The sequence below is a fragment of the Pseudomonas sp. SD17-1 genome (assembly GCF_029201585.1).
GTDB lineage: Bacteria > Pseudomonadota > Gammaproteobacteria > Pseudomonadales > Pseudomonadaceae > Aquipseudomonas > Aquipseudomonas palmensis.
In genome coordinates, this window is sequence record NZ_CP104044.1 from 1,797,666 (window position 1) to 1,913,008 (window position 115,343).

At 65.7% G+C, this 115,343-nt stretch carries 86 protein-coding genes and 1 other RNA gene (2 of these 87 cut by a window edge); 27 read left to right on the plus strand and 60 right to left on the minus strand.

From position 1 onward, the window contains the following. The 5 genes from pyk to gcl all read right to left on the minus strand — a co-directional run. On the minus strand, positions 1-549 hold the beginning of the coding sequence (pyk, locus tag N0B28_RS08240; protein WP_043859892.1) for a pyruvate kinase. It extends 867 nt beyond the left edge of the window; the window shows 549 of its 1,416 coding nt (coding positions 1-549); it begins with the start codon at positions 547-549; its stop codon lies beyond the left edge, outside the window. After that, the gene (locus N0B28_RS08245; RefSeq protein ID WP_054915605.1) at positions 539-1,819 is read right to left on the minus strand and encodes a glycerate kinase; all 1,281 of its coding nucleotides are present in this window, start codon (positions 1,817-1,819) and stop codon (positions 539-541) included. Before N0B28_RS08245 ends, pyk begins: the two co-directional genes overlap by 11 nt. Before the next feature lie 183 nt (positions 1,820-2,002). Then, positions 2,003-2,896 (minus strand): 2-hydroxy-3-oxopropionate reductase, encoded by an 894-nt coding sequence (locus N0B28_RS08250; protein WP_275731417.1) that lies wholly within the window; start codon positions 2,894-2,896, stop codon positions 2,003-2,005. Positions 2,897-3,015: 119 nt separating this feature from the next. Next, positions 3,016-3,798, minus strand: coding sequence for a hydroxypyruvate isomerase (gene hyi / locus N0B28_RS08255; RefSeq protein WP_054915603.1), 783 nt, complete (start codon positions 3,796-3,798; stop codon positions 3,016-3,018). 57 nt (positions 3,799-3,855) lie between these two features. Next, positions 3,856-5,631 (minus strand): glyoxylate carboligase, encoded by a 1,776-nt coding sequence (gcl, locus tag N0B28_RS08260; RefSeq protein ID WP_043859896.1) that lies wholly within the window; start codon positions 5,629-5,631, stop codon positions 3,856-3,858. A gap of 257 nt (positions 5,632-5,888) precedes the next feature. Here gcl and N0B28_RS08265 point away from each other — a divergent pair, with 257 nt between their 5' ends. Next, a complete protein-coding gene (locus N0B28_RS08265; RefSeq protein ID WP_054915601.1) occupies positions 5,889-6,329 on the plus strand; it encodes a heme-binding protein in 441 nt (146 codons plus the stop codon). Positions 6,330-6,419: 90 nt separating this feature from the next. Here N0B28_RS08265 and N0B28_RS08270 read toward each other — a convergent pair whose 3' ends face one another. Beyond that, entirely contained in the window at positions 6,420-7,028 is a 609-nt protein-coding gene (locus tag N0B28_RS08270; RefSeq protein ID WP_043862341.1) for a TetR/AcrR family transcriptional regulator, read from the minus strand. Between the two features lie 155 nt (positions 7,029-7,183). On the opposite strand from N0B28_RS08270, the gene N0B28_RS08275 reads away from it, so the two are divergent. Beyond that, entirely contained in the window at positions 7,184-8,092 is a 909-nt protein-coding gene (locus N0B28_RS08275) for a DUF808 domain-containing protein (protein ID WP_054915600.1), read from the plus strand. Positions 8,093-8,175: 83 nt separating this feature from the next. On the opposite strand, the gene N0B28_RS08280 is transcribed toward N0B28_RS08275, so the two are convergent. From N0B28_RS08280 to puuE, 7 genes are all read right to left on the minus strand, one after another. Next, entirely contained in the window at positions 8,176-8,961 is a 786-nt protein-coding gene (locus N0B28_RS08280; protein ID WP_043862344.1) for an outer membrane protein OmpK, read from the minus strand. Positions 8,962-9,314: 353 nt separating this feature from the next. Then, complete coding sequence (locus N0B28_RS08285; protein ID WP_043862345.1) at positions 9,315-10,100, minus strand: outer membrane protein OmpK; 786 nt, start codon at positions 10,098-10,100, stop codon at positions 9,315-9,317. A 136-nt stretch (positions 10,101-10,236) separates the two neighbouring features. After that, entirely contained in the window at positions 10,237-11,592 is a 1,356-nt protein-coding gene (locus N0B28_RS08290; RefSeq protein ID WP_275731426.1) for a nucleobase:cation symporter-2 family protein, read from the minus strand. A gap of 117 nt (positions 11,593-11,709) precedes the next feature. After that, a complete protein-coding gene (locus N0B28_RS08295) occupies positions 11,710-13,035 on the minus strand; it encodes a urate hydroxylase PuuD (RefSeq protein WP_043862347.1) in 1,326 nt (441 codons plus the stop codon). A 47-nt stretch (positions 13,036-13,082) separates the two neighbouring features. Beyond that, positions 13,083-13,586, minus strand: coding sequence for an ureidoglycolate lyase (locus N0B28_RS08300; protein WP_043862348.1), 504 nt, complete (start codon positions 13,584-13,586; stop codon positions 13,083-13,085). A 75-nt stretch (positions 13,587-13,661) separates the two neighbouring features. Further along, complete coding sequence (gene uraD, locus N0B28_RS08305; RefSeq protein ID WP_043862349.1) at positions 13,662-14,177, minus strand: 2-oxo-4-hydroxy-4-carboxy-5-ureidoimidazoline decarboxylase; 516 nt, start codon at positions 14,175-14,177, stop codon at positions 13,662-13,664. Next, positions 14,174-15,103 carry an allantoinase PuuE gene (puuE, locus tag N0B28_RS08310; protein WP_043862350.1) on the minus strand — a complete coding sequence of 310 codons (930 nt, stop codon included), beginning with the start codon at positions 15,101-15,103 and terminating at the stop codon, positions 14,174-14,176. The genes uraD and puuE overlap by 4 nt, the downstream gene beginning before the upstream one ends. Positions 15,104-15,486: 383 nt before the next feature. On the opposite strand from puuE, the gene uraH reads away from it, so the two are divergent. Then, on the plus strand, positions 15,487-15,840 hold the full coding sequence (gene uraH / locus N0B28_RS08315) for a hydroxyisourate hydrolase (RefSeq protein ID WP_043862351.1): 354 nt from the start codon (positions 15,487-15,489) through the stop codon (positions 15,838-15,840). Between the two features lie 162 nt (positions 15,841-16,002). Here the strand turns inward: uraH and N0B28_RS08320 are convergent, their stop codons facing one another. After that, complete coding sequence (locus N0B28_RS08320; protein ID WP_213085891.1) at positions 16,003-17,322, minus strand: NCS2 family permease; 1,320 nt, start codon at positions 17,320-17,322, stop codon at positions 16,003-16,005. Positions 17,323-17,705: 383 nt separating this feature from the next. Here N0B28_RS08320 and N0B28_RS08325 point away from each other — a divergent pair, with 383 nt between their 5' ends. Together N0B28_RS08325 and aqpZ are read left to right on the plus strand one after the other, a co-directional pair. Beyond that, positions 17,706-18,473, plus strand: coding sequence for a GntR family transcriptional regulator (locus N0B28_RS08325; protein WP_043862353.1), 768 nt, complete (start codon positions 17,706-17,708; stop codon positions 18,471-18,473). 204 nt (positions 18,474-18,677) lie between these two features. Next, positions 18,678-19,376 (plus strand): aquaporin Z, encoded by a 699-nt coding sequence (gene aqpZ / locus N0B28_RS08330; protein WP_054915596.1) that lies wholly within the window; start codon positions 18,678-18,680, stop codon positions 19,374-19,376. Here the strand turns inward: aqpZ and guaD are convergent. The 4 genes from guaD to xdhA form a co-directional block, all read right to left on the minus strand. Then, positions 19,373-20,677, minus strand: a complete 1,305-nt coding sequence (gene guaD, locus N0B28_RS08335; protein ID WP_058542039.1) for a guanine deaminase — start codon at positions 20,675-20,677, stop codon at positions 19,373-19,375. The two genes, aqpZ and guaD, sit on opposite strands and share 4 nt — an antisense overlap. Before the next feature lie 10 nt (positions 20,678-20,687). Beyond that, a complete protein-coding gene (gene xdhC, locus N0B28_RS08340) occupies positions 20,688-21,533 on the minus strand; it encodes a xanthine dehydrogenase accessory protein XdhC (RefSeq protein ID WP_054915594.1) in 846 nt (281 codons plus the stop codon). A 103-nt stretch (positions 21,534-21,636) separates the two neighbouring features. After that, the gene (xdhB, locus tag N0B28_RS08345) at positions 21,637-24,036 is read right to left on the minus strand and encodes a xanthine dehydrogenase molybdopterin binding subunit (protein WP_078480256.1); all 2,400 of its coding nucleotides are present in this window, start codon (positions 24,034-24,036) and stop codon (positions 21,637-21,639) included. Continuing rightward, on the minus strand, positions 24,029-25,483 hold the full coding sequence (gene xdhA / locus N0B28_RS08350) for a xanthine dehydrogenase small subunit (protein WP_078480255.1): 1,455 nt from the start codon (positions 25,481-25,483) through the stop codon (positions 24,029-24,031). The genes xdhB and xdhA overlap by 8 nt, the downstream gene beginning before the upstream one ends. Before the next feature lie 279 nt (positions 25,484-25,762). Between xdhA and N0B28_RS08355 the strand changes: the two genes are divergently transcribed. From N0B28_RS08355 to ffs, 6 genes are all read left to right on the plus strand, one after another. Next, the gene (locus N0B28_RS08355) at positions 25,763-26,422 is read left to right on the plus strand and encodes a GntR family transcriptional regulator (RefSeq protein WP_043862359.1); all 660 of its coding nucleotides are present in this window, start codon (positions 25,763-25,765) and stop codon (positions 26,420-26,422) included. 2 nt (positions 26,423-26,424) lie between these two features. Beyond that, on the plus strand, positions 26,425-29,913 hold the full coding sequence (gene smc, locus N0B28_RS08360) for a chromosome segregation protein SMC (protein WP_123753590.1): 3,489 nt from the start codon (positions 26,425-26,427) through the stop codon (positions 29,911-29,913). A 203-nt stretch (positions 29,914-30,116) separates the two neighbouring features. Next, entirely contained in the window at positions 30,117-30,986 is an 870-nt protein-coding gene (gene zipA / locus N0B28_RS08365; protein WP_088515621.1) for a cell division protein ZipA, read from the plus strand. 120 nt (positions 30,987-31,106) lie between these two features. Beyond that, positions 31,107-33,461 (plus strand): NAD-dependent DNA ligase LigA, encoded by a 2,355-nt coding sequence (gene ligA, locus N0B28_RS08370; protein WP_054915589.1) that lies wholly within the window; start codon positions 31,107-31,109, stop codon positions 33,459-33,461. Positions 33,462-33,620: 159 nt separating this feature from the next. Continuing rightward, positions 33,621-34,778, plus strand: a complete 1,158-nt coding sequence (locus N0B28_RS08375) for a putative zinc-binding metallopeptidase (protein ID WP_058542034.1) — start codon at positions 33,621-33,623, stop codon at positions 34,776-34,778. Between the two features lie 97 nt (positions 34,779-34,875). Beyond that, an RNA gene (gene ffs / locus N0B28_RS08380) (signal recognition particle sRNA small type) lies at positions 34,876-34,972 on the plus strand. 156 nt (positions 34,973-35,128) lie between these two features. On the opposite strand, the gene N0B28_RS08385 is transcribed toward ffs, so the two are convergent. After that, complete coding sequence (locus N0B28_RS08385) at positions 35,129-35,455, minus strand: hypothetical protein (protein WP_058542033.1); 327 nt, start codon at positions 35,453-35,455, stop codon at positions 35,129-35,131. 362 nt (positions 35,456-35,817) lie between these two features. Between N0B28_RS08385 and N0B28_RS08390 the strand changes: the two genes are divergently transcribed. After that, positions 35,818-36,150, plus strand: a complete 333-nt coding sequence (locus N0B28_RS08390; RefSeq protein ID WP_043862365.1) for a hypothetical protein — start codon at positions 35,818-35,820, stop codon at positions 36,148-36,150. A 53-nt stretch (positions 36,151-36,203) separates the two neighbouring features. On the opposite strand, the gene N0B28_RS08395 is transcribed toward N0B28_RS08390, so the two are convergent. The 9 genes from N0B28_RS08395 to bcsQ are packed head-to-tail and all read right to left on the minus strand — an operon-like array spanning position 36,204 to position 51,118. Beyond that, a complete protein-coding gene (locus N0B28_RS08395) occupies positions 36,204-37,367 on the minus strand; it encodes a cell division protein FtsQ (RefSeq protein WP_058542032.1) in 1,164 nt (387 codons plus the stop codon). Then, positions 37,367-38,782 (minus strand): MBOAT family O-acyltransferase, encoded by a 1,416-nt coding sequence (locus N0B28_RS08400; protein WP_043862367.1) that lies wholly within the window; start codon positions 38,780-38,782, stop codon positions 37,367-37,369. The genes N0B28_RS08395 and N0B28_RS08400 overlap by 1 nt, the downstream gene beginning before the upstream one ends. A gap of 18 nt (positions 38,783-38,800) precedes the next feature. After that, positions 38,801-39,472 carry an alginate O-acetyltransferase AlgF gene (locus N0B28_RS08405; protein WP_058542031.1) on the minus strand — a complete coding sequence of 224 codons (672 nt, stop codon included), beginning with the start codon at positions 39,470-39,472 and terminating at the stop codon, positions 38,801-38,803. Beyond that, complete coding sequence (locus N0B28_RS08410; protein ID WP_043862368.1) at positions 39,469-40,128, minus strand: SGNH/GDSL hydrolase family protein; 660 nt, start codon at positions 40,126-40,128, stop codon at positions 39,469-39,471. Before N0B28_RS08410 ends, N0B28_RS08405 begins: the two co-directional genes overlap by 4 nt. An 18-nt stretch (positions 40,129-40,146) precedes the next feature. Beyond that, positions 40,147-44,130: a cellulose synthase subunit BcsC-related outer membrane protein gene (locus N0B28_RS08415; protein WP_058542030.1), complete on the minus strand. Its 3,984-nt coding sequence runs from the start codon at positions 44,128-44,130 to the stop codon at positions 40,147-40,149. Beyond that, a complete protein-coding gene (gene bcsZ, locus N0B28_RS08420) occupies positions 44,106-45,344 on the minus strand; it encodes a cellulose synthase complex periplasmic endoglucanase BcsZ (protein WP_275731445.1) in 1,239 nt (412 codons plus the stop codon). The genes N0B28_RS08415 and bcsZ overlap by 25 nt, the downstream gene beginning before the upstream one ends. 4 nt (positions 45,345-45,348) lie before the next feature. Beyond that, the gene (gene bcsB / locus N0B28_RS08425; RefSeq protein WP_043862370.1) at positions 45,349-47,682 is read right to left on the minus strand and encodes a cellulose biosynthesis cyclic di-GMP-binding regulatory protein BcsB; all 2,334 of its coding nucleotides are present in this window, start codon (positions 47,680-47,682) and stop codon (positions 45,349-45,351) included. Next, positions 47,679-49,907, minus strand: coding sequence for a UDP-forming cellulose synthase catalytic subunit (gene bcsA / locus N0B28_RS08430; protein ID WP_043862371.1), 2,229 nt, complete (start codon positions 49,905-49,907; stop codon positions 47,679-47,681). The genes bcsB and bcsA overlap by 4 nt, the downstream gene beginning before the upstream one ends. Continuing rightward, positions 49,904-51,118 (minus strand): cellulose biosynthesis protein BcsQ, encoded by a 1,215-nt coding sequence (gene bcsQ / locus N0B28_RS08435; protein ID WP_275731449.1) that lies wholly within the window; start codon positions 51,116-51,118, stop codon positions 49,904-49,906. Before bcsQ ends, bcsA begins: the two co-directional genes overlap by 4 nt. A 493-nt stretch (positions 51,119-51,611) precedes the next feature. Here bcsQ and dnaX point away from each other — a divergent pair, with 493 nt between their 5' ends. The 3 genes from dnaX to recR all read left to right on the plus strand — a co-directional run bounded on the left by dnaX (position 51,612) and on the right by recR (position 54,768). Further along, positions 51,612-53,675 (plus strand): DNA polymerase III subunit gamma/tau, encoded by a 2,064-nt coding sequence (dnaX, locus tag N0B28_RS08440; RefSeq protein WP_274097164.1) that lies wholly within the window; start codon positions 51,612-51,614, stop codon positions 53,673-53,675. 65 nt (positions 53,676-53,740) lie between these two features. Beyond that, positions 53,741-54,067, plus strand: coding sequence for a YbaB/EbfC family nucleoid-associated protein (locus N0B28_RS08445; protein ID WP_010226011.1), 327 nt, complete (start codon positions 53,741-53,743; stop codon positions 54,065-54,067). A gap of 98 nt (positions 54,068-54,165) precedes the next feature. Beyond that, entirely contained in the window at positions 54,166-54,768 is a 603-nt protein-coding gene (gene recR, locus N0B28_RS08450) for a recombination mediator RecR (RefSeq protein ID WP_043862374.1), read from the plus strand. A 98-nt stretch (positions 54,769-54,866) separates the two neighbouring features. Here the strand turns inward: recR and N0B28_RS08455 are convergent, their stop codons facing one another. Together N0B28_RS08455 and fnrA are read right to left on the minus strand one after the other, a co-directional pair. Then, complete coding sequence (locus N0B28_RS08455) at positions 54,867-55,415, minus strand: adenine phosphoribosyltransferase (RefSeq protein WP_058542026.1); 549 nt, start codon at positions 55,413-55,415, stop codon at positions 54,867-54,869. A 54-nt stretch (positions 55,416-55,469) separates the two neighbouring features. Continuing rightward, a complete protein-coding gene (gene fnrA / locus N0B28_RS08460) occupies positions 55,470-56,204 on the minus strand; it encodes a Crp/Fnr family transcriptional regulator FnrA (protein ID WP_043862376.1) in 735 nt (244 codons plus the stop codon). 159 nt (positions 56,205-56,363) lie between these two features. On the opposite strand from fnrA, the gene N0B28_RS08465 reads away from it, so the two are divergent. Continuing rightward, entirely contained in the window at positions 56,364-56,828 is a 465-nt protein-coding gene (locus N0B28_RS08465; RefSeq protein WP_043862377.1) for a hypothetical protein, read from the plus strand. 1 nt (position 56,829) lies between these two features. Here the strand turns inward: N0B28_RS08465 and hemN are convergent, their stop codons facing one another. The 14 genes from hemN to ccoN (N0B28_RS08535) form a co-directional block, all read right to left on the minus strand. Continuing rightward, entirely contained in the window at positions 56,830-58,212 is a 1,383-nt protein-coding gene (hemN, locus tag N0B28_RS08470; RefSeq protein ID WP_058542025.1) for an oxygen-independent coproporphyrinogen III oxidase, read from the minus strand. Positions 58,213-58,294: 82 nt separating this feature from the next. Then, positions 58,295-58,978 carry a sulfite exporter TauE/SafE family protein gene (locus tag N0B28_RS08475; protein ID WP_043862379.1) on the minus strand — a complete coding sequence of 228 codons (684 nt, stop codon included), beginning with the start codon at positions 58,976-58,978 and terminating at the stop codon, positions 58,295-58,297. Continuing rightward, positions 58,971-59,186: a cbb3-type cytochrome oxidase assembly protein CcoS gene (ccoS, locus tag N0B28_RS08480; RefSeq protein WP_116053294.1), complete on the minus strand. Its 216-nt coding sequence runs from the start codon at positions 59,184-59,186 to the stop codon at positions 58,971-58,973. Before ccoS ends, N0B28_RS08475 begins: the two co-directional genes overlap by 8 nt. Positions 59,187-59,198: 12 nt before the next feature. Continuing rightward, positions 59,199-61,652, minus strand: a complete 2,454-nt coding sequence (locus tag N0B28_RS08485; RefSeq protein ID WP_054915578.1) for a heavy metal translocating P-type ATPase — start codon at positions 61,650-61,652, stop codon at positions 59,199-59,201. A gap of 112 nt (positions 61,653-61,764) precedes the next feature. Next, complete coding sequence (locus N0B28_RS08490; RefSeq protein ID WP_043862382.1) at positions 61,765-62,301, minus strand: FixH family protein; 537 nt, start codon at positions 62,299-62,301, stop codon at positions 61,765-61,767. Between the two features lie 12 nt (positions 62,302-62,313). Next, a complete protein-coding gene (gene ccoG, locus N0B28_RS08495; protein WP_058542067.1) occupies positions 62,314-63,729 on the minus strand; it encodes a cytochrome c oxidase accessory protein CcoG in 1,416 nt (471 codons plus the stop codon). Between the two features lie 294 nt (positions 63,730-64,023). Then, on the minus strand, positions 64,024-65,004 hold the full coding sequence (gene ccoP, locus N0B28_RS08500; RefSeq protein WP_043862384.1) for a cytochrome-c oxidase, cbb3-type subunit III: 981 nt from the start codon (positions 65,002-65,004) through the stop codon (positions 64,024-64,026). Continuing rightward, positions 65,001-65,198: a CcoQ/FixQ family Cbb3-type cytochrome c oxidase assembly chaperone gene (locus N0B28_RS08505; protein ID WP_043862418.1), complete on the minus strand. Its 198-nt coding sequence runs from the start codon at positions 65,196-65,198 to the stop codon at positions 65,001-65,003. The genes ccoP (N0B28_RS08500) and N0B28_RS08505 overlap by 4 nt, the downstream gene beginning before the upstream one ends. 5 nt (positions 65,199-65,203) lie before the next feature. Continuing rightward, positions 65,204-65,812: a cytochrome-c oxidase, cbb3-type subunit II gene (gene ccoO / locus N0B28_RS08510; RefSeq protein WP_043862385.1), complete on the minus strand. Its 609-nt coding sequence runs from the start codon at positions 65,810-65,812 to the stop codon at positions 65,204-65,206. Continuing rightward, positions 65,812-67,254, minus strand: coding sequence for a cytochrome-c oxidase, cbb3-type subunit I (ccoN, locus tag N0B28_RS08515; protein ID WP_043862386.1), 1,443 nt, complete (start codon positions 67,252-67,254; stop codon positions 65,812-65,814). The genes ccoO (N0B28_RS08510) and ccoN (N0B28_RS08515) overlap by 1 nt, the downstream gene beginning before the upstream one ends. Positions 67,255-67,743: 489 nt before the next feature. Continuing rightward, positions 67,744-68,679 carry a cytochrome-c oxidase, cbb3-type subunit III gene (ccoP, locus tag N0B28_RS08520; protein ID WP_043862387.1) on the minus strand — a complete coding sequence of 312 codons (936 nt, stop codon included), beginning with the start codon at positions 68,677-68,679 and terminating at the stop codon, positions 67,744-67,746. Beyond that, positions 68,676-68,873, minus strand: a complete 198-nt coding sequence (locus N0B28_RS08525; protein ID WP_043862388.1) for a CcoQ/FixQ family Cbb3-type cytochrome c oxidase assembly chaperone — start codon at positions 68,871-68,873, stop codon at positions 68,676-68,678. Before N0B28_RS08525 ends, ccoP (N0B28_RS08520) begins: the two co-directional genes overlap by 4 nt. A 5-nt stretch (positions 68,874-68,878) precedes the next feature. Beyond that, on the minus strand, positions 68,879-69,487 hold the full coding sequence (gene ccoO, locus N0B28_RS08530) for a cytochrome-c oxidase, cbb3-type subunit II (protein WP_043862389.1): 609 nt from the start codon (positions 69,485-69,487) through the stop codon (positions 68,879-68,881). Between the two features lie 10 nt (positions 69,488-69,497). Next, a complete protein-coding gene (gene ccoN, locus N0B28_RS08535) occupies positions 69,498-70,922 on the minus strand; it encodes a cytochrome-c oxidase, cbb3-type subunit I (RefSeq protein ID WP_043862390.1) in 1,425 nt (474 codons plus the stop codon). A gap of 49 nt (positions 70,923-70,971) precedes the next feature. On the opposite strand from ccoN (N0B28_RS08535), the gene N0B28_RS08540 reads away from it, so the two are divergent. Further along, complete coding sequence (locus tag N0B28_RS08540) at positions 70,972-71,661, plus strand: alpha/beta family hydrolase (RefSeq protein WP_275731465.1); 690 nt, start codon at positions 70,972-70,974, stop codon at positions 71,659-71,661. Between the two features lie 81 nt (positions 71,662-71,742). Here N0B28_RS08540 and N0B28_RS08545 read toward each other — a convergent pair whose 3' ends face one another. Together N0B28_RS08545 and N0B28_RS08550 are read right to left on the minus strand one after the other, a co-directional pair. Further along, complete coding sequence (locus tag N0B28_RS08545) at positions 71,743-72,027, minus strand: pyrimidine/purine nucleoside phosphorylase (protein WP_043862392.1); 285 nt, start codon at positions 72,025-72,027, stop codon at positions 71,743-71,745. Between the two features lie 70 nt (positions 72,028-72,097). Next, positions 72,098-72,649, minus strand: a complete 552-nt coding sequence (locus N0B28_RS08550; RefSeq protein ID WP_043862393.1) for an exonuclease domain-containing protein — start codon at positions 72,647-72,649, stop codon at positions 72,098-72,100. Between the two features lie 189 nt (positions 72,650-72,838). On the opposite strand from N0B28_RS08550, the gene N0B28_RS08555 reads away from it, so the two are divergent. Together N0B28_RS08555 and N0B28_RS08560 are read left to right on the plus strand one after the other, a co-directional pair. Next, entirely contained in the window at positions 72,839-73,594 is a 756-nt protein-coding gene (locus N0B28_RS08555; RefSeq protein WP_043862419.1) for a transporter substrate-binding domain-containing protein, read from the plus strand. 65 nt (positions 73,595-73,659) lie between these two features. Next, positions 73,660-74,673 (plus strand): GNAT family N-acetyltransferase, encoded by a 1,014-nt coding sequence (locus N0B28_RS08560; protein ID WP_275731469.1) that lies wholly within the window; start codon positions 73,660-73,662, stop codon positions 74,671-74,673. Between the two features lie 145 nt (positions 74,674-74,818). Here the strand turns inward: N0B28_RS08560 and N0B28_RS08565 are convergent, their stop codons facing one another. Continuing rightward, on the minus strand, positions 74,819-75,358 hold the full coding sequence (locus N0B28_RS08565) for an RNA polymerase factor sigma-70 (protein WP_043862395.1): 540 nt from the start codon (positions 75,356-75,358) through the stop codon (positions 74,819-74,821). A gap of 329 nt (positions 75,359-75,687) precedes the next feature. Between N0B28_RS08565 and N0B28_RS08570 the strand changes: the two genes are divergently transcribed. Next, on the plus strand, positions 75,688-88,638 hold the full coding sequence (locus N0B28_RS08570) for a non-ribosomal peptide synthetase (RefSeq protein WP_275731471.1): 12,951 nt from the start codon (positions 75,688-75,690) through the stop codon (positions 88,636-88,638). 160 nt (positions 88,639-88,798) lie between these two features. Beyond that, positions 88,799-90,172 carry a sodium:proton antiporter gene (locus N0B28_RS08575; protein ID WP_275731474.1) on the plus strand — a complete coding sequence of 458 codons (1,374 nt, stop codon included), beginning with the start codon at positions 88,799-88,801 and terminating at the stop codon, positions 90,170-90,172. Positions 90,173-90,325: 153 nt separating this feature from the next. Here N0B28_RS08575 and dsbG read toward each other — a convergent pair whose 3' ends face one another. From dsbG to dsbD, 3 genes are read right to left on the minus strand one after another with little or no spacing between them, the layout of a single operon-like run. Beyond that, the gene (dsbG, locus tag N0B28_RS08580) at positions 90,326-91,081 is read right to left on the minus strand and encodes a thiol:disulfide interchange protein DsbG (protein WP_275731477.1); all 756 of its coding nucleotides are present in this window, start codon (positions 91,079-91,081) and stop codon (positions 90,326-90,328) included. After that, a complete protein-coding gene (locus N0B28_RS08585; protein WP_043862398.1) occupies positions 91,078-91,923 on the minus strand; it encodes a TlpA disulfide reductase family protein in 846 nt (281 codons plus the stop codon). Before N0B28_RS08585 ends, dsbG begins: the two co-directional genes overlap by 4 nt. Continuing rightward, positions 91,923-93,641: a protein-disulfide reductase DsbD gene (gene dsbD, locus N0B28_RS08590; protein ID WP_088515642.1), complete on the minus strand. Its 1,719-nt coding sequence runs from the start codon at positions 93,639-93,641 to the stop codon at positions 91,923-91,925. The genes N0B28_RS08585 and dsbD overlap by 1 nt, the downstream gene beginning before the upstream one ends. Positions 93,642-93,816: 175 nt before the next feature. Here dsbD and N0B28_RS08595 point away from each other — a divergent pair, with 175 nt between their 5' ends. From N0B28_RS08595 to N0B28_RS08610, 4 genes are all read left to right on the plus strand, one after another. Then, entirely contained in the window at positions 93,817-94,500 is a 684-nt protein-coding gene (locus N0B28_RS08595; protein WP_043862400.1) for a response regulator, read from the plus strand. Beyond that, on the plus strand, positions 94,497-95,828 hold the full coding sequence (locus N0B28_RS08600) for an ATP-binding protein (protein ID WP_275731481.1): 1,332 nt from the start codon (positions 94,497-94,499) through the stop codon (positions 95,826-95,828). Before N0B28_RS08595 ends, N0B28_RS08600 begins: the two co-directional genes overlap by 4 nt. A 68-nt stretch (positions 95,829-95,896) precedes the next feature. Next, a complete protein-coding gene (locus N0B28_RS08605; RefSeq protein ID WP_054915570.1) occupies positions 95,897-96,370 on the plus strand; it encodes a GNAT family N-acetyltransferase in 474 nt (157 codons plus the stop codon). Between the two features lie 125 nt (positions 96,371-96,495). Beyond that, the gene (locus N0B28_RS08610) at positions 96,496-97,908 is read left to right on the plus strand and encodes an aspartate aminotransferase family protein (RefSeq protein ID WP_275731484.1); all 1,413 of its coding nucleotides are present in this window, start codon (positions 96,496-96,498) and stop codon (positions 97,906-97,908) included. Positions 97,909-97,923: 15 nt separating this feature from the next. Here the strand turns inward: N0B28_RS08610 and N0B28_RS08615 are convergent, their stop codons facing one another. Then, positions 97,924-98,796 (minus strand): LysR family transcriptional regulator, encoded by an 873-nt coding sequence (locus tag N0B28_RS08615; RefSeq protein ID WP_043862404.1) that lies wholly within the window; start codon positions 98,794-98,796, stop codon positions 97,924-97,926. Positions 98,797-99,010: 214 nt separating this feature from the next. Here N0B28_RS08615 and N0B28_RS08620 point away from each other — a divergent pair, with 214 nt between their 5' ends. Continuing rightward, entirely contained in the window at positions 99,011-100,537 is a 1,527-nt protein-coding gene (locus tag N0B28_RS08620) for an MFS transporter (protein WP_054915568.1), read from the plus strand. A 75-nt stretch (positions 100,538-100,612) separates the two neighbouring features. On the opposite strand, the gene N0B28_RS08625 is transcribed toward N0B28_RS08620, so the two are convergent. From N0B28_RS08625 to N0B28_RS08665, 9 genes are all read right to left on the minus strand, one after another. Further along, positions 100,613-101,521, minus strand: coding sequence for a zinc ABC transporter substrate-binding protein (locus tag N0B28_RS08625; RefSeq protein ID WP_043862406.1), 909 nt, complete (start codon positions 101,519-101,521; stop codon positions 100,613-100,615). Next, on the minus strand, positions 101,518-102,417 hold the full coding sequence (locus tag N0B28_RS08630) for a metal ABC transporter permease (protein ID WP_043862407.1): 900 nt from the start codon (positions 102,415-102,417) through the stop codon (positions 101,518-101,520). The genes N0B28_RS08625 and N0B28_RS08630 overlap by 4 nt, the downstream gene beginning before the upstream one ends. Next, positions 102,417-103,178, minus strand: coding sequence for a metal ABC transporter ATP-binding protein (locus N0B28_RS08635; RefSeq protein WP_058542016.1), 762 nt, complete (start codon positions 103,176-103,178; stop codon positions 102,417-102,419). Before N0B28_RS08635 ends, N0B28_RS08630 begins: the two co-directional genes overlap by 1 nt. After that, entirely contained in the window at positions 103,175-104,101 is a 927-nt protein-coding gene (locus N0B28_RS08640) for a metal ABC transporter substrate-binding protein (RefSeq protein WP_043862409.1), read from the minus strand. The genes N0B28_RS08635 and N0B28_RS08640 overlap by 4 nt, the downstream gene beginning before the upstream one ends. A gap of 35 nt (positions 104,102-104,136) precedes the next feature. Beyond that, positions 104,137-104,715 (minus strand): DUF6162 family protein, encoded by a 579-nt coding sequence (locus tag N0B28_RS08645; protein ID WP_054915566.1) that lies wholly within the window; start codon positions 104,713-104,715, stop codon positions 104,137-104,139. Continuing rightward, positions 104,712-105,050 (minus strand): hypothetical protein, encoded by a 339-nt coding sequence (locus N0B28_RS08650; RefSeq protein WP_043862411.1) that lies wholly within the window; start codon positions 105,048-105,050, stop codon positions 104,712-104,714. The genes N0B28_RS08645 and N0B28_RS08650 overlap by 4 nt, the downstream gene beginning before the upstream one ends. Next, a complete protein-coding gene (locus N0B28_RS08655) occupies positions 105,050-105,589 on the minus strand; it encodes a thiamine pyrophosphate-binding protein (RefSeq protein ID WP_275731494.1) in 540 nt (179 codons plus the stop codon). Before N0B28_RS08655 ends, N0B28_RS08650 begins: the two co-directional genes overlap by 1 nt. After that, positions 105,586-106,785: a PepSY domain-containing protein gene (locus tag N0B28_RS08660; RefSeq protein WP_058542014.1), complete on the minus strand. Its 1,200-nt coding sequence runs from the start codon at positions 106,783-106,785 to the stop codon at positions 105,586-105,588. The genes N0B28_RS08655 and N0B28_RS08660 overlap by 4 nt, the downstream gene beginning before the upstream one ends. A 198-nt stretch (positions 106,786-106,983) precedes the next feature. After that, complete coding sequence (locus N0B28_RS08665; protein ID WP_275731497.1) at positions 106,984-107,946, minus strand: siderophore-interacting protein; 963 nt, start codon at positions 107,944-107,946, stop codon at positions 106,984-106,986. 251 nt (positions 107,947-108,197) lie between these two features. Here N0B28_RS08665 and N0B28_RS08670 point away from each other — a divergent pair, with 251 nt between their 5' ends. Next, a protein-coding gene (locus N0B28_RS08670; RefSeq protein WP_275731499.1) for a non-ribosomal peptide synthase/polyketide synthase crosses the window boundary here: on the plus strand, positions 108,198-115,343 show its 5' portion. Its footprint extends 7,146 nt past the window's final position; only the first 7,146 of its 14,292 coding nucleotides appear in the window; the start codon lies at positions 108,198-108,200; its stop codon lies off the right edge, out of view.

Below are 115,343 nucleotides of genomic sequence, written 5' to 3' on the forward strand. Positions count from 1 at the left end.
CAGGCCGAAGGTCAGGTCGCGACGGTCCTTTTCGGTCAGCGGGCTGAGCTCGAGCAGCGCCTGGGGCACGTTCACGCCCTTGCGGTCGGACAGTTCGCCGCCGTTGAGCACCTCGGTGTCGATGGCGTCGGCGTGCTTGGCGGTCACGCGCAGGCGCAGTTTGCCGTCATCGAGCAGCAGGTCCATGCCCGGCTCCAGCGCGGCGATGATCTCCGGGTGGGGCAGGTTGACCCGCTGTGCATCGCCCGGTGTGGCATCCAGGTCCAGGCGCAGGGCCTGGCCGCGTTGCAGTTGCACCTTGCCTTCGGCAAAACGCCCGACACGCAGCTTGGGGCCCTGCAGGTCCATGAGGATGCCCAGCGGGTAGTTGAGCTGGCGCTCCACTTCGCGGATCCATTCGAAACGCATGGCGTGGTCGGCGTGCTCGCCGTGGCTGAAGTTCAGGCGAAAGATGTTCACCCCGGCTTCGACCAGCTGACGGATGTCGTCGATGCCTTTGGTCGCGGGGCCGAGGGTGGCGAGGATTTTGACTTTCTTGTCAGGCGTCATGTTGTGCGGTCTCGAGGATCAGGATGGCGCGAAAATCGTTGACGTTGGTGCGCGTGGGCTCGGTAACGATCAAGGCGTCGAGCGCGGCGAAATAACCGTAGCCATTGTTGTTGTCCAGCTCGTCTGCCGCCGACAGGCCCAGGGCCTGGGCACGCGCATAGCTGTCGGGGGTCATGAAGGCCCCGGCGTTGTCTTCGGAGCCGTCGATGCCGTCGGTGTCACCGGCCAGTGCGTACACACCGGGCAACCCCTTCAGGCTTTCGGTGAGGCTGAGCAGGAACTCGGCGTTGCGCCCGCCGCGGCCATTGCCGCGCACGGTGACGGTGGTTTCGCCGCCCGACAGGATCACGCAGGGCGCCGCCAGTGGCTGGCCGTGCTGCACGATCTGGCGCGCGATGCCGGCATGCACCTTGGCCACTTCACGCGACTCACCCTCCAGGTCACCCAGGATCAGCGGGCTGAAGCCGGCCTGGCGCGCCTTTACCGCAGCGGCCTCCAGCGACTGCTGGGGGCGGGCGATCAGCTGGAAGTGGCTGCGGGCCAGGGCCGGGTCATCGGCCTTGACGGTTTCGGAGGCCGGGTTGTTCAGCCACGCGGTGACGGCGGCCGGGGCCTGGATGTTGTAGCGCTTGAGGATCGCCAGCGCTTCGGCCGAGGTGCTCGGGTCGGCCACGGTGGGGCCGGAGGCGATCACGGTGGCGAGGTCGCCGGGTACGTCGGAAATCGCGTAGGTGTACACCGTGGCCGGCCAGCAGGCCTTGGCCAGGCGGCCGCCCTTGATCGCCGAGAGGTGCTTGCGCACGCAGTTCATCTCGCCGATGGTGGCGCCGGATTTGAGCAGGGCCTTGTTGACCTGCTGCTTGTCGGCCAGGGTCAGGCCTTCGGCGGGCAGGGCCAGCAGGGCGGAACCTCCGCCGGAGAGCAGGAAGATCACCCTGTCGTCGGCGCTGAGGTCGCTGACCATCGCCAGCACACGCTTGGCCACGGCCAGGCCGGCGGCGTCCGGTACCGGGTGGGCGGCTTCGACCACTTCGATCTTGCTGCAGCTGGCGCCGTGGCCGTAGCGGGTCACGACCAGGCCCGAGACCTCGCCCTGCCAGCTGCGCTCGACCACTTCGGCCATGGCGGCGGCTGCCTTGCCGGCGCCGATGACGATGACGCGGCCGCTGCGGTCGCTGGGCAGGTGGGCTTCGAGCACCTGGCGTGGATGCGCGGCATCGATGGCCGTGGCGAACAGCTCGCGCAGAAAGTGTTGCGGATCGACCGACATGGCAGGCTCCCAAATCTTATTGTTTTGCAGAATCGAAAACGCCCCTGGGCCTGCCTCCGTGCAGACGGGCCCAAGGGCGGGTGGTGCTCTTTAGCGCGGCAAGCTTCAGGCTACAAGCTGCAAGAGACAGCGGACCGATGCGCGGTCTGCCGGTCTTGCCGCATGAAACCTGCCGCTTGACGCTTACTTGTCGCCGCGGATTGAGAAGTTGGCCATGTGCTCAAGGCCCTTGACCAGCGCCGAGTGGTCCCAGTTGGCGCCACCGATGGCCGCGCAGGTGCTGAACACCTGTTGGGCATTGGCGGTGTTGGGCAGGTTGATGTTCAGCTCCTTGGCACCCTGCAGGGCCAGGTTCAGGTCCTTCTGGTGCAGGCTGATGCGAAAGCCCGGGTCGAAGGTGCCCTTGATCATGCGCTCGCCGTGCACTTCGAGGATTTTCGAGGAGGCAAAGCCGCCCATCAGTGCTTCGCGCACCTTGGCCGGGTCGGCGCCGTTCTTGGCGGCGAACAGCAGGGCCTCGGCAACGGCCTGGATGTTCAGGGCCACGATGATCTGGTTGGCGACCTTGGCGGTCTGGCCGTCACCACTGCCACCCACGTGGGTGATGTTCTTGCCCATGGCCTGGAACAGCGGCTGGGCACGTTCGAAGGCTTTGGGGCAACCGCCGACCATGATGCTCAGGGTCGCGGCCTTGGCGCCGACTTCACCACCGGACACCGGGGCGTCGAGGTAGGTGGCGCCGGTGGCCTTGATCTTCTCGGCGAAGGCTTTGGTGGCGGTAGGGGAGATCGAGCTCATGTCGATCACCACCTTGTTCGGGCCAACGCCCTGGGCCACGCCGTTGTCACCGAACAGCACGGCTTCGACCTGCGGGGTGTCCGGCACCATGACGATGATGAATTCGGCTTCCTGGGCCACTTCCTTGGGGTTGGCCAGGGCCACGCCGCCGGCGGCGATCAGGTCGCTCGGCGCGGCGCCGTGGTGCGAGGAAAGGAACAGGCTGTGACCTGCCTTCTGCAGGTTCTGAGCCATTGGAAGGCCCATGATGCCGGTGCCGATGAATCCGATTTTAGCCATTACAATTACCTCTTGTTTTTGTACATGTAGGAGCCGGCCTTGCCGGCGAATGGGGCCATGAGGTGTTCGGTCAGGCCCCTTCGCCAGCAAGGCTGGCTCCTACAGGGGTTATGTGGGGTTCAGATCGCGTTGTGGGTCTTGAGCCAGCCAAGGCCCGCTTCGGTGGTGGTCAGTGGCTTGTATTCGCAGCCTACCCAGCCCTGGTAGCCGATGCGGTCCAGGTGCTCGAACAGGAAGCGGTAGTTGATCTCGCCGGTGCCCGGCTCGTTGCGGCCCGGGTTGTCGGCCAGCTGGATGTGGTTGATCTTGGCCAGGTTGCCTTCCATCGTGCGGGCCAGGTCACCTTCCATGATCTGCATGTGGTAGATGTCGTACTGCAGGAACAGGTTGGTGCTGCCCACTTCGGCCTGGATCTCCAGCGCCTGCTTGGTGGTGTTCAGGTAGAAGCCCGGGATGTCGCGGGTGTTGATCATCTCCATCACCAGCTTGATGCCTGCTGCCTGCAGCTTGTCGGCGGCGAACTTCAGGTTGTCGACGAAGGTCTTGCGCACCGTGGCGCAGTCCGGGCCTTGTGGGCGAATACCGGCCAGGCAGTTGACCTGGGTGTTGCCCAGTACCTGGGCGTAGGCAATGGCCAGGTCCACGCCGGCACGGAATTCCTCGACACGGGACGGGTCGCAGGCGATGCCGCGATCACCCTTGGCCCAGTCGCCGGCCGGCAGGTTGAACAGCACCTGGGTCAGGCCGTTGCTGTCCAGGTGCTGTTTGATTTCAGCCGAGCTGAAATCGTACGGAAAGAGGTACTCGACCCCGCTGAAGCCGGCGTCGGCAGCAGCCTTGAAACGGGCGAGAAAGTCCTGCTCGGTGAACAGCATGGACAGGTTGGCGGCGAAACGAGGCATGGTTGTCTCCTTGCAAAAGTGGGCCCTGTGCGCTGGGCAGCAGGGCCGCTACAACAGTCAGTCGAGCAGCGAGATCGCGGTTGGCGCGTCGTTGCCGACCAGCGCCAGGTCTTCGAATTCGTTGACCGCGTTGATTTCGGTACCCATGGAAATATTGGTCACGCGCTCGAGGATCACCTCGACCACGACCGGCACCTTGAACTCTTCGGCCATCTGCTGGGCCTTGCGCAGGGCCGGCTGGATTTCTTCCGGCTTGAACACGCGCAGTGCCTTGCAACCCAGACCTTCTACAACCGCGACGTGGTCCACGCCGTAGCCGTTCAGTTCCGGGGCGTTGAGGTTCTCGAACGCCAGCTGTACACAGTAATCCATCTCGAAGCCGCGTTGGGCCTGGCGGATCAGCCCCAGGTAGGAGTTGTTCACCACTACATGGATGTACGGCAGGTTGAACTGCGCGCCCACCGCCAGCTCTTCGATCATGAACTGGAAGTCATAGTCGCCCGACAGTGCCACGACCTTGCGCGACGGGTCCGCCTTGACCACGCCCAGTGCCGCAGGAATGGTCCAGCCCAGCGGGCCGGCCTGGCCGCAGTTGATCCAGTGACGCGGCTTGTACACGTGCAGGAACTGCGCACCGGCGATCTGCGACAGGCCGATGGTGCTGACGTAGCAGGTGTCCTTGCCGAACACCTGGTTCATTTCCTGGTACACGCGCTGTGGTTTGACCGGCACGTTGTCGAAGTGGGTCTTGCGGTGCAGGCTGGCCTTGCGCTGCTGGCAGTCCTTGAGCCACTCGCCACGGTCCTTGAGCTTGCCGGCGGCTTTCCACTCGCGGGCCACTTCCAGGAACACGTCCAGTGCGGCGCCGGCGTCGGACACGATACCCAGGTCCGGGGTGAACACACGGCCGATCTGGGTCGGTTCGATGTCGACGTGAATGAAGCGACGGCCTTCGGTGTACACATCCACCGAGCCGGTATGGCGGTTGGCCCAGCGGTTGCCGATGCCCAGCACCACGTCCGACTTGAGCATGGTCGCGTTGCCGTAGCGGTGCGAGGTCTGCAGGCCGACCATGCCCACCATCAGCGGGTGGTCGTCAGGGATGGTGCCCCAGCCCATCAGGGTCGGGATGACCGGGATACCGGTGAGTTCGGCGAATTCCACCAGCTTGTCGCTGGCATCGGCGTTGATGATGCCGCCACCGGCCACCAGCAGCGGACGCTCGGCGGAGTCGAGCATGGCCAGGGCCTTCTCGACCTGCACGCGGTTGGCCGACGGCTTGCTCACCGGCAGCGGCTGGTAGGCGTCGATGTCGAATTCGATCTCGGCCATCTGCACGTCGAACGGCAGGTCGATCAGTACCGGGCCAGGACGGCCGGTGCGCATTTCATAGAAGGCTTTCTGGAACGCATACGGCACCTGGCCAGGTTCGAGCACGGTGGTGGCCCACTTGGTGACCGGCTTGACGATGCTGGTGATGTCGACGGCCTGGAAGTCTTCCTTGTGCAGGCGCGAGCGGGGCGCCTGGCCGGTGATGCACAGAATCGGGATGGAGTCGGCCGAGGCGCTGTACAGGCCGGTGACCATGTCGGTGCCGGCAGGGCCGGAGGTGCCGATGCACACGCCGATGTTGCCGGCCTTGGTACGGGTGTAGCCCTCGGCCATGTGCGAGGCACCTTCCACGTGACGAGCAAGGACGTGATCGATGCCGCCGACTTTCTTCAGGGCCGAATACAGCGGGTTGATCGCGGCGCCCGGGATGCCGAATGCGGTGTCGACGCCTTCACGGCGCATGACCAGCACGGCTGCATCGATTGCTCTCATTTTGCTCATGGTTTTGCGCCTCTTAGATTTTGTAATTGTATACAAATTGCTTTTCGACAGAGTGTATTCACGGCAGGCGACTCTGGTCAATCCATTTTCATCCGCCACCGGGTGCTTTCGTCGTTACCCCGTAAAAAAGGGATTGTGACGGGTTTTGGTCGGATGGAGTGAATTATTGTATACAAAAATATTCTTCATTGTGTTCTATTTGTTGTATTGGTTTTTCACTTGCCCACGTGGGCTTCTAACAACAAGAGGACCTTTGGATGAACGTTCTGAGCTTGAAAGTAGCGGTGAGCCTGGTGAATGGCGCGCTGGCGGCCGGCCGCAGGATTTCGGCGGCGCCGCTGACCGTGGTGGTGCTCGATGCCGGTGGGCACCTGCTGACTCTGCAGCGCGAGGACGGCGCCAGCCTGCTGCGTCCGCAGGTGGCGATGGGCAAGGCGTGGGGCGCGATTGCGCTGGGCAAGGGCTCGCGCCTGCTGGCGCTGGACGCGCAGCAGCGCCCGGCGTTCTTTGCCGCGCTCAACGGGTTGGGCCAGAGCCCTGTGGTGCCGGCGCCGGGTGGGGTGCTGATTCGGGATCAGAGCGGGGCAGTGCTGGGCGCGATCGGCATCAGCGGTGATACGTCGGATATCGACGAGCAGTGCGCGATCAGTGCGATCGAAGAGGCGGGGTTGACGGCGGATGCGGGGGTAGCGGCTTAAGGCCCTATCGCGGGTCAAGCCCGCTCCCACAAAGATCACTGGTGTTTTTGTGGGAGCGGGCTTGACCCGCGATGCAGTCGCCGCTATCTGTCAGGCGTCCGGCGCACAGCCCTTGAGCACCAGCCGGATGATGGTCTGCGCCGCCGCCTCGTAGTCGCTGTCCTCGAGCTTGGCCTTGCCGGTAACCACCGAGATCTGCCAGTCGAAATCGGCATAGGTCTGGGTTGCAGCCCAGATGCTGAACATCAGGTGGTGCGGGTCGACCGGCGCGATCAGGCCGCGTTCGATCCAGCCCTGGATGCATTCGATGTTGTGACGTGCCTGCACGTTGAGCTGCTCGACCTGGCTGGCGCTCAGGTGCGGCGCGCCGTGCATGATCTCGCTGGCGAACACCTTGGACGCGAAGGGCAGGTCGCGGGAGATGCGCACCTTGGAGCGGATGTAGGCACTGAGCACCTCTTGCGGCTCACCGTCGGCATTGAACGGGGTGGAGGCCTGCATGATCGGCTCGATGATGCTTTCGAGCACCTCGCGGTAGAGGTTTTCCTTGGATTTGAAGTAGTAGTAGACGTTGGGCTTGGGCAGGCCGGCCTTGGCCGCGATGTCGCTGGTCTTGGTGGCAGCGAAGCCCTTGTCGGCGAACTCCTCGCTGGCGGCCCGCAGGATCAGTTCTTTGTTGCGCTCGCGAATGGTGCTCATGGTGGCGCTGTTCCTTGTATCTGGCCGCGTGCGGCAACAGGCCTGGGCAGGCGGTTGCGCATGGTAGCACCGCGTTCGCGAAGCGCTCAAGGTCGCCCCTTTTGCCCATCGACAGGCTAAGCTTGGCGCCATCTCACCTCAATGGAACATGAATCATGGCTGCAAGCAGTTTGCTGGTACTGATCGACGATATCGCCACGGTACTCGACGATGTCTCGGTCATGACCAAGGTCGCGGCCAAGAAGACCGCCGGCGTACTGGGTGATGATCTGGCCCTCAATGCCCAGCAGGTCACGGGTGTGCGCGCCGAGCGGGAACTGCCGGTGGTGTGGGCGGTGGCCAAGGGCTCGTTCCTGAACAAGCTGATCCTGGTGCCGGCTGCGTTGCTGATCAGCGCATTCATCCCGTGGGCGGTAACCCCGCTGCTGATGCTCGGCGGCGCCTACCTGTGCTTCGAGGGGTTCGAAAAGCTCGCGCACAGGTTTCTGCACAGCGCCGAGGAGGCCAAGGCCGGGCATGCGGCATTGACCGAAGCAGTGGCCAACCCGGCGGTCGACCTGGTGACGTTCGAGAAAGACAAGATCAAGGGCGCGGTGCGTACCGACTTCATTCTCTCGGCCGAGATCATCGCCATCACGCTGGGCACCGTGGCCGATGCGCCACTGCCCCAGCAGATCATCGTGCTGTCGGGCATCGCGATCGTGATGACGATCGGCGTGTACGGGCTGGTGGCGGGGATCGTCAAGCTGGATGACCTGGGCCTGTGGCTGACGCAAAAAGCCTCGCGTGCAGCCAAGGCCATCGGCAACGGCATTTTGAGTGCGGCGCCCTACATGATGAAAAGCCTGTCGGTGATCGGCACCGCAGCGATGTTCCTGGTAGGTGGCGGGATTCTGGTGCATGGCATCGCGCCGCTGCATCATGCCATCGAGGCCTTCGGCGAAGGGCGTGGCGGGGCGCTGACGACGGCCTTGCTCAATGCCGGCGTGGGCGTAGTGGCGGGGGCTGCGGTGCTGGCGGTGGTTGCCGTGGTGGGCAAGCTCTGGAAGGCCATCCGGGGCTGATGGCCTCTTCGCCGGCAAGGCCGGCTCCTACAGGAGTGAGCCGTCTGTAGGAGCCGGCCTTGCCGGCGAAGAACGCAACCCGGTCAGAAGTGCACTTTCACCAGCAGGCTCGCGGTGTTCTGGTCGGTATCGAAGGCGTCGCTGTCCTTGATGCCGTACTTGTCTTTCCAGTAGTCGTATTCGAAACCGACGTACAGCTGTTTTTCGCCCAGGTTCAGGGCCTTGCCCAGGTCATACTTGATCTGCGGGTTGAAGTGCAGGTTGGAATGATAGGTGCCGCGACGCCGGGTTTCGTCGTTGTCCACCACCCAGTCCATGTAGCCGTCGATCAGGATGTCCGACTTGCCCACGGGAATGGTGTACGACCACACCGGGGTGATCTGCCATACGTTGTCACCGGCGCGGCTGCCCTCGGTGTGGCGCTGGTAGAAGTTGAGCTGGAAGTAGTCGAAGCCGGGGATGGCCAGGTCGAAGCCTGGGCCGATCAGGTACGACTCGTTGTCTCCCTCGCCAAACTCGTAGGTCATGGCCAGCAGCACATCCTTGACCGGGCCGAACTCCAGTTTCTGGTCGAAGATCTTGCCGAACGACAGGCGCGGGGTGAACTCGCCGTAGTAGGTGTTCGGGCCGACGTTGCCGTCCTTCTTGCCGTTGTAGAAGATCTTGTCGATGAACAGGAAGTTGTCGCCGTACTTCCAGGCATCGGCGTGCTCGAAAGTGAAGGTCTGCTGGATCTGCGGGTTGACCGTAAAGTCCTTGCCGTAGAGGTAGGTCAGGCTGTTGTTCTGCCACTGCAGCAGGTCACCGGCGGTGGCGGTACTTGCCGCCAGCAGGCCGCCTGCAAGCATCAGGCTGTTGGTAATGCGCATTGCGTGCTCCCTTGATTGATTCGGCACTCTGTGTCGGCGCCGTTCTGGTTCAACGTGTTGTCTTTTTGGTCAGCTTTTTTCGATCGGCCACAGCGCGTTCGCAAGAGCTGAGCCAACCTTGGCGGGTTGGCGCAACGGGCCTGCTCGACGTCTTTCTGAACAGTTGAACAAGGGGTGTGAGGCTGGCAATACGCTTACCAACCGCCCGAATTCATTGACTGAGCGGTCAGTAAACGCAGGTAGGAGGGGTCCTACCCTGAGCGAGGGGGCGCGCAGATTACTGGCTTGCGCGCCGTCCCTCAAGTGCTCCGTTATGGAGCGTGTGCGACAAAAACTGTGCGTTCGATCAGGTTTTAGAAGTGAACCTTGATCAGCGCACTGGTCACGCTCTGGTTGGTCTTGAGGCGATCGCTGTCCTCGATGCCGTATTTGTCCTTCCAGTAGCTGTATTCGATACCCACGTACAGCTGCTTGGCGCCGATGTTCAGCGCCTTACCCAGGTCGTACTTGACCTGCGGGTTGAAGTGCAGGTTGGCGTGGTAGGTGCCGCGACGGCTTTCGTCGTTGTCCACCACCCAGTCCATGTAGCCATCGATCAGCAGGTCGGACCGGCCCATGGGGATGGTGTAGGAGAACGCCGGGGTGATCTGCCACACGCGATCACCCGGGCGGCTGCCTTCGGTGTTGCGCTGGTAGAAGTTGAGGGTGAAGTAGTTGAAGCCGGGGATGGCCAGGTCGAAGCCCGGGCCGATCAGGTAAGCCTCGTTGTCGCCTTCACCGGTTTCGTAGGTCATGGCCAGCAGCACGTCCTTGATCGGGCCGAACTCCAGCTTCTGGTCGAAGATCTTGCCGAACGACAGGCGCGGGCTGATCTCGCTGTAGTAGGTGTTCTTGCCCTTGTTACGGTCTTGGCCGCCGTTGTAGAAGATCTTGTCGACGAACAGGAAGTTGTCGCCGTACTTCCATTTGTTGGCGTGCTCGAAAGTCACCGTCTGCTGGATCCGCGGGTTGACCTGAAAGTCCTTGCCGTACAGATACGTCAGGCTGTTGGTGTGCCAGAGAAGCAGGTCCTCCGCTACCGCAGGAAGCGTGGCCAGCAAGCTGCTGCCCAGCAAGAGGGAAGAGGTGATGCGTTTCATGTGGTTATTCCCGGCTATTGTTATTGTTGGATTGCGGTTTTTTCGGCGCAAACGCGCCCCGAGCGGCCCACTCCCAGGGGCCGACGGTACTGCGTGGTGCTCGGGTTGATCGGGGCGGCAGGCGCCGCCCCGTGTATCAGTGCTGGTGCACGGCGTCGTTGTGCGCGGCGCGTTCGGCGCCGCCCAATACGTTGAACAGCAGGTTCAGTACCAAGGCACTGACGGTGGCCATGGCGATGCCGCTGTGGGTGATCGGCTCCATCCATTGCGGCATCTGCGCGAAGAACTCCGGACGTACCACCGGGATCAGGCCCATGCCGACGCTGACGGCCACCAGCAACTGGTTGCGTCGGTCGCCGATGTCGGCCTCCTGCAGGATCTTGATGCCGGTGGCCGCGACCATGCCGAACATGGCGATGGAGGCGCCGCCCAGTACCGCCGGCGGGATCGAGGCAATCAGGAATGCCGCCTTGGGCAGCAGGCTGAGCACGATCAGGAACAGCCCGGCCACCACGGTCACGTAGCGGCAGCGCACGCCGGTCATCTGGACCAGGCCGATGTTCTGTGCGAACGAGGAGTGGGTGAAGGTGTTGAAAAAGCCTGCCACGAACGAGGCGCCGGCGTCCCAGAACAGGCCGCGACGCAGCATGCCCGGGGTCACTTCACGCTCGGTGACCTTGCCCAGCGCCAGGAACATGCCGGTGGACTCGACGAAGATGATCACCACCACCAGGCACATCGACAGGATCGGCGCCAGGCTGAAGGTGGGCATGCCGAAGTGCAGCGGGGTGACCACCTGTACCCAGGGGGCCTGGGCCAGGCCGCTGAGGTCGACCATGCCGATGGCGCCGGCAATGATGTAGCCCAGGCCCATGCCGATCAGTACCGACACGTTCACCCAGAAGCCACGCGTGAAGCGATTGATCAGCAGGATGGTGGTCAGCACCAGGCCGGCCACGGCCAGGTAGATCGGCGAGCCGAACGGCGCGGCCGCCGCGCCGCCGCCGGCCCAGTTGACGGCGACCGGGAACAGCGACAGGCCGATGGAGGTAATCACCGTGCCGGTGACCAGTGGCGGGAAAAACCTCACCACCTTGGACATGAACGGGGCGATCAGCATGCCGAAGAAGCCGGCGGCGATGGTCGCGCCGAAAATCCCCTGCAGGCCCACGCCGGGCATGCCGGCCATGGCCACCATGCTGCCGACGGCGGCGAAGCTGGCGCCCATCATCACCGGCATGCGGATGCCCAGTGCGCCAATGCCGAGCGACTGGACCACGGTGGCGACACCGGCGACCAGCAGATCGGCATTGATCAGGAATGCGATTTCTTCACGAGAGAGCCCGGCGGCCTGCCCGATGATCAGCGGCACCGCAATGGCACCTCCGTACATCAGCAGAACATGTTGCAAACCCACCAGGATCAGTTGCAGCAGGGGCAGTGGCTGTCGTGGCGGCGCAACGGGGATGTACGCCTTGCGTGACTCGGACATGCAGCACCTCAGGTTTTGTTTTTATTCTGGGTAGCTGCAGGCTCAGGCGCCCTGCTTGCGAAGAAGCAGGAGGCCGCGCCTGGCTTGCAGCTTGTAGCTTGCCGCTTGAAGCTTGTATCAGTTGGTTGGAGCACCCTTGGCGATCCATGCACCAATCAGTTCACGTTCCTGCTGGGTCATCTGGGTGATGTTGCCCAGGGGCATGATCTGGCTGGCGACGGCCTGTGCCTGGATGCGTGGGGCCAGTTGCTGGATCTGTTGCGGGGTATCGAGCATCACGCCGGCCGGGGCGGCACTGAACAGCGGGCTGGTCGGCTTGGCCGAATGGCACACGGTGCAGCGTTCCTGGATGACGCTGTGGATCTTGTCGAAGTTGCCGCTGTCCGCCGCAGCGGTGGCAGTGGCGGGCGCTTCGGCCGGGGTGGCGGCAGGTGCCGGGTTGGCGGCCTGTTCGGCGGCTTTCTCGGCAGCGGTCTTGCCACCCAGTGCGGTTTCCGGCAGCGGCTGGTACTGGACCTTGGCAGCGGCCTGCTCAGGGGCGGTCGGCATCGGCTTGGGGCCGGTGACGTAGGCCAGGCAGATCATCGCCAGGGCGCCGACGGGCAGGGTCCAGGCGTACTTGGCGCTGTCGTGGCGGGTGTTGAAGTAGTGACGCACCAGCACCGCTGCAATCGCGATCCCGGCCAGGATCAGCCAGTTGTACTGGCTGCCGTAGGTGCTCGGGAAGTGGTTGCTGATCATGATGAACAGCACCGGCAGGGTGAAGTAGTTGTTGTGGCGCGAACGCAGCAGGCCCTTGGCCGGCAGGGTCGGGTCGGGGGTTTCGTTCTTCTCGATGGCGGCGACCAGTGCACGCTGGGCCGGCATGATGATGCGGAACACGTTGCCGACCATGATGGTGCCGATGATCGCGCCGGTGTGCAGGTACGCACCACGGCCGCTGAACACCTGGCTGAAGCCGTAGCAGGCCGCAATGATCAGCACGAACAGCACCAGGCCGAGCAGGCCGGGGCGCTTGCCCAGGGGCGAGTCGCACAGCACGTCGTAGATGAACCAGCCGGCGATCAGCGAACCGACGCCGATGGCGATGCCTTCACCACCGCTCAGGGTGCTGCCGGGGGCCAGCAGGTAGACGCTGGGGTTCCAGTAGAACACCAGGCACAGCAGGGCAATACCCGACATCCAGGTGAAGTAGGCTTCCCATTTGAACCAGTGCAGGTTCTCCGGCATTTTCGGCGGGGCCAGCTTGTACTTTTCCAGGTGGTAGATACCGCCACCGTGAATCGCCCAGAGGTCGCCCGACAGACCGTCGCGCGGGTTGGCCCGGTTGAGGTTGTTCTCCAGCCATACGAAATAGAACGACGCGCCGATCCAGGCCACGCCAGTGATCATGTGAACCCAGCGCACGCTCAGGTTCAGCCATTCCAACAGATGTGCTTCCACAGTCTTTACCTCTTGCCGGTCACCGCAGGCCAGTGACCGACCTTCTCTTATTGGTGGGGTGCGAGGATCAGTTGCTCATCCTCATTGAAGAAATGTTCGTCGCAGTTGTTGCCGGAACCGCTGCGATCAACCACCAGGAAGTCATCCCGCTTTTCGATCGTCAGCACCGGGTGGTGCCAGACGCCGCGATGGTAATTGATGCCCTGCCTGCCATTACTGACAAAGGCGCGGACAAGACCCGATACAGGTACATCGCCAACGGGCGCGACCACGATCAGAAAGGGATTGCCGAGCAGCGGGATGAAGGCCTGGCTGCCCAGCGGATGGCGCTCCAGCATGCGCACGGTCAGCGGCATGTCCTGCGCGTCGGCGCGGAAGATGCTGATGATGGCGGAGTCCTCGGGCTGGGCGGTTTCTACCGTGGCCAGCTTGTGGAAGCGCATGGTCGAACCGTTGTTGATCATGAAGTGGTCGCTGCCGTCGGTTTCGATCACGTCACCGAAAGGGGCGAAGGCTTCTTTGGTCAGGGGCTCAATCACTAAAGTGCGCATGCGGGTGTTCTCTAATTATGTGTTGTCGGGGCTTTGGCGATTGCCGGCAGGCCAGTGCCTGCCAAGGCGCGCCGGTTACAGCTGCTGCAGGCGGAACAGGGCGATCAGGTTGATCTGCGCCAGGGCTTCCTTGAACTCGGCCTCGACCGAGTTGTGGATGCGTTTCTCGAACGAGGCGAGGATCTGGTGCCGGTTGCTGCCTTTTACCGCCATGATGAACGGGAACTGGAACCTGGCCTTGTAGGCGTCGTTGAGTTCGGTGAAACGGGCGAACTCTTCGGCGGTGCACTGGTGGATGCCGGCGCCAGCCTGTTCGTTGGTGCTCGATTCGGTCAGTTCGCCCTGGACGGCGGCTTTGCCGGCCAGGTCCGGGTGAGCATTGATCAGGGCCAGCTGGCTGGCGTGATCGGCGCTGAGCAGGATGTCGCTCATGCGCTGGTGCAGGGCTTCGATCTGGTCCAGCTCGTGCAGTTGGCCCAGGTCGTAGGCTTTTTCGGCGACCCACGGCGAGTGCTCGTAGATGTCGGCGAAGGCGGCGACGAACGCGGCACGGTCCAGGGTCGAAGGCTTGAGGGTCTTGAAGTCGGTCATTTGGCGCTCTCGGCTTGGAAAGGGTGGGTGGCATGCCAGTGGCGGGCGATGTCCACGCGCCGGGCGAACCACACCTGCTCATGGCTCTTGGCGTACTCCACGAAGCGCTTGAGCGCGGCGATGCGTGCCGGGCGGCCGATCAGGCGGCAGTGCAAGCCGATCGAGAGCATCTTCGGCGCCTCGGCACCTTCGGCGTAGAGCACGTCGAAGGCGTCCTTGAGGTACTGGAAGAACTGCTCGCCACAATTGAAGCCCTGCACCTGGGTGAAGCGCATGTCGTTGGTGTCCAGGGTGTAGGGGATCACCAGGTGCGGCTTGCCGGTGGGGTTGTTGGGTTCCCAGTAGGGCAGGTCGTCGTCGTAGGTATCGCTGTCGTAGAGGAAGCCGCCTTCCTCCATCACCAGGCGGCGGGTGTTGGGCCCGGTACGGCCGGTGTACCAGCCCAGGGGGCGCTCGCCGGTGAGGTCGGTGAGAATGCGGATGGCCTCGAGCATGTGCTCGCGCTCCTGGTTCTCGTCCATGTACTGGTAGTCGATCCAGCGGTAGCCGTGGCTGCAGATCTCATGGCCGGCGGCGACCATGGCGCGGATCACGTCGGGGTGGCGCTGGGCGGCCATGGCCACGGCAAACACGGTGAGCGGCACGCCGGTGTCTTCGAACAGCTTGAGCAGGCGCCACACACCGGCGCGGCTGCCATACTCGTAAAGCGATTCCATGCTCATGTTGCGGGCGCCCTGCAGGGGCTGCGCCGAGACCATCTCGGAAAGGAAGGCTTCGGATTCCTTATCCCCGTGAAGAATGTTGCGTTCGCCACCTTCTTCATAGTTGAGCACGAAAGACAAAGCGATGCGGGCATTCCCCGGCCAGCGCGGATGGGGTGGGTTGTTGCCGTAACCGATCAGGTCGCGAGGATAATCAGCGCTCACTGCAGCCTTCCTTCTTGTACGTGAAAACGGGGGTGTGGTGTCTGAGTCAGGTCATCGGCCACAACGATGGAGTGATTGTATACAACTTTATTGACGATTTGTAAGCCTGTTTTTTCGCATTTCTTCCGCCATTTGGCCTTGAAAAAGGTTGCAAGAAACCTGCCTGATTGGTCAGTAAATGACGATAGCGTCCGCCAGGCGCGCGGCTTTGCGACTGATGGCGTATTTACAGGGCACGCTCGGCAGGCTAACAAAATCGTCGAATTTATTGTGTACAATTTTAGCTGAAAATGTCTTAATAATCCGACAGCCGCACGCTGCCCTGCTTCATCCCGGTGCCGTGCGGGTATTTTTTGCCCATAGATTGAAACGAGGCGCACGCAATGGGACGTTTGACCACGCATGTACTGGATGCCGCACATGGCTGCCCTGGCAGCTCGATCAAGGTCGAGCTGTACCGGGTCGAAGGCCAGCAGCTTGAGCTGGTGAACACGGCGCTGACCAACAGCGATGGCCGTTGCGATGCGCCACTGCTGCAGGGTGAGGATTACCGCAGCGGTGTGTACCAGCTGCAGTTCAGTGCCGGTGACTATTATCGTGCCCGTGGTGTGCAGTTGCCGGAGCCGGCGTTCCTGGATGTGGTGGTGCTGCGTTTCGGCATCAGCGCCGAGCAGGATCACTACCACGTGCCGTTGCTGATCTCGCCGTACAGTTACTCGACCTATCGCGGAAGCTAGTTGGTCGCTAGATGAATCTTCGTAGGTCCTTGCCCGCTCTCACTGGCGGGCTTTTTTTTGCCTCGGATTCGAGGGCGTGCCTGCAGGGCTGTTCGCTGGCAGAGCGGCACAGGCAACAAAAAGCCCCGCCCGAAGGCGAGGCTCCTTGAACCGACGCAGTGCTTACAGGAACACGAACTTGGCCACAAAGATCGCACACAGCACCCACAGGCTCGCCGAGATCTCCCTGTAGCGCCCGGTGCCGGCCTTGAGCACCACATAGGTGATGAAGCCCAGCGCAATGCCGTCCGCCACCGAGAATGTCAGCGGCATCATGATCGCCGTGACGATCGCCGGAATGCTATCGGTGGCTTCATCCCAGTTGATGTGCGCCATGCTGCCCATCATCAACATCGCCACATAGATCAGTGCGCCGGCGGTGGCATACGCCGGGATCATGCCCGCCAGCGGCGCAAAGAACATCGCCGCGACGAACAGCAGGCCGACCACCACGGCCGTGAGCCCCGTGCGCCCGCCGGCCGCCACACCTGCAGCACTTTCCACGTAGCTGGTTACTGGCGGCACACCCACCACTGCACCGAACACGCTCGATGCACTGTCGGCCTTAAGCGCCCGTGACAGGTTTTCGATGCGCCCCTCGGCGTTCACCAGGTTGGCGCGCTGGGCCACGCCCATCAGCGTGCCGGCGGTGTCGAACATGTGCACGAACAGAAATGCCAGTACCACGCTGATCATGCTGACGTTGAACACGCCCGCCACGTCCATGGCCATCCAGGTGGGCGCCAGGCTCGGCGGCAGCGAGAACACGCCGCCATATTCCACCAGGCCCAGGGCCCAGCCGGCCAGTGTCACGGCGATGATGCTGATCAGGATCGCGCCGAACACCCGGCGGTAGCTGAGCACGGCAATCATCAGGAAGCACGCCGCCGCCAGCAGCGGGCCAGGCTCGTGCAGCGAACCGAGCTTGATCAGGGTGGCTGGGCTGGCGACGATGATGCCGGCCGTCTTCAGACCGATCACCCCGAGAAACAGCCCCACACCCGCGCCCATGGCGTGACGCAGGCTCAGCGGGATGCTGTTGAGCAGCCATTCGCGCACCCGCGACAGCGTCAGCAGCATGAACAGCACACCCGATACGAACACCGCACCCAGCGCGGCCTCCCAGGTGTAGCCCATGGTGCCGACCACGGTGTAGGTGAAAAAGGCATTCAGCCCCATGCCGGGTGCCAGGCCCACCGGCCAGTTGGCATACAGGCCCATCAGCAGGCAGCCGAGCGCCGCCGCGATGCAGGTGGCCACGAACGCGGCGCCGTGGTCGATGCCGGCGTCGGCCATGATGTTGGGGTTGACGAAAATGATGTAGGCCATGGTGATGAAGGTGGTTACACCCGCGATCAGTTCGGTCCTGACAGTGGTGCCGTGCAGCTTGAGTTTGAAAATCCGCTCCAGCCAGCTCGTTTCGAGCGGTGGGGCAAGATCCAGCGTAGGGGCTTGGGGTTTGCGGCTTTCCACAGCGTGTACTCCTCACGTCTTTTCTTGTTGTTCAGAGCTTGTCCTGCGCATTGACTGGGGGCTCTGCGAGGGGGAGGGCATGGCGACCGGACCTGTTGTTGACCTTCGGGTCAGGAAGTTGCACGGCTGGATTATGCGTTTGTATACAAATAATGCAAATAATGTTTTTGTCGGTGTGTGCAGGTAAATTGTCGCCACGGCTATAACGTGATGGCACTCTGCAGAAATCGCCAAGCCTGTGTACAATGCGTCAATACCATGAACGTCTAATTTTCTATCCAGGACTTGCCATCGCCCTACTGGCTGGTATTACAGTCAGGGTCCGATAGGTGGATCTCCGTGCTCGAGCGCCCATGAACGAACAGCTGCAACCCCTCAAGAAACCCACGCGCACCGGCAAGGCCGGTCGTAGCGGCACCCAGGACGATATCGTTTACGCGCACATATTCGAGGCAATCCTCGAACAACGCCTGGCGCCGGGTACCAAGTTGAGTGAGGAAGCCCTGGGCGAGATCTTCGGCGTCAGCCGCACCATCATCCGGCGTGCGCTGTCGCGCCTGGCCCACGAAAGCGTGGTGCTGCTGCGCCCCAATCGCGGTGCGGTAGTGGCCAGCCCGACCGTCGAAGAGGCGCGTCAGGTGTTCTTTTCGCGGCGCATGGTCGAGCGTGCCATCACCGAACTTGCAGTGGAGCACGCCACCGCCGAGCAGTTGAACGAACTGCGCCAGATGGTGCGCGACGAGCGCGACAGCTTCTCGCGCGGCGACCGGGGTGCCGGCATTCGCCTGTCTGGCGAGTTTCACCTCAAGCTGGCGGAAGCGGCGGGCAATGCACCGCTGATCAGCTTCCAGCGCAGCCTGGTATCGCAGACTTCGCTGATCATTGCCCAGTACGAAAGCGGCAACCGCTCGCACTGCTCGTATGACGAGCACATGCAACTGATCGACGCTATCGAGGCGCGTGATGCGGCCCAGGCGGTGAGCCTCATGATGCACCACATGGACCACATCGACAGCAAGCTCAACCTCGACGAGGAGAGTGCGTCGGATGACCTGCACGCGGTGTTTTCGCACCTGCTGCAAACCAAGAAGCGCGGCAGTTCGGTGCCGGCAAAGGGCTGATACCGCGTCGCCTGCAATCGCGGGTCGAGCCCGCTCCCACAGGATTGTCTCGGTCCTTGTGGGAGCGGGCTTGACCCGCGATGCTTTCAGGGCTGCTGGCACTTGAGCCAACCTCTGCTAGATTTCTATCTGTTGCACTCCCGCAAACCTTCATCAAGCAGTTGGGCTTGCGCTTCAGGCGTACCACTTCTTGAGGACTGACTGATGTCGATGCCCATGAGCAAACGCATGGGAGCTGAATTGATAGGGACGTTCTGGTTGGTGTTGGGGGGTTGTGGCAGCGCGGTACTGGCTGCGTCTTTTCCGATCGGCATTGGCCTGGTCGGTGTCTCCATGGCCTTCGGGCTGACTGTGCTGACCATGGCATTCGCCATCGGTCATATCTCCGGTTGTCACCTCAACCCTGCGGTATCGCTGGGCCTGGTCGTGGGCGGGCGGTTTCCGCTCAAGGACCTGGTGCCGTACGTGATCGCCCAGGTGGTGGGCGCCATCCTGGCTGCCGGTGTGATCTACCTCATCGCCAGCGGCAAGGCCGGCTTCGAGCTGTCGAACGGGCTTGCCTCGAACGGCTATGGCGAGCATTCGCCGGGGCAGTACTCGCTGGGGGCAGGTTTTGTCAGCGAGGTGGTGATGACCGCGATGTTCATTCTGATCATCATGGGCGCCACCGATTCACGGGCGCCGGCCGGCTTTGCGCCGATCGCCATCGGGCTGGCGCTGACGCTGATCCACCTGGTGTCGATACCGGTTACCAACACGTCGGTGAACCCGGCACGCAGCACCGGGCCGGCGCTGTTCGTCGGTGGCTGGGCGCTGCATCAGCTGTGGCTGTTCTGGGTGGCGCCGCTGATCGGGGCAGTGATCGGCGGCGCGTTGTACCGCGGCCTGTTTCGAACGCCTTAGCGCTGGTGCACGCTGCGCCCGGCGGCAAAGGTTTCGCGAATGGTACGGTCGTCGCCCAGGGTGGTCAGCACGAACAGGGTCTCCTCGATGCTGCCGGACTGCTGGAGACGGTAGTCCAGCAGCGGGGTGGCCTTGTAATCGAGCACGATGAAGTCGGCGTCGCTGCCCGGTTGCAGGGTGCCGATGCGCTCCTCCAGGTTCAATGCCCGCGCACCGCCCAGGGTGGCCAGGTACAGCGACTTGAACGGGCTCAGGCGTGCGCCCTGCAACTGCATGACCTTGTAGGCTTCGTTCAGGGTGTACAGCAGCGAGAAGCTGGTGCCGGCGCCCACGTCGGTGCCCAGGCCGACCTTGACCTTGTGCTGCTCGGCCTGGGGCAGGTTGAACAGGCCGCTGCCCAGGAACAGGTTGGAGGTCGGGCAGAACGCCACGGCCGAACCGGTCTCGGCCAGGCGCTGGCATTCGGCATCGCACAGGTGAACGGCGTGGGCGAACACCGAGCGCTCGCCCAGCAGTTCGAAATGGTCGTACACATCCAGGTAGCCGCTGCGCTCGGGGAACAGCGCCTTGACCCACTCGATCTCCTTGAGGTTTTCGCTCAGGTGGGTGTGCAGGTACAGGTCCGGGAACTCCTTGAGCAACTGGCCGGCCAGGGCCAGCTGTTGCGGGGTGCTGGTGGGCGCAAAGCGCGGGGTCACCGCATAGTGCAGGCGGCCCTTGCCGTGCCAGCGCTGGATCAGCGCCTTGCTGTCGGCGTAGCCCGACTCGGCGGTGTCGGTCAGGTAGTCGGGGGCGTTGCGGTCCATCATCACCTTGCCGGCGATCAGGCGCAGGTCCAGGCGCTCGGCTTCCTCGAACAGGGCGTTGACCGAGGCAGGGTGCACGCTGCCGAACACCAGCGCCGAGGTGGTGCCGTTGCGCAGCAGCTCCTTGAGGAACAGCTTGGCCACCTTGTCGGCGTGAGCCTTGTCTTCGAACTGGCGCTCGCACGGGAAGGTGTAGGTGTTCAGCCAGTCCAGCAACTGCTCGCCGTAGGAGCCGATCATGCCGGTCTGCGGGAAGTGGATATGGGTATCGATGAACCCCGGGGTGATCAATGCGTCCTGGTAGTGCACCACTTCGATGTCGGCGTCCAGGCCTGGCAGCAGTTCGCTGGCGTGGCCGATGGCGCTGATCTTGCCCTGGTCGATGACCAGCAGGCCGTCTTCGAAATATTCATACGATGCTTCGACGCCCACCTCGGCAGGGTCGGCGAGGCTGTGCAGCAGGGCGGCACGGTAGGCTTTGCGGGTTGCGCTCATGTGGCTCTCGTCAAATGGCTTGGCTGCGCCGTGACGGCGGCAGCAGTTTGGCAATGGGTTGGGTGGTGGCCGAGCCGGTATGCTGGCCGAAGTTCGCGTTGTAGGTGGCGATGATTTCGGCGGCGATGGACACGGCGATCTCGATCGGCAGCTTACCCTTGACCTCGGCCAGGCCCATCGGGCAGCGCATGCGTGCCAGGCTGTCGGCGGCAAAGCCGCGCTCGCGCAGGCGGTGCTCGAACTTCACGCGCTTGGTCCTGGAGCCGATCAGGCCGAACCAGGTGAAATCGTTGCGCTTGAGGATCGCGGCGGTCAGTTCCAGGTCCAGTTGATGGTTGTGGGTCATGACGATGCAATAGCTGCCGGCGGGCAGTTCATCGACCTCGTCGACCGGTTCCTCGCTGACGACCTTGCTCACCCCCGTGGGGATGGTGTCGGGGAATTCCTGCTCGCGCGAATCGATCCAGCGTACCCGGCAGGGCAGCGCGGCGAGCAAGGGTACCAGAGCGCGGCCGACATGGCCTGCGCCGAATACCGCGATCTGCGCCTGCACGCCGCCCATGGGCTCGAACAGCAGCACGGTGGCGCCGCCGCAGCACTGGCCAAGGCTGGCGCCGAGGCTGAAGCGCTCCAGGTGGGTGGTTTCGCGGCCTTCGGCAAGCATCTGCCGGGCGATGTGCATGGCCTTGTATTCCAGGTGCCCACCGCCGATGGTGTCGAACAGCTGGGTCGCGCTGACGACCATCTTCGAGCCGGCATTGCGCGGGGTGGAGCCCAGCTCTTCGATGATGGTCACCAGCACGCAGGGTTCGCCCCGGGTGTGCAGGTCGGACAGGGCGTTGATCCAGGTGTGCATAGTCGGTTGCCTCTTCAGTGCCTGATCGGGCCTCTTCGCCGGCAAGGCCGGCTCCTACAGCAATCACGCCCTGTAGGAGCCGGCCTTGCCGGCGAAGGGCGCACTACGGTGTAACGGTTTCCACCTCGGCAGCTGCCTGCCGGCCCGCCACCACCTTGCGCATCTGCTCGCAGCCCCACAGCACCCGCTCGGGGGTGGCCGGGGCATCGATCTGCGGTTGCTCGCGATAATCCGCCAGGCTGGCCACTGCATCCTTGATCGCGCACCACGGCGCGATCCCCAGCATGAACGGCGGCTCGCCCACCGCCTTGGAATGGAACACCGTGTCCTCGGGGTTCTTGCGGTTCTCCACCAGCTTCACCCGCAGGTCCACCGGCATGTCCGCCACCGCCGGGATCTTGTAGCTGGCCGGGCCGCTGGTCATCAGCTTGCCCTTGGCGTTCCACACCAGTTCCTCGGTGGTCAGCCACCCCATGCCCTGGATGAACCCGCCCTCCACCTGGCCAATGTCGATGGCCGGGTTCAGCGAGGCGCCCACGTCATGCAGGATGTCGGTGCGCAGCATCTTGTACTCGCCGGTCAGGGTGTCGACGATCACCTCGGCGCACGCCGCGCCGAAGGCGAAGTAGTAGAACGGGCGCCCGCGCGCCTGGCTGCGGTCGTAGTAGATCTTCGGGGTCTTGTAGAAGCCGGTGCTCGACAGCGACACCTGGGCAAAGTAGGCCTGCTGCACCAGGCTCTCGAAGGTGAGGATTTCATCGCGCACGCGCACGTGCCCGTTGCGAAACTCGACGTCTTCTTCACTGACCTTGTACTGGCGCGCGGCAAACTCCACCAGGCGCTGCTTGAGGATTTCGGCCGCGTTCTGCGCCGCCTTGCCGTTCAGGTCGGCGCCGCTGGACGCCGCCGTGGGCGAGGTGTTGGGCACCTTGTCGGTGTTGGTGGCGGTGATCTGTATGCGGCTGAAGTCCACCTGGAACACTTCGGCCACCACCTGGGCCACCTTGGTGTTCAGGCCCTGGCCCATCTCGGTGCCGCCGTGGTTGAGGTGGATGCTGCCATCGGTGTAGATGTGCACCAGCGCACCGGCCTGGTTGAGAAAGCTGGCGGTGAACGAGATGCCGAACTTCACCGGGGTCAGCGCCAGGCCCTTTTTCAGCACCGGGCTGTTGGCGTTGAAGCGGCGGATCGACTCGCGGCGCTGCTGGTAGTCGCTGCTGGCTTCGAGCTCGGCAGTGATCTCCTCGAGCATGTTGTGCTCGACCGTCTGGTAGTAGTGGGTGACGTTGCGCTCGGTCTTGCCGTAGTAGTTGGCCTTGCGTACCGCCAGCGGGTCCAGTGCCAGGTGGCGGGCGATGCGGTCCATCACCTCTTCGATGGCAACCATGCCCTGCGGGCCGCCAAAGCCGCGGTAGGCGGTATTGGAGGCGGTGTTGGTCTTGCAGCGGTGGCCGTTGATGGTGGCGTCGCCCAGGTAGTAGGCGTTGTCGGAGTGGAACATCGCACGGTCGACGATCGAGGCCGACAGGTCCGGCGAGCAGCCGCAGTTGCCGGCCAGTTCCAGGTTGATGCCATGCAGGCGGCCGCTGTCATCGAACCCCACGTCGTATTCGATATAGAAGGGGTGGCGCTTGCCGGTCATCAGCATGTCCTCGACCCGTGGCAGGCGCATCTTGGTCGGCTGCCCGGTCAGGCGCGCGATCACCGCGCACAGGCAGGCGGGGCTGGCGGCCTGGGTTTCCTTGCCGCCGAAGCCGCCGCCCATGCGACGCATGTCCACCACGACCTTGTTCATCGGCACGTCCAGCACTTCGGCCACCAGCTTCTGCACCTCGGTGGGGTTCTGCGTGGAGCAGTACACGATCATGCCGCCATCCTCGGTGGGCATCACCGAGGAGATCTGGGTTTCGAGGTAGAAGTGCTCCTGGCCGCCGATATGCAGGGTGCCCTGTACCCGATGCGGGGCGCTGGCCAGCGCGGTGACCGAATCGCCGCGCTGGTGGGTGTGGCTGTCGAGCACGAAATGCTTCTTGCGCAGGGCCTGAACCACATCCAGCACCGGCTCCAGGTCTTCGTATTCGATGATTGCGGCCATCGCTGCGCGGCGGGCGGTGTCCAGGTCGCAGGCGGCCACGGCCAGCACCGGCTGGCCGACGAACTCGACGGTGTCGATGGCCAGCAGCGGGTCGCCCGGCAGCAGCGGGCCGATGTCCTTCAGGCCCGGGATGTCTTCGTGGGTGATGGCGATGCGCACGCCTTCGATGGCGTAGCACGGGCGGGTGTCGATGCTCAGCACCCGGGCATGGGCGCGGTCCGACAAGCGAGCGTACACATGCAACTGGTTGGGGAATTCGAGGCGGTCATCGATATACACCGCCTCGCCGGACACATGCTTGTCGGCGCTGTCGTGCTTGATGCTGCGCCCGACGCCACTGGTCAGGCCCTGGGCGAACAGCTCGGCCAGTTCGGCCTGGCTCCTGGCCACGTGAGGATGGTTAGACATAGGCGGTCACCCGGGTTTCGATGTGCGGCGTGTGCAGTTCGATGAAGTACTTGCGCAGCAGGTTCTGCGCGCCGAGCAGGCGGTATTCCTTGCTGGCCCTGAAGTCTGACAGCGGGGTGAAGTCTTCGCCCAGCGCCTGGCAGGCGCGCTCGATGCCGGCCTGGTTGAACGGCTTGCCGAGCAGGGCGGCTTCACAGGCGCGGGCGCGCTTGGGGATGGCGGCCATGCCGCCGAAGGCGATACGGGCCTCGGCCACCACGCCGTTGTCGATGCGCAGGTTGAAGGCGGCGCACACCGCCGAAATGTCGTCGTCCAGTCGCTTGGACACCTTGTAGGCCCGGAACGCCCAGGCCAGGTTGGCCCGCGGCACGATGATCTTCTCGATGAACTCGCTGTCCTGGCGTGCGGTGATGCGGTAGTCGATGAAATAGTCCTCCAGCGCCAGGGTGCGTGTGTCCTGACCCCGGCGCAGCACGATCTGCGCACCCAGGGCGATCAGCAGGGGCGGCGAATCGCCGATCGGCGAGGCGTTGCCGATGTTGCCGCCCAGGGTGCCCTGATTGCGGATCTGCAGCGAGGCGAAGCGGTGCAGCAGTTCGCCGAAGTCGGGGTATTCACGGCTCAGCGCGTCATAGCAGTCGGTGAGCGGTGTGGCGGCGCCGATTTCCAGGCGATCGTCAAAGGCCTCGACCCGCTTCATCTCGGCGACGTTGCCCACGTAGATCATCACCGGCAGGGTCTTGTGGAACTGCGTGACCTCCAGCGCCAGGTCGGTGCCGCCGGCCAGCAGGCGGGCTTCGGGGTGCGAGCCGTACAGCTCGGCCAGGTCGGCCACGGTCAGCGGCACCAGGCAGCGCTTGTCGCCGCTGTTGAGTTCGCCGGTTTCCTTGGGCGCAATCGCCTGGAGCCGGGCGATGGTCTGTGCCTGGGCGCTGTCGAACTGGTCGGGGGCGGCCTGGCAGCAGGCCTGCTCGGCGGCTGCCAGGATCGGCCGGTAGCCGGTGCAGCGGCACAGGTTGCCAGCCAGGGCCTCCTGGGCGCGGTGCAGGTCGGGGGCGTCGCTGTTCTTCTGCAGGGCGAACAGCGACATCACGAAGCCCGGGGTACAGAAGCCGCATTGCGAGCCATGGCAGTCGACCATGGCCTGCTGCACGCTGTGCAGCTTGCCCTGGTGCTTGAGCCCTTCGACGCTGATCAGCTGCTTGCCATGCAGGGACGAGACGAACGTCAGGCACGAATTGAGGCTGCGATAACGCAGGTGCTGCCGGCCGTGTTCATCTGCAGCCAGTTCACCGACCACGACGGTGCAGGCGCCGCAATCGCCGCTCGCGCAGCCTTCCTTGGTACCGGGTTTGCCCAGGTGCTCGCGCAGGTACTCGAGCACCGTCAGGTTGGGGTCCAGGGCATGCTCACTGCGCAGCTCCTGGTTGAGTAGAAACTGGATCACGGAAGGCCTCACAAGCGAATTATTGTTGTTGAGTGGACGGGGTCGACTGTAGGCAGACTTGACTTGCCGGTCAACTGCTTTCTGACTTCAAGGTCAGCTTTTTGTGCGTGCTGATCCTGTCATCCTCGATAGCCTCTGTATTCAGCATAGAACCGGGGCCGGGTTGACGATTGTTTTGCTTCAATCGTGCCAACTGCGTGCCTGTGCCGCTGCGCGAGGTGCAGGCAAGTGCGCTACAATCGGCGCTTGTGCACAGTTCAATGATTTTGAAGGAAAACCATGACGTTCAAGGCGCCGGACAGCCTCTCCGAGCAAATTGCCCATTACCTGGCCGAGCGGATCATCCGCGGTGAGCTCAAACCTGCCGAGCGCATCCAGGAACAGAAGGTCACCCAGGCGCTCAATGTCAGCCGTGGCTCGGTGCGCGAGGCACTGCTTATACTCGAGCGCCGGCACCTGGTGACCATCCTGCCGCGCCGTGGCGCGCAGGTTACGGCGCTCAACGAGCACAACGTGCGCAGCCTCTGCACCCTGATGAGCGAGCTGTACATCCTGCTGGGCAATGCCGTGGCCAGCGCGCCGCGCAGCGAAGCCGAACTTGCACCGTTTCTGGTCATCCAGCAGCGTCTGCACGCCGCCAGTGCGCGCCAGGACATCAAGGCCTTCGTCGAAGAGAGCTTCGCGGTGATGCGCGCCGCGTACCCGTTCGCCAACAACCCCTACCTGCAGGAAACCGTCGAGAACCTGCAGCCGGCCATGAGCCGCACCTATTACCTGGCGCTGGACCAGCGCAAGGCCAACATGAACGACTTCCTGGTGCTGTTCGCCCAACTGCTAGAAGCGGTGGTGGGTGGCGACCTGCCGCGTATCCGCGAGGTGCTGACGCAGTACTGCGAGCGCAGTTGCACGCTGGTGCTGTCCTCGCTGGTTGCTGGCTGAGCATGCGCCTCAAGTGCATTCGCCTGGCGGGGTTCAAGTCGTTCGTCGACCCGACTACCGTCAACTTCCCCAGCAACATGGCGGCCGTGGTCGGCCCCAATGGCTGCGGCAAGTCCAACATCATCGATGCGGTGCGCTGGGTGATGGGCGAAAGCTCGGCGAAAAACCTGCGTGGCGAGTCGATGACCGACGTCATCTTCAACGGCTCGACCAGCCGCAAGCCGGTCAGCCAGGCCAGTATCGAACTGGTGTTCGACAACAGTGACAACACCCTGGTGGGCGAGTATGCCGCCTATGCCGAGATCTCGATCCGGCGCAAGGTGACCCGCGACGCGCAGAACACCTATTACCTCAACGGCACCAAGTGCCGTCGGCGTGACATCACCGATATCTTCCTGGGTACCGGCCTGGGCCCGCGCAGCTACTCGATCATCGAGCAGGGCATGATCTCCAAGCTGATCGAGGCCAAGCCCGAAGAGTTGCGCAACTTCATCGAAGAGGCCGCCGGCATCTCCAAGTACAAGGAGCGCCGCCGCGAAACCGAAAACCGCATCCGCCGCACCCACGAGAACCTGGAACGCCTGACCGACCTGCGCGAAGAGCTGGAGCGTCAGCTCGAACGCCTGCACCGCCAGGCCCAGGCAGCGGAGAAATACAAGGAATACAAGGCCGAGGAGCGTCAGCTCAAGGCCCAGCTGGCGGCCCTGCGTTGGCGTGCGCTGAACGATCAGGTGGGCCAGCGCGAGGCGATCATCGGCGACCAGGAAGTGGCCTTCGAGGCCCTGGTGGCCGAGCAGCGCAATGCCGATGCGAGCATCGAGCGCCTGCGCGACGGTCACCACGACCTGTCGGAGCGTTTCAACCTGGTCCAGGGGCGCTTCTATTCGGTAGGCGGCGACATCGCCCGGGTCGAGCAGAACATCCAGCACGGCCAGCAGCGCCTGCGCCAGTTGCAGGATGACTTCAAGGAAGCCGAACGCGCGCGTCTGGAAACCGAATCGCACCTGGGCCACGACCGTACCTTGCTGGCGACCCTGGGCGAAGAGCTGGAGATGATCGAGCCCGAGCAGGAACTGTCGCTGGCGGCAGCCGAGGAGGCCGCCGCGACCCTTGAGGAAGCCGAGACCACCATGCATGGCTGGCAGGAGCAGTGGGACAGCTTCAATACCCGCTCCGCCGAGCCGCGCCGCCAGGCCGAGGTGCAGCAGTCGCGCATCCAGCAGCTGGAGCAGAGCCTGGAGCGCGTCTCGGAGCGCCAGCGCAAGCTGGGCGAAGAACGCGACCAGTTGAGCGCCGACCCTGAAGATGCGGCCATCCTGGAACTGAACGAACAACTGGCCAGCAGCGAATTGCTGCTCGAAGACCTGCACCTGGAAGAACAGCAGGTGATCGAGCGCCTCGACGCGCTGCGCGAGCAATTGCAGCAGGCCGCCCAGGCGCAGCAGCAGGCCCAGGGTGAACTGCAGCGCCTGGGTGGCCGGCTGGCATCGCTCGAAGCCTTGCAGCAGGCCGCGCTGGACCCAGGCAGCGGTACCCTCGACTGGTTGCGCGCGCAGGGCCTGGAGCAACGCCCACGCCTGGCTGAAGGCCTGCGCGTGGAGCCGGGTTGGGAGCTGGCGGTGGAAACCGTGCTGGGCGCCGACCTGCACGCGGTACTGGTGGACGACCTGGCCGGGCTCGACCTGGCGGGCTTCGAGCAGGGCGAGTTGCGTCTGCTGGAGGCCGCCGGCACCGGCAAGCGCCTTGCCGGCAGCCTGCTGGACAAAGTACAGGGCGGCGTTGACCTGGCCCCCTGGCTGGGCCAGGTCAAGCCGGTCGAGAGCCTCGAGCAGGCATTGAGCCTGCGCGGCCAGCTGGCCGACGGCCAAAGCCTGATCAGCCGCGACGGCTACTGGGTGGGGCGCCACTTTCTGCGGGTCAGCCGAGGCAACGATGCCCAGGGCGGCGTGCTGGCCCGCGGGCAGGAGCTTGAGCAACTGGGCCTGGAGCGTCTGGAGCAGGAAGCTGCCCTGGAGCAGCTCGAAGAGCAGTTGCTGGCCCTGCGTGAACAGCAGCGCGTGCAGGAAGACAGCCGTGAACAACTGCGTCGTCGCACCCAGGAAGAAGCCCGCCAGCAAGGTGAGCTCAAGGCCCGTCTGTCGGCCGGCAAGGCCCGCGCCGAGCAGCTGACATTGCGCCGCCGGCGCCTTGAAGAAGAGCTGGCCGAGCTGCTGGAACAGCGCGCCATCGAACACGAAAGCCTGGGCGAGTCGCGCCTGCACCTGCAGGAAGCCCTCGACCTGATGGCCCACGACACCGAACAGCGCGAGGCCTTGCTGGCCCAGCGCGACAACCTGCGCGAACGCCTCGACCGCGTGCGCCAGGAAGCCCGCCAGCACAAGGACCACGCCCATCAGTTGGCGGTACGCCTGGGTTCGCTGCGTGCCCAGCACGACTCCACGCGCCAGGCCCTTGAGCGCCTGGAGCTGCAGTCGGAGCGCCTGAACGAAAAACGTGAACAACTGAGCCTGAACCTGGAGGAGGGCGAGGCGCCCCTCGAAGAGCTGCGCATGATGCTTGAGGCGCTGCTGGAAAAGCGCATGAGTGTCGACGAGGAAATGCGTCAGGCACGCCTGCACATGGACGAGGCCGACCGCGAACTGCGCGAGGCCGAAAAGCGTCGTACCCAGGCCGAACAGCAATCTCAGCTGCTGCGCGGTCAGCTCGAACAGCACCGCATGGAATGGCAGGGGCTGAGTGTGCGGCGCAAGGCCCTGCAGGAACAGTTGCAGGCTGACGGCTATGATCTGGAAGGCGTGTTGGCGACCTTGCTGGCCGAGGCCAGCGAGCAGGAGGCTGAACTTGAGCTGGAGCGCATCGATGCGCGCATCCAGCGCCTGGGCGCGATCAACCTGGCGGCCATCGACGAGTACCAGCAGCAGTCCGAGCGCAAGCGCTACCTCGACGCCCAGGATGCCGACCTGGTCGAGGCCCTCGATACCCTGGAAAACGTGATTCGCAAGATCGACAAGGAAACCCGCAACCGCTTCAAGGATACCTTTGATCAGATAAATGCCGGATTACAGGCACTTTTCCCAAAAGTTTTCGGTGGTGGCAGCGCTTATCTGGAACTGACGGGCGAAGATCTACTCGATACAGGGGTAACGATCATGGCGCGCCCGCCGGGCAAGAAGAACAGCACCATCCATCTGCTCTCGGGCGGCGAGAAGGCGCTGACGGCCCTGGCCCTGGTGTTTGCCATCTTCAAGTTGAACCCGGCACCGTTCTGCATGCTCGACGAAGTCGATGCGCCGCTGGACGATGCCAACGTCGGACGCTATGCGCGCCTGGTCAAGGAGATGAGCCAGACCGTGCAGTTCATCTATATCACCCACAACAAGATCGCCATGGAAATGGCCGATCAGCTGATGGGGGTGACCATGCACGAGCCCGGTTGCTCGCGGCTGGTGGCGGTGGACGTGGAGGAGGCGATGGCCATGGTCGACGCCTGAAAAACGGATATAACGCACGAACTTGCAGCAAATGCCCCTGTCAGTTGCGACAGACGGTGTAAAGTTATCTTTGGTCGTGCTAGCTTAATGTAAATTTTTCTATGCGTGGGTAAAACGCCTGTCAGAACATAGAGTTGGCGCCACGTTTTAAAGGGGTTTAAACCCTTTATTTTTCAGCATTTTTCACAGAGGCACGGGATTACATGGAAATCGGTCTGCGCGAGTGGCTGATCGTCATCGGCATCATAGTCATTGCCGGTATTCTTTTTGACGGCTGGCGCCGCATGCGCGGCGGCAAGGGCAAGTTGAAATTCCGTCTGGACCGCAGCTTCTCCAACCTGCCGGACGAAGAGACCAGCGCCGAAGTGCTGGGCCCGCCGCGGGTGCTTGACGACCACAAGGAGCCCCAGCTCGACGAGCACGACCTGCCGTCGATGACGGCTGCGCGCGAGCAGCGCGAGCCGAAGGTGGGCAAGGGGTCCAAGCGCGCCAAACGTACCACCGAGCCGCAGCAGGGCGACCTGAACCTGGCGGCCGAGCCACGCGAGCCTGATCTGTTCGGCAATGCCGACGACGACTTCCCGGACGAAAGCCCCAAGAGCACCGGCTTCGGTGCCAGCGAAGGCAAGGACCTGCCGCCGGTCGAGGAAGTGCTGGTGATCAGCGTGATTGCCCGCGACGAGAGCGGCTTCAAGGGCCCTGCGCTGCTGCAGAACATCCTGGAAAGCGGCCTGCGTTTTGGCGAGATGGACATCTTCCACCGTCACGAAAGCATGGCCGGCAATGGCGAAGTGCTGTTCTCCATGGCCAACGCGGTCAAGCCTGGGGTGTTCGACCTGGACGACATCGACCATTTCAGCACCCGTGCGGTCAGCTTCTTCCTTGGCCTGCCGGGCCCGCGCCATCCCAAGCAGGCGTTCGACGTGATGGTGGCGGCGGCGCGCAAGCTGGCCCATGAACTGAACGGCGAGCTCAAGGATGACCAGCGCAGCGTGATGACCGCGCAGACCATCGAACACTACCGCCAGCGCATCGTCGAGTTCGAGCGCCGCGCCCTGACCCAGAAACGCTGACAGGTATGGCCGCTCCCTGCAGGAGCTGGCCTTGCCGGCGAAAGCTGCCCCGCCGATCCACCGATTTGAACGCCAAGAGCAGCCCCGAGCTGCTCTTTTGCTTTGCAAGAGACGACACACATGACCGCCCAAACTCGCATCCTCGAACTGCGCGCCGAACTCGACCAGCACAACTACCGCTACTACGTGCTCGACGAGCCAAGCGTCCCGGACGCCGAATACGATCGCCTGTTCCGCGAGCTGCAGGCCCTGGAGGCCGAACACCCCGAGCTGGTCACCCCCGATTCCCCCACCCAGCGGGTGGGCGGCGCGGCGCTCTCGGCCTTCACCCAGGTGCGTCACGAGGTGCCGATGCTGAGCCTGGGCAACGCCTTCGAGGAAAATGACCTGCGCGAGTTCGACCGGCGCGTGGTCGAAGGCCTCGACCTGCCGACCGGCGACCTGTTCGGCGCAGGGGCGGCGGTGGACTACAGCTGCGAACCCAAGCTCGACGGCCTGGCGGTCAGCCTGCTGTACCGTGACGGCCTGCTGGTGCAGGGCGCCACCCGTGGCGACGGCACCACCGGCGAAGACATCAGCGTCAACGTGCGCACCATCCGCAACGTGCCGCTCAAGCTGCAGGGCAAGGGCTGGCCGGCGGTGCTGGAGGTGCGCGGCGAAGTGTTCATGAGCAAGGAGGGCTTCGAACGGCTGAACGCAGCCCAGGCCGAGATCGGCGGCAAGACCTTCGCCAACCCGCGCAACGCCGCCGCCGGCAGCCTGCGCCAGCTCGATTCGAAGATCACCGCCAGCCGCCCCCTGGAGTTCTGCTGCTATGGCGTGGGCCAGGTGTCCGAGGCGATCGCCGACACCCACATCGGCACCCTCGAAAAGCTCAAGGGCTGGGGCATGCCCATCAGCCGCGAACTGCGGCATGCCGCCGGCATCAAGGAATGCCTGGACTACTACCGTGACATCGGCGAGCGGCGCAACGCGCTGCCTTACGAGATCGACGGGGTGGTGTTCAAGGTCAACAGCCTGGCCTCGCAACGTGAACTGGGCTTTCGTGCCCGTGAGCCGCGCTGGGCGATAGCGCACAAGTTCCCGGCCATGGAAGAGCTGACCGAGGTGCTCGACGTCGAGTTCCAGGTTGGTCGCACCGGTGCGGTAACGCCCGTCGCACGGCTCAAGCCGGTCAAGGTGGCCGGCGTGACCGTGGCCAATGCCACCTTGCACAACATGGACGAAGTGGCGCGCCTGGGGGTGATGATCGGCGATACGGTGATCATCCGCCGTGCCGGTGATGTAATCCCGCAGGTGATGCAGGTGGTCACCGAGCGTCGCCCGGCCGATGCGCGTGCGGTGCACATCCCTACCCAGTGCCCGGTGTGTGGCTCGCAGGTCGAGCGCACCCAGCTGGTCAAGCGCAGCAAGGGCAAGGAAACCGTCAGCGAAGGCGCGGTGTACCGCTGCGTCGGCCGCCTGGCCTGTCGCGCGCAGCTCAAGCAGGCGATCATCCACTACGTGTCGCGCCGCGCCATGGACATCGAGGGCCTGGGCGAGAAGAGCGTCGAGCAGTTGGTGGATGAAGGGCTGATTGCCTCGCCGGCAGACCTGTACCGCTTGAAATTCGAAGACATCGTCGACCTCGAAGGCTTTGCCGAGGTGTCCAGCAACAAACTGCTGGCTGCCATTGCCGACAGCAAGCGCCCGAGCCTGGCACGCTTCATCTACGCCCTTGGCATCCCGGATGTGGGCGAGGAGACCGCCAAGGTGCTGGCGCGCTCGCTGGGCTCGTTGCAGCGCGTGATGGTGGCGTTGCCGCAGGTGCTGACCTACCTGCCGGATATCGGCCTGGAAGTGGCGCACGAGATCCACAACTTCTTCGAGGACGAACATAACCGCAGCGTCATCGCGCAACTGCTCGAGAACGGCCTGCAGTTGCAGGAGGAGGGCGAGCTGGCCGCCGAATTCGCGGCCAGTACGACCCTGGCCGGGTTGATCGCCAAGCTCGACATCCCTTCTGTCGGCCCGACGGGTGCCGAGAAGCTGGTGGCCAAGCTGCAAAGCCTTGAGCGCATCATTGCCGCCGACGGCATCGACCTGCGCCAGGCGCTGGCAGCCAAGCAGGCTGATGCGGTGCGCGAGTTCTTCCTGGTCGAGGCCAACCAGGCACTGGCGCGCAGCGTCGAGGCGCAACTGCGCGAGTTCGGCATGCACTGGGAGAGCGAGAAGAAGGTTGCCCAGGGCTTGCCGCTGGCGGGGCAGACCTGGGTGCTGACCGGTTCGCTGGAGCGCATGAGCCGGGATGTCGCCAAGGACAAGCTGGAGAGCCTGGGGGCCAAGGTGGCGGGGTCTGTTTCGGCCAAGACCCACTGCGTGGTGGCGGGCCCGGGGGCAGGCTCCAAGTTGGCCAAGGCCACTGAGCTGGGGCTCAGGGTGTTGGATGAGGATGCGTTCGTGGCGTTTCTGTCGGAGCAGGGCATAGCGGTGTAGCGGTCACGCGGCCCGCTTCTGCCCGAAGGGCGTGGGAGCGGGCTTGACCCGCGATCGAGCGCGAAGCGCTCGCAACACCTGAGCGCACGGTGCGTCAGGCACACCGCAAGCGCTGTCACGCACATGGTGTAGGCTAGGCTCCAGCCAGGAGGTGGCCCCATGTACCCATTCTTCGAACAGCTCGTCGCCCGTATCGCCGCACCCTTCGTCAGCCAGGCACGCCGCAGCACGCGCGTGTGGCAATGCGAGTGCGGACAGTCCGTGTTCTTTCGCAACAGCCAATGCCTGGCCTGCCAGGCGTCCCTGGGCTACTGGCCCGATACCCACCATGTCGGCACATTGATGCCGGCCGCTGTGGACGGCCAGTGGTACCTGGACGGCCAGCCAGAACTCGGCCCGCTCAAGCGTTGCGCCAACCTCGACACCCCGGCTTGCTGCAACTGGCTGCTGGCTGCAGACGACCCCGAAGTGTTCTGCCTGGCCTGTCGCCTCAACCGCACCATCCCCGACCTGTCGTTCACCGAAAACCACCTGCGCTGGCGCAAGCTGGAAACCGCCAAGCGCCGCCTGATTGCGCAACTGCTGCACCTGGGGTTGCCGGTCACGCCCAAGCAAGGCGCAGCCGGCGAGGGCATCGCCTTCGACTTCATCGGCATCGATATTGCCGGCAATCCCCCCACCACCGGCCACGCTGGCGGCCTGATCACCCTGGATATCCGCGAAGCCGACGACGACTGGCGCGAGCAGGTGCGCGTGCAGCTTCAGGAGCCCTACCGGACCGTGCTGGGCCACCTGCGCCACGAGATCGGGCATTACTACTGGGACCGTCTGGTGGCCAACAGCGCCTGGCTGCAGGACTTCCGCCGCCTGTTCGGCGACGAGCGCGCCAGCTACGTCCAGGCCATGGAACGCCACTACCAGCAAGGTGCACCGCTGGACTGGGCCGTCGCCCACGTCAGCGCCTATGCCACCATGCACCCCTGGGAGGACTGGGCCGAAACCTGGGCGCACTACCTGCACATGACCGATGCGGTGGACACCGCCCTTGCGCTGGGCATGGACGCCTCGGTGATGGACCTGGACTATCCGCCGTTCGATGCCCGCAGCTTGTACCAGCCCGAGCACCCTGGGGCGCCTGCGTTCCTGGCGTTCATCAATGCCTGGGTGGAGCTGTCGGCGATGCTCAACGAGCTGTCACGCAGCATGGGCCAGACCGACTTCTACCCGTTCGTGCTGAGTGCGCCGGTGGTGGCCAAGCTGCACTTCATTCACCGCGTGATCCAGGGCGATGCCCCGGCGGCAGTCACAAGTCCTTGAGCCAGAGTGGTTTTTTCACGGTACAGAGGTTGTAACTTCGCGTCAGACCGGTACAATGGCCCCGCTCGCTGCCAGGCGAGCATCGTTATGGTGACCCCATCGGTCCCCCCGCAACGATTACCCGTAAACCTGGTCAGGCCCGGAAGGGAGCAGCCACAGCGGGAACATCGTGTGCCGGGGTGTGGCTGGTGGGGTTGCCTCCATAACGCAAGCCCTTGTCTGCCAGGGGCCGCCTCTACCCAGTTCCCTTTCCCCCGAATACGCATGCATTGCGCTGCTTTCCCTTCGCGCGCACGAAAAATGCCTGCGACCTTATCACTGTCGCAGACACCTCACTCTCTTCAGCGCTATCAGCAGGGCTCGTAAATGAACGCCTTGTAATCGCCACCCTCCCGGTAGATATAGCGCCCGATACATTCAATGTTGGCTATCTGTGCAACGTAGGTAATACGGTCCGGTTTGAATTCCCGTGCCGCGGTGAGCAGAACTTTGGACAGGTCTCTTTTGACGCTTGTCACATGTTGCTCGTTGGTCTGGCTGAAATCGTCGTACTCGATGGCCCAGACGGTATCCACATCCTTCAACTTCTTCCATTGTTGTTCTGCCAGGAAGTTGTTGAAGTTGTCTCGTTCCGATTCCTTGTTGGTGAGGTCCAGCGAAAGCAATACCCTGATCATTGAGTCATTCCTTTGTGCAGTGCGCTAAGGGACGACGCTGCCCGCTGGCAGCGCCCGGCGGGCATGATTGCAGACGCGCGGCGCTCGCTTCAAGACGCTGTAATTGCGCCGAAACGGCACGCCTTTGAATGTTTCTGTTTATTTTAAAGTACCTGATAGCCCTTTGTTCCATAAAAAGACTTCATAGCTCGTGTTTCTTTGCGTAGTAACTTTCCTACATGGTCTTGGTTAAGTTGTTTAGTTGCTGTTTTTTGGTAAATTCTTGAATTATTTTAACTCTCAGGTGATGGCCATTTAGCATTGATGGATGAAAAGCGAGTGACTAGGTTGCAAGGGAATTTCACTGCTTATGGGAGCCCACCATGACCCTCTGCCTGTTGTCCCTCGACCTGTCCAATACCGGCGAAGTTCAGCGCGTGGCCTTTTGCAAGGTGCTCAAGGACGATAACTGGAAGCGATTTCGCAATGCCGACGCCACCTGGGAGAAGTCATACGAACTGGCCTACGACGCCCTTGTCGAAAAGCGCGTCAAGACCCTGCTCGAAGCTGCCGCCAATATGGCGGGTATCGAAGAACTGAGGTTCGTGGTGCAAGCCGGCGAGCAGGAGGGCTGGTGTTGCCAGCTGGAGAAGATCCACGGCATCTACCACTTCACCACGTTCGATTCAGCGGCAGATCTGAAAAAGCTTGCCTGAGCATTCGCCAGCGCCCGCCGCGCCGTGTCAACGCGCGCAGCGGGCGTGGTGCCTCATGGCCTGGGGGGCAGCTGCACGTCACCCGCATAGGGCGTCTGCAGGTCGCGCTCGGGTATCTCCCAGATCACCAGCTGTGGCGGCGTCTGCCTGAACGCCGGGCTGTCGAAGTAGGCCTTGGCGGCTCCGGAGAATTCGCCGCCGTCCTTGGCGAAGTTGCCCACAGGCGCCGACAGCGCACGTTGCAGAAAGCCGACAAAGCTCGAGTTGCGCGAAAACGAGGTGCCGATCAGCGCGACATTCGGCAGGTTGTCGTCGCCGAACAGGTCATCGAGATTGTCGCCCGCATCGCTGACGGCCTCGGCCCGCTCGGTGATGACCGTTGGCGCCACCTGTTCCTGCGGCGGCTGCAAGGCCACTGGCAGCCAATCGATGCCGGCCAGCCGCACCAGGTCCCCGGGGCGCGGTGCCAGAGGCTCCTGGCGGGTGTCGAAGGTCTTGCTGGGGGTGGCGCTCAAGCCCATGCCCTTGACCTGCTCGGCAATGGCCTGGGCAGCGGCCTGGGCGCCGGCTTCGCTCCAGTGGGTATCGGTACGCAGGAACGCACTGGCGCCCAGCGGCTGCAGGTTGGCAGTCAGGTCCAGGGTGGCCACGCCGGCCGCCTGGAGTTTCTGCGCCCACTGCTGGATGCGCGCCTGCGAGGCCGTGGGGCGAGTCAACCCGCACAGCTCGCTGGCGGCGATACGGCTCTTGTCCGGCACCACGCTCACCAGCAGGCGGATACCCCGTTGCTGCAAGCTGCGTTGCAGGGCGATCACCGCATCGGCCTTGGCCTGGGCGTTGTCGGCCGCGTGCCGGTCGAGCTTGAGTTCATCGCTCAGAAACAGCCACTGCGTGCAGCCCGGCCGCACCCGCGGCCCGGTGTCGCCCAGCAGCAGCCAGCTGCCGGCCCGTTCCAGGTCGGCGGCCTCGCTCGGCAGCGGCGCCTTGGCCAGCTCCTTGGCAATGCGGTGGGTGATTTCGCCGTGCAGCACCTGGCCATTGGACAGGTGCTTGTCGGGCATCAGCTCGAGCTTGCCGCTGGCCACCAGCCAGCCACACGACAGCAGGCCGGCACCCAGGAACAGCGCCAGGGTGACGCCGGCGATCGGGCTGGTGCGCAGGGCCAGTGCACTGGGGGGCGTGGGCGCTGTACTGGGAGGAGGTGTCTTCATCGTCATCAGAACTGGAAGTACAGGAAGGGGACCGAATCACGGCTGGCGATCAACGCGAACGACAGCACGAAGCCGGCCACGGGCCACAGGGCAGCGGCATGCACGAACCACGCGCGGCTGGCGAAGCGATGCTCGGCGCGTGCCTGCCAGATCGGCAGGATGATGCACGCCACGCCCAGCAACGCCGCCAGGCCGTGCACCGGGCGTACGGTGGCTGCCAGTGCCTCGCCCAGGGCAAAGCCGTGCAGGCCGAACTGGCCGGCGTACATCGACAGCGCCGTATGAAAGTCCGGGGCGCGGAACAGCGTCCAGGCCAGGCACACGAACAGCAGCGTCAGGGTGTGCGACAGCACCTTGGGAATCGCCGGCAGGCTGGAACGGCTCCAGGCCCGGTCGACGCACAGCGCGATACCGTGGGCCGAGCCCCACAGCAGGTAGTTCCAGCTGTCCCCGCCATGCCACAGGCCGGCAATGGCCATGGTCAGGAACAGGTTGCGGTAGGTGTTCCAGGTGCCGTGACGGTTGCCGCCCAGGGCGATGTACAGGTAGTCGCGCAGCCAGCTCGACAGCGACAGGTGCCAGCGCCGCCAGAAGTCCTGGATGCTGCTGGCCAGGTACGGCCGGTTGAAGTTCTCGGGAAAGTGGAAGCCCAGCATCAGGCCCAGGCCGATGGCCATGCAGCTGTAGCCGGCAAAGTCGAAGAACAGTTGCAGCGAATACGCCAGGCAGCCCAGCCACGCGTCCAGGAACGACGGGTTGTCCAGGTGGAAGGCCACGTCCACCAGCGGCGACAGGGTATCGGCCACCAGCACCTTCATGCACATGCCGATCATGAAGCGGCGCGCGCCCAGCGAGAAGTTCTGCCAGTTGAAGTAGCGCTGGTTGAGCTCGCGGCGTACCCAGTCGTAGCGGATGATCGGGCCGGCGATCGAGTGGCCGAACATCGAGATGTAGGTGGCGAAGTTCACGAAACTGCGCTCTACCGGCACGGTATGGCGGTGCACATCCACCAGGTAGGAAATCGCCTGCAGCACGATGAACGACAGCCCCGCCGGCAACGCCACCCGCTGCCACTCCATCGGCAATGCACCGTAATAGGTGATCAGCTCGTTGTAGTTGGCGGCCAGGATGTTGGCGTACTTGTACCAGCACAGCACCAGCGTATTGAACACGATCAGCGCGGCCAGCAGGCGTATGCGCCCGCGCGAGTCCTCATGGCTGCGGTTCACCAGCAGCCCGCCAACCCACGCGACCACGGTCAGCGCCATGTGCAGCAGCAGGAACAGCGGGCTCAGCCAGCCATAGAACAGCCAGCTGCCGATCAGCAGTACGCCGTTGCGCCAGGCCGGACGGCTCAGCGCGTACACCAGCATGAAGATCGGCAAAAACAGCGTCAGGAACTCGAGTGAGGCGAATACCATGGTGGTGAAGACGTCCGATCAGTTGGAGAGCGTGTCCGTGACGGGCACAAGCTGCGGGCCGCTCGCCGTGGGCAGCAGCAATACGCTGTAGCGCTCGCCGGCCTTGAGTTCGCCCAGGTCCACCGGGCCGCCGACGTTGGCATTGGCGCACACCAGTTGCACCGACAGCTTCACCGGGTTGATCGATCTACGCTGCACGCTGGCCTCTGGCGCGTCCTTGAACAGGTCCGCCGTGCGCCCGGCAGGGCGCAGGCTTGCGCCCTGGCAGGAAGGGTCGAGGTTGACGAAGGCCAGCGAAGCCTTCAGCGCATTGAAGTCGTCGGGTTGCTCGCGTACCACGCGTTGCCGGATGCCGCTGGCGTCCTGCAGGGCGACTACCGTGGCGAATTCGCCAGGAGCAACGCTCAGCTGCAGGGCCGAGCGCTGGCCGTCACGGCTGAGGGTGCCCTTGATGGCCTTGTTGGCCGGTACCGGCAGGTACGCCGACACCGGTTTGGCCGCGTCCAGCTGCAGGGTGGCCTTGGAGCCGTCCGCCACCAGTTGCAGGGTGCCGGGGGCCGCGTTGACGAAGCGCAAGAACGCCGAGTCTTCGCTGGGGCCGGTGGGGTACAGCGCGATCTCGGCCTGGGCCAGGCCCGCGCCGAGGGCGGCGGGCAGGGCCAGCAGTACAGCGTGCAGGGCGCGCTTCATTTCTTGATGCTCGTCACGACCGGCGCCTTGACGATCTCTTCGCTGATCTTCTTGCTCCAGGCCAGGTAGCCCGGGGCGGTCAAATGCTGACCGTCGACCGTGGCCCACTCGCCTTGCTTGGAGAATTTGAGCGAGTCGACGTAGTCGCACGGCGCCACGTTGGCGGCGAGGAACTTGGAGGTCAGTTCGACGCGAGCGTAGGTCTTGCCGTACTTGCCGCCTTCGGTCCCCCAGTTGGGGCCGACCCATACGCACTTGGCCCCGGTGTTGGCGATTTCCTTGGCAAAGCTGGTGGTCTGCTGCCACAGCCAGGCCTTGGGGAAGGCCGGTTTGGTGTAGCTGGCCATGGTGTCGCCCATCACCACGACCACCAGGTCCGGCTTGTCGGCCTTGATCAGGTCGCCGATCGGCCGGGTGGCCGCCTTGCTGCCCAGTACCACGGGCTTTTCGGTGCCACGGCGCTCGGCACCGCCGCAGGTGCCAGGGGTGGCTTTGAGCCAGTCGCCGGCATTGGCGCCGCAGATACCCAGCGAGTGCACCTGGGCACCTTGCTGCACGAGGTTGTCGTGCAGGCTCTTGATCAGGTAATCGGGGGTCGCCAGGTGGCTGTCGCCGATCATCAGAATGGTCAGGCCTGCGAGAAGTGAACTAGCCATGGTTGATACTCCTGCAAATCAATTCGAATAAGGGGAACGGTACGGGTTGACGGGCAACGGCATGGCGCCGCGGCCGTCGTCGAACAGGTAGCGCAGGTACAGGCCACCGGTCCATTGCTGGTAGTCGCGGGCGTTGTCCACACCCAGGGTGCCGCCGAAGAAGAACCCATCGCCCAGCCGGTATTCGCCACTGGCGCCCAGCGAGTAGCCGATGCCGGTCTTGCTTTGAGATGAGTAACGGGTGCGAAAGTCGACGTCGTTTTCAGCCAGAAGCTGCGACGCCTGATCGAACGCCGATTGCAGACGCGGGTCTCGCGGGAAGTAAGGTGCGCCGTCCTGCTCGATATGTTGCATGCCGACTGAGCCGTTGACCTGGTAGCTCCAGTCCGGCCCGCGATGGGCCCAGTTCACCGGAATGGCGATGGAGAAGAAGTTCTGTGGGCTGAAGTAGCCGCCGTGACCATAGGTGAAGAAGCTCTGGTTCTCGGCGTAGTGGGTACCCGAAACGCTCAAGCCCGCAGTCAGGCGCTGGTCCTGGTTGTTCAGCAGGTACCAGTAGATACCGCTGCCCAGTTCGGTGCGGGTATTGTCGTCGACGTTATGACCAATCAGCTTGTGCCAGGATCCGTAGCCGTAGACGCCGTAGCGCTGATTGTCGTAGCCCACTTGCAGGCGACCCCCGTTGGCAGTCACACCACCCCATTCCAGACCACTGCGCGCGTCGCGGGCACCGGCAAAGGATGTCAGGCTGTCGGTCACGGAACGCCTTGACAGGTTGAGCCCGTAACGCCAGTTACTGCCTTCGCTGAACGGGCGATCCAGACTGATGCCGCCGACAACGGTGTTGTAGAGGAACCCGACCGGGCTTACGCCAAGGTCGCTCTTGAGCCCTAGCGACGGGTTCTCATAGGCTACCGCGAAGCCGACGCCCGAATCCTTCTGTTTGCCGGTGCTGCCGAAGAACAGGTCGGAGGCTGCCTGCTCGATCTGTGCTTCGGTGCCAGCATTGGCCAGGTTGGCGATTTGCTCGGCGGTAAAGCCGCCAAAGCGGAAGCGATTCGCCGGGTCGCTGCTCACGCCTCCGGCGTTGAGCGATACCGGGGTAACGCGCAAGGCCATGCGATCGTCGCCGACGGGGAAACTGATCTCCAGCGGCGCCTCCACATCGGTAATCTTGCCCAGCCCCGATTCGCTGTCGTTACCGCGGAAAGTGACGCCCTGCTTGATTTGCGGGCTGCGCGCCTCGCGAATCGTATCCAGCTCGGTCTGCAGCGCGGCGCGCGGGTCGACCGGTGCCGGCGTGGCGAGCTGCGGCGTGGCCTGGCTGGCCGTGCGCAGGCCAGGTTCGCTGTCGCGACTGGCCAGCAGCACCGGTGCGTCGAACGCCTCGTTGGCGCGGCTGCTGACCTGGGTCTGTGCCGGCTCGGGAATCTCGGCCAGCACCGTTTCGCTCAGGCGCGACTGCTTGCGCTGGCCCGGCTGGCCGACGAAGGGGTTGACGGCAATCGCCTGGCCGAAGGGGTTGAGCACGTTCTGCTCCGGCGGCGCCTGCAAGGCCAGGGCCTGGGCATACAGCTGCTCGGCCTTGGCCAGCTTGCCGCGGCCACGGTAATAGCCGGCAGCACTGGTGAGAATCTGCGGGTTCTGCGGGGCCAGTTGCAGGGCCTTTTCAACGGCGCGCTCGGCCTTGTCGGCATCGCCGGCCTGTACGAAGGCCTGGGCGGCGCCCATCTGCACGTCGGCATTGTCCGGGTACTGGCGCAGCAGCGGGGTGAACAGCTCCACCGCCTTGGCCGGGTTGCGGTTGTCCAGGTACATGCGCGCCAGCGACGACACTGCCTGCGGGTCTTGCGGGCGTTGCGCCAGGGCCGGGGCGAGGGTGTCGTAGGCGGCCACCAGGTCGCCCTTTTCACGCAGCAGGTCGGCCTGGCGCACGGTGTACTGGAACACCAGGTCGTCGTAGCTGCGCTGGTCGCCGGCCTGCAGTGGCTGGCTGCGCAGCTCGCGCAGAATCTGGTTCACCTGCACGTCGTCGCCGGCCTTGAGCAGTGCGCCGGCATAGGCCAGGCGCAGGGACGGGGAGGGCGTGCTGCTCTGGGCAATGGCGGTGCGCAGCATGCCCAGCGCATGTTCGGTCTGGCCGATATCGATATAGGTCGCGGCCAGCGCCGAGAGCATGCCGGGGTTGTTGGCCGCTGCCGGTTCGGCGCGTTGCAGCAGCTTCATGGCCTGTTGGCGCTGGCCCTGTTTGGCCAGGTCTGCCGCCTGGCGGGTCAGCAGGTGCAGTTCGATCTCTTCGGCCAGGGTGTGCATGGCGGCGCTGCGCTGGGCCGTGGGCACCTGCGCCAGGCTGCGCTGGGCCGACTGCCACTCGCCCAGGCGGCTGGAGAACAGCGCGCTGGCATACAGCGCCTCGGCCCGCTGCGGGTTGGCCTTGAGCATCTCGTCGATGGTCTGGCGCGCCTTGCCGGAGGCATCGCTCTTGAGGTAGACCTGCGCCAGGTCGTAACGCGCCCACACGTTCTGCGGGTCGTTGCGCACGGCCTCTTCCAGCGCCTTGCGAGCGCCGGCCAGGTCGCCACTGCGCTCGGCGTCGCGGGCCTGGCCTACGGCGATGGCCGCGCGCAGCACGCGCAGGTCGCCCAGGCGTTCGCGCTGGGCATCGCTGAGCCCGTCGATCAGGCGCTGGCTTTCGCCCAGCTTGCCGATCTGCGCCAGCACGCTGACCAGCCCGCGCAGCGCATCGGGGTTGCCGGCATCCAGGCTCAGGGCCTGGCGATAGGTGGTTTCGGCGCTGTCGAACTGACCCTGGGCGGCCTGCAGGTCGGCCAGGCTGACAGGCCCCTGCACCTGGCGCGGGTTCATCGCGATGGCGCGTTGCAGCAGCTCGCGGGCGTCTTGCGGATTGCCGGCGTCGCGGGCGGCATTGGCCTGGTCCAGCAGCACCCAGTAGCGGTTGCCTTGCAGGGCGCTCTGCCAGCGGCTGCTGTTGCCACGGCTGATGGCCTGCTTGAACAGTGCATCGGCGTCGCCCAGGCGGCCCTGGCGCTGGCGCACGATGCCCAGCCCGCCGAGGGCGTCGGCATCCTGCGCCTGCTCGCGCAAACGGGCCTGGAACGACTGCTCGGCCTGGGGCAGGTCGTTGGCGTCCAGCGCCTTGAAGCCGCGCACCAGGTGGCTGTTCTGGCGTTGGACGGCGCTGGCCTGGCTGGCACGGGCACCGCTCTTGAGCTGGTTGCGGATCTCTTCGTCGTCCGGGTAGGCCTTGAGGTAGGCATCGAACAACGGCACCTCGGCCGGGCGCGGCGCACCCAGCCAGGACAGGCCCTGGCGCCAGCCCTCGATCGATTCACTGCCGATCACCGGGTCGTTGGCATAGGACGCCAGCCGGCGAATGCCCTCCACCCGCGTGCTTTCGTTGCGCAGCAGCAGCTTGGCCAGGTTGAGCTTGATCTTGGGGTTGTCCGGCGACTGGCCCTGCAGGCGCTCCAGGCCCTGGCGCGCTTCCTGCCAGCCGGTGGCGGTGTAGCCCAGGTAGCTGTAGAACTCCAGGCCCAGCTCGCCCTGCGGTGCACTGCCACCGAACAGCGTGCGGTATGCCGCCACAGCCTGATCCAGCTCGCCCGATTCGGCGAGTTGGCGGGCCTGCTCCAGTTGCGCGGTGTTATCGGCGCTGTGCAGGGCGATCTCCTGTTGCAGCAACAGGGTCTGACGCTCGCCGGGGTGCGCCTGCCTGAGCTGGTCGAGGTAGCGCTTGGCGCCCTGCGGGCGATTGCCATCAAGCTCCAGCAGGCCAAGGCCGTACAACGCGTCGGCCTGCTGCGGATCGATCAGCAGCAGCTTGCGCCATGCCTCGGTGGCGCGGGTGGTGTCTTTGCGGGCCTGCCAGTATTGACCCTGTTCCAGCAGGACCTTGCCGTTCTCGCTGAGCTCGGCAAAGCTGCTGTTGTGGATCAGGGCGGCAAGCACCCCAATGGCTAGGGTTTGGCGGCGCGAGGGCATGAAGTCTCCCAGAGTGGTTGCAGCTTCCCGTCGTCGAGGAAGTGGTAACGATCATCCATGAAGCCGAGGGCGAACAGGCTCAGCACGAAGTCGTAGTAAGGGGGTTGTCTGGCCTGCAGCGCTTCGGGGCTCAGGCTTTTGCTCATCAGCTGGTCGACACGGGCACGCTGCTGTTCCTGCAGCCAGGGTTGCTGGCGCGCCTTGAAATACGGCAGCAGGGCGGCAGAAAAGCCGAACGGGCCATCGCCGCTGCTGGTGTTGGCCTGCACCTGCACTTTCTCTGGCGGTACGCCGTGGGTCGCGACACTGCGCGCCATGCCGTCGAGGCTGTCGAGGATCGGCTTGGCCAGTGGGTCCTTGGCCGGGGTCATGCCGGCCCACAGGTAGGTGCGGATGGCGTCGTAGCTGCCGGTTTCGCCCTTGACCGGGTCGATCACGAACAGGCCCTTGTCCGGGCCGGTGCCACGGTAGCCCACCCAGTCGGCCACATAGCCGTTGTGGCTCACGCCCTTGATCAGGCTGGCGGTGCTGCGGGCGATCTGGCTCCACGGCCCCTTGGGGTCGACCACCGCCAGGCGTCGCAGCACCGGCACCGGCAGGTAGCTGGGGTTGAGCTGCCAGAAGTGATCGGGCTTGGCAAAGCCCTCCACGCCGGGCAGCAGCATCATGCCCAGGCCCGGCAGCTCGGCCACTTCGCGGGCCTTGATATTGGCCAGCAGCTGGGCAGCCTGGGCGTTGTAGGCCGGGGTGTTCCACAGCCGCGCGGCCTCGCTCAGCGCGTAGGCGAACCACAGGTCGGCGTCCGAGGCCGAGTTGTGGTCCAGCAGGCGCCACTGGCCCTTGTCGTCCAGGCCCCAGATCCACCCCGGCAGGTTCTGCTTGATGTCGCCACCGGCAAGGTTGTTGCTGGCCCACAGCCAGAGCTTGTCGAAGCTGGCCTGGTCGTTGGCCACCAGGGCAAAGAACATCGCGTAGGACTGGCCTTCGGACGAGCTGTGCTGCTGCGGCGTGCTGGCATCGAGCACGCGCCCGTCGGGCTGCACGAAGTGCTGGCGAAACACCTGCCACAACGGCCAGAGGTCGGCCTGGCAGCTGTTGGCCTGGCTCACGCCGGGCAGCAGCAGGGTAAGGGCGCTGGCGCCCAGCAGGCGGCGCAGCAGCGAGCGCGAACGCCTGGCGGGCAACGGTGCGGTGTGTCCGGTTGGCAGAGGCATGCGATTACTCGATGTTGAGGCGACGTTTGGCCTGGGCGCGCAGCGAGAAGAATGCCACCAGGCTGACCAGGGCAACTCCCAGCAGGGTCAACAGCAGCAGCGCCGGTACATGCTGGGACAGCAGCCACTGGATGTAACGGAACGGCCCCAGGTGCCCCACGTAGTAAGCCTGCTCGGCCACCAGCGATTCGACATTCCTGCCGTTGATCACCACAAGGCTGCCTTGCAGTGCCTGGGTGTACTGCTCGCCGCCGATCAGGGCGTCGGTGACCTCCACCAGGTTCTGCGGCTGCGGGCTGGACAGCACCACCACGCTACGCCCGCTCTTGAGCGGCGACTCGAACCCGGTGACGTACGAGCTGCGGTTCTCGCCGGTGAAGGTGAGCGCACCGCGCGCGGCGCGCAGGTTGGCCTTGGGATCGGGGCTGATCCATTCGCGCAGGCGCATCGGCAGGTCGGAGAACTCCACGTAATGCCTGGCGTCCTGGGTCCTGCTGGGCAGGTAGTCGGCCCAGGTCTTGAGCAGTGGCTGGTTGTCGCCGGAAGCCAGCACCAGCAGGTCCTTGTCGGCCAGGGCATCGACCTGGCCGGCCTGGGCCACGGTGACGGCGGTGGCCGGGTAGCCGGTGGAGTCGCCAAAGCGTCCGAGCACGGTGAGGTAGGCGCTCCAGTCGGCGCTGCCGGCGTTGTCCGGCAGGATCACCGCCGAGTCGGACAGGTCGGCCAGGCGCGTGAACGGGAAGCCGCTGTCCTTGAACACGCCCAGGTTGGGCATGGCGATGAAGTGGTCGTAGCCGCTCAGGTCCAGGGTGGAGTCCGGGTCGATGGCGCCGCGCATGTTGTCGATGATGATGTCGCGGCATTCACCCTGCTTGATGTAGTCGTACATGAAGCGGAACTGCAGGCGCGACTGCAGGGCGACCGAGTCCAGCGGCAGCAGCATGCTCGCCTCGCGGGCGATGCTGTCGTCTTTCTTCAGGGCTGCCAGCAGGCTGTCGCCGCCGCCCAGGCGCTCGATCGAGGGCAGGTTCATCGACTTGATGAAAGTGTCGTTGAAGCTCACCAGCAGCGAAGAGTTGGACGAGGTCTGCTGTGGGGTGTAGCGGTACTTGAGGTCCAGCCGGGCGCCCTGTTCGCGCCAGTTGAACAGGTCGGGTGGCAGGCGCACCGGCACGGTGATCATGCCGGGGTTGTAGCCCGACACATTGAGCTGGCGCGGGTCGATCAGCTCGCCAAGGCGCACCGGGCGATCGGTCGGCAGCCAGTTGGGCGCGTCATACGGCTGGCGTGGCTGCAGCGCATTGACGGTGTCGATCTGCACGCTGGGGCCGGAGAAACTGCGGTAGCCGATCACCAGGGCGGTGGCGGCGCGCTTGAGTTCGGCGCTGTCGCGTCCGGCGATGACCAGCAGCTTGCCGTGCGGGTCGTTGGGGTTGCTCACCAGCGACAGGGTCGGGCCCTTGAGGTCGGGCAGCGTCAGGCCCTCGACCTGGTTGGCCTCGGCGGTGTTGACCAGCACCACCGCGTTGCCGCTGGCGGGCAGGCTGTGCAGGTTGGTGGGGAAGTTTGCGCCACGGTAGCTGGCCAGTGCACCGATCCACGACGACACCGCGCCCGCCGCTTCGAGGGTGGTGTTGTCGGGGGCCACGGCAAACACGAACGGCAGGCTCAGGGCGCGTGGGTCGCGACGGTCGAACAGCGGCAGCGGCAGCAGGGCCAGGTCGTTGGGCAGCACCACCGGCTTGACCTGCAGGCTCAGCTGGCTTTCGTTGCTGATCTTGGCCCACAGGCTCGAATGCAGCGGGTCTTCGCACTGCATGGTGTAGTGGCCGATCAACTGCACGCCGAGCCGGTTGAACTCGGTGATCAGGTACGGCGGAATGTCGATCACCTGCTTTTGCAGGACGCCGGCGTTTTCCTTGGGCAACGGCAGGCTGGCGGCCACTTCGTCGTTGACCATGATGTTGATCTGCGAGAGGTCGCTGAGCAGCGCTGGCGAATAGGTGTATTGCAGGGTCAGTTGCGCGCCGGTCACCACCTCGTCGGCCCGCACGTCGAAGTTGACCGTGTCGGTCGACTCCACGCCACGCAGGCTCATGGTGTAGTTCTTGCCCAGCTGCTTGAGGCTGAGCTGGTACTTTTCGCCGGCCGCATCCGGTGCCGCCGGCGCCGTTTCGCTGGCGGCGGGCTCCGTGGCGGGCGCCGCTGCGCTGGCCGCGACCTCATCGGCCTGGGCAGGTTGCAGCAGGCTGCCCAGGCACAGCAGCGAGCCGGCGAGCAGACGGCGAGAACGGCGCGACAGGTTCACTTGTTGGTCGGTATGAAGCATGACGGTCATTGCGAGTCCAACGAAGGTTCGAGGTGGGTGGGGGCTTGCTTGCGCTTGTAGCGACGATGGCGCAAGGCGCTGAGGGTCGCCTGGGCCAGGTCCATGATGCCGCGCACGCCGATGCGGCTCACATCGTGCAGGGCGCTCAACGGGGTGTCGGGCTTGCTGCCACCCCAGGTTGCGGCCCAGGTGTCGGCCCGCGAGAAGGTCAGGCGCACGAAGTCGCTCTGCTGGCGCAAGGTCAGCGGCTTGAACTGCACCCCGACCATGGCGCCACGGCTGAACACCACGGTGGCCGGCAGTACGCAGGCCTGCTGCTTGCGCATCAGGATCACCTGGATGTCCTGGCCCTTGTGCAGGCTCTGGCCCTCGGGAAGCTTGAAGCCCACACCCTTTTGCGAGAAGTCCACGGTGGTGCAGTCGATGGTGGTGCCGTCGGCGGTCTGCACCTGAATCGGCAGCTCGGCGCGCACGCGCGGCTCGGAACGCACCTGGCGGGTTTCACTGGCAACCGCAACGGCAGCGCTGGTGATGATCACGTTGTAGATCGTCCAGGCCAGGTTGATGATGATGGTGATGGCTGCGGCCGGGTCGCCCCAGATCAGTTGCACCACACCGAACACCATGCCGATCAGGTTCAGGGTCAGCAGGATGATGTAGGGGCGCGCCAGCTCCCAGTCGAAGTATTCCTTGTCGATGATGCCGCCCTTGTCGGTCACGTTGAAGCCGCCGAGCTTGGGGTTGATCAGCGCCACCAGTACCGGGCGCATGATGTACCAGGCCAGCACCGACTCGTAGACCTCGTTCCAGAACGAATGGCGAAAGCGCCCCTGGATACGCGAGTTGGTCAGGCTGGCGTGGAAGATGTGCGGCAGCACGTAGGCGGTGATCATCAGCGCCGAGGCGTGGAAGATCTGCGCGCCGAAGATCAGGTACGCCAGCGGCGCGGTCAGGAAGACCAGGCGCGGCAGACCGTAGAAGAAGTGCAGCATGGCGTTCACGTAGCACACGCGTTGGCCGAAGCTCAGGCCCTTGCCGATGAACGGGTTGTCGGTACGGAAGATCTGCGCCATGCCGCGTGCCCAGCGGATGCGCTGGCTGATGTGCCGCGACAGGCTCTCGGTGGCCAGGCCCGCAGCCTGGGGGATCGCCAGGTACGCGGTGTTGTAGCCCTTGCGGTTGAGCTTGAGCGCGGTGTGCGCATCTTCGGTCACCGTCTCGATGGCCACGCCGCCCACTTCCAGCAGGTGGCTGCGGCGGATCACTGCACACGAGCCGCAGAAAAAGGTGGCGTTCCACAGGTCGTTGCCGTCCTGCACCAGGCCGTAGAACAGCTCGCCCTCGTTGGGCACCGAGCGGAACGTGTCGAGGTTCTTCTCGAACGGGTCGGGCGAAAAGAAGAAGTGCGGGGTCTGCAGCAGGGCCAGTTTCGGGTCCTTGAGGAACCAGCCCATCGCCACCTGCAGGAAGGAGCGCGTGGGCACGTGGTCGGCGTCGAAAATGGCGATGTACTCGCCGTCGGTGACCTTCAGGGCCTCGTTGAGGTTGCCGGCCTTGGCGTGGACGTTGTCGGCGCGCACGATGTAGTTGACCCCGATCTGCCGGCAGAACTCGCGAAAATCGTCGCGGCGGCCATCATCCAGCACGTGCACGCGCAGCTTGTCGCGCGGCCAGTCGATGGCCTGGGCGGCGAAGATCGTCAGCTTCACGATGCTCAGCGCTTCGTTGTAGGTGGGGATGAACACATCCACCGTGGGCCAGTCCTTGGGGTCCTGGGTAAGAATCTTGGGCTTGCGCTGCAAGGGCCAGGCGGTCTGCATGTAGCCGAACGCCAGCACCACCAGGGCATAGAACTCTGCTGCCACCAGGCCGTAGCCGAACACGATGTCCAGCCAGCTGTCGAAGCCCAGCGTGTCGGTGACGCGCCAGTACACATAACGCAGGGTGGCCACCAGCGACAACACCACCATGGCCAGCACCGGCAGGCGCCCGGGCAGCTTGCGCAGTATCAGCAGGCCGGCGAAGCACAGGGCGGCGAAGGCGAACTGGCGCTCCAGCTCCAGGGGGGCGGTGACCACGGCCACCAGCAGCAGGGCGCCGATCAGGCCGGCACCGATCTTCAGCGCGCGCAGCACCGGGGCGGGCCATTGCCCGAAGCGTTCGAGCCAGACATTCAAGCGCGCAACCGTGTTGGGCGCCTGCACTGCAGACGCCTGGTCTAAGGGGGCGGTCATGGGGTACCGGACTGTTGGTGGTGATGGGCGAGGTGGGCGCCAAGGGCATGCGCCACGTCGCGCAGGTCCTGGCAGGCAGGGCTGTCGGGCACCTTGACGAACGGATCGAATTCGAAGGCCTGGGCTTCGTCCAGGCTGTGGTCGAGACGGACCATGCCCAGCAGCTCGCGACCGATGCGCTGGCGCAGTACCTGGCACATGTCCAGGTCCAGCGCGCGGGTGGGGTCGACCTTGTTGATCAGGTAGCCGCAGCGCGGCGCGGGGCTGCGCTGGTGCAGGGGCGCAAGCCAGGCCTGCAGTTCATCCAGCACGCGGTAGGCGGCGGGAGTCGGCAGGGTCAGGGCCACCACCTGGTCGGCCATCTCCAGCACTGGCGCAAGCCATGGGGTGGCGCCGGTGGGCAGGTCGATGATCAGTACGTCAGCGGGTGTCAGTGCCAGCGTTGCCAATTGCTGCAGCAGCCAGCCAGGCTGGTTGGCCAGGCGCTGCTCCAGGCTGCGCAACTGGGTGGCGTCGGCGTGCCCGAATGGCAGGCATTCGGCGGTCGAGTCGGGCACTGGGTGGCAGTGGATGCTCCAGGGTTCGTCGCTGTCGGTGGCCTGGCTCAGACCGGGGGCGGTACGCGGCAGCATCAGTTGGCTGGCGAGGCTGTTCTGCGGGTCCAGGTCCAGTGCCACCACGCGACCGTGCGGGCGCTCCAGCAGCTTGGCCAGCGCGGCGGCAAAGGTGGTCTTGCCCACACCACCCTTGGCCGAAACCACAGCGATGATGCTGGCCTGGGGGCGTGTCGGTGCCGGTTTGTGCATGGCATGCTCCAGTGCACCCTGATTCAGCCCCTGGGCCGTGGCATGGCGCAGGCGAGCCGCCGCTTCGAGTTGTTCACGCAGCGACAGGGGTGCGCCGGCGGGCTGTGCAGCCGGTTCGGGGGCGGGCGGTATACGCTTCACGGGCGGGGGCACTGCAACGACTACCGGCGCAGGAGCAGGTGCCTGTACCGGCGCAGGTACCGATGCCAGGGTCGGCGGCAGCTTCAGGGCCGCCAGGGTCGCGGCCACCGGGGCAACCGGCTCGGGCGCGGCAGCAGGTGTGATCGGTTCAGCCACCGTCAGCGCGGGTTCGAGGTATTCGAACTCGGTGTCGATTTCTTTATAGCTGTCCGCACTTGCCCCAAACCTGGTGAACAGATTTCCAATGTCGTCTGCATGACTCATATGTGTAATCCCGGCCTACGGCTATCTGATCAACTGCTGGGGCAGATAAGGTCTGTCACACTGCTAGGATGCTAATGTGTGATATCAAACTGATAGTGTCAATATTTTGTTTATTTCTGGGCTGGTTTTTCGCATTTTCGCCGAGTTAAAAAAATACCGCCATAAGTTTGACTGTTTTGTCGCTGCTTGTGCAGCGCATCTGCACGATGGATGCCGTTCTTGAACAAGGTCGGCACGAACGGCATAAAGCTTAGCCTAGCTTGTAGGAAATGACTGATAAGTCGTGCTGACATATATCAGTTTGTTTCACGATTGGCACATAGGTTACCAAGCTTTGCCTGGCGCGTGTTCAGTCAGAGGACAGGCAACCGGCCAGCCCGGGCCGTTGTCCGATCAACGGTGACTGGCCGGCATGCCCATGCACGGCGGATGCATTTTTGCCCCTGCTCCGCTAGGATTAGCGGTCTTTGGTCTATCTATCCGACGGTTTTCGATGAGTTATCAGGTTCTTGCACGTAAATGGCGTCCGCGCTCGTTCCGCGAAATGGTCGGCCAGACCCATGTGCTCAAGGCCCTGATCAATGCGCTGGACAACCAGCGGCTGCACCACGCCTACCTGTTCACCGGTACCCGCGGGGTGGGCAAGACCACCATCGCGCGCATCATCGCCAAATGCGTCAACTGTGAAACCGGCATTACCTCGACACCGTGCGGCACCTGTTCGGTGTGCCGCGAGATCGACGAGGGGCGCTTCGTCGACCTGATCGAGATCGACGCCGCCAGCCGCACCAAGGTCGAGGATACCCGCGAGCTGCTCGACAACGTGCAGTACGCGCCAAGCCGCGGGCGCTTCAAGGTCTACCTGATCGACGAAGTGCACATGCTCTCCAGCCACTCGTTCAACGCCTTGCTCAAGACGCTTGAAGAGCCGCCGCCCTACGTCAAGTTCATTCTTGCCACCACCGACCCGCAGAAGCTGCCCGCCACCATCCTGTCGCGCTGCCTGCAGTTCTCGCTCAAGAACATGACCCCCGAGCGGGTGGTCGAGCACCTGAGCCATGTGCTCGGGGTCGAGAACGTGCCGTTCGAAGACGACGCCCTGTGGTTGCTGGGTCGCGCCGCCGACGGTTCGATGCGCGATGCCATGAGCCTCACCGACCAGGCCATCGCCTTTGGCGAAGGCAAGGTGCTGGCGGCGGATGTGCGCGCCATGCTCGGCACCCTCGATCACGGCCAGGTCTATGGCGTGCTCCAGGCCCTGCTCGAAGGGGACGCACGAGCCCTGCTCGAAGCCGTGCGGCACCTGGCCGAGCAGGGGCCGGACTGGAACGGCGTGCTGTCTGAAATGCTCAATGTGCTGCACCGCGTGGCGGTGGCCCAGGCGCTGCCCGAGGCGGTGGACAACGGCCAGGGTGATCGTGACCGTGTGCTGGCGCTGGCCGGCGCTCTGCCGGCCGAAGATGTGCAGTTCTATTACCAGATGGGCCTGATCGGCCGGCGCGATCTGCCGCTGGCCCCCGACCCGCGTGGCGGCTTCGAGATGGTGCTGTTGCGCATGTTGGCGTTCCGCCCGGCCGACACCGTCGATGCGCCGACACCGACGCTAAAGTCGACGGGGATCAGCCAGGCCACAGCTGACTCCCCACCCGCGGTGGCAGCGGTCGCCGCGCCGGTGGTGGCTGCACCAGTCGTGCCCACGCCCGTTGCCGAACCTGTTGCCCGCCCGCAGCCCGAACCCGAGCCGCCGGTGCAGGCTGCGCCAGTACTGCAAGCGCAGGTTGCCGAGCCGCCCGTGCCCGAGGTCGACCTGCCCTGGAACGAGCCGGCCGCGCCTGCGCCCGAGCTCGCTGCGGCGCCTGAACCCGAACCGGAACCCGAGCCGCAGCCCGAACCTGAACCCGAGGCGATTGCTGCGTCCGTGCCAGCCGCGCCCGCGCCGGCCATCGCGCATCACGATGAGCCACCGATCGCCGACCACGCCAGCTATAGCCCGGCGGGCATGGAGCGCGACGACGAGCCACCGCTGGACGAAGATTACTACGACGCCGAGATCGACCCGGTGGGCTACAGCTACCTGGACGAACTGGCCAGCGAGACCGCGCCGGAGCCTGCACCGGAGCCCGAGCCAGAGCCTGCCGCGCAACCGGCCACCGGCCTGGCGTTGCAATGGCTGGAGATGTTCCCGCTGCTGCCGATTTCGGGCATGACCGCCAGCATCGCCGCCAACTGCACGCTGATCGCGATGGACGGCGACAACTGGCTGCTGCACCTGGACCCGGCGCACAGCGCCCTGTTCAACGCCACCCAGCAGCGGCGCCTGAACGATGCGCTCAACCAGCACCTTGGGCGTACCCTTAACCTGAGCATCGAGCTGATTCGCCCCGAGCAGGAAACCCCGGCCCAGGCCGCGTCGCGCAAGCGTGCCGACCGTCAGCGCGAGGCCGAGGCGTCGATCGAGAACGATCCGTTCATCCAGCAGATGATCCAGCAGTTCGGCGCCACCGTGCGTCACGATACTATTGAACCTGTCGACGCCCTGGTGGCCCAGGGCGACTAATCCGTTTACCCCAGCACCGCGGTCTGCCGCGGTGTGCCAAGTAACTTGATACCGAGGTGATTCCCATGATGAAAGGTGGCATGGCCGGCCTGATGAAGCAGGCACAGCAGATGCAGGAAAAGATGGCCAAGATGCAGGAAGAGCTGGCCAACGCCGAAGTGACCGGCCAATCGGGCGCCGGCCTGGTCAGCGTGGTGATGACCGGTCGCCATGACGTCAAGCGCATCAGCCTGGACGACAGCCTGATGCAGGAAGACAAGGAAGTGCTGGAAGACCTGATCGCTGCGGCCGTGAACGATGCGGTGCGCAAGGTCGAGGCCAACAGCCAGGAAAAGATGGGTGGCATGACCGCCGGCATGCAACTGCCGCCGGGCTTCAAGATGCCGTTCTGAGGCATTGCCTGCGTGACCCTCGGTGGGAGCACAGCCAGTCGGTTGTCGCTCCCATCGTCGTTTTTCCGTTCAACCGATGATCTGCCAGGCCTTTTACCATGAGCTTCAGCCCCTTGATTCGCCAACTGATCGACGCCTTGCGCACGCTGCCGGGTGTGGGTCAGAAAACCGCCCAGCGCATGGCCCTGCAACTGCTGGAGCGTGACCGCAGCGGCGGCGTGCGCCTGGCCCAGGCGTTGAGCCAGGCCATGGAGGGGGTGGGGCATTGCCGTCAGTGCCGCACCCTGACCGAGCAGGAGCTGTGCCCGCAGTGCGCCGACCCACGGCGTGACGACACCCTGCTGTGCGTGGTGGAGGGGCCGATGGACGTGTACGCGGTGGAGCAGACCGGTTATCGCGGCCGCTACTTCGTGCTCAAGGGGCATCTGTCGCCACTGGACGGCCTGGGGCCGGAGGCCATCGGGATTCCGCAGTTGCTGGCGCGCATTGCCGAGCAGGGCAGCTTCACCGAGGTGATCCTGGCCACCAACCCCACGGTGGAAGGGGAGGCCACGGCGCATTACATCGCGCAGCTGCTGGCGGACAAGGGGCTGGTGGCTTCACGCATCGCCCATGGTGTGCCGCTGGGCGGGGAGCTGGAACTGGTGGATGGCGGAACGCTGGCCCATTCGTTCGCGGGGCGCAAGCCGATCACGCTGTGACCGTGCCGGCCAATCGCGGGTCAAGCCCGCTCCTACAGGGGTTGCGTAACACCTTGTGGGAGCCGGCTTGACCCGCGATTGGCTGCGCAGCGGCCCCATCAATATTCGCTGAGCGAAAACTCGGTCAGGCAGAACGTCTGCACCCCTGCCGCCTGCAGCTTCTGCGAGCCGCCCAGCTCCGGCAGGTCGATGATCGCCGCCGCCTCGAACACGGCCGCCCCCATGCGCCGTATCAGCTTGGCCGCTGCCAGCAGGGTGCCGCCGGTGGCGATCAGGTCATCCATGATCAGCACCGCATCGCCCTCGCACAGGCTGTCGGCATGCACTTCCAGAAACGCCTCGCCATATTCGGTCTGGTAACCCTCGGCCAGCACATCGGCCGGCAGCTTGCCCTGCTTGCGAAACAGGATCAGCGGCTTGTTGAGCTGGTGGGCAATGATCGAGCCGATCAGGAAGCCGCGCGCATCCAGCGCCCCGACATGGCTGAAGTCAGCCTCGACATAGCGTTCGATGAATTGGTCGGCAACGTGGCGCAGGCCCCGAGGGGACTGGAACAGCGGGGTAATGTCGCGAAAGATCACCCCCGGCTTGGGAAAGTCCGTTACCGGGCGGATCAGGGATTTGAGGTCGAACGCATCGGTCGGCATGGGGCAGGTATCCTGAAGGGCAAACGCCAGCCAGTATACCTGCTGCGCCAGGTGTCAGCTGTCCAGCGAGCCGCCCGCCAGGGCGCACAGCTGAATCGGGTCGATGATGCGTACTTCCTTGCCTTCGGCCTCGATCAGGCCGTTCTGCTGGAAGCGCGTGAACACCCGTGACACGGTTTCCACCGCCAGGCCCAGGTAGTTGCCGATTTCGTTGCGCGACATGCTCAGGCGGAACTGGTTGGCCGAGTAGCCGCGTGCGCGAAAGCGCGCCGACAGGTTGACCAGGAAGGTGGCGATGCGCTCGTCCGCAGTCTTCTTGGACAGCAGCAGCATCATCTGCTGGTCGTCGCGAATCTCGCGGCTCATCACCCGCATCAGTTGGCGACGCAGCTGCGGCAGTTGCACCGACAGCTCGTCCAGGCGCTCGAAGGGGATCTCGCACACCGAAGTGGTTTCCTGGGCCTGCGCCGATACCGGGTAGGCCTCGGTGTCCATGCCCGACAGCCCGACCAGCTCGCTGGGCAGGTGGAAGCCGGTGATCTGCTCCTCGCCCGCGTCGCTCAGGCTGAAGGTCTTCAGGGCGCCGGAGCGCACGGCGTAAACCGAGCCGAAGTTGTCGCCCTGGCGGAACAGAAACTCGCCTTTTTTCAACGGACGCCCGCGCTTGACGATTTCGTCCAGTGCGTCCATGTCTTCCAGATTCAGCGAAAGAGGCAGGCACAAGGGCGCCAGGCTGCAATCCTTGCAATGGGCCTGGTTGTGAGGGCGCAGTTTAACTGGCTCGGACATTTTCATTCGATCCTTCTGGGGAAAGCACACATAAGCCGTAAGGGTAACTCAGACGGCCGGGTTCAGGCCAGCGTGCGCGCTTTTGGTGCGTGCTGGGCTCAAGATCGGCGATGTTTGGCCGATGACCTGGAATAGTGTCCTTAACAGGAAAGACTGTCCATGCTCTCTATCGATTCAAATCCTCTGAATAGCGCTGCAACCCAACTCAAACCCCCTGTCGCCAAGACCAATGTCGACGGTGCCCAGAGCGCCCAACCGGCCGAGGCTCCTGCCAAGGAGGGGGTCAGGGTCAACCTGTCCCTGGCGGGCCTGCAGGCGTCCAAAAGCAGCGGCGGCAACAAGGACATCGAGGAAAGCGGTCTGCCCCAGACCATCCAGCAGACCCTCAAGACCATCCGCAAGCTGCAGCAGCAACTGGCTGAAAAGATGCAGCAGATGCAGGCCGTCATGCGAGACAACTCCCTGACCCCCGAGCAGATGCGGCAAAAGGTCTCATCGCTGCAGGGTGAGATCGCCACGCTGACGGGGGCAATCACCACCGCCACCGCCAACCTGAACAAGGCAATGAAGCAGGAGAACCTGAGCCTTGATCAGGTCGCGAAGGTGTTCGAGTTGATGGGCTGATTCAAATCACCCGCGAAAACCGCTGGCGGTTGTGCAGGTCCAGGTAGGCATCGAACACCATGCATACCGAGCGTACCAGCAGGCGCCCCGCCGGCAACACCTTGATCCCGTTGGCATCCAGGCTGATCAGGCCGTCCTTGGCCATGCCCAGCAGGGCAGGCCACTGCGCGTTGAAGTAACCGCGAAAATCGAGGGTGAAGGCGCGCTCGATGGTCTCGAACTCCAGTTCGAAATGGCAGATCAGCTGCTGGATCACCGCGCGGCGGATGCGGTCGTCCTCGTTGCAGATCAGGCCGCGACTGGTGGGCAACTGCGAGGCGCCGAGGGTGTTCTGGTATTCGTTCAGATCACTGCTGTTCTGGCAGTACAGGTCGCCGATCTGGCTGATGGCCGACACGCCGAGGCCGATCAGGTCGCAGTGGCCGTGGGTGGTGTAGCCCTGGAAGTTGCGCTGCAGGGTCGACTCTTCCTGGGCAATGGCCAGTTCGTCGTCGGGCAGGGCGAAATGGTCCATGCCGATGTAGCGATAGCCTGCCTCGGTCAGCTGCTCGATGGTGTTGTGCAGCATTTCCAGTTTCAGCGCAGGCGCCGGCAGGTCGCTGCTGTCGATGCGCCGCTGGGGCATGAAACGCTCGGGCAGGTGCGCATAGTTGAACACCGAGAGGCGGTCGGGCTGCAGCTTGATCACTTCCTCGACGGTGCGTGCAAAGCCTTCGGTACTCTGCTTGGGCAGGCCGTAGATCAGGTCGAGGTTGATCGAGCGAAACTGCAGGGTGCGCGCCGCCTCGATGATCGCGCGGGTCTGCTCCAGGCTTTGCGGGCGGTTGATGGCCCGTTGCACCACCGGGTCGAGGTCTTGCACGCCCAGGCTGACACGGTTGAAGCCCAGTTCGCGCAGCAGCCCCATGGTCGACCAGTCGGCCTCGCGCGGGTCGATCTCGATGCCGTAGTCGCCCGAATCATCATCCAGCAGGTTGAAGTGCTGACGCAGGTGCGTCATCAGCTGGCGCAGTTCGGCGTGGCTGAGAAAAGTCGGTGTACCGCCGCCCAGGTGCAGTTGCTCCACGGTCTGGCGCGGGTCCAGGTGGCAGGCGATCAGCTGGATTTCCTGCTCCAGGCGCTGCAGGTAGGGCTGGGCGCGACCGCGGTCCTTGGTGATCACCTTGTTGCAGGCGCAGTAGTAGCAGATGTTGGCGCAGAACGGCACGTGCACGTACAGCGACAGCGGGCGCGCGGCGCGGCGGCTATCACGCAGGGCGTGCAACAGGTCGAACGAGCCGACCTGGCTGTGCAGTTGCACGGCGGTCGGGTAGGAGGTGTAGCGCGGGCCCGCCAGATCGTAACGGCGAATAAGGTCGGGGTCCCAGTGGAGGGCGTCGAGCATGGTGGCAGTCCCTGGAATGGCGGCAGTGTCCGGAGTCTAGGGAGCGTTGTGTCAGGGCGTGTTGATTTGTATCAACGGGTGTTCAGTGCCCCATGAGCCAGTGCTGGTGCGGCCCCGGCAGGGTCCACAGGCCGAACAGGATCACCAGCAGGCCCCCCGTCACGCGAACCCCGCGCTTGCGCAGCAGGGCGCTGGTGCGCTCGGCAGCCAGCCCCGTGGCCAGCAGCACCGGCCAGGTGCCCAGGCCGAAGGCCAGCATCAGCAGGGCGCTGTGGGTGGCGTTGCCCTGGCTGGCGGCCCACAGCAGGGTGCTGTAGACCAGCCCGCACGGCAACCAGCCCCACAGCGCGCCCAGCAGCAGCGCGCGCGGCAGGCTCGACACCGGCAGCAGGCGATTGGCCACCGGCTGTATGTGCCGCCACAGGCCGCGCCCCAGGCTTTCGATGCGGGTCAGGCCGCTCCACCAGCCGGCCAGGTACAGGCCCATGCTGATCAGCAGCAGCGCCGCGAGCACGCGCATGCCGGTGGCCAGCGGGCCGCCGGCCACCGCCCAGCCGGCCAGGCCCAGCAGCAGGCCGGCAGCGGCATAGCTGAGGATGCGCCCAAGGTTGTACGCCAGCAGCAGCTGAAAGCGCCGGCTGCGCTGCGCCTTGGGGATGGCCAGGGTGAGTGCGCCCATCAGGCCGCCGCACATGCCCAGGCAGTGGCCGCCCCCCAGCAGGCCGAGGATCAGCGCCGAACTCAGCAGCGGCAACAGGTCAAGCACGGGGCGGGGCGCCGCTGTCGTCGGGCTTGCGCGGCTCGGCCTGGTCCAGGGCGGCCTGGTGCTTGGGGTCCTGGTCGTCGAACAGGATGCTGTGGGCCGGGCCTTCGAGGTCGTCGTACTGGCCGCTGTCCACGGCCCAGAAGAAGATGTACACGGCGATCGCGACGATCAGCAGCGCGGCGGGAATCATGACGTAGAGCGCGGGCATGGGGTCTCCGGGTCAGGCCGTCGCGGGGTGTGCGGCGTCGACGATAGGGGCGGTGGCAGGCAGCTCGCGGATGCGCGTAAGGCGCAGGGCGTTGAGCACCACGATCAGCGAACTGACCGACATGCCGACCGCCGCCCAGATCGGAGTGATCCAGCCCAGTGCGGCGAACGGCAGCATGAGGCCATTGTACAGGCCAGCCCACAGCAGGTTCTCGATGATTATCCGGCGCGTGCGGCGCGCCAGGCCGAAAGCCTGCACCAGCGCCTCCAGGCGGTTGGACAACAGCACCGCATCGGCGCTGGTCTTGGCCAGGTCGGTGGCCGAGCCCATGGCAATGCTGATGTCGGCCGCGGCCAGCACCGGCACGTCGTTGACCCCGTCACCCAGCATCAGCACCTTGTGTCCCTTGGCCTGCAGGGCCTTGAGCCGTTGCAGCTTGTCGTCCGGGCGCAGGCCGCCGACGGCCTGGTCGATGCGCAGCTCGGCGGCGACGCTGGCCACCATCGGCGAGCTGTCGCCCGACAGCAGCAGGGTCTGCCAGCCGCGGGCACGGCAGGCTGCCAGCAGGTCGGCGGCGTCGTGGCGCAGGCGGTCGTCGAGCACGAACCAGGCCAGCGGCCCGTGGCTGTCGCCCAGCAGCAGCCACTGCCCGGGTTCGTCGGGCATCGCCGGCACTGCGCTGTGGCTCAGGGCGCACACGAAGTCGGCCTGGCCGATGCGCAGGCGGCGGTTCTCCACCTGCCCCTCAAGACCCAGCCCCGGCGTGCTCTGCACGTCGTCGGCGACCGTGATGGTGCGCCCGAAGGCGCGGGCGATCGGGTGCTCGGAGCGGCTTTCGAGGGCGGCGGCGAGGGTCAGGCACTGGTCGGCGTCCAGCGTCCCCAGCGGGCGGATGGCGCGCAATGTCAGGCGCCCCTCGGTGAGGGTGCCGGTCTTGTCGAAAATCACCGTGTCGATCTGGTTCAGGCCCTCCAGCACATGGCCGCGGGTGAGCAGCAGGCCGAGCTTGTGCAGCGTGCCGGTGGCCGCGGTGAGCGCGGTGGGGGTGGCCAGCGAGAGTGCGCAGGGGCAGGTGGCGACCAGCATGGCCAGCACGATCCAGAACGCCCGCGAGGGGTCCAGTTCCCACCACAGCAGGCCGATGGCCGCGGCGGCCACCAGCGAGAACAGCAGGAACCACTGCGAGGCACGGTCGGCGATCTCGGCCAGGCGAGGTTTTTCCGACTGGGCGCGTTCGAGCAGGCGCACGATGGCCGACAGTCGGGTGTCCTGGCCCAGGGCCTGCACCTGCACGGTCAGTACGCTCTCGATGTTCAGCGTGCCGGCCGTCACCGCATCGCCGCGCTGGCGCGGTTGCGGCAGGTACTCGCCGGTCAGCAGCGATTCGTCGACGCTCGACTGGCCGTCGATGATGCGCCCGTCGGCGGGCAGCACCGCGCCCGGGTGTACCAGGACCCGGTCACCGGTCTGCAGCTCGCGCAGCAGGATGCGCTGGCTGTTGCCGTCGGCATCCAGGCGCAGGCACGAGGCCGGCAGCAGGTTGACCAGTTGCGCGGTGGCTGCGGCGGTGCGCTCGCGGGCACGGCGTTCCAGGTAGCGCCCGGCCAGCAGGAACAGCGCGAACATGCCCACCGCATCGAAATACAGCTCGCCGCTGCCGGTGATGGCGGTCCAGATGCCGGCGAAGTAGGCCAGGCCGATGGCCAGCGACACCGAGACGTCCATGGTCAGGTGGCGGGTGCGCAGGTCGCGGGCGGCGCCCTTGAAGAACGGCGCGCAGCTGTAGAACACGATGGGCGTGGTGAGAAACAGTGCCACCCAGCGCAGGATGGTGTGCAGCTCCGGGCTCAGGTCGATGTTGAACTCGGGCCAGGTGGCCATGGTTGCCATCATGGCCTGGAACCACAGCAGGCCGGCCACGCCGAGCTGGCGCAGGGCGGTGCGGTTCTCGCTGGCCAGCTGCTCGGCGGCGCGGTCGGCCTGGTAGGGGTGGGCGGCGTAGCCGATATGGCGCAGTTCACCCAACAGTTGCGAGAGCGGCAGCTGGCTGTCGGCCCATTGCACCTGCAGGCGATGGTTGGACAGGTTCAGTCGCGCCTCGGCCACCGCCGGCAGGTTGCGCAGGTGCTTTTCGATCAGCCAGCCGCAGGCGGCGCAACTGATGCCTTCGATCATCAGGGTGGTTTCAGCGAGTTCGCCGGTGTGGCGCACAAAAGGCTTCTGCACGTCGCTGCGATCGTACAGGGCCAGTTCGTCGACCAGTTGCACGGGCAGCGCGTCGGGGTTGGCGCTGGCTTCGCTGCGGTGCTGGTAGTAGCTTTCCAGGTTGCCGGCGACAATGGCTTCGGCCACGGCCTGGCAACCAGGGCAGCAGAATGCACGGGGTTCGCCGAGTACCACGGCGGTGAAGTGGCTGCCGGCCGGGACGGGCAGGGCGCAGTGGTAGCAAGGCGTGGGGCTGGTCATTGTTATCTATCGCAGATGGGTGGTGACCTTGTCGCGGGTCAAGCCCGCTCCCACAGGGTGTCTGAGCACCGAAAACCTGTGGGAGCGGGCTTGACCCGCGATTGCAGTCGACTCATTTCTCGAGGTGTTCAGCCCCTTGCAGCGCCTCGTCACCCAGCATCAGCGTGGTGTCGTGCGCCACTTGCTCTTCTTCGAACAGGCGCCATACCTGGCCCTTTTCGGTACCCAGCAGCTCGACGAAACGCCGGCCCTCGACCTTGTCGCTCAACTGCCCCAGGTAACGCCCGGGCTCGCTTTCGCTGCGGGTCAGCATGATCTTGCGGTCCTTCTCCGGCTGGGTCGGCGAGATCAGGTTCAGCTCCAGAGTCTGCGGCTGGCTGTCACCGCTCAGGCGCAGGTCCACTTCGCCGGTCAGCTCGTCCAGGTGCACGCTGGCCTTGAGCTTCAGGCTCTGCCCCAGCAGCTCGCGGTCCAGCGAGCGGTTGATGCCCTTGCCAGCCTCGTAGTAGTTGTCGTTGACCAGGTTGTCCGGGTTGTTCACCGCGATGGTCACCATGGTCAGGCTCAAGGTCACCGACGTGGCCAGCACGCCGATGATGATCCACGGCCAGAGGTGGTGGTGCCAGGGGCTGGAGGCGTTTGCAGGCATGTCTCTACTCTCTTAGCGAATGTTGGGGCCGATGAAACGGCTCTTGGCTTCGACCTGGGTGCCGTTGTCGTCGGCGTCCTTGAGGGTGAAGGTGACTTCGTTGGCAGTCGAAGGCAGATCTTCCGGTGCCATCGACAGTTGTACCGGCAGGCTGACGATATCGCCGGCCGCCACGCGGATCTCCCGCGCGCCTTCGAGCTTGAGGTCCGGCAGGCCGGAGGCATCGAGCACGTACACGTGGTCGCGCTGGTCCTTGTTCATCACCTTGAGGCTGTACACGTTCTCGATGCGGCCCTGGGCGTTCTCGCGGTACAGCACGCGGTCCTTGCTCACGTCGAAGCCCACCAGCGGGCGCATGAGGAAGGCGGTGGCCAGCAGGCCGATCATCACCAGCAGCACCACGAAGTAGCCGATCAGGCGTGGGCGCAGCATGTGCGTCTTCTGCCCCGACAGGTTGTGCTCGGTGGTGTAGCTGATCAGCCCGCGCGGGTACTCCATCTTGTCCATGATGGTGTCGCAGGCATCGATGCAGGCGGCGCAGCCGATGCACTCGATCTGCAGGCCGTCGCGGATGTCGATGCCGGTCGGGCACACCTGCACGCACATGGTGCAGTCGATGCAGTCGCCCAGGCCCTTGGCCTTGTAGTCCATGTCCTTCTTGCGCGGGCCGCGGGTTTCGCCGCGACGCGGGTCGTACGACACGATCAGCGTGTCCTTGTCGAACATCACGCTCTGGAAGCGCGCATACGGGCACATGTAGATGCACACCTGCTCACGCAGCCAGCCGGCGTTGCCGTAAGTGGCCAGGGTGAAGAAGCCGACCCAGAAGTAGGCCCAGCCGTCGGCCTGGCCGGTGAAGAATTCGATGCTCAGTTCGCGAATGGGGCTGAAGTAGCCGACGAAGGTCATGCCGGTGACGAAGCCGATGCTCAGCCACAGGCTGTGCTTGGCCAGCTTGCGCACCAGCTTGTTGGCACTCATGGGCGCCTTGTCGAGCTTGATGCGCTGGTTGCGGTCGCCTTCGGTGACCTTCTCGCACCACATGAAGATCCATGTCCACACGCTTTGCGGGCAGGTATAGCCGCACCACACGCGCCCGGCGAACACGGTGATGAAGAACAGGCCGAAGGCCGCGACGATCAGGATGCCCGAGAGCAGGATGAAGTCCTGGGGCCAGATGGTGGTGCCGAAGATGTAGAACTTGCGCTCGGGCAGGTTCCACCACACGGCCTGGTGCCCGCCCCAGTTCAGCCAGACGGTACCGAAGTACAGCAGAAACAGGAGGGCCCCGCCGGCCATGCGCAGGTTGCGGAACAGGCCGGTGAAGGCGCGGGTGTAGATCTTTTCCCGTGCGGCATAGAGGTCGACGCCGCCGGCATCTTTCTTGGCAGGTGGGGTGACGTCATGTACTGGAATCTGTTTGCTCATCATTGAGTCCCACGGCAGTGGAAAAGTGCCGCGGCCAGTACATGCCGACCGCAGTCAGAAGTTGTTGCTGCTCTAGGGCGCATGATACGCCTGTCATTGCGGTACAGGGTGCAGTGCGACCTTTGGTCGCGTTGGTTAGTGGCGGGCGATAGTGTAGTGGAGCTTGTCAATTGACCTGAGTCACGTGGGTGGCAGATCCGGCCCCCTTGGCCGGCTTGCCGGCACAAGGGGCCTGCGCCAATAAAAAGGCCCCGCCAGCAACACTGGCGGGGCCTTTTCACAGCCGGGGCATGTTCACTGCGCTTCGGCGGTTTTCTCTGGCTGGTGCGACAGGCTGTAGACATAGGCCGCCAGCAGGTGGACCTTGTCGTTGCCCTGAATGTCCTGCTGCGCCGGCATCTGGCCCTGGCGGCCGTAACGGATGGTCTGCTGCAGCTGGGCGTAGCTCGAGCCGTAGATGAACGCCTGCGGATGGGTCAGGTTGGGCGCGCCCATCGCCGGGGTGCCTTTGCCTTCCGGTCCGTGGCAGGCCACGCAGTTGGCGGCGAACAGCTTCTTGCCGTTTTCCACGTCGGCCTTGGCGTCCTTGGGCAGGGTGCGGCCATCGAGGTTGGTCAGCACGAACCCGGCCACATCGGCCACGCCCTGCTCGCCGATCACTTCGGCCCAGGCAGGCATCACGCCGTGACGACCGCCCATGATGGTGGCCTTGATGGTCTCGGGCTCGCCGCCCCAGCGCCAGTCGTCGTCGGTCAGGTTGGGGAAGCCGTAGGAGCCCTTGGCGTCGGAGCCGTGGCATACCGAGCAGTTGGAGGCGAACAGGCGGCCACCCATCTTCAGGGCTTGCGGATCCTTGGCCACTTCTTCAATTGGCATCGCTGCAAATTTGGCGAAGATCGGCCCGAACTTGGCATCCGAACGCGCCATTTCCTTTTCCCACTCGTGCACGCCGGTCCAGCCCGACTCGCCGTTGGCAAAGGCCACCTTGTTTTCGTTGTCCAGGTACTGGTAGCCCGGCAGCAGGCCTTTCCAGTTGCCCAGGCCCGGGTACAGCACCAGGTAGCCCAGGGCGAACACGATGGTGCCCACGAACAGCATGAACCACCACTTGGGCAGCGGGTTGTCGTATTCCTCGATGCCGTCGTAGGCGTGGCCCACGGTTTCTTCGGTGGTTTCGCTGCGCTGGCCCTTGCGGGTGGACAGCAGCAGCCAGGTCAGGGCAAAGATGGTACCCAGACTCAGAACGGTGACGTACAGACTCCAGAAGGTAGTCATTCTTTGTTACTCCTAGAAGCGCTCGCTTGCGCTTGCTCGACGTGCTTGCTGGCTTCGGGATCATCCGCGAAGGGCAGCATGGTCGCTTCGTCGAACTCGGACTTGCGCCGAGAACTGAATACCCACAACGCCAGGCCGATGAAGGCCACCATCACCACGACGGTGCCCAGGCCACGAATCATCCCGATATCCATCAAGGTCACCGTTTGCTTTTGATGATGGTGCCCAGCCCTTGCAGGTAGGCAACCAGAGCGTCCATTTCAGTCTTGCCCTTGACCGCGTCGCGGGCACCGGCAATGTCCTCGTCGGTGTAGGGCGTGCCGAGGGTGCGCAACACTTCCATTTTCCTGGCGGTGAGCTTGCCGTCGAGGGTGTTCTCCACCAGCCACGGGTAGGCCGGCATCTTCGACTCCGGCACCACGTTGCGCGGGTTGTACAGGTGCGCGCGGTGCCAGTCGTCGGAGTAGCGGCCGCCGACGCGGGCCAGGTCAGGCCCGGTACGCTTGGAACCCCACAGGAACGGGTGGTCCCATACGCTTTCACCGGCTACCGAGTAGTGGCCGTAACGCTCGGTTTCGGCGCGGAACGGACGGATCATCTGCGAGTGACACTGCACGCAGCCTTCACGGATATAGATGTCGCGGCCTTCCAGCTCCAGCGCGACGCGGGGCTTCATGCCCTCGACCGGCTTGTTGGTGACGTCCTGGAAGAACAGCGGGACGATCTGGGTCAGGCCGCCGATGCTCACGGCGATGACCATGAAGAAGGCCAGCAGGCCGATATTCTTCTCGACTACTTCGTGCTTCATCAGTGAGCTCCAACGACAGCGATCTGAGCGGCGGCTTCAGCTTCGGCCGGCTGCGAGGCGCGGACGGTGCGCCAAACGTTGTAGGCCATCAGCAGCATGCCGGAGGCGAAGAACGCACCGCCCAGTGCACGCACGATAAAGCCCGGGTGGCTGGCCTGCAGCGCTTCGACGAAGGAGTAGGTGAGGGTGCCGTCGTCGTTGATGGCGCGCCACATCAGGCCCTGGGTGATGCCGTTGACCCACATCGAGGCGATGTACAGCACGGTGCCGATGGTCGCCAGCCAGAAGTGCGCGTTGATCAGGCCCACGCTGTGCATCTGCACGCGGCCATAGATTTTCGGAATCATGTGGTACAGCGCGCCGATCGAGATCATCGCTACCCAGCCCAGAGCGCCGGCGTGTACGTGGCCGATGGTCCAGTCGGTGTAGTGCGACAGCGAGTTGACGGTCTTGATCGCCATCATCGGGCCTTCGAAGGTCGACATGCCGTAGAACGCCAGCGATACCACCAGAAAGCGCAGGATCGGGTCGGTGCGCAGCTTATGCCAGGCGCCCGACAGGGTCATCATGCCGTTGATCATGCCGCCCCAGCTCGGGGCCAGCAGGATGATCGACATCGCCATGCCCAGCGACTGCGCCCAGTCGGGCAGTGCGGTGTAGTGCAGGTGGTGGGGGCCGGCCCAGATGTACAGGGTGATCAGCGCCCAGAAGTGCACGATCGACAGGCGATACGAGTAGATCGGGCGTTCGGCCTGCTTGGGTACGAAGTAGTACATCATGCCCAGGAAGCCGGTGGTCAGGAAGAAGCCTACGGCGTTGTGGCCGTACCACCACTGGATCATCGCGTCGGTCGCGCCCGAGTAGGCCGAGTACGACTTGAACAGGCTGACCGGCAGCGAGGCGTGGTTGACGATGTGCAGCATCGCGGTCACCACGATGAAGGCACCGTAGAACCAGTTGCCCACATAGATGTGCTTGGTCTTGCGCTTGACGATGGTGCCGAAGAACACCGCACCGTAGGTAACCCACACGATGGCCAGCAAAATGGCGATAGGCCATTCCAGTTCTGCGTATTCCTTGGTCGTGGTGTAGCCCAGCGGCAGGGTGACCAGCGCGCCGACGATCACCGCTTGCCAGCCCCAGAAGGTGAAGGCCGCGAGGCTGTCGGAAATCAGTCGCGTCTGGCAGGTTCGCTGCACGACATAGTAGGAAGTGGCAAACAGTGCGCACCCACCGAAGGCGAAGATCACCAGGTTGGTGTGCAGGGGGCGCAGGCGTCCAAAGCTCGTCCACGGCAGGTCCAGGTTCAGCTGAGGCCAGACCAGTTGCGAGGCGATGAAGACACCGAGGCCCATGCCAAGGATCCCCCAGACCACCGTCATGATGGCGAACTGGCGGACGACCTTATAGTTATAAGCAGTCGGACTGATTGCTGTGCTCATTCTAAGGTTCCACGGTTTGGGTGTTTTTGTTGGTTAAAAAATCGGCGCAAGTATGTATAAACCGTGTGGTTATTGCAACGCGATGGAAATCGCGCCGCACCTTGCGAAGGCCGATTTTACGGCGTTTCCAGCCGATTGGCGGTGGGAAGTGTACACAATCGCAAGGCGATAATGTGCACCATTATTCCGCTTTCGTTGTGCACGCATTAAGCTGCCTTGGCACTATCGTCCTGCGTGGTCAGGGCAGGCAATTCGCACTTGGGCCGGGATCCATCAGCCTTTGGTGGTGGCTCGCGAACAGAAAGTGCGCCAAAAAGGTGCATTCAGGTGCAAGACTTCAAGCCACTGTGGCAACAAGCTTAGTCTCGATCAGGGGGGGTGCAAGGCGGGTGTGCGGCGGGGTGCGACACTTGGTCGCAAGGGGCGGTGGGAACCGCCGCACCGTTGTCGATGCGGCGGTTTGAGTCAAGGCTCAGTTACATCATCGTTTCACTTGGCAGTTACGTTCTCTGCCGGTTGCGACAGGCTGTAGACATAGGCCGCCAGCAGGTGGACCTTGTCGTTGCCCTGAATGTCCTGCTGCGCCGGCATCTGGCCCTGACGGCCGTAACGGATGGTCTGCTGCAACTGGGCATAGCTCGAACCGTAGATGAATGCCTGCGGGTGGGTCAGGTCAGGTGCGCCCATCGCCGGGGTGCCTTTGCCTTCCGGTCCGTGGCAGGCCACGCAGTTGGTGGCGAACAGCTGCTTGCCGTTTTCCACATCGGCCTTGGCGTCCTTGGGCAGGCTGCGGCCATCGAGGTTGGTCAGCACGAACCCGGCCACATCGGCCACGCCCTGCTCGCCGATCACTTCGGCCCAGGCCGGCATCACGCCGTGACGACCGCCCATGATCGAAGCCTTGATGGTTTCCGGGTCACCGCCCCAGCGCCAGTCATTGTCGGTGAGGTTGGGGAAGCCGTAGGCACCCTTGGCGTCCGAGCCGTGGCACACCGAGCAGTTGGAGGCGAACAGGCGACCGCCCATTTTCAGCGCCTGCGGGTCCTTGGCCACTTCTTCCACCGGCATGGCGGCGAACTTGGCGAAGATCGGCCCGAACTTGGCGTCGGCGCGGTCCATTTCCTTTTGCCACTCGTTGGCGCCGGTCCAGCCGTTCTCGTAGCCGGGCAGGATGCCTTTCCAGTTGCCCAGGCCCGGGTACAGGATCAGGTAGCCCACCGAGAACACCAGGGTGCCGACGAACAGCCAGAACCACCACTTGGGCAGCGGGTTGTCGTACTCCTCGATGCCGTCGAAGCTGTGGCCCATGGTCTGGTCGGTGGTGCCCTTGCTCTGGCCCTTGCGGGTGCTGAGCAGCAGCCAGGTCAGGCCGATCAGGCTACCGATGGTCAGTACGCAGATGTACGTACTCCAGAAGGTGGTCATTGCCCGTTACTCCTCGATTCGGATTCTTTGGCGGCAGGTACAAGGCGATCGTCGGCGAACGGCAGCAGGCTCGCTTCGGCGAACTCGCGGTCACGCCGGCCGCTGAACACCCACAGCGCCAGGCCGATGAAGGCGATGGCTACCAGCAGGGTGCCCAGGCCGCGTAACTGGCCGATATCCAGTGTGAAGTCCATGGCGCTTACCTCTTGTTCTTGATCGCGGTGCCGAGCACCTGCAGGTAGGCGACCAGCGCGTCCATCTCGGACTTGCCCTTGAGCGAGGCCACGGCGCCGGTGATATCGTCGTCGCTGTAGGGCACGCCCAGGGTGCGCATCACGCGCAGCTTGGTCTCGGTATGGCTGCTGTCGACCGGGTTGGCCACCAGCCACGGATAGGCCGGCATCTTCGACTCGGGTACCACGTTGCGCGGGTTGTACAGGTGCGCACGGTGCCAGTCGTCGGAGTAGCGGCCGCCTACGCGGGCCAGGTCAGGCCCGGTACGCTTGGAGCCCCACAGGAACGGGTGGTCCCACACGCTTTCACCGGCTACCGAGTAGTGGCCGTAGCGTTCGGTTTCGGCGCGGAACGGGCGGATCATCTGCGAGTGGCACTGTACGCAGCCTTCACGGATGTAGATGTCGCGGCCTTCCAGCTGCAGCGCGGTGTAGGGCTTCATGCCTTCGACCGGCTTGTTGGTGACGTCCTGGAAGAACAGCGGGACGATCTGGGTCAGGCCGCCGATGCTGACGGCAAACACCATCAACAGCACCAACAGGAAGACGTTCTTCTCGATTACTTCGTGTTTCATCAGGTTCTCCTCAGGCCAGCTGCGCAGTGGCGTTGGCGGTCTCGCCCGCTGGGGCACGCACGGTGCGCCAGGTGTTCCAGGCCATCAGGAACATGCCGGTGAGGAAGATCGCACCGCCCACGAACCGCACGATGAAGCCAGGGTGGCTGGCCACCAGGGTTTCGACGAAGGAGTAGGTCAAGGTGCCGTCGGCGTTGACTGCACGCCACATCAGGCCCTGGGCGATGCCGTTGACCCACATCGAGGCGATGTACAGCACGGTGCCGATGGTCGCCAGCCAGAAGTGCGCGTTGATCAGGCCCAGGCTGTACATCTGCTCGCGGCCGAACACTTTCGGGATCATGTGGTACAGCGCGCCGATCGAGATCATCGCTACCCAGCCAAGGGCGCCGGCGTGTACGTGGCCGATGGTCCAGTCGGTGTAGTGCGACAGGGCGTTGACGGTCTTGATCGCCATCATCGGGCCTTCGAAGGTCGACATGCCGTAGAACGCCAGCGACACCACCAGAAAGCGCAGGATCGGGTCGCTGCGCAGCTTATGCCAGGCGCCCGAGAGGGTCATCATGCCGTTGATCATGCCGCCCCAGCTGGGCGCCAGCAGGATCAGCGACATCACCATGCCCAGCGACTGCGCCCAGTCGGGCAGGGCGGTGTAGTGCAGGTGGTGGGGGCCGGCCCAGATGTACAGGGTGATCAGGGCCCAGAAGTGCACGATCGACAGGCGATACGAGTACACCGGGCGCTCGGCCTGCTTGGGCACGAAGTAGTACATCATGCCCAGGAAGCCTGCGGTCAGGAAGAAGCCTACGGCGTTGTGGCCGTACCACCATTGCACCATCGCGTCGGTGGCGCCGCCGTACAGCGAGTACGACTTGGTCAGGCTGACCGGGATTTCCAGGTTGTTGACGATATGCAGGATCGCCACGGTGATGATGAACGCACCGAAGAACCAGTTGCCCACGTAGATGTGCTTGGTGGTGCGCTTCATCAGGGTGCCGAAGAACACCACGGCGTAGGCCACCCAGACGATGGTGATCAGGATGTCGATCGGCCATTCCAGTTCGGCGTATTCCTTGGAGCTGGTATAACCCAGCGGCAGGCTGACGGCCGCGAGCACGATCACCAGTTGCCAGCCCCAGAAGGTAAAGGCGGCAAGGCGTGGCGAGAACAGCACGGTCTGGCAGGTACGCTGTACCGAGTAGTAGGAGGCGGCGAACAGTGCGCAGCCCCCGAAGGCGAAGATCACCGCGTTGGTGTGCAAGGGGCGCAGGCGCCCGAAGCTGGTCCACGGGAGGTCGAAGTTGAGTGAAGGCCAGACGAGCTGCGCGGCGAGGAAAACGCCGAGCCCCATCCCGACGATTCCCCACACCACCGTCATAATGGCGAATTGGCGGACCACCTGGTAGTTGTAGGCGGTACTGCTGGTTGTGTTCATGTATGGGTTCCCATCCACGGTTATAGGCAGGCTAAACAGCGAGGCAAGCATGAGTAATGGGCAAGTGGCCGGTATTGACGGGGATCAATGGGCGCAGTGGGTCGAACAACGCGGCTGGTTGTACGATGCCCCGCAAAATCAGGCAGATGCGTCGCCCCTGGGGTGCCTGATCCTGGCCCACGGCGCGGGCGCAGCCATGGACAGCGCGTTCATGACCGACATGGCGCAGAGGCTTGCCGCGCAAGGGCTGGCGGTACTGCGCTTCGAGTTTCCCTATATGGCCCAGCGCCGGCTCGATGGTGGCAGAAGGCCACCAAACCCCCAGGCCCGCCTGCTCGACTGCTGGCGCGAAGTGGTGGCCCAGGTGCGACCATTGGTCGCTGGGCCGCTGGTGATCGGCGGCAAGTCCATGGGCGGGCGCATGGCCAGCCTGGTGGCGGACGAACTGGGGGTGGATGCGCTGGTGTGCCTGGGGTATCCGTTCTATGCCGCAGGCAAGCCCGAGAAGCCGCGGGTGGCGCACCTGGCCGAACTGAAGACGCCAACCCTGATCGTGCAGGGCGAGCGTGATGCGCTGGGCAATCGCGAGACGGTGGAGGGGTATGCACTGTCGTCAGCCATCGAGCTGTGCTGGCTGGTGGCAGGGGATCATGACTTGAAGCCGCTGAAGGCCTCGGGGTTCAGCCATGCGCACCACCTGGGGGCGGCGGCGGACAGCATCGTGGCGTTTTTACGCTGATGGCCGCTTCGCCGGCAAGGCCGGCTCCTGCAACGACCGCAGTCCCCTGCAGGAGCCGGCCTTGCCGGCGAAGCCTTTGAATCAGTCGCGGTATTCGCACAGGTAGGCGGTATCGACCTTCACCTGCAACTGGAACTTGCTGTCGGCCGGCACATTGAACTGGCTGCCGGCGGTAAAGGTTTCCCAGTTGTCGCTGCCCGGCAGCTTGACGATCAGGGCGCCGGACACCACGTGCATGATCTCGCGCTTGGCCGTACCGAACTCGTACTCGCCCGGGGCCATCACGCCGACAGTGGCCGGGCCTTCGGCGCTGGTGAAGGCGATCGACTTGACCGTGCCATCAAAGTACTCGTTGACCTTAAACATGGGCGACTCCTGAAAGGGGCAAAAAAGGGCTGGCCAGTATGCCCAAGCCTCCCGGTGGCGTCATCCGCTTTCAGGCGCCCTGGGCCGGCAGGCTCAGCGGCAGCAGGCGTGCGGTATTGCGCGCATCTTCCAGGGCGCGGTGCTGCTGCCCGACAAACTGCAGCCCGGCCAGGGCCAGCGCGCCCTTGAGCCCGGGCGGGCGTTTCAGGTGGCGGGCCTTGGCGAAGCGCTGCTTGAGGTTGAGGTGGCAGGTGTCGGCCAGCAGGCTGTGCACCTGGTGCACCTGCCATTCCTGCAGCAGCTGGCGGCGATCGTAGTCGCCCCAGCTGACCCAGCCCTGCAGGTGCGCCTGCTGATGCTGCAGCCAGTGCTCGAACCCGTCCCACACCTTGGCAAAGGAGGCGGCGGCGTCGATGTCCGCCTGGGCGATATGCGTCAGCTCACGGCAAAAGGGCGTCAGCAGCGGGCGCCGCCGGGGTTTGACGAAGCGCTGGAAGTGGTCCACCTCGCGGCCTTCGCGGTTGACCAGGCTGGCGCCGATCTCGATGATTTCCATGTCTTCGATCGGCCAGCCACCCTCGTCGGTGGTAGCTTCCAGGTCGATCACCAACCAGTGGCCCATGGCAGGCTCCTTGACAGATACTCGCCTGAGCGTAGCCAATCTGTGGCCTGTGCGGTATCCCGTGGCCATTTGCCTGATGGTTCTGCCAGTTGTGCAAGCGTAGGAAAACGCCTAGTTTAGGCGCGAACCCGTAAAGAGTGTGTTGCCTTGAGTTCAGCGTCACTGCCACAGGTCGTGCTCTCCCTGTCGATGCTCGCGGTGGCGTGGCTGACCACACCGGCGTGTGCCCAGGAGCAGATCAGGATCGGCGCAGCGCACTTTCCCCCGTACACCGTCAATCCCGAACGCGATACCGGCAGCGGCCTGCTGGCGCAGTTGATCCAGGCCTTGAACGCGCTTCAGGACACCTACCATTTCACGCTGGTGCCCACCTCCATACCGCGACGCTTTCGCGACTTCAACGAGGGTCGCATCGACATGGCGATCTTCGAAAACCCTGACTGGGGCTGGAAAGGCATCGACTTCGTCAAGGTCGATCTCGGCCTCGAAGATGCCGAAGTCTTCGTCACGCACAATATCGAAGGCCGCGGCCAGGGCTACTTCGACAGCCTGCAGGGCAAGCGCCTGGCGTTGTACAGCGGCTATCACTACGCCTTCGCCGGTTTCAATGCCGACGCCAGGTACCTGCAGCAAACATTCGGCGCCACCCTGACCTATTCCCACGACAGCAACCTGATGATGGTGCAGCGCGACCGCGCCGACGTGGCCTTGGTGACCCGTTCGTACCTGTACGACTTTCTGGCGCGCCACGAGGATTACCGAGGCCAGTTCCTGGCCTCCGAGCGTACCGACCAGACCTATCACCATTACGCACTGCTGCGTCCCCAGGCACCGATCAGTGGCGAGGCCTTTGCCCGTCTGTTGCAGCAACTGCACGAGAACGGTCAGTTGCAGGACATCTTCGGGCCTTACCAGATCGGTGTCAGCGCGGCCCATTCGCCCTAAATTCGCCCACGGTTTTCACGTCAACAGCAGTGAGATTGTCTCTTCCACTTCGTGAGCCCAAGACCATGCCTTCCGATACCGCAACCTGCGCGTTGGCCCTGCCGCGCTGGCGCAGCCTCAGCGCCGATGAAACCGACTGCCACCTGAGCCTGGTGCTCGAAGACACGCCATTGGTGCGCCTGCGTCTGGAGCGCGGTGATGACCTTGACGTGCACCTGCAATACACCTGCCCCGAGCGCCCACAGCAGGCGTTGTGGGCCGCGTGCTACTGGCTGTTTTCCCGCGATCCGGGGTGTCAGCGCCTGTGCTGGCATCTGGCGCAGGTGCCCGAGGCGGCACTGGCCAGCGGCCTGCTGGTGGCCGACGAACAGGCGGGGCGCTACCGCTGCGAGCGCACGCTGTTCTGGCAGTTGCCGCAACCGTGGCTGGGCGAATCGCTGTCGGGCGTGTACCCGCAGCAGATGCAGATCAGTGCCGGCAAGCGTCATCCGCGCCGTGCGCCCAAGCCGCGGGGGGAAGTGTATCGGCGCTTCGATGCGCGGCTGGGGGCGTGGATCTCGTTGCGGACCCTGGAAATCGACCACGACCTGGAGCGCTTCAACCGTTGGCAGAACAACCCGCGGGTGCTGAGCTTCTGGCAGGAGGGCGGCAGCCTCGAACAGCACCGCGACTACCTGAGCAAGCTTGAGGCCGACCCGCACACACTGACCCTGATCGGCTGCTTCGACGACCAGCCGTTTGCCTACTTCGAAGCCTACTGGGCCAAGGAGGACCGGATTGCACCGTTCTATGCGGCCGACGACTACGACCGTGGCATTCACATGCTGGTAGGGGAGCAGACGCACCGCGGGCCGCACAAGGTGGCCAGCTGGCTGTCGGCGCTGGTGCACTACCTGTTCCTGGACGACCCGCGCACCCAGCGCGTGGTGGCCGAGCCTCGGGCCGACAATGCCAAGATGATCGGGTACATGCATGACCAGTGCTTTCACTGCGAGAAGGAATTCGACTTCCCGCACAAGCGTGCGGCGCTGATGATCCTGGGACGCGAGCGCTTCTTCGAGCGCTGCAGGCTGGTATAGGCCGGCACCCGATCCTTTAGGAGCCGGCGTTGCCGGCGAACCAGCACAAGGCGCTCGTGCTGCCGGACACCCGGCATCTGGCCTGGAGGGAGGATCGCCGGCAACGCCGGCTCCTACAGGGCAGCAGCGGCGCAGGGTGGCCCCTTCAGGCCACCTCACCCCGCGCCAGCGACACCTTGCGGCAATGCACCAGCGCATCGCGAATCATGAAGTTCACCAGGGTCGGCGACACGCCCAGCTCCTTGGCGATGTCCTTCTGCGGCACGCCATGCAGGCGGTACATCTCGAACGCATAGCGGGTGCGCTGCGGCAGCTCGCTCAGCGCATCGGCAATGTGCTCAAGCGTCGCGAAATTGATGTGCGTGGCTTCGGGCGAGGCACCATGGATGACCACATTCAGACCTTCCTCTTCGCTGCCGGAATACTTCAGCTCCATCGCCTGCTTGCGGTAATGGTCGATGGCCAGGTTGCGCACGATCTGGAACAGGTAGCTCAACTGCGCCTTGAACGACGAGGTGATCTGCGGGGCTGCACTGAGCCGGAAGAAAGCGTCCTGCACGACATCCTCGGCGCGTGAGCGACACCCGGTGATCCGGGCGGCAATTTTCACCAGAATGCTGCGATTGTCGACGAACGCTTGGAGTAACGGTGAATCGCACTTACTTGTGGACAGTTGTTCCGCCATGGAAATTTCACCTTGTTCTCGAAGAGGGAAGCGAAGCACTCCGCGAGGAGATGCTTCCTACGACGTGCGACAAGCTATTCTTAATGATAATTATTGTCAAATGCGAAAAGTAATACTTCAAACTGTTTTTTGGTTCTAAGCACCACTCCGTGATCCGCTTCGAAAATCACCGGTCGCCGCGCCACAGTGGCGCCTAATTATTTCACCCGTTCATCCGTTCCCCTGTGTACATCCTCGGCCCCTGAAGGGCGTGTGCCGGTGCCCGAACACCCGGCTCCCTGCGCCCCGCGATGCCGATTTTCACGTACAGACACTGGCAGGAACTTTCCATGACGGACGCCTTCGAACTCCCGGTTACGCTGGTCCAGGCCCTCACCCAGCGTGCTGCGCTGACCCCTGAGCGGGTGGCCTTGCGCTTTCTCGCCGAAGACGCCCGCGACCAGGCCGTGCTCAGCTACCGTGACCTGCACCTGCGTGCATGCAGCATCGCCGCCGCATTGCAGGCGCGTGCGGTGCCGGGCGACCGCGCGATCCTGCTGTTCCCCAGTGGCCCGGACTACGTCGCCGCGTTCTTCGGCTGCCTGTATGCCGGGGTGATCGCCGTGCCGGCCTATCCGCCGGAATCCTCGCGCACCCACCACCAGGCCCGCCTACTGTCGATCATCGAGGACGCCCAGCCGCGCCTGCTGCTGACCGTCGACAACCTGCACAACAGCCTGCTGGCCCTGGATGCACTCAAGGGCGAGGATGCGCCGCAGCTGCTCAGCGTCGATCACCTTGACGCCGGCCTGGGCGAGCAGTGGCAGGCCCCGTCGCTCAAGCCGGACGACATCGCCTTTCTGCAGTACACCTCCGGCTCCACCGCGCTGCCCAAGGGCGTGCAGGTCAGCCACGGCAACCTGGTGGCCAACGAAGTGCTGATCCGCCACGGTTTCGGCATCGACGTGAACCCCGACGACGTGATCGTCAGCTGGCTGCCGCTGTACCACGACATGGGCCTGATCGGCGGCCTGCTGCAACCGATCTTCAGCGGCGTGCCCTGCGTGCTGATGGCCCCGGCCTACTTCCTGGCGCGGCCGCAGCGCTGGCTGCAGGCGATCAGCGATTACCGCGGCACCATCAGCGGCGGGCCGGACTTCGCCTACCGCCTGTGCAACGAGCGCGTCAGCAGTGCGGCGCTGGCCAGCCTCGACCTGAGCTGCTGGCGCGTGGCCTATTCGGGCTCCGAGCCGATCCGCCAGGACAGCCTCGACAGCTTTGCCGACAAATTCGCCGCGTGCGGTTTCGTGCCCTCGAGTTTCTTCGCCAGCTACGGCCTGGCCGAAGCCACCCTGTTCGTCAGTGGCAGCGTGCGCGGCGGCGGTATCCCCGCGCTGGCGCTGGACAGCGCGGCACTGGCGCACAACCGCGCCGAAGCAGGCGAGGGCAGCGTGCAGATGAGCTGCGGCTTCAGCCAGCCGCTGCACGCGGTGCAGGTCGTCGAACCGCACACCCTGGCTGTGCTGGGCGACAACCAGGTGGGCGAGATCTGGGCCGCCGGCCCGAGCATCGCCCACGGTTACTGGCGCAACCCCGAGGCCAGCGCAAAGACCTTCGTCGAGCACGGCGGGCGCACCTGGCTGCGCACCGGCGACCTGGGCTTCATGCGTGACGGCGAACTGTTCGTCACCGGGCGCCTGAAGGACATGCTCATCGTACGCGGGCACAACCTCTACCCGCAGGACCTGGAAAAGACCCTGGAGCGCGAGGTCGACGTGCTGCGCAAGGGCCGCGTGGCAGTGTTCGCCGTCGACGACCAGGGCGAGGAGGGTATCGGCATCGCGGTGGAGATCAGCCGCAACGTGCAGAAGGTCATCGAGCCGGCGAACCTGATCCGCACCCTGCGCCAGGTCATCGCCGATGCCTGCCAGCAGGCCCCGGCGGTGGTGCTGCTGCTCAACCCCGGTGCGTTGCCCAAGACCTCCAGCGGCAAGTTGCAGCGTTCGGCCTGCCGCCTGCGCCTGCACGATGGCAGCCTGGACTGCTACGCCCGCTTCCCGGAGGCTCAGGCGCCTGCCGCACGCCACGCGGCGCCGAGCGGCGACGGGTTGCAGGCGCTGATCGCGCGGCTGTGGTGCGAGCAACTGAACGTGGCCGAGGTGGGCGACGACGATCACTTCTTCCTGCTCGGCGGCAACTCCATCGCCGCCACCCAGCTCACGGCGCGCCTGCGTGACGAACTGGGGCTGGAACTGAGCCTGAGCCTGCTGTTCGAAGCGCCGACCCTGGCCGGCTTCACTGCCCAGGTGGCCCGCCTGCACATCGACGGCGGGGTGGCCCAGGGCGCCATCGCGCAATTGCCCCGCGAACAGGCGCTGCCGCAATCGCTGGCTCAGGCCCGGCTGTGGCTGCTGTGGCAACTGGAGCCTGGCAGTGCGGCCTACAACATCCCGGGTGGCCTGCGCCTGCGCGGCGAACTGGACGAGGCTGCGCTGCGCAGCAGCTTCCAGGCGCTGGTGGCCCGCCATGAAGCGCTGCGCACGGTGTTTGCCGACCACCACGGCCAACCGGTGCAGCGCGTGCTGGCGAACCTGGCGTTGCAGGTGCACAGCCTGGACCTGGGGCACGAAACCCCGGCCCGCGTTCAGCAGTTGCGCGAAGACGAGGCGCGCCAACCCTTCGACCTGGAGCGCGGGCCGCTGCTGCGGGTCACCCTGGTACGCCAGGGCAACGAAACCCATCAGCTGTGGGTGACCCTGCACCACATTATCGCCGACGGCTGGTCGATGAACATTCTGCTGGACGAATTCGCGCGCCTGTATGCCGCCGCCTGCCAGGGCCAGCAGGCGCGACTGAATACGTTGCCGGTGCATTACGCCGACTATGCCAGCTGGCAGCGCCAGTGGCTGGCCCAGGGGGAAAGTACCCGCCAGCTCGCCTACTGGAAGACCTTGCTCGGCGATGCGCAGCCGGTGCTCGACCTGCCCACCGATCGCCCGCGCTCGGTGCAGCAGTGCAACAGTGCCAAGCGCCTGAGCCTGCGTCTTGAGCCGGCGCTGGGCACTGCACTGCGCCAGGTGGCCCAGGCCCACGATGCCAGCCTGTTCATGCTGTTGCTGGCGGCCTGGCAAACCCTGCTGCACCGCTACAGCGGCCAGCGCGACATCCGCGTCGGCGTGCCCAATGCCAACCGCCCGCGCCTTGAAACCCAGGGCCTGGTCGGCTTCTTCATCAACCCCCAGGTGCTGCGCGCCGAGCTTGACCCACGCCAGCCCTTCAGTGCCTTGCTGGCCCAGGTGCGCCAGCGCACCCTTGAAGCCCAGGCCAACCAGGACCTGCCGTTCGAGCAGTTGGTCGAAGCCTTCCCCGAGGCCCGCGAGCAGGGCCTGTTCCAGGTCATGTTCAACCACCAGCAGCGCGACCTCGGCGCCTTGCGCCGCCTGCCGGGGCTGTTGGCCGACGAACTGGCGTGGCACAGCCGCGAGGCCAAGTTCGACCTGCAACTGCACAGCGAAGAAGGCCACCAGGGCCGCATCAGCCTTTCCTTCGACTATGCCGACGAGCTGTTCGACGCTGCCAGCATCGAGCGCCTGGCCGCGCAACTGGTCAGCCTGCTGCAGCAGGTGAGCAGCGCGCCGCAGCTGCCGCTGGCCGAGCTGAACCTGCTCGACGCCCCGGGCCGCGCCCAACTGCTCGACTGGGGCCAGGCCCCGGCAGCGGCCCCCGGCCAGTGGCTGGTGGAGCAACTCAACGAACAGGCGCGCAGCACCCCGCAGCGCACCGCGCTGGTATGGGCCGGCGGCAGCCTGGACTACGCGAGCCTGCACACCCAGGCCAACCGCCTGGCCCATTACCTGCGCGACAAGGGCGTGGGCCCGGACGTGTGCGTGGCGATTGCCGCCGAGCGTTCGCCGCAGCTGCTGGTGGGCCTGCTGGCGATTCTCAAGGCCGGTGGTGCCTACGTGCCGCTGGACGTCGACTACCCGGCCGAGCGCCTGGCCTACATGCTCGCCGACTGCGGCGCAAGCCTGCTGCTCAGCCACAGCGAGGTGCTCGAACGCCTGCCCCAGGTCGAGGGCGTGAGTACCATCGCCATGGACACCCTGCACCTGGACAACTGGCCCAGCCAGGCGCCGGGCCTGCACCTGCACGGTGACAACCTGGCCTACGTGATCTACACCTCCGGCTCCACCGGCCAGCCCAAGGGCGTGGGCAACACCCATGCGGCCCTGGCCGAGCGCCTGCACTGGATGCAGGCCACCTATGCGCTGGACGAACACGACGTGCTGCTGCAAAAAGCCCCGATCAGCTTCGACGTGTCGGTGTGGGAATGCTTCTGGCCGCTGGCCCAGGGCTGCACGCTGGTGCTGGCCGGCCCCGGCGAGCACCGCGACCCGCAGCGCATCGCCGAACTGGTGCAGCAGCATGGCGTGACCACGCTGCACTTCGTGCCGCCGCTGTTGCAGGTGTTCGTGCAGGAGCCCCTGGCGGCCGCCTGTACCAGCCTGCGCCGGGTGTTCTCCGGCGGCGAGGCGTTGCCGGCGGCGCTGCGCGACCGTGTGCTGCAGGTACTGCCGCACGTGGCACTGCACAACCGCTATGGGCCGACCGAAACCGCGATCAACGTCACCCACTGGCACTGCCGCCGTGAAGACGGCCTGCGCTCGCCCATCGGCCGGCCCCTGGCCAACGTGCAGTGCCAGGTGCTCGATGAGGAGCTGGCGCTTTCGCCTGTGGGGGTGCCCGGTGAGCTGTGCCTGGGCGGTGCGGGCCTGGCCCGTGGCTACCTGGGCCGGCCGGGCCTCACCGCCGAACGCTTCGTGCCCGGCGCCGACGGCCAGCGCCTGTACCGCAGCGGCGACCGTGCGCGCTGGCTGGCCGACCTGGGGGCACTGGAATACCTGGGCCGCATCGACCAGCAGGTCAAACTGCGCGGTTTTCGTGTAGAGCCCGAAGAGGTGCAGGCCTGCCTGCTGGCCCAGCCGGGCGTGGAGCAGGCCGTGGTGCTGGTACGCGACACGGCGGCCGGCCCGCAACTGGTCGGCTACTACACCCACGCGCACGACTGCGGCGAAGCATTGCTGAGCGCACTGGCGGCGCAATTGCCGCCCTACATGGTGCCCGCGCAACTGGTGCACCTGGCGCAGATGCCGCTGGGCCCCAGCGGCAAGCTCGACCGCAAGGCGCTGCCCGAGCCGAGTTGGCAGCAGCGCGTGCATGTTGCCCCGGTCACGCCGCTGCAACAGCAGATCGCCGCCATCTGGTGCGATGTGCTGGGCCTGGCGCGGGTCGGCCTGGACGATGACTTCTTCGCCCTCGGCGGGCACTCGCTGCTGGCCACCCAGATCATCGCCCGCACGCGCCAGGCCTGCGACGTCGAACTGCCACTGCGCACCCTGTTCGAAGCCAGCGCGCTGGGCGCCTTCGCCGCGCGCATCGAGGCCCTGCAACTGGCCGGGCAGCACAACCTGCAAGGCGAAATAACGCGCATTGACCGCAGCCAGCCGGTGCCGCTGTCGTACTCGCAGCAGCGCATGTGGTTCCTCTGGCAGATGGAGCCGGACAGCCCGGCCTACAACGTCGGCGGCATGGCACGCCTGCGCGGGGTGCTGGACGTCAGCCGCTTCGAACAGGCCCTGCAGGCGCTGATCGTGCGCCACGAGACCCTGCGCACCACCTTCCCGAGCATCGATGGCGTACCGTACCAGGCCGTTTCGCCCGACACCGGGCTGGTGATGAACTGGCTGGATTTTTCGGCCCACGACCAGGCGCAGCGCCAGCAGCGCCTGCAGGCCCTGGCCGACGAGCAGGCGCACCAGCCGTTCGACCTGGAGACCGGCCCGCTGCTGCGTGCCTGCCTGGTCAAGGCCGGCGAGCAGGAGCACTACTTCGTGCTCACCCTGCACCACATCGTCACCGAAGGCTGGGCCATGGACATCTTTGCCCGCGAGCTGGGCGAGCTGTACGAAGCGTTTCTGGACGACCGCGATTCGCCGCTCGAACCGCTGCCGGTGCAGTACCTGGACTACAGCGTGTGGCAGCGCCAGTGGCTGGAGGCCGGCGAGCGCCAGCGCCAGCTGGACTACTGGCGCGCACAGCTGGGCGATGAACACCCGGTGCTGGAATTGCCCGCCGATCGTCCGCGCCCGGCGGTGCAGAGCCACCGCGGCGAGCTGTACCGCTTCGACCTGAGCGATGAGCTGGCCGCCAGGGTGCGCGCCTTCAATGCCGAGCATGGCCTGACCCTGTTCATGACCATGACCGCCACCCTGACGCTGCTGCTGTACCGCTACAGCGGGCAGACCGACCTGCGCATCGGCGCACCGGTGGCCAACCGCATCCGCCCGGAAAGCGAGGGGCTGATCGGCGCCTTCCTCAACACCCAGGTGCTGCGTTGCCAGCTGGACGGGCAGATGCGCGTGGCCGACCTGATCGAGCAGGTGCGCCAGACCGTGATCGACGGCCAGTCGCACCAGGACCTGCCGTTCGATCACCTGGTCGAAGCCTTGCAGCCACCGCGCAGCGCCGCCTACAACCCGCTGTTCCAGGTGATGTGCAACGTGCAGCGCTGGGAATTCCAGCAGAGCCGCCAACTGGCCGGCATGCAGGTGGAGTACCTGGTCAACGATGCCCGGGCGACCAAGTTCGACCTCAACCTGGAAGTCACCGACCTCGACCGTCGCCTGGGCTGCTGCCTGACCTACAGTTGCGACCTGTTCGACGCGCCCCGCATCGCGCGCATGGCGGCGCACTGGCAGCGGTTGCTCGACGCCTTGCTGGCCGACCCGCAGCAACGCCTGTGCGAACTGCCGCTGCTGGGCCAGGGCGAGCGCCAGGCCCTGTTCGACAACCTGGCCGGCGACCCCGCAGCGCCGGGCCTGAACCGCACCGTGCATGACCTGTTCAGTGCACAGGCCCAGCGCACCCCGGATGCACTGGCACTGACCTTTGCCGGTGAACACCTGAGCTACGCCCAGCTCGATGCCCGGGCCAACCGCCTGGCGCGGGTGCTGCGCGAACGTGGCGTGGGCCCGCAGGTGCGGGTGGGCCTGGCGCTGGAGCGTTCGGCGCAGCTGGTGATCGGCCTGCTGGCGATTCTCAAGGCCGGCGGTGCCTACGTGCCGCTGGACCCGGAATACCCCCTCGAACGCCTGCAGTACATGATCCAGGACAGCGGCATCGGCCTGCTGCTGGGCCAGCGCGCGCTGTTCGACAGGCTGGGCGAGCTGCCGTCCGGCGTGGCCCGCTGGTGCCTGGACGACGACGCGGCGGCGCTGCACGGCTACAGCGCCGAGGCCTTGCCGTCACTCAGCCTGCCGGGCCATCAGGCCTACCTGATCTACACCTCCGGCTCCACCGGCAAGCCCAAGGGCGTGGTGGTCAGCCATGGCGAGATCGCCATGCACTGCCTGGCGGTGATCGAGGCGTTCGGCATGCGCAGCGACGACTGCGAGCTGCACTTCTATTCGATCAACTTCGACGCGGCCACCGAGCGCCTGCTGGTGCCATTGCTCAGCGGCGCACGGGTGGTGCTGCGCGCCCAGGGGCAGTGGGGTGCCGAGGAAATCTGCACGCTGATCCGCCAGCAGCAGGTCAGCGTGCTGGGCTTCACGCCGAGCTACGGCAGCCAGTTGGCGCAATGGCTGGCCAGCCGCGACGAACAGCTGCCGGTGCGCCTGTGCATCACCGGCGGCGAAGCCCTGACCGGCGAGCACCTGCAACGCATTCGCGAGGCGTTCAAGCCGGCGCAGTTCTTCAATGCCTACGGCCCCACCGAAACCGTGGTGATGCCGCTGGCCTGCCTGGCACCACCGGCCCTTGAAGCGGGCGCCGGCAGTGTGCCGATCGGCCGGGTGATCGGCGCCCGCGTGGCGTACATCCTCGATGCCGACCTGGCGCTGCTGCCGCAGGGCGCCATCGGCGAGCTGTACATCGGTGGCGCAGGCCTGGCCCAGGGCTACCATGATCGACCTGGGCTGAGCGCCGAACGCTTCGTCGCCGACCCGTTCAGCCAGCGGGGCGGGCGCCTGTACCGCACCGGCGACCTGGTGCGCCAGCGCGCCGACGGGCTGGTGGAGTACATGGGGCGTATCGACCATCAGGTGAAGATCCGCGGCTTCCGTATCGAACTGGGTGAGATCGAAAGCCGCCTGCTGGAACATGCCGACGTGCGCGAGGCCGTGGTGCTGGCGCTGGACATGCCCGGCGGCAAGCAACTGGCTGCCTACCTGGTGTGCGAGCAGGCACAGGCCGGCGCCGAACAGCAGGCGGCGCTGCGCGACAGCCTCAAGGCGCAACTGCGGGTGAACCTGCCCGACTACATGGTGCCCGCCCACCTGGTGCTGCTGGATCAGATGCCGCTGACCGGCAACGGCAAGCTCGACCGTCACGCGTTGCCGCTGCCGGACAGGGAGCAGGGCCGCGAGCACTACGAGGCGCCACGCAGCGAGGTGGAGCAGCAACTGGCCGCGATCTGGCGCGATGTGCTCAACGTCGAGCGCGTGGGCCTGCAGGACAACTTCTTCGAACTGGGCGGCGACTCGATCCTGTCGATCCAGGTGGTCAGCCGCGCCCGCCAGCTGGGCCTGCACTTCAGCGCCCGCGACCTGTTCCAGCAGCAGACCGTGCAGACCCTGGCCACGGTGGTCAGCCGCAGCCAGGCCACGCTGATCGAACAGGGCCCGCTCAGCGGCGCCGCAGCGCTCACGCCGATCCAGCACTGGTTCTTCGACAGCGACGTGGTGCAACCGCAGCACTGGAACCAGGCCGTGCTGCTGGCGCCTGCCGAACGCCTGGCCGGCGAAGCGCTGGAACAGGCTCTGCAGGCGCTGGTGGCGCATCACGATGCACTGCGCCTGCGCTTTTGCGAGGGCCGCGCCAGCTACGCCCCGGCCGATACGCGCGCACTGCTGTGGCAGGCTTCGGTGGCCGATCTGCAGGATTGCCAGGCCCTGTACAGCGATGTGCAGCGCAGCCTCGACCTCGCCGACGGCCCGCTGCTGCGTGCGCTGCTGGTGGAGGACGGGCAGGGCGCCCAGCGCCTGCTGCTGGCGATCCATCACCTGGTGGTGGATGGCGTGTCGTGGCGCGTGCTGCTCGAAGACCTGCAGGCGCTGTACCGTGGCCAGCCGCTGGCAGCCAAGACCAGCGCGATGAGCCACTGGGCCGCACGCCTGGCCACCTATGCCGGCAGCGACTCGCTGCGTGACGAGCAGCACTGGTGGCAGGCGCAGCTCAGTGCCGCCACCCGCGAGCTGCCGTGCGACCACCCCCAGGGTGCCAATCTGCACCGCCAGGCGCACACCGTCAGCGTGCAACTGAGCCAGGGGCAGACGCGCCAGTTGCTGCAGCAGGCCCCCGCGGCCTACCGCACCCAGGTCAACGACCTGTTGCTGACCGCGCTGGCCCGGGTGCTGTGCCGCTGGAGCGGCGATACCTCGGTGCTGGTGCAGCTCGAAGGGCATGGCCGCGAGACCCTGTTCGACGAGATCGACCTGAGCCGCAGCGTCGGCTGGTTCACCAGCGCCTACCCGCTGCGCCTGAGCCCGCTGAACATCGAGGAGGCCGCCGGGCAGGCGGCCTCGATCAAGGTGATCAAGGAGCAACTGCGCAGCGTGCCGCACAAGGGCCTGGGGTATGGGGTACTGCGCTACCTGGCCGATGACGCCACCCGCGAAGCCATGGCCGCGCTGCCCCAGGCGCGCATCACCTTCAACTACCTGGGCCAGTTCGACCAGCAGTTCGGCAGTGCGGCGCTGTATCAGCCGGTGGATGAACCCGCGGGCCTGGCCCACGACCTCGACGCACCGCTGCCCAACTGGCTGAGCGTCGACGGCCAGGTGTACGACGGCCAGTTGCAGCTGCGCTGGACCTTCAGCCGCGAGCGCTTCGACACCCAGACCATCGAAGAGCTGGCCCGCGCCTACCTCGGCGAGCTTGCGAGCCTGATCGTCCATTGCCTGGATGACGCCAACGGCAGCTTCACGCCGTCGGACTTCCCGCTGGCGCGCCTGACCCAGGCACAGATCGACAGCCTGCCGGTGCCCGCCGCGCAGATCGAGGACGTGTACCCGCTGACCCCGATGCAGGAGGGCATGCTGCTGCACACGCTGCTCGAACCGGGCACCGGCATCTACTACATGCAGGACCGCTACCGCATCAACAGCGAGATCGACCCGCAGCGCTTCGCCCAGGCCTGGCAGGCGGTGGTGGCGCGGCACGAAGCCCTGCGCGCCTCGTTCTGCTGGAATGCCGGCGAAGGCATGCTGCAGATCATTCACAAGCCCGGCACCACGCCTATCGACTATCAGGACTGGAGCGCCGACCCGCAGGCCGATCACGAAGCACGCCTGCAGGCCCTGCACAAGCAGGAGCGCGAGGCCGGTTTCGAGCTGTTGCAGCAGGCGCCGTTCCACCTGCGCCTGATCCGCGTGGGCCAGGCGCAGTACTGGTTCATGATGAGCAACCACCACATCCTCATCGATGCCTGGTGCCGCTCGCTGCTGATGAACGACTTCTTCGAGCTCTACCTGGCCCTGGGCGAGGGCCGTGAGGCGCAGCTGGCGACGCCGCCGCGCTACCGCGACTACATCGGCTGGCTGCAGCACCAGAGCCTGGACGAGGCGCGCCAGTGGTGGCGGCAGAACCTGCAGGGCTTCGAGCGCACCACCTACCTTCCAAGCGACCGCCCGCTGCTGCGCGAGCACGCGGGCGATCACGGCGGCATGCAGGTGGGCGACTGCTACACGCGCCTGGCGGTGGAGGACGGGGTACGCCTGCGCGAGCTGGCCCAGGCCCATCAGCTGACCGTCAACACCTTCGCCCAGGCGGCCTGGGCGCTGGTGCTCAGCCGCTTCAGCGGCGAGCGTGACGTGGTGTTCGGCGTGACCGTGGCCGGGCGCCCGGTCAGCCTGCCGCAGATGCAGCACACCGTGGGCCTGTTCATCAACAGCATCGCACTGCGTGTCACCCTGCCGGCCCCCGGCGAGCGGTGTTCGGTGCGCCAATGGCTGCAGGGCCTGCTGGAACGCAACATGGAGGTGCGCGAGTACGAGTACCTGCCGCTGGTCAACATCCAGGAATGCAGCGAACTGCCCAAGGGCCAGCCGCTGTTCGACAGCCTGTTTGTGTTCGAGAACGCCCCGGTCGAAGTGGCGGTGCTGGACCGCGCCCAGAGCCTGAATGCAACCTCCGACTCGGGCCGCACCCACACCAACTTCCCCCTCACAGCGGTGTGCTACCCCGGCGACGATCTGGGCCTGCACCTGTCGTTCGACCAGCGCTACTTCGACCGCGCCACCGTCGAACGCCTGCTGGGCGAATTCAAGCGCCTGCTGCTGGCGCTGATGGAGGGCTTGCACGGCGATGTGGCGCAGCTGGCACTGCTGGGCGAGCAGGAACAGCGCTTCCTGCTGCAGGACTGCAACCGCAGCGAGCATGCCTATCCGCTGCAGCAGAGCTACGCGGCGTTGTTCGAGGCGAGGGTGGCGGCGCATCCCGAGCGGGTGGTCGCACGCTGCCTCGAACAGCAGTGCAGCTACGCCGAGCTGAACTGCCAGGCCAACCGCCTCGGACATGCCCTGGTGGCGGCCGGGGTGCAGGTCGACCAGCCGGTGGCACTGCTGGCCGAGCGCGGGCTGGCGCTGCTGGGCATGATCGTCGGCAGCTTCAAGGCCGGCGCCGGCTACCTGCCGCTGGACCCGGGCCTGCCCGGCGCGCGTCTGCAACGCATCGTCGAGCTCAGCCGCACCCCGGTGATCGTCTGCACCCGGGCCTGCCTGGCCCAGGCACAGGCCCTGCTCGACGAACTGGGGTGTGCCGGGCGGCCGCGCCTGCTGGTGTGGGAGGACATTCAGGCCGGCGACGGCAGCGAAGCCAACCCGGGCATCTACAGCGCGCCGGACAACCTCGCCTACGTGATCTACACCTCCGGCTCCACCGGCCTGCCCAAGGGCGTGATGGTCGAGCAGCGCGGCATGCTCAACAACCAGCTGAGCAAGGTGCCGTACCTGCAACTGGGCGAGGCGGACGTGATCGCGCAGACCGCCTCGCAGAGCTTTGATATCTCGGTGTGGCAGTTCCTTGCCGCGCCGCTGTTCGGCGCGCAGGTGGCGATCGTGCCCAATGCCATCGCGCACGATCCGCAAGGGCTGCTGGAGCATGTGCAGGCCGCCGGCATCACGGTGCTCGAAAGCGTGCCGTCGCTGATCCAGGGCATGCTGGCCAACGAGCGCCAGCACCTGAGCGGCCTGCGCTGGATGCTGCCCACCGGCGAGGCGATGCCGCCGGAGCTGGCCTGGCAGTGGCTGGAGCGCTACCCGCAGGTCGGCCTGGTGAATGCCTACGGCCCGGCCGAGTGCTCCGATGACGTGGCGTTCTTCCGCGTCGATGCGGCCTCCACCCAGGGCAGCTACCTGCCGATCGGCACGCCGACCGACAACAACCGCCTGTACCTGTTAGGTGAAGATCACGAGCTGGTGCCGCTGGGCGCGGTGGGCGAGCTGTGCGTGGCCGGCACCGGGGTAGGGCGCGGCTACGTGGGCGACCCGCTGCGCACGGCCCAGGCGTTCATCCCGCACCCGTTCGGCGCCCCAGGCGAGCGCCTGTACCGCACCGGCGACCTGGCACGCCGGCGTGCCGACGGGGTGCTGGAGTACGTGGGGCGCATCGATCACCAGGTGAAGATTCGCGGCTACCGCATCGAACTGGGCGAAATCGAGGCACGCCTGCATGAACAGGTCCAGGTGCGTGACGCGGCGGTGGGCGTGCAGGAGGGTGCCAACGGCAAGCACCTGGTCGGCTACCTGGTGGCGGCCGACAGCCGTGCCGACACGGCGCCATTGCTGGAACAGGTTCGCCAGCGCCTGCGCGCCGAACTGCCGGAGTACATGGTGCCGCTGCACTGGGCGTGGCTGGCCGAGTTGCCGCGCAACGCCAACGGCAAGCTCGACCGCAAGGCGCTGCCGGCCATCGAGTTCGGCCAGCAGCACAGCCAGGCCTACCTGGCGCCGCGCAGTGAACTGGAGCAGCAACTTGCTGACATCTGGGCCGATGTGCTCAAGGTCGAGCGGGTGGGGGTGCGCGACAACTTCTTCGAGTTGGGCGGGCATTCGCTGCTGGCCACCCAGATTGCTTCGCGGGTGCAGAAGGTGCTGCAACTGAACGTGCCGCTGCGGGCCATGTTCGAATGCAGCAGCGTGGAGGAACTGGCGATCTATGTGGAGGGCCTCGAGGCCACGGTGCTGAGCGACGACAAGGTCGACCGGCTGAGTGACCTGATGGCTTCGCTGGAGGCGTTGTAGGCAGCCGAGCGGGGCATTTTGGTTTAGCATCCATGCTTCGCTCATGCGCGCCAGCCTTCGGGCTGGCGCGCTGCTGTTCATCTGCACACGGTCGGTATCGATGCGCCTTTTCCCTGCTTTGTTTCGTGGTTGTTCCTGTCTGTCGCTGCTGGCGGCCCTCTTGTTGCTGTGCCTGCCGGGCATCGCCAGCGCCGCCGAGGTCGATGGCGCGCGCATGGGCCTGCTGTGGGGCGTGCCGTTTGCCGGCATCCTGCTGAGCATCGCCTTGCTGCCCATCGTGGCCGCATCGCTGTGGCATCACCATTTCGGCAAGATCACCCTGGGCTGGACGCTGCTGTTCGCGCTGCCGTTCTGCTTTGCCTTCGGCTGGCACGCCAGCCTGGGGCTGGGCGTGCACGTACTGCTGGCCGAGTACCTGCCGTTCATCATCCTGCTGTTTGCGCTGTTCACCATTTCGGGCGGGATCGTGGTGGAGGGCAACCTGCATGGCTCGCCGTGGCTCAACACGCGGTTGCTGGCGCTGGGGGCGGTGCTGGCTTCGGTGATGGGCACCACGGGGGCGGCGATGCTGCTGATCCGCCCGCTGCTGCGTGCCAACGACAACCGCAAGCACACCGCGCACGTGGTGGTGTTCTTCATCTTTCTGGTGGCCAACGTCGGCGGCGGCCTGACCCCGTTGGGCGACCCGCCGTTGTTCCTGGGTTTTCTCAAGGGTGTGAGCTTTGCCTGGACCCTGCAGCACATGGCCTTGCCGGTGGTGTTGCTGGCGGTGCCGTTGCTGGGCGTGTTCTACCTGATCGACCGCTACTACTATCGCCGCGAAAACGAAATGCTGGCCGAAGACCCGACGCCGGATGCGCCGTTGCGCCTGCTGGGCAAGCGCAACTTCCTGCTGTTGGCGGGCGTGGTGCTGGCGGTATTGATGTCGGGCCTCTGGAAACCGGGGATTGGCGTCGAGCTGATGGGCACTCGGGTCGAGGTGCAGAACCTGTTGCGTGACGGCCTGCTGGTGGTACTGGCCTTGCTGTCGTTGTGGTTCACCCCGCGCGGCCTGCGGGTTGCCAACGAGTTCGACTGGGGGCCGATCGTCGAGGTGGCCAAGTTGTTTGCGGGCATCTTTCTCACCATTGCCCCGGTGATTGCGATATTGCGGGCCGGCAGTGACGGCCAGTTGGCGTGGTTGGTGGCGAGCGTGAGTGGTGCGCAGGGCGAGCCGATCGACAGCATGTACTTCTGGTTGAGCGGGACCTTGTCGAGCTTCCTGGACAATGCGCCGACCTATTTGTTGTTCTTCAACATGGCGGCTGGGGATGCGCAGGTGTTGATGGAGCGCATGCCGCAGACCTTGCTGGCGATCTCCATGGGTTCGGTGTTCATGGGGGCGATGACCTACATTGGCAACGCGCCGAACTTCATGGTCAAGGCGATAGCCGAGCAGCGCGGGGTGAAGATGCCGAGCTTCTTCGGGTACATGGCGTGGTCGTGTGCGGTGCTGTTGCCGTTGCTGGTGGTGTTGACGCTGGTGATGCTGTAGCGCCACCCCAACCCCCAAAGGCCATGATGGCCCCACTGCGATCTTCGGCCGAACAAACAAGGCTGACAACACCGATCCTGCAGGCCATGGCCTGTGGGATTTGCATCGCCAGCTCTGGTGCCCGGCTTCAGATTTTTGTCGGCCCCAACAACCTCAACGCTTGCCCAGTATCTTCCCCAACATCTCTGGCCGCGGCGCACCCTGCTGGGTCTGCAACTGCCCCTTGTCATCCAGGTAGAAGATCGCCGGCGTAGCCGACAACCCCAGCTCCTCCATCAGCGCCAGGTTCGCATCCAGCTTGGCCTGCACCTGCGTCGGAATCTTCGCCAGCGGCTTGAGGGTGCTGGCCTTGCCCGCGCTTTCATGGGCCTGCAAGGCCTTCTGCGGGTCGGCGCTGGCCAGCAACGCGGCCGACTTGGCCGGGCTGTCGGCGCGGATGATGCCGACCATGATGTGGCGCAATTGCACCTTGCCCGAGTCCACCCACGGCCGTGCCTGCTGCCAGAACATGTTGCAGTACGGGCAGTTGGGGTCGCTGAACAGGTACACCACCCGCGGTGCATCGGCCTTGCCATCGGCAATCCACGCGGTCTTGTCGAGCTTGGCCCACACCTGCTTGGCCATGGGTCCATACACCAGCTTCTCCAGCGGCGCCTCGCTCAGGTCCTGGCCCTGTTCGTCGAACAGGCTGCCCACCAGCACGTGCTTGCCGTCCGGGGTCAGGTACAGGGCCACGCCACGGTTCTGGAACTGCGCGGCATAACCTTTCAGGCCATTGGGCGCATCGAAGCTGCCGGTGACCTTGGCGCCCTTGGCCTCGATCTGCTGCACGGCCTTGGGCAATTCTTCGGCGACGGCCAGTTGGGTGGCGAACATGCCCAGGGCGAGGGTAATGGCGGAAACTTTCATGGTGTCGTCCTTGCTGGAACGGTGGGAGCGAGCGCGGTATCGCGGTCGAAGGATTCGAGGGCATGGCGCAGGCTGGCACGGGACAGCTCCCCCAGGTGGCTGCCCACCAGGCGCCCCTCGGCGTCGTAGAACAGGGTGGTGGGCAGCGCCATGGAGCCGACCTGCTGGGCCAGCTGGCCACCGGTATCGAACAGTACATGGGACAGGTTCAGGCCGGTGGTGGCCAGGAAGTTGGTGACGATCTGCGGGGTTTCGCCCTGGTTGACGAACAGGAAGGTCACGTCCGGATAATCATGCTGGGCCTGTTGCAGCACCGGCATCTCGCGCCGGCACGGCGGGCACCAGGTGGCCCACAGGTTGATCACCAACGGCCGGCCGCGGTGGCTGTGCAGCGCCACCGAATGGCCCTGGGCATCGCGCAGGGCCAGGTCCGGCAGTTGCGTGCCCTGCTCGTAGAGGTGGCTGGCCCAGCTGGCCAGCAGCCAGAACAGCGCGCCGCTGAACAGGCCCCAGCCCAGTGGCCGGCGCAGGCTCGCCTGGCGCCAGGCGTACCAGGCCGCCCCCAGCAGCACCGCCACCAGGCCGGCCCAGGGCAAAAAGCCGCCATCGCGGATGTCGATGATCTGCACCGGGTCCTCGGCATACATCGACCAGTAGCGCGCCACGAACCCCAGCCGGGCGCACAGCAGGCCGAGCAGGAACAGGCGAAACAGTGCGGCCTCGGGGTTGTCGCCGCCGCGCCTGGCCACCCGCCAGCCCACCAGCGTGGCCAGGCCCAGGGCGCAGAGCAGCAGCAGGTGGTCGAGGGCGATGGTCAGGGGGCCCAGGTTAACGGTCAGCATCAGCCTTGGCTCCGGGTGGCGGTCCAGTGTTGCAGGAAGGTGGCGGCGTTGACTTCACCGGTGATGCGCCTGGCCCGGCGCTCGTCGCCCTCGGGGCCGATCCACAGCATGCTCGGCGGGCCGGGCACCTGGTAGCGCTGCAGCAGCTGCTGGCTGGCCGGGGCATCGGCGGTCACGTCCAGGCGTACCAGGCGCACGCCTTCCAGCGCGGCGAGCACGTCGGGGCGGGCGAACACCTGTTTTTCCATGACTTTGCACGACACGCACCAGTCGGCGTAGTAATCCAGGAACACCCACTGCCCCTGGGCCTTGGCGGCGTCCAGCTGCGCCTGCAGCTCGGCCGGGGTGCGCACCGTGGTGAAGGCGTCGGCGTGGGGCGCAGCCACGGCATTGCCGGTGCCACCGGCATAGGGTTGCAGGGGCTGCAGCAGGTTGCTCGCGCCACCGGCCGCGCCCACCACCAGCAAGACGCCCCACAGGCCCGCCAGCAGCACGGCCGGTTGCAGGGCGCGCAGGGTGTGGACCGCGGACCAGGCGCCCCAGGCCAGCGCAATCAGCCAGGCCCCGCACAGGCCCAGCCACAGCGCAGGGTCGAGCACCGCGCGCAGGGTGTACAACGCCATGCCCAGGAACACGAAGCCGAACACCGCCTTGACCCGGTTCATCCAGGCCCCCGGACGTGGCAGGTAGCGGTTGCCCACGGTCACCAGCAGCAACAGCGGCAGGCCCATGCCCAGGCCCAGGCTGAACAGCACCAGCGCGCCATGCACGGCATTGCCGCTCTGCGCGATGTACAGCAGCGCGCCGGCCAGCGGGGCGGTCATGCACGGCCCCATCAGCAGGCCCGACAAGGCCCCCAGCAGTACCGCGCCATACAGATTGCCGCCACGGGTGTTGCGGCCTGCGCGCTCCAGGCGGTCGCGCACGAAGGTGGGCAGCTGCAGCTCGAAGGCGCCGAACATCGGCAGGGCCAGCAGCACGAACAGCGCGGCCAGGCTGCCCAGCAGCCAAGGCTGCTGCAGCCATGCCTGCAGGCTGGCGCCAAGCAGTGCGGCAACCACGCCCAGGGCGGCATACACCAGCGCCATGCTCAGTACGTAGGCGCCTGCCAGCACCAGCCCGCGGCGGGTGCTGGCGCCGTTGCCCATCACCAGCCCGGCCAGGATCGGCAGCATCGGCAACGAACAGGGGGTAAAGGCCAGCAGCAGTCCCAGGCCGAAGAAGGCCAGCAGGCTCCAGGCCAGCGGGTGTTCGCCGAGGCTGCCGGCCAGGGCCTGGTCGCTGGCCTGCTCGGCGCCTGCGGCCTGCCCGCCCAGATCGACCGGGCTGGTTTGGGGCGGGTAGCACAGCCCCGCGTCGGCACAGCCCTGCCAGCCCATGCGCAACTGGCCGGTGGCGTTGGCCGGTATCAGCAGCTCGAGTTCGCCGCGGTACACCTGGGTTTCGCCGAAGTACTCGTCGCTGTGGGGCAGGGCCGGCGGCAATGGTGGTACCGCCTCGGGGGCCAGGCCATCGAACTTCAGACGCTTCTGGTACAGGTAGTAGCCGTCGCTGATCTGCCAGTGCAGGCGCATCTGCCCCGAGGGCAGGCGCTCGCTGCTGAACACGAAGGCCTTTTCCACGGGCAGGAATTCGCTCTGGGCAAAAGGGTTGTTGAAGGGCTGGGCCTGGCTCAGCGAACTGAACAGCCACAGCAGGGCTAGAAGAAATACGCGCATGTCGACGCCTTGGCAGTGCGATAAGCCCGCAAGACTGACCGGCATGGATTAACCCAGGGTTAACCGATGGGCAGCCGTCGCCTCGCAGGCGACGTGTGCGCCTGGGCGCGGCATAATCCCCGGTTAATCCGCCTGTGGCCCACTGGGCCTTTCTGCCAACGACCGAGCCCGCCCCATGCACGTACTGCTCTGTGAAGACGATGACCTGATCGCCAGCGGCATCATTGCCGGCCTGAGTGCCCAGGGCCTGACCGTCGACCGCGTGGCCAGCGCCAGTGCGGCGCGGGCGATGCTGCAGGCCGCGCATTTCGACGTGATGGTGCTGGACCTGGGGCTGCCCGACGAAGACGGCCTCAAGCTGCTGCAACGCCTGCGCCAGCAGGGCCACAGCCTGCCGGTGCTGATCCTGACCGCGCGCGATGCGGTCACCGACCGGGTCGACGGGCTGCAGGCCGGCGCCGACGACTACCTGCTCAAACCCTTCGATCTGCGCGAGCTGGCCGCGCGCCTGCACACCCTGCTGCGCCGCGTGGCCGGGCGCTGTGTCAACGTCATCGAACACGGCCCGCTGAGCTTCGACCCCTCCAGCTGCGAAGCGCACCTGGCCGGTCAGCCGGTGGACCTGTCGCGCCGCGAACAGGCGCTGCTCCAGGCCCTGCTGCAGAACCGCGGCCGGGTGCTGTCCAGCGAGCAGCTCAAGGACAGCGTCTACGGCTTTGGCGACGAGGTCGAAAGCAATGCCCTGAACGTGCACATCCATCACCTGCGCCGCAAGCTGGGCAACGGCATCGTCGAGACCGTGCGCGGCCTGGGTTATCGCCTGGGGCCGGCCCAGGTGCCGCAGGCGTTGCAACGATGAGCCTGCGCCTGCGCCTGAGCCTGATTCTGGGCACTGCCTTCATCCTGATCTGGGCCCTGGCCGCGACGTGGATGCTGTGCGACCTGCGCCAGCAGATGATGTTCTCCCTCGACCAGCGCCTGGTGGCGTCGGCGCGCATGGTCGCCGGGCTGATCGACCAGTTGCCGCAGCCGCTGACCAGCAAGGGCGAGGGCACGCGCCTGAGCACCGACCAGTTCAGCATCCCCGATGGCATGGCCTGCCAGGTCAGCTCGCTGCGCGGCGAGATCCTGGCGCGCAGCCACAACCATGCCGACCAGACCCTCGACGACCAGCGCAGCGGCTTTCACGACCAGATGATCGATGGCGCACTGTGGCGCAGCTTCACCTATGCACGCGGCGATGTGCGCATCACCACTGCCGACCGGCACCTGGAGCGCGAGGCGCTGAACCGCTCGATCCTGCTGGCGGCCTCGGCCCCTGTGCTGGTGGCGTTGCTGGGCAGCCTCGGGCTGCTGTGGCTGGGGGTGGGCAAGGGCCTGGCGCCGCTCAACCGCATGCGCGACGCACTGCGAAGGCGCAGCCCCGATTCGCTGGAGCCGTTGCAGGTGCGTGCCCTGCCCAGCGAATTGCAGCCGTTGCTCGAAACCCAGAACCAGCTGTTCCAGCGCATCGGCCAGACCATCGAGCGCGAACGGCGCCTGACCGGCGATGCCGCGCATGAACTGCGCAGCCCGCTGACGGCGATCAAGACCCACCTGCAAGTGGCCCGCATGACCGATGGCAAGGTGCGCGAGCAGGCCCTGGAGCATGCCGAGCAGGGCGCCGATCGCCTGCACCGTACCCTGGAGCAGCTGCTGTTGCTGGCGCGGGTGGAGGGCAGCCTGTCGTTCGATGATGGCGTGCAGTACAGCGCCGAGCAGATCGCCCGCCAGGCCATCCAGGATGCGGGCCTGGGCGACAACCGGCGCATCGTGCTGCAGGCTGCGGCGCCGGCGGCCCAGGTGTTTCCCGACATGCCCGCGGCGCTGGCGGTGGCGGCCTTGCGCAACCTGCTGGACAACGCCCTGCGCCACAGCGCCGCCGATGCGCCGGTGGAGCTGCATGTTCAGGTCAAGGCGAACACCGTGGGCTTTCTGGTACGCGACCATGGGCCGGGCATCGATGCACAGAACCTGCAGCATGTGACCCAGCGTTTCTGGCGCAATGGCCATAGCGAAGGCTGTGGCCTGGGCCTGGCGATCGTGCAGGCGATCGTGCAGCGCTGCGCCTGCTCGCTGACGTTCGACAGCCACGCCGACGGCTTGCGCGTGTTGCTGCAGATGCCGTTGCGTGCACATCAAATGTAACCCCGCCGGCCTCGTCAGGCGCCGCTCGCCCCCGTAAGGTGTGGACCGCACAGCACCAGGGAGTACTCATGGACGAACGGATTCGCATTGCCAGGGCCCGGCCGGCCGAGGCCGCCCTGATCGAGCGGCTGATGCAGCAGAGCATCGCCACCGCAGCCGACCAGGATCATCACGGCGACCTGCAGGTGATCGACGCCTGGTCGCGCAGCAAGCAGCGTGCGCAGATCACCGACTGGCTGGGCGACCCGGCCCTGTACCTGAACCTGGGGCGCTGGCAGGGTCGCCCGGTGGCTACCGCGCTGGCCTTGCGCAGCGGCGAGATCTGCCAGTGCTTCGTGCAGCGCGACCACACCGGGCGCGGCATCGGTCGGGCACTGGTGCTGGACCTGGAGCACGCCTTGCGCCGCTGGGGCTGTACCCATGCATCGCTGTACAGCACCGCCTCGGCCCAGGATTTTTTCGCACGCCTGGGTTATTCGCCCAGCGGTGATGCGCTGGGATTTCATGGCCTGCACCTGCAACTGATGCACAAAACCTTCTAGAAGACCGCCCCGCGCGCTAAATCCGCAGGGCGTTGGTGCGTCTTTCAAGCGAGTACACATCCCGACACAACGCTGGCCATCGGCGCGTGGCGGGACCATCCGCTTGCTTGCGAGGGTTACTTCCGATGTCAGTCGCTACCTGCCTTGCCCAGGCACAGCCGGCTTCTTCAGCCGACGAGCCTGGCGAAACGCTTTATCACTTCGAAGATTCGCCACTGCTGACGCGACAGAAGCAGCAGGAGTCCAATGCACGCAGTTACCCGCGGCGCATTCCGCTGGCGCTCAAGCGTGCCCAGGGGCTTTACGTCGAAGACGTCGAGGGCCGCCAGTTCATCGACTGCCTGGCCGGCGCCGGCACCCTGGCCCTGGGCCACAACCACCCGGTGGTGATCGAGGCGATCCAGCAGGTGCTGGCCGACGGCCTGCCGCTGCATACCCTGGACCTGACCACGCCGGTAAAGGACCAGTTCGTGCAGGACCTGTTCGGCCTGCTGCCACCGGCCTTCAGCGCCCAGGCCCGGATCCAGTTCTGCGGGCCGACCGGCACCGATGCGGTGGAGGCCGCGCTCAAGCTGGTACGCACTGCCACCGGGCGCAGCACGGTGCTGTCGTTTCAGGGCGGCTACCACGGCATGAGCCTGGGCGCGCTGAGCCTGATGGGCAGCCTGGGGCCGAAGAAACCGATGGGCGCGCTGCTGGGCAACGGCGTTCAGTTCCTGCCATACCCCTACGACTACCGCTGCCCGTTCGGGCTGGGCGGCGAGCAGGGCGTGCAGGTCAACCTGCGCTACCTGGAAAACCTGCTGAGCGACCCCGAAGGCGGCGTGCAGTTGCCGGCGGCGGTGATCGTCGAGGTGGTGCAGGGCGAGGGCGGCATGATCCCGGCCGACCTCGACTGGCTGCGCGGCGTGCGGCGCATCACCGAGCAGGCGGGCGTGGCGCTGATCGTCGACGAGATCCAGAGCGGCTTTGCCCGTACCGGCAGGATGTTCGCCTTCGAGCACGCCGGCATCGTGCCGGACGTGGTGGTGCTGTCCAAGGCCATCGGCGGCAGCCTGCCGCTGGCAGTGGTGGTGTACCGCGACTGGCTCGACACCTGGCTGCCGGGTGCCCACGCCGGCACCTTCCGTGGCAACCAGATGGCCATGGCTGCAGGCTCGGCAGTGATGCGTTATCTCAAGGAACACGACGTGGCCGCCCACGCCGAGGCCATGGGCGCACGGCTGTGCGAGCACCTGGCGGTGCTGCAGCGCGACTTCCCGCACCTGGGCGACATTCGCGGTCGCGGGCTGATGCTCGGCGTCGAGGTGGTGGACCCGCAAGGGGCCGCCGATGCGCTGGGGCATGCGCCGGGGTTCGGCAAGCTGGCCTCGCTGATCCAGAACGAATGCCTCAAGCGCGGGCTGATCATCGAACTGGGTGGGCGCAACGGTTGCGTGGTGCGCTTTCTGCCGCCGCTGATCATTACCGTCGCGCAGGTGGACGACGTGGCCGAGCGCTTCGCCCGCGCCGTGCCGGCGGCCCTGCAGCGTCTGTAAGGCGCGCGGGTGCGATCAGCCCTGGCCGCTGCGCAGGGCCTCGATGTAGCGCATCACCGCGGGCGCCTTCTCGAAACGCCGATGCAGCACTGTGAGGCACGAGGTGGGTTGGCTGTCGGCGATGCGCCGGTAGCTGACCTGCGGCAGGGTGATGTGTTGCAGCACCGACTCGGGCACCAGCGCCACGCCCTGGCCCAGCGAAACCAGGGTGATGACCGCCACCAGGCTACCCGGCTGCGGCCCCAGGCGCGGCACGAAGCCACCCTGGGCGGCGACGGCCAGGGTGCCGGAGATCTGCTCGGGCAAGATAAAGGTTTCGGTGGCCAGGCGTGCGGCCATGATCTGCGGCAGCTCGTTCAACCGCGAGCTGGCCGGCAGGGCCAGGACAAAGCCTTCTTCGTGCAGGTCCATCGCGACCAGTTCGTCGGGCAGGTCCATCGGCGTGCGCACGTAGGCGATATCCAGCACACCGTCACGCACCAGCGCGGGGGACTCGGCCATGGGTTGCTCGCGGATGTTCAGCACCACCCCCGGGTGCGACTGGCTGAAGCGCGTCACCTGCTGCTGGAGCAGCCCCGAAAAGGCCGCCGAGGCCACATAACCCAACTCGATACGCCCCACGTCACCGCGCCCGGCCCGTTGTGCGCCCAGCTGCGCGGCATCGAACTGGCGCACCGCCTGTTCGGCCTCGGGCAGCAGCGCCTCGCCGGCGGCGGTCAGGCACACCTCGCGCTGGCTGCGCTCGAACAGGCGCACACCCAGCTGCCTTTCCATGTCCTGGATCTGCCGGCTCAGGGTCGGCGGGGCGATGCCCAGTTGCTCGGCGGCGCGGGTGAAGTGGCCGAGGCGGGCGACGCTGAGAAAATAGCGGAAATGGCGGATTTCCATGGGGTCTCGTTAGCTGCAGGCTAATGACGCAGGCGATCCTGGCTAACAAGGCCAGGCCGTTGCGGCGGTAATGTGTAGTAACACTACAAGATGCGTGACGTGGCGGCAAAGCCGCTGCGCCTATGAGCATCCGGTGGCTACACCGGCCCTGTCGCGGCAGCCTGCTCGGACACCGCGACACTGGCCCCAGATCGCCTTGCACGGGAGCCTTGCAATGTCCTCCGCCCGTTTCACCCTGTTCACGGCTTCGGCCGTGTGCGCCCTGATCATCCTCGACACCAATATCGTCGCCGTCAGCCTGCCTAGCATCGCCCGCGACCTGTCCGGCTCGTTCGCCGACATCGAATGGGTGGTCAGCGCCTACCTGCTGGCCTTCGCCGCACTGCTGCTGCCCGCCGGCAGCCTGGCCGACCGCTTCGGGCGCCGGCGCATGCTGCAGCTGGGCCTGGGCCTGTTCGGCCTCGCCTCGCTGGCCTGCGGCGCGGCGCCCACCCTGGTGTTTCTCGACATCGCACGGGCCGCCAAGGGCGTGGGCGCGGCGTTGCTGCTGACCTCGGCACTGGCTGCCATCGGCCACCGCTTCCACGAGCCCGAGGCGCGCATGCGGGCCTGGGCGTTCTGGGGCGCGTGCATGGGCGCGACCATCACCTTCGCGCCGCTGCTGGGCGGGCTGATCGCCAGCACCCTGGGCTGGCGCTGGATCTTCTACATCAACCTGCCGCTGGTGGCGGTGCTGGCGGTGATGGTGCGGCGCAGTGTCGAGGAGTCCCGCGATAGCGCCGCCGCGCGGCTGGACCCGTTTGGCAGCCTGACCTTCGCCGGCAGCCTGGGCTACCTGATCTGGGCGCTGATCGATGCCAACCAGGTCGGCTGGGGCAGTGCCCAGACCCTTGGGCGCCTGGTGATCGCAGCGTTCCTGTTCGGCCTGTTCATTCTGGTGGAGCGCAATCAGGCGCGGCCGATGATCGACCTGCAACTGATGCGCAGCGCACGCTTCATCGGTGCATTGCTGGGCATGTTCGCCTACGCCGCCTGCGCCCAGGTGATGATGACCCTGCTGCCGCTGTACCTGCAGAACGGCCTGCAACTGTCGGCCTTGGCCGCCGGCGCGGGCATGCTGCCGTTTGCCCTGGCGATGCTGCTGACCCCGCGCCTGGGCATGCGCCTGTCGGCGCGGTTGAGCAGCGCCCAGGTGTTCGCCCTGGGCCTGCTGCTGGTGGGCGCGGGCAACCTACTGTGCGGCGCGGCGGCCAGCTATGGCGGCTACCTGAGCTTCGCCCTGGCCAGCATCGTGCTGGGCGCCGGGGCCGGGCTGCTCAACGGCGACACGCAGAAGAACATCATGGCCTGCGTGCCGCGCGAGCGCACCGGCATGGCCTCGGGCCTGAGCACTACCACGCGCTTTGGTGCCATCGTGCTGGCCATCGGCATTCTGGGCGGCATCCTGGCGGCGCGCAGCGGGCAGTTGCTGCGCGAGGCGGTGGCAGGGGTGGCGCCTGGGCAACTGGACAAGGTCGGCGACATGGCCACCCGGGTTGCCGCCGGTGACCTGCCGGCAGCGCTGGCTATGGTCGACCCGGCACTGCGCGAAACCCTCGCGCCGCTGGCGCAGCACGCCTTCATCGGCGGCTTCGAGACGGTGCTGCAAAGCGCCGGGGTGGCGGCGCTGGTGTTCGCCGTGGTGGTCGGTGTGCTGCTTGGCAGGCCGCTGCCGGTGCCGCAACCGCTGCCGGCGCGCTGATCGCGCGCACGCTGGCGTTCGGCGCAACTGAAAAGCCCCAGGCGTTGCGCACTGGGGCTTTGTTTTTGCCGACCTTCAGGCCTTCGCGGCGAGTGCCTTGATCACTTCATCGATACTGCCCTGCAGTTCGCTCACCGGATTTTCGCCGCCGCCCTCCAGCACCAGCAGGCGGCTGCCGGCCTTGGCGACTGCCGCAGCTACCGCCTCGCTCGGCTGGCGATGGTCGAGCACCAGCGCCACGTCGTTGTCCTTGAGCAGGGCGGTCAGCTGTTGCAGTGCCTCGGGGGTCCACTGGTCTTCGGCGGGTACGCTGTAGGCCACCTGCTCCAGGTTCAGCCCGCCGATCAGGTAACCGAAGCGCTCCGACAGGCTTACCACGCTGAGGTTGTCGACTTCGCCCAGGCGCGCTTCGCTGTCGGCACTGAGCTTGAGCAACTGCTGCTTGAGCGTGGCCAGGTTGGCCTCGATTTTCGGCTTGGCGGCCGGCGCCAGGCGCACCAGGTCGGCGGCGGTCACGTCGGCCATGCGCCCCAGGTTGTTGCTCGACAGCCACGGCTGGCTGTTCAGGCCGTCCTTTGGCGCCCCCGGCTGCACCGCAATGCCGGGCAGGCTGCCATCCACCGGGCGTGCGGCATCCACTTCAACGATGCGGATATTGCTGCGCCGCGCCATCGGGTACAGCGGGTCGTCCGCCCATACCGAGCGCAGGCCGATCACCGCATCGGCGTTCACGGCCAGCTTCTGCAGGGCCGGCGCCCCACGCCCGCTGAAGTAGGCGGTCTGACGCGAGCCGGGCAGGTTGGCCGCGGCGGCGCGTTGCAGCTTCACCTCGCTGCCGTCGAGCAGCAACTGGCCAAGGCCGTAGGTGATGGGCAGGGACGCCAGTACCTGCACCGGGCGCGCGGCTTCGGCGGCCTGTGCGGCAACACTGAAGGCGCCGCTCAGGGCCAGTACCAGGGTCAGTTGGCGAAATGTCGGCTTCATCCGATGTTTCCTTTCAGGCTGGGCAGGGTGCCACGGGCGATGGCGGCCAGGGCGAAGGCCATGCCGGCGACCAGGATGATCGCGGCGCCCGAGGGCAGCGGCAGGTCGAACACGATCGGCAGCAGGATGCCGCTCAGGGTGCTGAGGGTGGCGATCACCACCGAGGTCCAGAAAAACCCCTTGAGCGACTGGCTCAGCAGGCGGGCGGCAGCGGCCGGGATCACCAGCAGTGCGCCCACCAGGATCGCGCCGATGACCTTAACCGCGGCCACGGTGATCAGCGTCACCAGCACCACGAACAGGTAGTCCAGGGTCTTCACTGCCACCCCGCGCACTGCCGCCAGCTGCGGGTTGAAGCTGGCCAGCATGATGCGGTTGTACAGCGGCAGGCTCAGGCCCAGCACCAGCGCGCCGACGATGGCCAGCACCAGCAGGTCGTTGCCGTTGACCGTCAGCACCGAGCCGAACAGCACGTTCTCCAGGATGTGCACGTTGATCTTGCCCGCCAGTATCAGCAGCAGGCTTGCGCCCAGCGCCAGCGACACCGACAGGAACACCCCGATCAGGGTGTCCGGGGCCAGCCCGGTGCGGTTGCGCAGGTAGTTGAGCAGCACGCCGAACAGCAGGCAGTAGCCGAACAGGCTGCCGTAGGGGCCGGTATAGGGTTCGCCGAGCAGGATGCCGATGGCCACCCCGGTCAGGGCCGCGTGGCCCACCGCCTCGGAGAAGAACGCAAAGCGCTTGACCACCACCAGCGTGCCCAGCCCGCCCAGCACCGGCCCGATCAGCAGGCCGGCGAGCAGCGCGTTGACCACGAAGCCATAGGCCAGGGCTTCGGGCAGGTAGCCCGAGGACGCCAGGCCCTGGATCATCAGGCGAAATTCTTCATAGTTCATCAGGCGTGGCTCCCGGTCACCGCAGCGCTGCGCGGGTGGGTGGAAAACAGTTGCAGCAGCGCCTCCGGGCGCAGGGCCTGCTCGGGCGGCGCGTCGAAAAGGATGCGCCGGTTGAGGCCGGTGACGTGGTCGGCCAGGCGTTTCACCGCCTCCAGGTCGTGTTCGATCCACAGCACGGTGGTGCCGCTGGCGCGCCAGTCCAGCAGCAGTTGTTCGAAGATGCGGATGCCGGCTTCATCCAGCGCCGACATCGGTTCGTCCAGCACCAGCAGTTGCGGCGCCGGAATCAGCCCCTGGGCCAGCAGCACGCGCTGGCGCTCGCCGCCGGAGAGGGCGCCCATGCGCCGCTTGCGCTTGTCCTGCATGCCCACGCGCTCCAGCGCCTGGCCGATGCTCGCCGCGTAGTGGCGCGACAGCCCCAGGAACGCCGGGCGGCGCTGGCACATGGCGGCCATGAAGTCGTCCACGGTCATCGGCAGGCCACGGTCGAATTCCAGGGCCTGCGGCACGTAGCCGATGCAACCGGGGGCGCCGGCCCAGTGCAGGTTCAGGCGGCCGTGGTGGGGCATCTGGCCGAGCAGGGTCTTGATCAGCGAACTCTTGCCGCCGCCGTTGGGCCCCACCAGCGCATGCACGCTGCCAGGGCGCACCTTGAAGCTCACCTGGTCGAGGATGGTGGTGCGGCCCAGGGTCAGGCCAACGGCGTCGAACTCCACGCCGGGGCCCTGGCTGGCAAGGGTGATCGGCTCGATGGCGCTCATGCCCCGGCCTCCTGGATCGCGCGCACCACGGTATCGAGGTTGCTGGTCATCTCCTTTTCGTACTTTTCGGCGCTGTAGTCGCCGTAGGAGATGTGCGACAGCGGGTACAGGCGCACGCCGGACTCACGCTGGATGGTGTCCACATAGGTGGACGGGAAGTCGAGCTCCGAGAAGATCACCTTCACGTCCAGGTCGCGCAGCTGGTTGATGGTCTTCTTCAGCTGGCTGGGGCTCGGTTCGATGCCATGGGCGGGCTCGACCACGGCGGTGACTTCCAGGCCGAATTCACGCAGCAGGTAGTCGTAGGCCGCGTGCACGGTGGCCACGCGCAGGTCGGCATTGGGCGCGCTGGTGAGCTTGGCCAGGGCCTCGGCACGCAGCTGGCGCAGGCGCTTGCCATAGGCGCGGGCATTGGCGGTGTAGGCCTTGGCGTTGGCCGGGTCGAGCTTGCCCAGCTCGCGGGCGATGTTGTTGACCTGGGCGATCGAGGCGCTGATCGACAGGAAGGTGTGCGGGTTGACCACCTTGCCCGCGCCGCGTGCGGCGATGCCGGTGGCCGCCAGCAGCGGCACGTTGGCGTTGGCCTCGATGGTGGCCACGCCAGGCTTTTCGCTGGCCTCGATCATGCGGTCGGCAAAATCGTCATGCCCCACGCCGTTGAGCACCACCACGTCCAGCGTGCCGATGCGCTTGATGTCCTCGGCGCGTGGCTCGTAGGCGTGCGGGTTGAAGCCTGCCGGAATCAGCGGCACCACCTCGGCCTTGTCGCCGACGATGTTGGCCACGTAGCTGTAGTAGGGGTGCAGGGTGATGCCGATACGCAGGCGCTTGGCCTCTTCGGCGTGCGCCAGGGGCGCCAGGCACAGGGCGAGCACGCCGGCCAGGATGCGTCGGCGGTTGACCAGAAACGATGAAATAGACATGGGCAGGCGGTCTTCTCTCAGGTGTATCCGTGGGTTCAGTGCCGATGCTGGCGAGTGACCCCGGCATCGAATTGCGCGACGACCTGTTGCCAGCCCGCAGCGCTCAAGGCGGCGTCGCTGAGGTCGTGGGGGGCGGTGAGGTCGGTGCTGCGGTTGAGCCAGATATCGGCCGGGCTGTCGGGCTGTGCGCCCAGGCGCATCAGGAACGAGCCGGCCACTTCGCTGGCCTGGCTGAGCCCCAGGTAGGCGCCGCCTTCGAGCAACTGCCAGGTGTGGCCGCCACGGCTCACGGCGCTGGCGTCGCGGGCGAACGGGGCGTAGCCCTCGGCATCCAGCTCGGCCGGGGTGGGCAGGCGCTGTTCTTCCTGCTGACGCAGCTGGATCTCCTCCAGGGTAACCCGCAGGTCGGCGTACACCCCTTGCTCGCCGGCCGTGAGGTCGCGGCGCGCATCGAACTGATGGGCCGCCACTTCGCTGGTTTCGGTGGTTTCACCGCGCCAGCTGACCACCGCGCCGGCCACCAGCAGCACCAGGGCGCAGAACAGCAGCACATACAGCGTTTCATGGCCGGCACCGGCCGGGCGGATGGTCTGGGTCGTGGTCGGGGTGCTCATGGTGCCTCGATGTCGGCCTGGTCGATTTCCACCACATGACCGGGGCCTGCGTCGAACAGCACGTAGAACTCGGCATCGGGGCGCTTGAAGGTGAGCTTGGAGTCTTCGCCCAGCTTGCCGGGTACCAGGATGCTTTCGTCGTAGCCGATCACGTCGAGGGTTACGCCGGGGGCGCCGCTGCCGTCGGAAAAGCCGCCGGTGCACTGGATCTGGCCGCCTTCGATCTGCTTGCATTCGCAGATCGGGTTGTGGGCCAGCGCCAGGTTGCTGAAGGTGGCGAGCGAAGTGAGCAGTGCCGCGCCACCCAGGCGACGCAGCAGGTCAGAAACAGGCATCATTTGCCTCCTTGTTTTTGAAGCCAGGCGACAGTGCTTGGCGAGGCCTTGCTGAGCGGGACCGAACCCTGGTGCATGCTGCCGTCCCAGCCTTCCATGGTCACCCACAGTTCGGCGTCGGGGCTGGTCTTGAGCGGCACCGGCACCGTGGCGCCCATGCGGTAAGGGGAACCGAAGAAGATTCCGCCGGCGGCGCGCAGGCTGCGCGGCTTGCCGATACGCAGGTAGGTGGCCTTGACCTGTGGGATACAGGCTTCGCACAGGCTGGCGTTGAAGCTCTTCATGTAGCCGGCCGGCCCGTCCTGGCGCGGCGCCTCGTTGCGCAGCTCGGCCAGCTTCAGGCTCCAGGGGCCGACCTGGACCTCGCCGATCTCGCGTTCGCCCAGGCCCACGTCACCGCGAAACAAGGCCACATCGGCGAAGTACTTGGGCATGAAACCCAGCGGTACCAGCAATAGCAGGACGTTGATGTGAAAGCGCCACTTCAGCCAGAACTGGCGCAGGCGCGAAGGCGGTTGTGCAGCGATTGCCTTGCTCATGCCTGGCTCTCCGAAGGGGTAGGGGTGGCAGCGGCGGCGCGCTTGGCGCGTGCCGGTTTTTCGCTGCGCTTGAGGGCGGTGGCCGTGGCGATGGCGGTGCGCTTGGTCCAGATCAGCAGGCCGCTGAGCACCATCATGCTCAGCAGCAGGCCGAACACGAACCAGATCAGCTTGATCCAGATACCGCCGAAATCGCCGGTATGCAACGGGCGCATCGACTCGGTGACGAATTCGAGCTTGCTGCGGTCGGACAGCAGCTCATGGGCCTCGACCACGCCACTGTAGGGGTTGACCGATGCGGTCTGGAACATCAGCGGGTACCAGCTGCGCCCACCCACTTCGGTGTGGCTGTAGGCGTTGCTCGGCAGGCTGATGAAGCTCACGTCCAGCCCCGGGATCTTGTCGATGGCGATCTTTTCGATGGCATCCAGGCTCAGCACCGGGGCCGGCTGGCCGGCGGGCGCGGTGGGCACGTTCTCGCGGGCGATCACCGGCAGCACCTGGTTGCTGGAAATCGAGATCTGGTTGTCGAACAGAATCGCCTGGATCAGGAACCAGGTACCGGTGATCGAGATGACCGCGATGAACCAGATCGACCAGATCCCGCTCAGGCGGTGGAAGTCGCCCCAGAAAATCCGCGCACCGTGCTTCAGGCGCAGGGTCGGCTTGAGAAAGCCCTTCCAGAAGCGCTTGTACACCACCAGCCCGGTGACCAGCGAGGCCAACATCGGCAGCCCCAGCAGCGACACCAGGTACCAGCCCCAGCTGTAGCCATTGGTGAACGGCACCAGCCACCAGCCGTGCAGGGCGCGGGTAAAGGCCTGGAAGTTGAACTGCGCCGCCTCGCCCTGGACCACCCCGGTGTACGGGTTGACGTAGAGCGTGGTGGAGCGCGAGTCGGGGTAGGTGACGCTGACGGTCAGGGCGAAATGCGATTCGTCCGGGCGCACGATGGTGCTGACATACACCCCCGGCTGCGCGGCCTCGACGGCGGCGCGCACCTGGTCGAAGCCCAGCATCGGCGGGTCGCCGTCGGGTTTGGAGGCGCGGACCTCGGGCTGCGCCAGCCAGACGATTTCCTGGCTGACCACGGCCAGCGTCCCGGTGAAGCAGACGATCAGCACGAAGAACCAGATCGGCAGGGCTAGCCAGCTGTGGACCAGAAACCAGAGTTTTGAACGTGACTTTTTCGACATTGGGCAGGCAACTTCGATTCGGAGTGTGGTGAGCATGAGGTTCCGGAGCACGGGGTGTCTGGGCTCAGGCTCGCTCGAAAGGGTGCAGTGGTAATTGTTAGGACGAATGAGAAGCAGAAATCCTGCACTAAAAAATGCAAGCAAATGTTTCCAAGGCTCCCGGCCTGCCGCCGGGAGCCCTGTTGAACCCCGCTGGCGCTACTCGAACGTACGCCCGGCGCGCCAGTAGCCCATCAGGGTCAGCGCGTTGCGGTCCAGGCCCTGTTCGTTGATCAGAAAGCGCCGGATCTGCATCACCGCAGCCGATTCCCCGGCCACCCAGGCGTAGAAGCTCTGGTGGCTGGCGCTGGCACGTTCCCAGAGGATCTGCTGGTCGATGTCCACCTCCTCGAGGCGCGTGTCGGCGGGCGGGCGTCTGGCGGGCAGGGTGGCCAGCTGGGTCACGGCATGCACCATGGCCTGGCCCTGGATACGCTGTTGCTGGTCGCGTGGCAGCCAGTGCAAGGTGGTGCTGGCATTGCAGCGCAGGGCCAGGCAGTCCTGTTGCAGCGGCACCTCTACATAGGCTTCGACCTGGGGCGGGTCATCTTGCCCGGCGAGGGTTTCGAGAATGCCGGCAATGGCTGGCAAGGCGGTTTCATCGCCCACCAGCAGAATGTTGCGCACCCCAGCGGGCGGGTTCCATTCGTAGCCCCCGGGGTCGCCGGCGAAGGCCAGGTTGGGTGCCAGGATCTGCAGACGGTCGCCTGTGCGGGCGTGGGTGGCCCAGGCCGAGGCGGGGCCGTTGACCCCGTGCAGTACGAAATCGATATCCACCTCGGCCTGTTCGCGGCGCAGGGCACGGATGGTGTAGGTGCGCATGGGCGGGCGGCTGGCCTCGGCCAGGGCGCGGCGGGCTTCGTTCCAGTGCAGGTCGTTGGGCAGTTCGGGCGGGCTGCCGTCGGCGGCGGGGAAGAACAGCTTGACGCGTTGATCGGCAGCCAGGGTGTGCATCCGGGCCACGTCCGGGCCGGTGAACACCAGGCGGCTCAGCGACGGGCTCAGTTGGATGCGTTGCTTGAGGGTGACATCGAACAGGCGGTAGGCGCGCTCGGGCTGTGCGCCGGCCAGCTTGCGCAGGCCGCGCCCGATGGCGCGGGTCAGGGAGGAGGCGGTGGACATGGCATAGGCCTTTCTTGCAGCGGGTTCTCTTTGGAGACGAGGGAAGACGGGGGGAAATTAGGGGGCTGGCCACTCCAGTTCCGCAGGCCCCGGCACGTTGCATGTGCCGTGTGCACGCTATGCAGGCGCCAGCCTTGCTGGCCAACGCATGCGCCGGCGCTTTCACAGCCTAAATCACCCTGCACCTGCTTCGTTCTTGTGGATACGACTGGACCTTGTGGTCCCGCATCCTATCGACAAGGACGCATTGCATGAATGCCCAAGACTCGCTGAAACTCGCTCGCCGCTTTATTGAACTGCCAACCGAAAAGCGTCCGCTGTTCCTGGAAGCACTGCGCAAGGAGGGCGTCGATTTCTCGCAGTTCCCGATCCCGGCCAACGCCACCAGCAGCGAGCGCGACGGCCTGTCCTACGCGCAAGGGCGCATGTGGTTCCTGTGGCAGCTCGATCCGCAAGGCGCCGCCTACAACCTGCCGATGGCCGTGCGCCTCAAGGGTGAACTCGACAACCATGCCCTGCAACAGGCCTTCGATGCGCTGGTGGCTCGCCATGAAACCCTGCGCACGCTGTTCGAACAGGGCGACGGGCAGGTCCGTCAGCGCGTTCTGCCGCCCACACCGGTCACGATCGTCACCCATGACCTGAGCCATCTCGCACCCGCAGACCGCGAAACACAAGTCGGCGCACGGGTCGAGTCCGATGCCGGCAGCCCCTTCGACCTGGGCAACGGTCCGCTGCTGCGCGTGCAACTGCTCAGGCTCGACGCGTGCGAGCACGTGCTGCTGCTGACCCTGCACCACATCGTCGCCGACGGCTGGTCGCTGAACGTGCTGATCGACGAGTTCATCCGCCTTTACGACGCCGCCAGCAGTTCGGGCGAAGCGGCCCTGCCCGAGCTGCCGATCCAGTACCGCGACTACGCGCTGTGGCAACGCAGCTGGCTGGAGGCCGGCGAGCAGGAACGCCAGCTTGGCTACTGGCGCGAAAAGCTCGGTGACGACCATGCGCCGCTGGCGCTGCCGTTCGACCACCTGCGTCCGGCCATACCGACTCAGCGCGGGGCGCGACATGCCTTCGAAGTGCAGCCGGCGCTGGCCGAGCAGTTGCGCAGCCTCGCCCGCGCCCAGGGCGCAACGCTGTTCATGGTGTTGCTGGGCGGCTTCAAGCTGCTGCTGCAACGCTACAGCGGCCAGCGCGCGATCCGCGTCGGGGTGCCGGTGGCCAACCGCAACCGCGCCGAGGTCGAGGGCCTGATCGGCTGTTTCATCAATACCCAGGTGCTGCACACCGATATCGACCCGCTGATCGACGTGGCCGAGCTGGTGCAGCGCATCAAGCACACCGCTGTCGGCGCCCAGGCTCATCAGGACCTGCCGTTCGAGCGCCTGGTCGAAGCGCTTGATCTGCCACGCAGCGCCAACCAGGGCGCGCTGTTCCAGGTGCTGTTCAACCACCAGGCCAACATCGCCGATGCCGCGCAGATCACCACCCGCTCGGGCCTGGCCCTGGAGAAGGTCGCGCTGGACAAGCACAGCGCGCGTTTCGACCTGGCGCTGGACACCTACGAAAGCGCCGGTCGCCTGCACGCCACCTTCACCTATGCGCTGGACCTGTTCGATGCGGCCACCATCGTCGCCATGGGCGAGCATTGGGTGCAATTGCTGCAAGGCCTGGTGGCGGACGCGTCGTGTGCCGTCGGTGAGCTGCCGCTGCTGGTCGCCGGTACCCCGCACATCGACACGCCGGCCCTCGCGCTGGACGACACCTGCATCCATCATCTGATCGAGCAGGCGGGCGCAGCCACTGCGCAGGGCATCGCGGCCATCAGCGCCGGTCGGCAGATCACCTATGCCACTCTGTGCCAGCGCAGCGACGCACTGGCTGCGGCGTTGCGCCAGGCCGGGGTGCAGGTGGACGAGCGGGTCGGCGTGGTTGCCGACCGCTCCATCGACATGCTGGTGGCCATCCTGGCTGTGCTCAAGGCAGGCGCCGCCTACCTGCCACTGGAGCCCGAGCAGCCGCGCGAGCGGCTCGACTTCATGCTGGCTGACAGCAACGTGCGCGTGGTGCTGGCCGCTTCGACCTGGGCAGAAACATTGCCGGTGCAGGTACACCTGATGCACGCCGATGCCGTGTACCCCGACGCTGCCGCGCCGGTAGTGGCGGTCGCGCCGGACAACCTGGCCTATGTGATCTACACCTCCGGCACCACCGGCAGGCCCAAGGGTGTCGGCATCAGCCATGGCGCGCTGGCCAACTACGTGCGCGGGGTCGGTCGACGCCTGCCGATGCAGGCCATCCGGAGCCTGGCGATGGTTACCACGCCTGCCGCCGACCTGGGCCACACCGTGCTGTTCGGTGGACTGTGCAGCGGCAAGACCCTGCATCTGCTGGACAAGCAGACGGTGCTGGATGCCGACGCTTTCGCCCGCTACCTGCACGAGCACGCGGTGGATGCGCTGAAGATCGTGCCTTCGCACCTGGAGGCCATGCTGCCTGCAGGTTCAGCAGCGTTGCCCCGCCAGTGCCTGATCCTCGGCGGCGAAGCCTGCACGCCTGCTCTGCTGCAACGCATCGCGGGGCTGGCCCCGACGCTTGCGGTGATCAACCATTACGGCCCCACCGAAACCACCGTGGGTGTGCTGACCCATGCAATGGATGGCCAGCCGGTGCTGGGCACGCCGCTGGACAACCTTCGCGTGAAGGTGCTCGATGCTTGCCTGCAGCAGGTGCCAGGCGCGGCGCGAGGCGAGCTGTACATCGCCGGGGCCGGGCTGGCCCGGGGGTACCTGGGGCGTGCCGGGCTGACCGCCGAACGCTTTGTGCCCGACCCGGATGACGCTGCCGGCGGGCGCCTGTACCGCACCGGCGACTGGGTGCGTCGCAACGGCCTGGGGCAACTGCTGTTCGCCGGGCGTATGGACGGTCAGGTCAAGATTCGCGGTTATCGTGTGGAACTGGCAGAAATCGAGAGTCGCGTGCGCGAGTTGCCCGGCATTCGTGCTGCCGTGGTGCGTGTGGTGGGCGAGGGCCAGGCGCAGCAACTGGCCGCTTACCTGGTGCCGGTTGACGCGCCACACGGCGATGCCGCGCAGCAGGCCCTGCTCGATGCCAGCCGCACCGCGCTCAAGCAGGCCCTGCCCGAACACATGGTGCCCACCCACCTGTCGTTGCTCGAACGCCTGCCGGTGACCGCCAACGGCAAGCTCGACCTCAAGGCCCTGCCGCAGCCGGCAGCGGCACAGACTACCTACCGTGCGCCGCAGACACCATTGCAGGCAGTGGTGGCACAGATCTGGGCCGAAGTACTGCACATGGATCAGGTGGGCCTGGACGACAACTTCTTCGCCCTGGGCGGACACTCGCTGCTGGCCACCCAGGTGGTCTCGCGGGTGCGCAAGCAACTGGGCCTGGATATCCCGCTGCGCGCGCTGTTCGACAGCGCCGACCTGCTGGCCTTCACCGACGTGGCGCAAGCCCTGGCGCCGGTAACGCAAGCCGACTTCGAGGTACTGGACCGCAGCGCGCCGCTGGCGGTTTCGCATGCCCAGTACCGCCAGTGGCTGTTCTGGAAGCTGCACCCGCACAGCGCGGCCTACAACACGCCGCTGGCTGTGCGTCTGCACGGCGCGCTGGACCTGTCGGCCCTGCAGTCGGCCTTCGATTCGCTGGTGGGTCGCCACGAGTCGCTGCGCAGCGTGTTCGACGAGCGCGACGGCATGCCGTGGCAGCGCGTATTGCCGCCTGCGCCGCTGGCCATCGCGATTCACGACCTCAGCGCCGAGCCTGTACAGGCACTGATGCAGCGCCTGGACGAAGAGGCCGCCACCCCGTTCGACCTGGCGCACGGCCCGCTGCTGCGCGTCAGCCTGTTCAAGTGCGCCGGTGACGAGCATGTGCTGGGCCTGATGCTGCACCACATCGTCTCCGACGGCTGGTCGATGGGGGTGATGATGCGCGAGCTGGCGAACGCCTACAACGCCCGTGTGCGCGGCGAGCCGCTGCACCTGGAGGCGCTGCCGGTGCAGTACGCCGACTACGCCGCCTGGCAGCGCAAGCGTCTGGCCCAGGGGCTGCAACAGGCCCAGCTCGAGTACTGGAAGGACCAGCTCGAAGATGACTTCGCGGTGCTCGAACTGCCGGCCGACCGTAGCCGACCCAAGGAGCAGAGCCATCAGGGCGGGCGTATCGACATCCGCCTGCCGGACACGCTGGCCAGCGGCCTGCGCGAACTGGCGGTGCAGCACAACGCCACGCTGTTCCACGTATTGCTGGCGGCGTTTGCCATCGTGCTGTCACGCTACAGCGGCAAGCCCAAGGTCAACATCGGTATCCCGGTCACCAACCGCAATCGCCTGGAGCTCGAAGGGCTGATCGGCTTCTTCGTCAACACCCTGGTGGCGCGGGTGGGCATCGACCCGGCGCTGACCTTCAGCCAGTTGCTGGAGGCCGTCAAGGACACTGCCTTGCAGGCCCAGGCCAACAAGGACGTACCGTTCGACGCACTGGTCGATGAACTCAAGCCCGAGCGCGGGCTGGGTTACAACCCGCTGTTCCAGGTGATGTACAACCACCTGCGCGACGTTGGCGGCCAGGTCTCGGCCGACAGCCTGCACGGCCTGCACGTCGAGGAAATCGACCTGGTCGAGCAGACCGCGCATTTCGATATCTCGCTCAACACCTTCGAGCGCGCCAGCGGGCTGGTGGCCACCTTCAACTATTGCACCGACCTGTTCGACGCCGCGCGCATCCAGCGCATGGCCGCGCACTGGCAGAACCTGCTCGAAGGCATCTGCCAGGCCCCGCGTCAGCGCCTGGCGCAACTGAGCCTGCTGGGCGCCGACGAGCGCCGGCAGATCCTCGGCCAGTGGCAGCCCGGCCAGCAGTCGAGCCAGCGCCAGGTTCACCAGTTGATCGCAGACCACGCGACACTGACGCCGAACGCGGTGGCGGTGCTCTGCGAAGGGCGCCAGTTGACCTACGCGCAACTGAACGCCCAGTCCAATCGCCTGGCGCATCACCTGATTGAACTGGGCGTAGGCCCCGAGGTGCGCGTGGCCGTGGCGTTGCGCCGCTCGGTCGACACCGTGGTGGCCCTGCTGGCGGTGCTCAAGGCCGGGGGTGCTTATGTGCCGCTGGACGTGGCCTACCCGCAGGACCGTCTGCACTACATGATCGAGGACTGCAAGGCTGCACTGGTGCTGACCCAGCACGACGTGCTCGACCAGCTGGCGCTGCCCGGCGCGATGGCGACCTTGCTGGTGGACCAGCCCCAGGCCTGGCAGGAGCGGGCCGACACCACGCCGCAGGTGGCGCTGAACGAAGGCAACCTGGCCTACGTGATCTACACCTCCGGTTCCACCGGCCAGCCCAAGGGCGTGGCGGTGGCGCATGGCCCGCTGGTGGCGCACGTGCTGGCCATCGGCGAGCGCTATGAAATGACCCCGCGCGACTGCGAGCTGCAGTTCATGTCGCTGGCCTTCGACGGTGCCCACGAGCGTTGGCTGACCGCCCTGAGCCACGGCGCCCGCCTGCTGCTGCGCGGCGACGAGCTGTGGTCGCCGGAGCAGGCCTGCCAGGTGATGCGCGAGCAGGGCGTGACTGTCACTGCGCTGCCGCCGGTATACCTGCAGCAGGTGGCCGAGCATGTCGAACAGGCCGGCAACCCGCCGGCCGTGCGCATCTACTGCTTTGGCGGCGATGCCGTGCCGCAGGCGAGCTATGCACTGGCTTGGCGTGTGTTGCGCCCGCAGTACATCGTCAACGGCTACGGCCCGACCGAAACAGTGGTAACGCCGCTGCTGTGGAAGGCCCGTGAAGGCGATACCTGTGGCGCCGCCTACGCGCCCATCGGCAGCCTGGTGGGGCGCCGCACGGCCTATGTGCTGGACGCCGAGCTGAACCTTTTGCCCAACGGCCTTGCCGGTGAGCTGTACCTGGGCGGGCAGGGCGTGGCACGCGGTTACCTGGACCGCCCCGGCCTGACCGCCGAACGCTTCGTACCCGACCCGTTCGCCGCCGACGGCACGCGCGTGTACCGCAGTGGCGACCTCACGCGGGTGCGCGCCGACGGCCTGGTCGACTACCTGGGGCGCATCGACTATCAGGTCAAGATTCGCGGCTTTCGTATCGAGCTGGGCGAGATCGAGGCCCGTCTGCAGGGGCACCCGCAGGTGCGCGAAGCGGTGGTCGTCGACATCCCCGGCCCCAGCGGCAAACAGCTGGCCGGCTACCTGGTGCCCGTGGCCGCGCCGGATGCGCAGCAGCACACCGAGCTGCGCAACACCTTGCGTGAACACCTCAAAGCAGTGCTGCCGGACTACATGGTACCGGCGCACCTGATCGTGCTCGACGCCTTGCCGCTGACCCCAAACGGCAAGCTCGACCGCAAGGCGCTGCCCAAACCGGACGCCAGCCTGCTGCAACAGGCCTACGTGGCGCCGCAGAGCGACCTGGAACATCAGCTCGCCGCCCTCTGGGCGGGCGTGCTCAAGGTCGAGCAGGTGGGCGTTACCGACAACTTTTTCGAACTGGGCGGCGATTCGATCATCTCCATCCAGCTGGTCAGCCGCGCGCGCCAGGCCGGCATCCATTTCAGCCCCAAGGAGCTGTTCCAGCATCAGACCGTGCAGGGCCTGGCGTCGGTGGCGCGCCAGGGCGAGCAGGCCCGCCAGATCGACCAGGGCGCTGCCAGCGGCCAGGCGCTGCTGCTGCCGGTGCACCAGTATTTCTTCGGCGCGCAGATGCCCGAACAGCACCACTGGAACCAGGCTGTGCTGCTCAAGCCCGGCCAGACATTGCAGGCGCAGACACTGGAGCAGGCGTTGCAGGCGCTGACCACCCAGCACGATGCGCTGCGCCTGAACTACAGCCTCCAGGCCGACGGCCAATGGGCCGCGCACTACGGTGCCGTGGCCCAGCAACAGACCATCGTGTGGGCGGCTGCGGCAGAACACGCCGAGGCGTTGCAGGCGCTGTGCGAAAAGGCCCAGCGCAGCCTGAACCTCGAACGCGGTGAACTGCTGCGTGCGGTACTGGCGACCCTGCCCGATGGCAGTCAGCGCCTGTTGCTGGCGATCCACCACCTGGTGGTCGATGGCGTGTCGTGGCGCATTCTGCTGGAGGACCTGCAAACGGCCTACACGCAACTGGCTGCCGGACAGGCCGTGACCCTGCCGGCCAAGACCAGCTCGACCCAGGCCTGGGCGCAACGTTTGCAAACCCATGCCGCCACCCTGCAACCGCAACTGGCGTACTGGACCGCCGAGCTGGCGGGCGTCAGCGCCGAACTGCCGTGCGACCATCCGCAGGGTTCGCTGCAGGGCGTGCATCTGGCCACGGCCCACACCGTGCTCGACGCGGCCACCACCCGCAAGTTGCTGCAACAGGCCCCGGCC

Excerpts from the sequence above, each read along its gene's own strand:
- N0B28_RS08245 (WP_054915605.1), bottom strand. The coding sequence starts at position 1,819 with ATGTCGGTCGATCCGCAACACTTTCTGCGCGAGCTGTTCGCCACGGCC.
- N0B28_RS08250 (WP_275731417.1), bottom strand. The coding sequence starts at position 2,896 with ATGGCTAAAATCGGATTCATCGGCACCGGCATCATGGGCCTTCCAATG.
- hyi (WP_054915603.1), bottom strand. The coding sequence starts at position 3,798 with ATGCCTCGTTTCGCCGCCAACCTGTCCATGCTGTTCACCGAGCAGGAC.
- gcl (WP_043859896.1), bottom strand. The coding sequence starts at position 5,631 with ATGAGCAAAATGAGAGCAATCGATGCAGCCGTGCTGGTCATGCGCCGT.
- N0B28_RS08265 (WP_054915601.1), top strand. The coding sequence starts at position 5,889 with ATGAACGTTCTGAGCTTGAAAGTAGCGGTGAGCCTGGTGAATGGCGCG.
- N0B28_RS08270 (WP_043862341.1), bottom strand. The coding sequence starts at position 7,028 with ATGAGCACCATTCGCGAGCGCAACAAAGAACTGATCCTGCGGGCCGCC.
- N0B28_RS08275 (WP_054915600.1), top strand. The coding sequence starts at position 7,184 with ATGGCTGCAAGCAGTTTGCTGGTACTGATCGACGATATCGCCACGGTA.
- N0B28_RS08280 (WP_043862344.1), bottom strand. The coding sequence starts at position 8,961 with ATGCGCATTACCAACAGCCTGATGCTTGCAGGCGGCCTGCTGGCGGCA.
- N0B28_RS08285 (WP_043862345.1), bottom strand. The coding sequence starts at position 10,100 with ATGAAACGCATCACCTCTTCCCTCTTGCTGGGCAGCAGCTTGCTGGCC.
- N0B28_RS08290 (WP_275731426.1), bottom strand. The coding sequence starts at position 11,592 with ATGTCCGAGTCACGCAAGGCGTACATCCCCGTTGCGCCGCCACGACAG.
- N0B28_RS08300 (WP_043862348.1), bottom strand. The coding sequence starts at position 13,586 with ATGCGCACTTTAGTGATTGAGCCCCTGACCAAAGAAGCCTTCGCCCCT.
- uraD (WP_043862349.1), bottom strand. The coding sequence starts at position 14,177 with ATGACCGACTTCAAGACCCTCAAGCCTTCGACCCTGGACCGTGCCGCG.
- uraH (WP_043862351.1), top strand. The coding sequence starts at position 15,487 with ATGGGACGTTTGACCACGCATGTACTGGATGCCGCACATGGCTGCCCT.
- N0B28_RS08325 (WP_043862353.1), top strand. The coding sequence starts at position 17,706 with ATGAACGAACAGCTGCAACCCCTCAAGAAACCCACGCGCACCGGCAAG.
- aqpZ (WP_054915596.1), top strand. The coding sequence starts at position 18,678 with ATGTCGATGCCCATGAGCAAACGCATGGGAGCTGAATTGATAGGGACG.
- guaD (WP_058542039.1), bottom strand. The coding sequence starts at position 20,677 with ATGAGCGCAACCCGCAAAGCCTACCGTGCCGCCCTGCTGCACAGCCTC.
- xdhC (WP_054915594.1), bottom strand. The coding sequence starts at position 21,533 with ATGCACACCTGGATCAACGCCCTGTCCGACCTGCACACCCGGGGCGAA.
- xdhB (WP_078480256.1), bottom strand. The coding sequence starts at position 24,036 with ATGTCTAACCATCCTCACGTGGCCAGGAGCCAGGCCGAACTGGCCGAG.
- N0B28_RS08355 (WP_043862359.1), top strand. The coding sequence starts at position 25,763 with ATGACGTTCAAGGCGCCGGACAGCCTCTCCGAGCAAATTGCCCATTAC.
- smc (WP_123753590.1), top strand. The coding sequence starts at position 26,425 with ATGCGCCTCAAGTGCATTCGCCTGGCGGGGTTCAAGTCGTTCGTCGAC.
- zipA (WP_088515621.1), top strand. The coding sequence starts at position 30,117 with ATGGAAATCGGTCTGCGCGAGTGGCTGATCGTCATCGGCATCATAGTC.
- ligA (WP_054915589.1), top strand. The coding sequence starts at position 31,107 with ATGACCGCCCAAACTCGCATCCTCGAACTGCGCGCCGAACTCGACCAG.
- N0B28_RS08375 (WP_058542034.1), top strand. The coding sequence starts at position 33,621 with ATGTACCCATTCTTCGAACAGCTCGTCGCCCGTATCGCCGCACCCTTC.
- N0B28_RS08385 (WP_058542033.1), bottom strand. The coding sequence starts at position 35,455 with ATGATCAGGGTATTGCTTTCGCTGGACCTCACCAACAAGGAATCGGAA.
- N0B28_RS08390 (WP_043862365.1), top strand. The coding sequence starts at position 35,818 with ATGACCCTCTGCCTGTTGTCCCTCGACCTGTCCAATACCGGCGAAGTT.
- N0B28_RS08395 (WP_058542032.1), bottom strand. The coding sequence starts at position 37,367 with ATGACGATGAAGACACCTCCTCCCAGTACAGCGCCCACGCCCCCCAGT.
- N0B28_RS08400 (WP_043862367.1), bottom strand. The coding sequence starts at position 38,782 with ATGGTATTCGCCTCACTCGAGTTCCTGACGCTGTTTTTGCCGATCTTC.
- N0B28_RS08405 (WP_058542031.1), bottom strand. The coding sequence starts at position 39,472 with ATGAAGCGCGCCCTGCACGCTGTACTGCTGGCCCTGCCCGCCGCCCTC.
- N0B28_RS08410 (WP_043862368.1), bottom strand. The coding sequence starts at position 40,128 with ATGGCTAGTTCACTTCTCGCAGGCCTGACCATTCTGATGATCGGCGAC.
- N0B28_RS08415 (WP_058542030.1), bottom strand. The coding sequence starts at position 44,130 with ATGCCCTCGCGCCGCCAAACCCTAGCCATTGGGGTGCTTGCCGCCCTG.
- bcsZ (WP_275731445.1), bottom strand. The coding sequence starts at position 45,344 with ATGCCTCTGCCAACCGGACACACCGCACCGTTGCCCGCCAGGCGTTCG.
- bcsB (WP_043862370.1), bottom strand. The coding sequence starts at position 47,682 with ATGACCGTCATGCTTCATACCGACCAACAAGTGAACCTGTCGCGCCGT.
- bcsA (WP_043862371.1), bottom strand. The coding sequence starts at position 49,907 with ATGACCGCCCCCTTAGACCAGGCGTCTGCAGTGCAGGCGCCCAACACG.
- bcsQ (WP_275731449.1), bottom strand. The coding sequence starts at position 51,118 with ATGAGTCATGCAGACGACATTGGAAATCTGTTCACCAGGTTTGGGGCA.
- dnaX (WP_274097164.1), top strand. The coding sequence starts at position 51,612 with ATGAGTTATCAGGTTCTTGCACGTAAATGGCGTCCGCGCTCGTTCCGC.
- N0B28_RS08445 (WP_010226011.1), top strand. The coding sequence starts at position 53,741 with ATGATGAAAGGTGGCATGGCCGGCCTGATGAAGCAGGCACAGCAGATG.
- recR (WP_043862374.1), top strand. The coding sequence starts at position 54,166 with ATGAGCTTCAGCCCCTTGATTCGCCAACTGATCGACGCCTTGCGCACG.
- N0B28_RS08455 (WP_058542026.1), bottom strand. The coding sequence starts at position 55,415 with ATGCCGACCGATGCGTTCGACCTCAAATCCCTGATCCGCCCGGTAACG.
- fnrA (WP_043862376.1), bottom strand. The coding sequence starts at position 56,204 with ATGTCCGAGCCAGTTAAACTGCGCCCTCACAACCAGGCCCATTGCAAG.
- N0B28_RS08465 (WP_043862377.1), top strand. The coding sequence starts at position 56,364 with ATGCTCTCTATCGATTCAAATCCTCTGAATAGCGCTGCAACCCAACTC.
- hemN (WP_058542025.1), bottom strand. The coding sequence starts at position 58,212 with ATGCTCGACGCCCTCCACTGGGACCCCGACCTTATTCGCCGTTACGAT.
- ccoS (WP_116053294.1), bottom strand. The coding sequence starts at position 59,186 with ATGCCCGCGCTCTACGTCATGATTCCCGCCGCGCTGCTGATCGTCGCG.
- N0B28_RS08485 (WP_054915578.1), bottom strand. The coding sequence starts at position 61,652 with ATGACCAGCCCCACGCCTTGCTACCACTGCGCCCTGCCCGTCCCGGCC.
- N0B28_RS08490 (WP_043862382.1), bottom strand. The coding sequence starts at position 62,301 with ATGCCTGCAAACGCCTCCAGCCCCTGGCACCACCACCTCTGGCCGTGG.
- ccoG (WP_058542067.1), bottom strand. The coding sequence starts at position 63,729 with ATGAGCAAACAGATTCCAGTACATGACGTCACCCCACCTGCCAAGAAA.
- ccoP (WP_043862384.1), bottom strand. The coding sequence starts at position 65,004 with ATGACTACCTTCTGGAGTCTGTACGTCACCGTTCTGAGTCTGGGTACC.
- N0B28_RS08505 (WP_043862418.1), bottom strand. The coding sequence starts at position 65,198 with ATGGATATCGGGATGATTCGTGGCCTGGGCACCGTCGTGGTGATGGTG.
- ccoO (WP_043862385.1), bottom strand. The coding sequence starts at position 65,812 with ATGAAGCACGAAGTAGTCGAGAAGAATATCGGCCTGCTGGCCTTCTTC.
- ccoN (WP_043862386.1), bottom strand. The coding sequence starts at position 67,254 with ATGAGCACAGCAATCAGTCCGACTGCTTATAACTATAAGGTCGTCCGC.
- ccoP (WP_043862387.1), bottom strand. The coding sequence starts at position 68,679 with ATGACCACCTTCTGGAGTACGTACATCTGCGTACTGACCATCGGTAGC.
- N0B28_RS08525 (WP_043862388.1), bottom strand. The coding sequence starts at position 68,873 with ATGGACTTCACACTGGATATCGGCCAGTTACGCGGCCTGGGCACCCTG.
- ccoO (WP_043862389.1), bottom strand. The coding sequence starts at position 69,487 with ATGAAACACGAAGTAATCGAGAAGAACGTCTTCCTGTTGGTGCTGTTG.
- ccoN (WP_043862390.1), bottom strand. The coding sequence starts at position 70,922 with ATGAACACAACCAGCAGTACCGCCTACAACTACCAGGTGGTCCGCCAA.
- N0B28_RS08540 (WP_275731465.1), top strand. The coding sequence starts at position 70,972 with ATGAGTAATGGGCAAGTGGCCGGTATTGACGGGGATCAATGGGCGCAG.
- N0B28_RS08545 (WP_043862392.1), bottom strand. The coding sequence starts at position 72,027 with ATGTTTAAGGTCAACGAGTACTTTGATGGCACGGTCAAGTCGATCGCC.
- N0B28_RS08550 (WP_043862393.1), bottom strand. The coding sequence starts at position 72,649 with ATGGGCCACTGGTTGGTGATCGACCTGGAAGCTACCACCGACGAGGGT.
- N0B28_RS08555 (WP_043862419.1), top strand. The coding sequence starts at position 72,839 with ATGCTCGCGGTGGCGTGGCTGACCACACCGGCGTGTGCCCAGGAGCAG.
- N0B28_RS08560 (WP_275731469.1), top strand. The coding sequence starts at position 73,660 with ATGCCTTCCGATACCGCAACCTGCGCGTTGGCCCTGCCGCGCTGGCGC.
- N0B28_RS08565 (WP_043862395.1), bottom strand. The coding sequence starts at position 75,358 with ATGGCGGAACAACTGTCCACAAGTAAGTGCGATTCACCGTTACTCCAA.
- N0B28_RS08570 (WP_275731471.1), top strand. The coding sequence starts at position 75,688 with ATGACGGACGCCTTCGAACTCCCGGTTACGCTGGTCCAGGCCCTCACC.
- dsbG (WP_275731477.1), bottom strand. The coding sequence starts at position 91,081 with ATGAAAGTTTCCGCCATTACCCTCGCCCTGGGCATGTTCGCCACCCAA.
- N0B28_RS08585 (WP_043862398.1), bottom strand. The coding sequence starts at position 91,923 with ATGCTGACCGTTAACCTGGGCCCCCTGACCATCGCCCTCGACCACCTG.
- dsbD (WP_088515642.1), bottom strand. The coding sequence starts at position 93,641 with ATGCGCGTATTTCTTCTAGCCCTGCTGTGGCTGTTCAGTTCGCTGAGC.
- N0B28_RS08595 (WP_043862400.1), top strand. The coding sequence starts at position 93,817 with ATGCACGTACTGCTCTGTGAAGACGATGACCTGATCGCCAGCGGCATC.
- N0B28_RS08600 (WP_275731481.1), top strand. The coding sequence starts at position 94,497 with ATGAGCCTGCGCCTGCGCCTGAGCCTGATTCTGGGCACTGCCTTCATC.
- N0B28_RS08605 (WP_054915570.1), top strand. The coding sequence starts at position 95,897 with ATGGACGAACGGATTCGCATTGCCAGGGCCCGGCCGGCCGAGGCCGCC.
- N0B28_RS08610 (WP_275731484.1), top strand. The coding sequence starts at position 96,496 with ATGTCAGTCGCTACCTGCCTTGCCCAGGCACAGCCGGCTTCTTCAGCC.
- N0B28_RS08615 (WP_043862404.1), bottom strand. The coding sequence starts at position 98,796 with ATGGAAATCCGCCATTTCCGCTATTTTCTCAGCGTCGCCCGCCTCGGC.
- N0B28_RS08620 (WP_054915568.1), top strand. The coding sequence starts at position 99,011 with ATGTCCTCCGCCCGTTTCACCCTGTTCACGGCTTCGGCCGTGTGCGCC.
- N0B28_RS08625 (WP_043862406.1), bottom strand. The coding sequence starts at position 101,521 with ATGAAGCCGACATTTCGCCAACTGACCCTGGTACTGGCCCTGAGCGGC.
- N0B28_RS08630 (WP_043862407.1), bottom strand. The coding sequence starts at position 102,417 with ATGAACTATGAAGAATTTCGCCTGATGATCCAGGGCCTGGCGTCCTCG.
- N0B28_RS08635 (WP_058542016.1), bottom strand. The coding sequence starts at position 103,178 with ATGAGCGCCATCGAGCCGATCACCCTTGCCAGCCAGGGCCCCGGCGTG.
- N0B28_RS08640 (WP_043862409.1), bottom strand. The coding sequence starts at position 104,101 with ATGTCTATTTCATCGTTTCTGGTCAACCGCCGACGCATCCTGGCCGGC.
- N0B28_RS08645 (WP_054915566.1), bottom strand. The coding sequence starts at position 104,715 with ATGAGCACCCCGACCACGACCCAGACCATCCGCCCGGCCGGTGCCGGC.
- N0B28_RS08650 (WP_043862411.1), bottom strand. The coding sequence starts at position 105,050 with ATGCCTGTTTCTGACCTGCTGCGTCGCCTGGGTGGCGCGGCACTGCTC.
- N0B28_RS08655 (WP_275731494.1), bottom strand. The coding sequence starts at position 105,589 with ATGAGCAAGGCAATCGCTGCACAACCGCCTTCGCGCCTGCGCCAGTTC.
- N0B28_RS08660 (WP_058542014.1), bottom strand. The coding sequence starts at position 106,785 with ATGTCGAAAAAGTCACGTTCAAAACTCTGGTTTCTGGTCCACAGCTGG.
- N0B28_RS08665 (WP_275731497.1), bottom strand. The coding sequence starts at position 107,946 with ATGTCCACCGCCTCCTCCCTGACCCGCGCCATCGGGCGCGGCCTGCGC.